Annotated in this window: 77 protein-coding genes, 4 tRNA genes, 1 pseudogene and 1 riboswitch (1 of these 83 running past the window's edge); of the genes and pseudogenes, 24 read left to right on the top strand and 58 right to left on the bottom strand. The window is 60.2% G+C overall.

Annotation, left to right across the window (positions count from 1 at the left end):
* Positions 1-444: 444 nt before the first annotated feature.
* The 5 genes from rplA to AC1EJZ_RS03225 all read right to left on the bottom strand — a co-directional run bounded on the left by rplA (position 445) and on the right by AC1EJZ_RS03225 (position 3,408).
* Positions 445-1,158, bottom strand: coding sequence for a 50S ribosomal protein L1 (gene rplA, locus AC1EJZ_RS03245; protein ID WP_058237181.1), 714 nt, complete (start codon positions 1,156-1,158; stop codon positions 445-447).
* A 74-nt stretch (positions 1,159-1,232) separates the two neighbouring features.
* Positions 1,233-1,664, bottom strand: coding sequence for a 50S ribosomal protein L11 (rplK, locus tag AC1EJZ_RS03240; RefSeq protein WP_058237182.1), 432 nt, complete (start codon positions 1,662-1,664; stop codon positions 1,233-1,235).
* Between the two features lie 200 nt (positions 1,665-1,864).
* Positions 1,865-2,854 carry a transcription termination/antitermination protein NusG gene (nusG, locus tag AC1EJZ_RS03235; RefSeq protein ID WP_480289473.1) on the bottom strand — a complete coding sequence of 330 codons (990 nt, stop codon included), beginning with the start codon at positions 2,852-2,854 and terminating at the stop codon, positions 1,865-1,867.
* Between the two features lie 100 nt (positions 2,855-2,954).
* The gene (secE, locus tag AC1EJZ_RS03230) at positions 2,955-3,251 is read right to left on the bottom strand and encodes a preprotein translocase subunit SecE (protein WP_480293955.1); all 297 of its coding nucleotides are present in this window, start codon (positions 3,249-3,251) and stop codon (positions 2,955-2,957) included.
* 83 nt (positions 3,252-3,334) lie between these two features.
* Positions 3,335-3,408: transfer RNA gene (locus AC1EJZ_RS03225), tRNA-Trp, on the bottom strand.
* 204 nt (positions 3,409-3,612) lie between these two features.
* On the opposite strand from AC1EJZ_RS03225, the gene AC1EJZ_RS03220 reads away from it, so the two are divergent.
* The 4 genes from AC1EJZ_RS03220 (at position 3,613) to AC1EJZ_RS03205 (ending at position 7,972) form a co-directional block, all read left to right on the top strand.
* Positions 3,613-4,827: a pyridoxal phosphate-dependent aminotransferase gene (locus AC1EJZ_RS03220; RefSeq protein ID WP_480293938.1), complete on the top strand. Its 1,215-nt coding sequence runs from the start codon at positions 3,613-3,615 to the stop codon at positions 4,825-4,827.
* Positions 4,828-5,024: 197 nt separating this feature from the next.
* Complete coding sequence (locus AC1EJZ_RS03215; protein WP_058237184.1) at positions 5,025-5,864, top strand: alpha/beta hydrolase; 840 nt, start codon at positions 5,025-5,027, stop codon at positions 5,862-5,864.
* Between the two features lie 25 nt (positions 5,865-5,889).
* Positions 5,890-6,990, top strand: a complete 1,101-nt coding sequence (locus tag AC1EJZ_RS03210) for an adenosine deaminase (RefSeq protein WP_480293954.1) — start codon at positions 5,890-5,892, stop codon at positions 6,988-6,990.
* Between the two features lies 1 nt (position 6,991).
* Positions 6,992-7,972, top strand: coding sequence for an esterase/lipase family protein (locus tag AC1EJZ_RS03205; protein ID WP_058237185.1), 981 nt, complete (start codon positions 6,992-6,994; stop codon positions 7,970-7,972).
* On the opposite strand, the gene AC1EJZ_RS03200 is transcribed toward AC1EJZ_RS03205, so the two are convergent.
* The 6 genes from AC1EJZ_RS03200 to AC1EJZ_RS03175 all read right to left on the bottom strand — a co-directional run bounded on the left by AC1EJZ_RS03200 (position 7,969) and on the right by AC1EJZ_RS03175 (position 11,172).
* The gene (locus AC1EJZ_RS03200) at positions 7,969-9,183 is read right to left on the bottom strand and encodes a UDP-N-acetylmuramate dehydrogenase (protein WP_480293937.1); all 1,215 of its coding nucleotides are present in this window, start codon (positions 9,181-9,183) and stop codon (positions 7,969-7,971) included. The two genes, AC1EJZ_RS03205 and AC1EJZ_RS03200, sit on opposite strands and share 4 nt — an antisense overlap.
* A gap of 1 nt (position 9,184) precedes the next feature.
* The gene (locus tag AC1EJZ_RS03195) at positions 9,185-10,417 is read right to left on the bottom strand and encodes an MFS transporter (protein ID WP_480293936.1); all 1,233 of its coding nucleotides are present in this window, start codon (positions 10,415-10,417) and stop codon (positions 9,185-9,187) included.
* Between the two features lie 151 nt (positions 10,418-10,568).
* Positions 10,569-10,739, bottom strand: a complete 171-nt coding sequence (gene rpmG, locus AC1EJZ_RS03190; protein WP_074026201.1) for a 50S ribosomal protein L33 — start codon at positions 10,737-10,739, stop codon at positions 10,569-10,571.
* A gap of 55 nt (positions 10,740-10,794) precedes the next feature.
* Positions 10,795-10,868 (bottom strand) — tRNA-Met (locus tag AC1EJZ_RS03185).
* A gap of 33 nt (positions 10,869-10,901) precedes the next feature.
* Positions 10,902-10,974, bottom strand: a tRNA-Thr gene (locus tag AC1EJZ_RS03180).
* A gap of 116 nt (positions 10,975-11,090) precedes the next feature.
* A tRNA-Tyr gene (locus AC1EJZ_RS03175) sits at positions 11,091-11,172 on the bottom strand.
* Positions 11,173-11,309: 137 nt separating this feature from the next.
* On the opposite strand from AC1EJZ_RS03175, the gene AC1EJZ_RS03170 reads away from it, so the two are divergent.
* A complete protein-coding gene (locus tag AC1EJZ_RS03170; protein WP_480293935.1) occupies positions 11,310-11,813 on the top strand; it encodes a YajQ family cyclic di-GMP-binding protein in 504 nt (167 codons plus the stop codon).
* Positions 11,814-12,164: 351 nt separating this feature from the next.
* On the opposite strand, the gene AC1EJZ_RS03165 is transcribed toward AC1EJZ_RS03170, so the two are convergent.
* The 19 genes and pseudogenes from AC1EJZ_RS03165 to AC1EJZ_RS03075 all read right to left on the bottom strand — a co-directional run bounded on the left by AC1EJZ_RS03165 (position 12,165) and on the right by AC1EJZ_RS03075 (position 34,113).
* Positions 12,165-13,055 (bottom strand): M48 family metalloprotease, encoded by an 891-nt coding sequence (locus AC1EJZ_RS03165; RefSeq protein ID WP_480293934.1) that lies wholly within the window; start codon positions 13,053-13,055, stop codon positions 12,165-12,167.
* Between the two features lie 12 nt (positions 13,056-13,067).
* Positions 13,068-14,567 carry an FAD-dependent oxidoreductase gene (locus AC1EJZ_RS03160; RefSeq protein ID WP_117394388.1) on the bottom strand — a complete coding sequence of 500 codons (1,500 nt, stop codon included), beginning with the start codon at positions 14,565-14,567 and terminating at the stop codon, positions 13,068-13,070.
* A gap of 123 nt (positions 14,568-14,690) precedes the next feature.
* Positions 14,691-15,716 carry a polyprenyl synthetase family protein gene (locus tag AC1EJZ_RS03155; RefSeq protein WP_480289486.1) on the bottom strand — a complete coding sequence of 342 codons (1,026 nt, stop codon included), beginning with the start codon at positions 15,714-15,716 and terminating at the stop codon, positions 14,691-14,693.
* Complete coding sequence (gene nuoN / locus AC1EJZ_RS03150; protein WP_058237866.1) at positions 15,713-17,281, bottom strand: NADH-quinone oxidoreductase subunit NuoN; 1,569 nt, start codon at positions 17,279-17,281, stop codon at positions 15,713-15,715. The genes AC1EJZ_RS03155 and nuoN overlap by 4 nt, the downstream gene beginning before the upstream one ends.
* A 5-nt stretch (positions 17,282-17,286) precedes the next feature.
* Positions 17,287-18,930, bottom strand: coding sequence for a complex I subunit 4 family protein (locus AC1EJZ_RS03145; protein WP_480293933.1), 1,644 nt, complete (start codon positions 18,928-18,930; stop codon positions 17,287-17,289).
* Between the two features lie 18 nt (positions 18,931-18,948).
* Positions 18,949-20,904, bottom strand: a complete 1,956-nt coding sequence (gene nuoL / locus AC1EJZ_RS03140; RefSeq protein WP_480293932.1) for an NADH-quinone oxidoreductase subunit L — start codon at positions 20,902-20,904, stop codon at positions 18,949-18,951.
* A 15-nt stretch (positions 20,905-20,919) separates the two neighbouring features.
* The gene (gene nuoK / locus AC1EJZ_RS03135; RefSeq protein WP_058237190.1) at positions 20,920-21,219 is read right to left on the bottom strand and encodes an NADH-quinone oxidoreductase subunit NuoK; all 300 of its coding nucleotides are present in this window, start codon (positions 21,217-21,219) and stop codon (positions 20,920-20,922) included.
* Between the two features lie 191 nt (positions 21,220-21,410).
* Positions 21,411-22,304 (bottom strand): annotated as a pseudogene (locus AC1EJZ_RS03130) (NADH-quinone oxidoreductase subunit J); the annotation flags it as partial.
* Between the two features lie 20 nt (positions 22,305-22,324).
* Complete coding sequence (gene nuoI / locus AC1EJZ_RS03125) at positions 22,325-23,017, bottom strand: NADH-quinone oxidoreductase subunit NuoI (protein WP_058237191.1); 693 nt, start codon at positions 23,015-23,017, stop codon at positions 22,325-22,327.
* A complete protein-coding gene (gene nuoH, locus AC1EJZ_RS03120; protein WP_058237868.1) occupies positions 23,010-24,350 on the bottom strand; it encodes an NADH-quinone oxidoreductase subunit NuoH in 1,341 nt (446 codons plus the stop codon). The genes nuoI and nuoH overlap by 8 nt, the downstream gene beginning before the upstream one ends.
* The gene (locus tag AC1EJZ_RS03115; RefSeq protein ID WP_058237192.1) at positions 24,350-26,944 is read right to left on the bottom strand and encodes an NADH-quinone oxidoreductase subunit G; all 2,595 of its coding nucleotides are present in this window, start codon (positions 26,942-26,944) and stop codon (positions 24,350-24,352) included. The genes nuoH and AC1EJZ_RS03115 overlap by 1 nt, the downstream gene beginning before the upstream one ends.
* Positions 26,941-28,242: an NADH-quinone oxidoreductase subunit NuoF gene (gene nuoF, locus AC1EJZ_RS03110; RefSeq protein ID WP_480293931.1), complete on the bottom strand. Its 1,302-nt coding sequence runs from the start codon at positions 28,240-28,242 to the stop codon at positions 26,941-26,943. The genes AC1EJZ_RS03115 and nuoF overlap by 4 nt, the downstream gene beginning before the upstream one ends.
* Entirely contained in the window at positions 28,239-28,928 is a 690-nt protein-coding gene (gene nuoE, locus AC1EJZ_RS03105) for an NADH-quinone oxidoreductase subunit NuoE (RefSeq protein WP_058237194.1), read from the bottom strand. The genes nuoF and nuoE overlap by 4 nt, the downstream gene beginning before the upstream one ends.
* Positions 28,925-30,280 carry an NADH-quinone oxidoreductase subunit D gene (locus AC1EJZ_RS03100; protein ID WP_070725367.1) on the bottom strand — a complete coding sequence of 452 codons (1,356 nt, stop codon included), beginning with the start codon at positions 30,278-30,280 and terminating at the stop codon, positions 28,925-28,927. Before AC1EJZ_RS03100 ends, nuoE begins: the two co-directional genes overlap by 4 nt.
* Positions 30,280-30,966, bottom strand: a complete 687-nt coding sequence (locus AC1EJZ_RS03095) for an NADH-quinone oxidoreductase subunit C (RefSeq protein WP_070725414.1) — start codon at positions 30,964-30,966, stop codon at positions 30,280-30,282. The genes AC1EJZ_RS03100 and AC1EJZ_RS03095 overlap by 1 nt, the downstream gene beginning before the upstream one ends.
* A 53-nt stretch (positions 30,967-31,019) precedes the next feature.
* A complete protein-coding gene (locus AC1EJZ_RS03090) occupies positions 31,020-31,574 on the bottom strand; it encodes an NADH-quinone oxidoreductase subunit B (RefSeq protein WP_058237196.1) in 555 nt (184 codons plus the stop codon).
* A 16-nt stretch (positions 31,575-31,590) separates the two neighbouring features.
* A complete protein-coding gene (locus tag AC1EJZ_RS03085) occupies positions 31,591-31,950 on the bottom strand; it encodes an NADH-quinone oxidoreductase subunit A (RefSeq protein WP_058237197.1) in 360 nt (119 codons plus the stop codon).
* Positions 31,951-32,023: 73 nt separating this feature from the next.
* Complete coding sequence (locus AC1EJZ_RS03080; protein WP_480293930.1) at positions 32,024-33,304, bottom strand: geranylgeranyl reductase family protein; 1,281 nt, start codon at positions 33,302-33,304, stop codon at positions 32,024-32,026.
* A 158-nt stretch (positions 33,305-33,462) separates the two neighbouring features.
* Positions 33,463-34,113, bottom strand: coding sequence for a ubiquinone/menaquinone biosynthesis methyltransferase (locus AC1EJZ_RS03075; protein WP_058237870.1), 651 nt, complete (start codon positions 34,111-34,113; stop codon positions 33,463-33,465).
* A 156-nt stretch (positions 34,114-34,269) separates the two neighbouring features.
* Between AC1EJZ_RS03075 and AC1EJZ_RS03070 the strand changes: the two genes are divergently transcribed.
* Entirely contained in the window at positions 34,270-35,556 is a 1,287-nt protein-coding gene (locus AC1EJZ_RS03070) for an isochorismate synthase (protein WP_480293929.1), read from the top strand.
* 385 nt (positions 35,557-35,941) lie between these two features.
* Here the strand turns inward: AC1EJZ_RS03070 and AC1EJZ_RS03065 are convergent, their stop codons facing one another.
* The 4 genes from AC1EJZ_RS03065 to AC1EJZ_RS03050 form a co-directional block, all read right to left on the bottom strand.
* Positions 35,942-38,533: a glycoside hydrolase family 31 protein gene (locus tag AC1EJZ_RS03065; RefSeq protein ID WP_480293928.1), complete on the bottom strand. Its 2,592-nt coding sequence runs from the start codon at positions 38,531-38,533 to the stop codon at positions 35,942-35,944.
* 77 nt (positions 38,534-38,610) lie between these two features.
* Positions 38,611-40,506 carry a S1C family serine protease gene (locus AC1EJZ_RS03060; protein WP_480293927.1) on the bottom strand — a complete coding sequence of 632 codons (1,896 nt, stop codon included), beginning with the start codon at positions 40,504-40,506 and terminating at the stop codon, positions 38,611-38,613.
* A gap of 66 nt (positions 40,507-40,572) precedes the next feature.
* On the bottom strand, positions 40,573-42,249 hold the full coding sequence (gene menD / locus AC1EJZ_RS03055; RefSeq protein WP_480293926.1) for a 2-succinyl-5-enolpyruvyl-6-hydroxy-3-cyclohexene-1-carboxylic-acid synthase: 1,677 nt from the start codon (positions 42,247-42,249) through the stop codon (positions 40,573-40,575).
* Entirely contained in the window at positions 42,246-43,349 is a 1,104-nt protein-coding gene (locus tag AC1EJZ_RS03050; protein WP_058237202.1) for an o-succinylbenzoate synthase, read from the bottom strand. The genes menD and AC1EJZ_RS03050 overlap by 4 nt, the downstream gene beginning before the upstream one ends.
* A gap of 26 nt (positions 43,350-43,375) precedes the next feature.
* On the opposite strand from AC1EJZ_RS03050, the gene AC1EJZ_RS03045 reads away from it, so the two are divergent.
* Positions 43,376-43,720, top strand: coding sequence for a hypothetical protein (locus tag AC1EJZ_RS03045; protein ID WP_058237203.1), 345 nt, complete (start codon positions 43,376-43,378; stop codon positions 43,718-43,720).
* Here the strand turns inward: AC1EJZ_RS03045 and argF are convergent.
* On the bottom strand, positions 43,677-44,708 hold the full coding sequence (gene argF / locus AC1EJZ_RS03040) for an ornithine carbamoyltransferase (RefSeq protein WP_058237872.1): 1,032 nt from the start codon (positions 44,706-44,708) through the stop codon (positions 43,677-43,679). The two genes, AC1EJZ_RS03045 and argF, sit on opposite strands and share 44 nt — an antisense overlap.
* 31 nt (positions 44,709-44,739) lie before the next feature.
* Here argF and AC1EJZ_RS03035 point away from each other — a divergent pair, with 31 nt between their 5' ends.
* Positions 44,740-45,720: a 1,4-dihydroxy-2-naphthoyl-CoA synthase gene (locus AC1EJZ_RS03035; protein WP_285014781.1), complete on the top strand. Its 981-nt coding sequence runs from the start codon at positions 44,740-44,742 to the stop codon at positions 45,718-45,720.
* Positions 45,721-45,819: 99 nt separating this feature from the next.
* Here AC1EJZ_RS03035 and AC1EJZ_RS03030 read toward each other — a convergent pair whose 3' ends face one another.
* The 5 genes from AC1EJZ_RS03030 to AC1EJZ_RS03010 form a co-directional block, all read right to left on the bottom strand.
* Positions 45,820-46,476 (bottom strand): TenA family protein, encoded by a 657-nt coding sequence (locus tag AC1EJZ_RS03030; protein ID WP_058237205.1) that lies wholly within the window; start codon positions 46,474-46,476, stop codon positions 45,820-45,822.
* Positions 46,473-47,273 carry a bifunctional hydroxymethylpyrimidine kinase/phosphomethylpyrimidine kinase gene (thiD, locus tag AC1EJZ_RS03025; RefSeq protein WP_480293925.1) on the bottom strand — a complete coding sequence of 267 codons (801 nt, stop codon included), beginning with the start codon at positions 47,271-47,273 and terminating at the stop codon, positions 46,473-46,475. Before thiD ends, AC1EJZ_RS03030 begins: the two co-directional genes overlap by 4 nt.
* A gap of 129 nt (positions 47,274-47,402) precedes the next feature.
* Positions 47,403-48,137: a thiamine phosphate synthase gene (thiE, locus tag AC1EJZ_RS03020; RefSeq protein ID WP_257590303.1), complete on the bottom strand. Its 735-nt coding sequence runs from the start codon at positions 48,135-48,137 to the stop codon at positions 47,403-47,405.
* Complete coding sequence (thiM, locus tag AC1EJZ_RS03015; RefSeq protein WP_074026203.1) at positions 48,100-48,900, bottom strand: hydroxyethylthiazole kinase; 801 nt, start codon at positions 48,898-48,900, stop codon at positions 48,100-48,102. The genes thiE and thiM overlap by 38 nt, the downstream gene beginning before the upstream one ends.
* Positions 48,890-48,977, bottom strand: a riboswitch (TPP riboswitch). It overlaps the preceding gene by 11 nt.
* A 55-nt stretch (positions 48,978-49,032) precedes the next feature.
* Positions 49,033-50,505, bottom strand: a complete 1,473-nt coding sequence (locus AC1EJZ_RS03010) for a L,D-transpeptidase family protein (protein WP_058237209.1) — start codon at positions 50,503-50,505, stop codon at positions 49,033-49,035.
* Positions 50,506-50,632: 127 nt separating this feature from the next.
* Between AC1EJZ_RS03010 and AC1EJZ_RS03005 the strand changes: the two genes are divergently transcribed.
* The 3 genes from AC1EJZ_RS03005 to AC1EJZ_RS02995 are packed head-to-tail and all read left to right on the top strand — an operon-like array spanning position 50,633 to position 53,586.
* Positions 50,633-51,949 carry an AMP-binding protein gene (locus AC1EJZ_RS03005; protein ID WP_058237210.1) on the top strand — a complete coding sequence of 439 codons (1,317 nt, stop codon included), beginning with the start codon at positions 50,633-50,635 and terminating at the stop codon, positions 51,947-51,949.
* Positions 51,950-52,831 (top strand): 1,4-dihydroxy-2-naphthoate polyprenyltransferase, encoded by an 882-nt coding sequence (locus AC1EJZ_RS03000; protein ID WP_058237211.1) that lies wholly within the window; start codon positions 51,950-51,952, stop codon positions 52,829-52,831.
* 41 nt (positions 52,832-52,872) lie between these two features.
* Positions 52,873-53,586, top strand: a complete 714-nt coding sequence (locus AC1EJZ_RS02995) for a hypothetical protein (RefSeq protein WP_058237212.1) — start codon at positions 52,873-52,875, stop codon at positions 53,584-53,586.
* Between the two features lie 409 nt (positions 53,587-53,995).
* Here the strand turns inward: AC1EJZ_RS02995 and AC1EJZ_RS02990 are convergent, their stop codons facing one another.
* The 3 genes from AC1EJZ_RS02990 to AC1EJZ_RS02980 form a co-directional block, all read right to left on the bottom strand.
* Positions 53,996-54,664: a histidine phosphatase family protein gene (locus AC1EJZ_RS02990; RefSeq protein ID WP_058237213.1), complete on the bottom strand. Its 669-nt coding sequence runs from the start codon at positions 54,662-54,664 to the stop codon at positions 53,996-53,998.
* Positions 54,665-54,761: 97 nt separating this feature from the next.
* The gene (locus AC1EJZ_RS02985) at positions 54,762-54,860 is read right to left on the bottom strand and encodes a 30S ribosomal protein bS22 (protein ID WP_003792170.1); all 99 of its coding nucleotides are present in this window, start codon (positions 54,858-54,860) and stop codon (positions 54,762-54,764) included.
* Between the two features lie 94 nt (positions 54,861-54,954).
* Positions 54,955-55,173, bottom strand: coding sequence for a helix-turn-helix domain-containing protein (locus AC1EJZ_RS02980; RefSeq protein ID WP_070725342.1), 219 nt, complete (start codon positions 55,171-55,173; stop codon positions 54,955-54,957).
* A gap of 161 nt (positions 55,174-55,334) precedes the next feature.
* Between AC1EJZ_RS02980 and AC1EJZ_RS02975 the strand changes: the two genes are divergently transcribed.
* The 7 genes from AC1EJZ_RS02975 (at position 55,335) to disA (ending at position 63,110) form a co-directional block, all read left to right on the top strand.
* Positions 55,335-56,138 carry a LacI family DNA-binding transcriptional regulator gene (locus AC1EJZ_RS02975; protein WP_480293924.1) on the top strand — a complete coding sequence of 268 codons (804 nt, stop codon included), beginning with the start codon at positions 55,335-55,337 and terminating at the stop codon, positions 56,136-56,138.
* Positions 56,062-56,409, top strand: a complete 348-nt coding sequence (locus AC1EJZ_RS02970; protein ID WP_480293923.1) for a substrate-binding domain-containing protein — start codon at positions 56,062-56,064, stop codon at positions 56,407-56,409. The genes AC1EJZ_RS02975 and AC1EJZ_RS02970 overlap by 77 nt, the downstream gene beginning before the upstream one ends.
* Positions 56,410-56,632: 223 nt before the next feature.
* The gene (locus tag AC1EJZ_RS02965; RefSeq protein WP_480293922.1) at positions 56,633-58,288 is read left to right on the top strand and encodes a glycoside hydrolase family 32 protein; all 1,656 of its coding nucleotides are present in this window, start codon (positions 56,633-56,635) and stop codon (positions 58,286-58,288) included.
* A gap of 47 nt (positions 58,289-58,335) precedes the next feature.
* On the top strand, positions 58,336-59,877 hold the full coding sequence (locus AC1EJZ_RS02960; protein ID WP_480293921.1) for a TrkH family potassium uptake protein: 1,542 nt from the start codon (positions 58,336-58,338) through the stop codon (positions 59,875-59,877).
* 40 nt (positions 59,878-59,917) lie between these two features.
* Positions 59,918-60,586 (top strand): potassium channel family protein, encoded by a 669-nt coding sequence (locus tag AC1EJZ_RS02955; protein ID WP_058237217.1) that lies wholly within the window; start codon positions 59,918-59,920, stop codon positions 60,584-60,586.
* 44 nt (positions 60,587-60,630) lie between these two features.
* Positions 60,631-62,001, top strand: a complete 1,371-nt coding sequence (gene radA / locus AC1EJZ_RS02950; protein ID WP_058237218.1) for a DNA repair protein RadA — start codon at positions 60,631-60,633, stop codon at positions 61,999-62,001.
* Between the two features lie 38 nt (positions 62,002-62,039).
* A complete protein-coding gene (gene disA / locus AC1EJZ_RS02945; protein WP_058237219.1) occupies positions 62,040-63,110 on the top strand; it encodes a DNA integrity scanning diadenylate cyclase DisA in 1,071 nt (356 codons plus the stop codon).
* Between the two features lie 18 nt (positions 63,111-63,128).
* Here the strand turns inward: disA and AC1EJZ_RS02940 are convergent, their stop codons facing one another.
* From AC1EJZ_RS02940 to dacB, 10 genes are all read right to left on the bottom strand, one after another.
* Entirely contained in the window at positions 63,129-63,797 is a 669-nt protein-coding gene (locus AC1EJZ_RS02940; protein WP_480293920.1) for a hypothetical protein, read from the bottom strand.
* Between the two features lie 101 nt (positions 63,798-63,898).
* Complete coding sequence (locus AC1EJZ_RS02935; RefSeq protein ID WP_480293919.1) at positions 63,899-64,387, bottom strand: DUF3180 domain-containing protein; 489 nt, start codon at positions 64,385-64,387, stop codon at positions 63,899-63,901.
* Positions 64,384-66,483, bottom strand: a complete 2,100-nt coding sequence (gene folB, locus AC1EJZ_RS02930) for a dihydroneopterin aldolase (RefSeq protein ID WP_480293918.1) — start codon at positions 66,481-66,483, stop codon at positions 64,384-64,386. Before folB ends, AC1EJZ_RS02935 begins: the two co-directional genes overlap by 4 nt.
* 8 nt (positions 66,484-66,491) lie before the next feature.
* Positions 66,492-67,316, bottom strand: a complete 825-nt coding sequence (folP, locus tag AC1EJZ_RS02925) for a dihydropteroate synthase (RefSeq protein ID WP_480293917.1) — start codon at positions 67,314-67,316, stop codon at positions 66,492-66,494.
* The gene (gene folE / locus AC1EJZ_RS02920) at positions 67,313-67,882 is read right to left on the bottom strand and encodes a GTP cyclohydrolase I FolE (protein ID WP_058237224.1); all 570 of its coding nucleotides are present in this window, start codon (positions 67,880-67,882) and stop codon (positions 67,313-67,315) included. Before folE ends, folP begins: the two co-directional genes overlap by 4 nt.
* A complete protein-coding gene (ftsH, locus tag AC1EJZ_RS02915) occupies positions 67,879-69,984 on the bottom strand; it encodes an ATP-dependent zinc metalloprotease FtsH (protein ID WP_480293916.1) in 2,106 nt (701 codons plus the stop codon). The genes folE and ftsH overlap by 4 nt, the downstream gene beginning before the upstream one ends.
* A gap of 54 nt (positions 69,985-70,038) precedes the next feature.
* Positions 70,039-70,605, bottom strand: a complete 567-nt coding sequence (gene hpt, locus AC1EJZ_RS02910; protein ID WP_058237226.1) for a hypoxanthine phosphoribosyltransferase — start codon at positions 70,603-70,605, stop codon at positions 70,039-70,041.
* 135 nt (positions 70,606-70,740) lie between these two features.
* A complete protein-coding gene (gene tilS / locus AC1EJZ_RS02905) occupies positions 70,741-71,985 on the bottom strand; it encodes a tRNA lysidine(34) synthetase TilS (protein WP_480293915.1) in 1,245 nt (414 codons plus the stop codon).
* Positions 71,975-72,862: a zinc-dependent metalloprotease gene (locus tag AC1EJZ_RS02900; RefSeq protein ID WP_083314334.1), complete on the bottom strand. Its 888-nt coding sequence runs from the start codon at positions 72,860-72,862 to the stop codon at positions 71,975-71,977. The genes tilS and AC1EJZ_RS02900 overlap by 11 nt, the downstream gene beginning before the upstream one ends.
* Before the next feature lie 93 nt (positions 72,863-72,955).
* Complete coding sequence (dacB, locus tag AC1EJZ_RS02895; RefSeq protein ID WP_257590306.1) at positions 72,956-74,389, bottom strand: D-alanyl-D-alanine carboxypeptidase/D-alanyl-D-alanine endopeptidase; 1,434 nt, start codon at positions 74,387-74,389, stop codon at positions 72,956-72,958.
* 173 nt (positions 74,390-74,562) lie between these two features.
* Here dacB and AC1EJZ_RS02890 point away from each other — a divergent pair, with 173 nt between their 5' ends.
* A complete protein-coding gene (locus AC1EJZ_RS02890; RefSeq protein ID WP_480293953.1) occupies positions 74,563-75,069 on the top strand; it encodes an inorganic diphosphatase in 507 nt (168 codons plus the stop codon).
* Between the two features lie 21 nt (positions 75,070-75,090).
* On the opposite strand, the gene AC1EJZ_RS02885 is transcribed toward AC1EJZ_RS02890, so the two are convergent.
* Positions 75,091-76,467: a C40 family peptidase gene (locus tag AC1EJZ_RS02885; protein ID WP_227469098.1), complete on the bottom strand. Its 1,377-nt coding sequence runs from the start codon at positions 76,465-76,467 to the stop codon at positions 75,091-75,093.
* A gap of 514 nt (positions 76,468-76,981) precedes the next feature.
* On the opposite strand from AC1EJZ_RS02885, the gene AC1EJZ_RS02880 reads away from it, so the two are divergent.
* From AC1EJZ_RS02880 to AC1EJZ_RS02870, 3 genes are read left to right on the top strand one after another with little or no spacing between them, the layout of a single operon-like run.
* A complete protein-coding gene (locus AC1EJZ_RS02880; protein ID WP_092648812.1) occupies positions 76,982-78,352 on the top strand; it encodes an O-acetylhomoserine aminocarboxypropyltransferase/cysteine synthase family protein in 1,371 nt (456 codons plus the stop codon).
* Between the two features lie 3 nt (positions 78,353-78,355).
* Positions 78,356-79,504 (top strand): homoserine O-acetyltransferase MetX, encoded by a 1,149-nt coding sequence (gene metX, locus AC1EJZ_RS02875; RefSeq protein ID WP_092648813.1) that lies wholly within the window; start codon positions 78,356-78,358, stop codon positions 79,502-79,504.
* A gap of 4 nt (positions 79,505-79,508) precedes the next feature.
* Positions 79,509-80,672, top strand: coding sequence for an alpha/beta hydrolase (locus AC1EJZ_RS02870; protein ID WP_257590307.1), 1,164 nt, complete (start codon positions 79,509-79,511; stop codon positions 80,670-80,672).
* Between the two features lie 59 nt (positions 80,673-80,731).
* Here the strand turns inward: AC1EJZ_RS02870 and AC1EJZ_RS02865 are convergent, their stop codons facing one another.
* Positions 80,732-81,862 (bottom strand): hypothetical protein, encoded by a 1,131-nt coding sequence (locus AC1EJZ_RS02865; RefSeq protein ID WP_092648815.1) that lies wholly within the window; start codon positions 81,860-81,862, stop codon positions 80,732-80,734.
* Between the two features lie 243 nt (positions 81,863-82,105).
* Here AC1EJZ_RS02865 and AC1EJZ_RS02860 point away from each other — a divergent pair, with 243 nt between their 5' ends.
* A complete protein-coding gene (locus tag AC1EJZ_RS02860) occupies positions 82,106-82,738 on the top strand; it encodes a hypothetical protein (RefSeq protein ID WP_058237233.1) in 633 nt (210 codons plus the stop codon).
* Between the two features lie 34 nt (positions 82,739-82,772).
* The gene (gene mscL, locus AC1EJZ_RS02855) at positions 82,773-83,186 is read left to right on the top strand and encodes a large conductance mechanosensitive channel protein MscL (protein WP_058237234.1); all 414 of its coding nucleotides are present in this window, start codon (positions 82,773-82,775) and stop codon (positions 83,184-83,186) included.
* A 39-nt stretch (positions 83,187-83,225) separates the two neighbouring features.
* Here the strand turns inward: mscL and AC1EJZ_RS02850 are convergent, their stop codons facing one another.
* The 3 genes from AC1EJZ_RS02850 to lacZ form a co-directional block, all read right to left on the bottom strand.
* Complete coding sequence (locus AC1EJZ_RS02850; protein WP_058237235.1) at positions 83,226-83,435, bottom strand: hypothetical protein; 210 nt, start codon at positions 83,433-83,435, stop codon at positions 83,226-83,228.
* Between the two features lie 3 nt (positions 83,436-83,438).
* A complete protein-coding gene (locus AC1EJZ_RS02845; RefSeq protein ID WP_285014814.1) occupies positions 83,439-87,773 on the bottom strand; it encodes a prevent-host-death family protein in 4,335 nt (1,444 codons plus the stop codon).
* Between the two features lie 298 nt (positions 87,774-88,071).
* Positions 88,072-88,938, bottom strand: the 3' end of a protein-coding gene (gene lacZ / locus AC1EJZ_RS02840) for a beta-galactosidase, LacZ type (RefSeq protein WP_480293914.1). The gene runs 2,151 nt beyond the window's last position; the window shows 867 of its 3,018 coding nt (coding positions 2,152-3,018); its start codon lies beyond the right edge, outside the window; it ends in the stop codon at positions 88,072-88,074.

Raw genomic sequence — 88,938 nt, 5'->3', positions numbered from 1 at the left:
TCCACGATCACTTGGTGGTCAGTGGTGAGGATTTCGAGTCCGTGCAACGTCGGTTGCAAAGGTGTCTCTACTCGCTGCCGAGAGTAAGACGAAATGCGGATGAGACCGGACGCGGAAAAGGTGGCACGCAACGAAGACGTTCCACTAGAGAGTCGCCATTTGCTGAAGTCGGCTCAGGTCAAAATGCCATGCGCTGGAGACGGCGTGCTAGAAAGGGGCCGCGCATTCAAGACAGGGCTCATCGATGACGGCACACAATGGGGGTGGGTTCGCACACGCGTGCGAACCCACCCCCATTTATCAAGATTGCGACGTGACGCGGGCGCTGCGGCACCCTCGTCGAGGATCGCTCAGGCATCAATCCGCCTGGTCATCAACCCAACCGGTCATCTCTGCAACCGATCGCCGAAGCACCGAGAATCAATGCCGTCAGGCATCGAACAATCAGTCGTCAGTGCCGAGCAGATCGCGCGTCTTGGTCGGATCCAACGGGATGCCAGGGCCCATCGTCGTTGAAACGGTGGCCTTCGTGATGTAGCGGCCCTTGGAGGAGGACGGCTTCAGACGCAGGACTTCATCGAGGGCAGCGGCGTAGTTTTCCGTCAGCTGCTCAGCAGTGAAGGATGCCTTGCCGATGATGAACGCCAGGTTCGCGTGCTTGTCCACACGGAACTCGATACGGCCACCCTTGATCTCCTTGACAGCCTTGCCAACTTCCATCGTGACCGTTCCGGTCTTCGGGTTCGGCATGAGGCCACGAGGACCGAGGACGCGACCCAGACGGCCAACCTTGCCCATCATGTCAGGGGTTGCGACGGCCACATCAAAATCGGTGTAGCCCTTCTGGACCTTCTCAATCAGTTCGTCGCCGCCGACCTCGTCAGCTCCGGCGTCGATCGCTTCCTGCGCGCGCGGGCCCACAGCGAAGACCAAGACCCGTGAGGTCTTGCCAGTGCCGTGCGGCAGGGAAACGGTTCCGCGGACCATCTGGTCTGCTTTACGGGGATCGACACCCAGTCGGAACATCACCTCAACGGTGGCGTCAAACTTGGTGACAGTGGTTTCTTTTGCCAGTTTCATGGCTTCAAGAGGTTCGTATACCTCACCGGCGTGGATCTTCTCCGCGGCGGCCCGGTAGCTCTTCGAGCGCTTTGTCATTCTGCTATCTCCTTGCAGGTGTGGTGTGTTCGGGCAAGCGCTTGCCCTTCCACAAAGATTGGTTTGGTGACGTATCAGTCGCTGACGGTGATGCCCATGGAACGGGCGGTGCCGGCAATGATCTTGATCGCGGCTTCGATGTCGTTGGCGTTGAGGTCCTGCATCTTGGTCTCAGCGATCTCGCGAACCTGATCTTTGGTCAGGTTTGCCACCTTGGTGGTGTGAGGCGTCGGTGAGCCCTTGTCCACGCCAGCCGCCTTCTTGATCATCTGTGCAGCCGGAGGCGTCTTGAGAACGAACGTGAACGTACGGTCTTCATAGACGGTGATCTCAACAGGGACGATATTGCCGCGCTGAGATTCGGTTGCAGCGTTGTACGCCTTGGTGAACTCCACGATGTTCACGCCGTGCTGGCTCAGTGCCGGGCCAACTGGCGGAGCCGGAGTTGCAGCACCGGCAGGGATCTGCAGCTTGATCAGGCCGGTGACCTTCTTCTTTGGTGCCATATAAGTTACGGGTCTTTCATTGGTGATTCGAAGCGAACCGACGGTTGCCGATCCGCCTGCGCGTCCTACACGCAAATGCAGACGCACAAACAGCGATGATATCGCGTCAGATACCTTGATCCCAAGTTCTCGTGCGCGACATCACTCACTAAGCTGTGCGCAACACCTGGGCGGGCGTGTCCGCCCCTGCGCCGCGGTGACTAGTCGTCGATCTTTTGAACCTGATCGAAGTTGAGTTCCAGAGGCGTTTCGCGCTCGAAAATCGTGACCAGAACTTTCAGCTTCTGGGTCTCGGGCATGATCTCGGAGATTACGGCGTTCATCGTTTCGAACGGTCCGTCCACCACTGTGACAACTTCGCCCACCTCGTAGCTGACCTTGAGTTCCTGAACCGGAGCCGGGCCAGTCTTGTTTTCCTGAGCGGCCTCTTCCATGACGTTCGGGGTGAGCATCATGACAACCTCATCTTCAGACAGAGGCATCGGATTGTGCTGATCACCAACGAAGCCGGTCACGGCTGGCGTTTCCTTGACAACTCGGTATGACGCGTCAGTGAAGTCCATGCACACCAGGACGTATCCGGGGATGCGCACACGACGCACACGCTTCTTCTGAGAGCCGCGGAATTCCATGACATATTCGTCGGGAACCTCAACGCGGTAGATGTAGTCCTCCATGTTCTGGCTGGTGATGCGCTGTTCAAGGTTAGCCTTGACCTTGCGCTCGTGGCCGGAATACGTGTGGATGACGTACCAGTCGCCTGGCAGAAGGCGCAGCTCGCCACGCAGAACTTCGATGGGGTCTTCGATTTCGTCAGCCGCGGATTCAGTGTCCGCATCGCCCGGCTGCTCGCTTGCTTCAGCGTCGCCAATTTCCGAGGGTGGCTGATCCTTAGCAGGCACCTCATCATGAGCGGGCGCCTCAGCTACAGCCGCATCAGCATCGGATCCACCGTGCTCGGTGGCAGCAACTGACTCAATCACAGCTGCAGTTTCTTCCTGCGCGAGGGTGGAGTCAGCTGTCTCGACGCCATCAGCTGTCTCGGCGCCATCAGCTTTCTGCGCGCCGCTGCCCTCCGATACAGATTCGGATGCAGAGACGAACTGAGGGGCAGAATCAGCGTCGACGTGCGTATCGTTTACAGCGGTAGTCTCATCCGCATCTGGTGCGTTTTCAATGTGGTCGCTCACGTGTCCTCCTTCAGAGCCAACGCGCGTGGGCTTGTCAGCAGTGGTTGACGAACCGTAGAAGAAACCCGCCTGCAGGTTCCTGCCGGCGGGTCAATCGGGTTCAGCCGAATATCAATGCGTTTAGCTTACCGAATATCAGGTCTAAAAGTCCTGTGTATGCCATCACAGCGGTGACGAAGACGATCACGACAACGAAGTACGTCCATGTTTCGTTGCGAGTCGGATACGTCACCTTCTTCATCTCAGCGATGACCTGGCTGATGAACAGGCGAATGCGGGAGAACAGTCCACGCTTTTCGCCTTCCTCATGCGTCGACTTCTCACGGCTCGGAGTCGGTGCAATCTTCGTGCGGTCACGACGCACAGGAGCGCTCGGCTTGTCCGGCACGTCGGGCAGACCGTCATTGTCGGGTCCGCCAAGTGCGCGACTGTCGCTCACAGAACCTCTCCTTGTCGTGTAGGCCGATATCTACAATGTAGCAGGGCAGGCGGGAATCGAACCCACAACCGCCGGTTTTGGAGACCGGTGCGCTACCTAATTGCGCCACTGCCCTTCACCGCTTGTCACAGGCTGACGCCCATGACCCGCCCCGCTAGTTTAGGGCGTTAACGCGCCAGTGTACAACTTCACGCCGCATGTAGAAAATCACAGATCTGCGATTTTGGCTTCCACCGTCCGCACCAGCACCCCTGATCATAGCGCGTCCATTCCTAGGAATTTTCTTCCGCACGGCCTCCAATCGTGCAACGATAGAGACATGTCGAACCAAACTGCTCACCGCGCCTCAGCGCGTCTTCGTTCCATCACACCATCAGCGACTTTAGCCGTGGATGCCAAGGCGAAAGCTCTCAAGGCTCAGGGCGTCCCCGTCATTGGTTTCGGCGCCGGCGAACCTGACTTCCCGACCCCCAACCAGATCGTCGAAGCAGCCGCCAAAGCCTGCCACGATCCTCGGATGCATCGTTACAGCCCAGCCTCAGGTCTGCCGGAATTGCGCGAGGCAATCGCAGCCAAGACGCTGCGCGACTCGGGCTACGAGGTCGACCCCAGCCAGATTCTGGTCACCAACGGCGGCAAGCAGGCCGTGTTCGAGGCGTTCGCAGCTGTCCTCGATCCCGGTGATGAAGTTCTCCTGCCAACCCCCTACTGGACGACCTACCCGGAGGCCATCAAACTTGCCGGAGGCACCACGGTTCCCGTTTTTGCCGGTGCTGACCAGGATTACAAAGTCACCGTTGACCAGCTCGAAGAGGCACGCACCGACAAGACTGTGGCATTGCTGCACTGTTCCCCCTCGAACCCGACAGGCACGGTGTACACACCCGAGGAGACTCGCCAAATCGGCCAGTGGGCACTGGAGCACGGTATCTGGGTCATCACCGATGAGATCTACGAGCATCTGCTGTACGACGGCGCCCAGACTGCTCACGTTGTCAAGCTGGTTCCCGAACTGGCTGACCAGACCCTCGTCCTTAACGGCGTCGCAAAGACATACGCGATGACCGGCTGGCGTGTGGGCTGGATGGTTGGCCCGCAGGACATGGTCAAGGCGGCCACATCTTTCCAGTCTCACTTAACCTCCAACGTCAACAACGTTGCCCAGTGGGCTGCCAAAACCGCGCTCGAGGGTGGCCTGGAGGACGTGGAGCGTATGCGCCAGGCGTTTGACCGCCGCCGACGCACGATGATCGACATGCTCAGTGAAATCGAAGGATTGACCGTACCCACACCGAAGGGCGCCTTCTACGCGTACCCATCGGTGGAGGGACTATTGAACACCTCCATTTGCGGCACCACGTGCACCACGTCCGCTGAACTCGCCGACTTCATCTTGAAGGAAGCTGAGGTCGCGGTAGTGCCGGGTGAGGCCTTTGGCCCCAGCGGCTTTATTCGCCTGTCGTACGCGCTTTCCGACGATGATCTGGCAGAAGGCGTTGGCCGTATTCAAAAGCTCCTGGCTGACCGCGACTAAGACTCACTTTCTGCCTGGGCGAGGCTGATCGCTGGTTCAGCATCGGCGAGCGTTGTTTCTGCTTCAGCATCGGCGAATTCCATCTCAGTCTCAGCATGCCCGCACCTGACCATTTGCTGTTGCGGTCGCACCACCAATTCTGCCCTTTTGGCGCTGATAAGCGCTCATCAGCGCCTTTTAACAGGCACAATAGTGGTATGCAGTTGTTCACCCATCACACATCCGATCCCCAGCCTCACGGCACCGTCTTGATCTGCCACGGATACGCCGAGCATCAAGGCCGCTACAGGCGCCTCGTCGATTCTCTCAATCACGATGGCTACGACGCAGTGACATTCGATCTGAGCGGACACGGAAGTGCAGATGGTCCACGTGCTCAAGTCGATGTCGGCCGTCTCATTACAGAGCACCGCGCAGCGCGCGCAGACGCCCTCGCCAATTCGCGCACGTCGCAGCTATTTGTGTTGGGTCATTCCATGGGCGGCATTATCACCGCTGCATCTGTCCTCATCGATCCGGATCATGTTGCCGGCATGGTGCTGACCGGTCCGGCATTTCGTCCCGCCGCGCCGATCACTGCCAAGGTAGCTCGCTCCATGCTGACACTGGCTCGCGTCGCCCCCGGATTGCCCACAGCGAAGCTTGATGCGGGCGGCGTCTCGCGCGACCCTGACGTGGTGGACGACTACGAAAACGATCCGCTCAATTTCCATGGACCCGTCCCGCTGATCACTGCTCTGACGATGTGCGTTCAGGGCGACCACACGATCGCACGAGCCGATTCACTCAGCGTGCCCACCCTGGTCATCCACGGCTCACATGACCATCTTGCTCGCCCGAGTGGGTCAGAGGAATTCGTGCGCAATGCTCGACTGTCACTGGCATGGGGCACGCACACCCCCGACGCGCACCTACGCGTCATCGACGGCGCATACCACGAAGTACTGAACGAGCCTGAAGGTCCCGGCCTGATGCGGGATATCGCCTTGTGGATGGACGCGCGCCGGCCGGCTGCCGATAATGGTGCTGATGCCTGAACATTCTCACAGCATGCCCCCGCCGATGCCGCTGCGTCCGATTGCTTCACCCAGTCCCAGTGACCAGCCCATATTGACGAAGGCGGCGCCCACGCCCCCCGGCCGGCGGCCCCTGGCCACATTGCCCAAGGCACAGCTGCATCTGCACTTCACCGGCGCGATGCGACCGCGCACTCTGGTCGAACTCGCTGTGGAAAAAGGCGTCCGACTGCCGCCTCATTTGCTGGACATGGATCCGCTCACGGTCCCGGCAGATGCGCGCGGATGGTTCCGCTTCCAGCGCGCCTACGATGCAGCCCGCGTGTTAGTTCGCACCGAGGATGTTATGCGCCGCCTCGTGCGTGAGGCTGCCGAGGATGACGCGGCGGAAGGCTCTGTGCATCTGGAAATGCAGGTTGATCCCACGTCGTATGCACCGTGGGTCGGCGGCATCACTCCCGCCCTCGAAATCATTCTGGACGAGGCGCGCGCATCCAGCGAAGCAACTGGTGTGGATGTCAGCATCGTGGTCGCTGCCTCTCGTATCCGCCACCCCTTAGATGCACGCACCCTCGCCCGCCTGGCATCTCAGTACGCTGGCAGGGAGCCGGGCACCGTCGTGGGATTCGGTCTGTCCAACGACGAGCGGGTGGGCTCAACCGCGCAGTTCGGTGCTGCCTTCAACATTGCGCGTGACGCTGGTCTTGCGTCGGTTCCGCATGGAGGCGAGCTGCTGGGAGCCTCATCGGTGCGTGAAGTCCTAGCAGCGCTCTCCCCGACCCGGCTGGGACACGGTGTCAGGAGCGCGGAGGATCCGGACCTGCTCAAGCGCCTGGTCGATGACGGCATTGCGTTGGAAGTATGTCCCACGTCTAACGTGCACCTCGGGGTGTATCCAGACATTGCGCACGTCCCTTTGCCTGACTTGATGACGGCCGGCGCCACAATCGCCTTGAGCGCCGACGACCCGTTGCTGTTCCACTCGCGCCTGTTGGCTCAATACGAGGCTGCTCGAGATGTTTTCGGTCTGAGCGACGAGCAGCTTGCGGAACTGGCCCGTCAGTCGATCCGCGCCTCCCTGGTGTCATTTGACCGCAGGCGCATCTGGAACGCGCAGATTGATCGGTGGTTGGCCAATGAGCCGTGAGATGAACGAACACGAGAATGCTGCTGAATCGGTTCGGCAGTGGCCGCTGTGGCACTGGTTCGCCCCTGCGGAGACGTTGCGCCAAGAGGTACCTTCGTGGGTCACGATACCGCCAATTCCGCAGCGCCTGGCCGTCGCTGCCAACGATTTAGTGGGCGCTGCGCGCCGTCGCCTCCAGCTCATGACATCTGTCGTATGCGACACGCTTTCGGCGGCCGGTGATTCGTCCGGCAGTCAGAACGGTTCGGATGATTCGGCAGCCTCACCATCGGCCGGCCCGCAGTCACCCTCGCCGATAACCGTAACAAGTAGCGCGCTCGCCCAGCCTGCCACAGACGCGGGTACGTCCACTCAGCCTGCCGCGAGCGCACACACACCTGCGACGCTCGCCGCGAGCACAGCAACGCCTGACTGCGCGGCGCGGCCAGTCGCCATCGGGATTCCCGGCATCTGGGAGTCGCGCCACTATCTCGACCCGTGGGCGCGCGCGCTGGCCGACGCCGGGTGGGACGCACGAATCCTGGAAGGCGTGCGCGCTATGCGCCGCCCGATTGACACGATTGCTCAGATGGCCGAGCGCTACCTTGCGCGAGAAAACCTCACTCATGTGCTGCTCTATTCGCATTCCAAAGGCGGACTGGTGGCCAAAGCGATCATGGCCGGTCCCGAGGGATGGCGTATTCGGCACCTCATCACCTTTGCGACGCCCTTCGACGGAGCACCGATCGCACGCCTGTTGCCGATCCCGAGTTTGCGTGAACTCTCCCCCGGCTCCCCCGCCATTCGCCCCCTGGCCTCACGCACTGACCTGAACGCACGGATCACTCAGATTGAGGCGACGTGGGATGAGAACGTCCCTCCCACTACGCTTCCAGGCGCGCATCGCCGAGTCATTTTGCCCATCTACGGTCACGGTCAGATGCTTGAATCGCGCGGAGCAGCACGAACATTGGTCCAGCTGGCTGAGCCGTACCGCTGTTAAATTTGCTCTCCCAGGACAACGGGTTCTGGCACAAGCGTCACGCCAAAACTTCCCTTCACCCCTGCGCGCACCGCCCGCGCCAGATCACGGATATCCTGTGCGCAGGCTCCTCCTCGGTTAGTCAGCGCCAGGACGTGCTTAGTGGACAGTGAAGCGCGCGCCGAACTGTGGCCACCGCACGGTTCACACTCGTCAGACAGCGCAAACCCTTTTCCAAAACCCGCACGGTCGATCAGCCACGCTGCCGATGTCTTGACCAGGCCCCGCCCAGCGTCAAATCGCGGAGCCTCAGGTGGCAACAGCCGCTCCGCCTCATCGGCATCAAGAATCGGGTTCGTGAAGAACGATCCGGCCGACCACGTGTCATGGTCCCCCTCGTCAATCACCATGCCCTTGGAGGCACGCAGGCGCAGGACCTCGCTGCGTACGCGATTCGTCTCGACCTGCTGTCCAATTGGAACGTCCAATGCGCGCGCGAGCTGGGAATACGCGACGGGTGCAGACATGTGCGAGTGTGTGAGCTGCAGCGTGACATCTAGGACGACCCAGCGCCCGGTAGGCCCCCACTGCGAGCCGTCCATGCGAGGTGTCAGACGCGACTGCTTCAGAATGGATGAACGATAGCCGAGCTCAAGGTCATCGTGGGTCAACTCGACGCGGCGCTGCTCAAGGCGATCCCACGCGCCTATGTGGAGCAGTGTGTGGGCAACTTCGCCGCCGTACGCTCCGATGTTCTGCACAGGTGCCGCCCCAACCGTTCCGGGGATTCCTGACAGTGCTTCCAGGCCCGACAGCCCCCGCTTCACACTCTCATTGACGAGGGCGTCCCACGCCACGCCAGATGCAGCCGTCACGATGACAGGTGAGCTCTGCGGCGCAGATGGCTCCGAGGGGGTCCAGGTGACATCTGTTTCAAGGCTTGCGCGAGCGTCACGAATCACCGTTCCATCAAACGGTGCATCGTCAGCCAGGATGTTCGATCCGCCGCCCAAAATCAGGAGGCGGTCAGGGCTGTGTTCATCGTCGGCGCGGCGCACCGCATCAATGAAGGCGTCTTCAGTGCAAGGCTCAACGAGGGTGGCCACCGGACCGCCGACACGAAAGGTCGTCATGTCAGACAGGCGGGGGGCATGCGTACGGGCGCGCGGGCGCCTATGCTCCTCGGCGTTGATCGATGGTCGGTTCTTCCCCTGTTCGCTCACGTAGGACATCCTAGCTGTCTGACTCAGGGCGCAGGTAGCGTGTCAGCCACGCACCAACCGCAACCGGAACAACCAGACACGTCAGAGCACGGTGGTACCCGATATGCGAGGCGAGCAAGCCGAGCACAGGCGGACCGATCAGGAATGCGCCGTAATTGATGGTGGACAGCACCGACAGGCGCGCAGCTGTCATCGACGGGTCGTGGGACAGGGCAGAAGCACCGGTGGGATACACCAGGGCGGCGCCGAATGCCCACAACACCACGCCAATCATCGCAATACCCCACACGGGTGCGAAACCGACCAGGACCAGTCCGGGACATGCGGCGATCAGCATGCCACGCAATAAAACATCAGGTGGCCAGTGCCGACGCAGCCACGCCGCACTGAGTCTGACGACCACCACCGTGGCGAGGAAACCGGACAGTACCGCAGAACCTTGCGCCGCCGTCATGTCGTACCCATCAACCATCGCCAGTGCAAGCCAATTATTTGCTGACCCCTCCAGCAATCCCGAGGACAACACCATCAGGCCGATCAACAGCGTGCGTTTTTCGCCCCACGCCTTTCGCGTACGGGCCGTTGATCCGCCGCTTCCAAATATCCGGCGACGCTTGGGAGCGCCGTCGCTCACAGATTGGGCGAGCACATCGTCCTCGGTGAGCAGGAACGCGGTTGCGACTGCGACGCAGGTCAGGCCAAAGACGATCACTCCCAGCAGGTGATAGGTGACGTGGACGGCCGCCCTCGCCATTGCGGCACCTGAAAGTGCGCCGGTGACTGTGCCGATCGAGAACATCGCGTGGAATCGATCCAGGATTGGGTGGCCGAGGGCGACTTCGATTAGTCCGCCTGCAGTGTTAATTGTTGACCCTGTCAACGACATCCCCATCGACACGAAGATGAGGCTCAGTGACAACAAATCGAGCGACCCCACGTGGATAGATGCCACCACGCAGCCCATACCCACAGCCCACAGCACACCCGCGAGGCGGCCGCTCATACGCGGCCCAATCGCCCCGACTACCGGGCCTGAGGAGGGAAGCGCCACCAGTGACCCGATAGAGCCGATGAGGAGCATTGCGCCGATCTGAGTCGGGCTGAGGTTCAGAGAATCACGCACTGCCGGCAAGCGAGACACCCACGAGGAACTGGCAAAGCCCATGAAAAAGAACATAGCGGCGTCAGCAATGACGGCACGACGTATCCGCGATTGGGGCAGATCTCTGCGTGACAGGCTCATGACAGCCTTCCCTGTGGCCATATTGTGCCGATCGAATAAGTGCCGTGCGTGGCTATCTAGTGCGCCGGGGCGGCGGAAACGCAGCGTGCATAAACCCCCGGGCTGTTGAACAGCTCCGGGGGCATGACAGTTGCGAGGCGTCGCTGGAACGTCACCGAGTTTCGCGGTGCGTCGTCGACTTGCGGCAACGCGGGCAATACTTGGCCAGCTCGAGGCGGTCAGGCGTATTGCGACGATTCTTCCTGGTGATGTAGTTACGTTCCTTGCACTCCGAGCACGCCAGAGTGATCTTGGGGCGAACGTCCTGAGACTTGCTTGCCACGATCTTTCCTTCACTTGAGGTTCTGAGATTATCGCCGGAGACCGGGAGGTCACGGTAGCGGGGGCGGGACTCGAACCCGCGACCTCACGATTATGAGTCGTGCGCTCTAACCAGCTGAGCTACCCCGCCGTGGTAGGTCGCGACTGCGAGGCCGCAAACCAGAGCCCCGAAAGGGAATCGAACCCTTGACCTTCTCCTTACCATGGAGACGCTCTGCCGACTGAGCTATCGGGGCAACGAGAGAAACTCTAGCCTGACACTCATGCTCGAAGCAATCTCCAGGCCTGAGAGCATCCTCACGTCGCAGAACTGAGCACCTCGAGAGCGAAGCACTTGTGGCATTCAGTCCAGTGGCGGGGGAGGGATTCGAACCCCCGAAGCATTCCGCGGCTGATTTACAGTCAGCTCCCTTTGGCCGCTCGGGCACCCCGCCATTGACACCAATCATCGGTGCCGTGAAAGAATAACAAAAATACAAGCGTGAGCGCCAATCGGATCACCGGTTTTGACCCGCTCAAATGCGAGATATCGAGCACACTCATAGCCAGACGCTGATAGGAAGGGATTCCCATGGCTGATTCATCATTCGACATTGTCTCCAAACTCGACCGCCAGGAAGTGGATAACGCTGTCAATCAGGCGGCGAGGGAGGTGTCCCAACGCTACGACTTCCGTAACGTGGACGCATCGATCGAGCTGTCGGGCGATACCGTGGTGATGGAAGCGAACTCCCCCGAACGCGTGATAGCCATTGTGGACGTGCTGCGCTCCAAGCTCACCAAACGCAAGGTTTCACTCAAGGCGCTGGATCTGAAGGATCGTGACCCTCAGCCGTCCGGAAAAATCTATCGACTGGTCGCTCCCCTGCGCGAAGGTATCAGCCAGGACAATGCCAGGAAGATTACAAAGCTGATTCGCGACGAAGGCCCGAAGGGCGTGAAGGCACAGATCCAGGGAGATGAGGTTCGCGTTTCGTCAAAGTCGCGCGATTCCCTGCAGGAAGTCATCGCACTGCTCAGAGGTGAAGCGGGCCAGAAGATCGACTGCGCGTTGCAGTTCGTGAACTATCGGTAGGATCACCGCCGTCAGATAGCGGCCTTCACCCCCTCTGCCTTGTCCCCAACTGTCGATCTGGAGGCAGTGCGGGCGTCCTCGCCCATATCTGAAGCACCCCACTCTCCTGTCCCCAACTGTCAACCTGGAGGCAGCTTCACCTATGCGAGCACTGATTGCTTCCCTCACTGCAAGGTAAAACTGCAGGAAAATAGGGATTTCCCACGTATCAGCCTGACAAGGCTGGCAGGGAAGGTGCAGCCTGGCGTCTTCTGATCGACAGTTGGGAAAATCAGAGAGTGCGTGCGCAGGGAGCTCGCATTCGCGTCCTAATCGACAGATGGGAAAATGAGAGAGGAGCCGATGTTCGGCCTAATAGCCGGCCAGTTCCTCCAAGCGGCGGATCCGCTCTTCCATCGGCGGGTGCGTGGACATGAGCGAGCGCACCGATTCCCCACTGAACGGATTCGCAATCATCATCTGGGCTGCTCCCTGGTGCTCCGGTGTACGCTCAAGTGGCACGCGGCTGGTGCCCACCTCAAGCTTCTTCAACGCCGACGCTAAAGCAAGGGGATCGTGCGACAAAATCGCGCCGTCGTGATCCGCCTCGTACTCACGCGTGCGCGAAATCGCCAGCTGGATGAGCATGCCGATCAGCGGCGCAACAATCGCGGCGACCAGTGACAATATCAGTCCGGCCGCTCCCCCACCGTCACGGTTACGACGGCTGCCGCCTCCCATCCACAGCAGAGAGCGCCCAGCAATTGCCATGATGCCCGCCAGGGACGAGGCGATTGCAGTAATCAGAATGTCACGGTTGTACACATGAGACAGCTCATGCCCGATCACACCGCGCAGCTCACGCTCATTGAGCAGATCGAGGATACCGGCGGTCACGCACACCGCAGCATTTTTCGGGTTACGTCCCGTTGCAAACGCGTTAGGCGCCATCGTCGGCGCAATCCACAGTGTCGGCATTGGCTGATCGGCCTGCCGGCTCAGATCCTCGACAATGCGGTAAACCTCCGGATACATACTTTGATCCATAGGCTCGGCATTCATCTGGCGCAGCGCCAAGGACGCCGAGTTCCAGTAGGTGAAGAACGTACCGATCAGCGATACGCCGCCCATCACCCACAGCCACACCATCGACCCGGTTGTATGCGCCAAAATCGCACCAATACCGAGGAGCACCGCCCACAGGACGGCAAACAGAAGGATTGTGCGCACTGTGTTGGACGCGACACGCGAACGCGATTTCATATCTCTAGTGTCTCATTCGCCGCGCGGACCGGTGTAGTGATCACCAAATCGCTCAATAGCCGTGGGCACGCCCATCTCACCGGGCTGACCAATCAGGTCCTCATCGTCGTGCGAATGCTCTTCACCGCGAGAAATCGCCGTCATCGCATTGCGGGAGACAACCTTGATGCGCTCACGGATGCCGCGACCACCAGAAAGCTCACCATACCGTGAGCCCAGTTCGCGTTCGTACGCATCCAGCAGCTCCCAGCCTTCCCATGTCGTGTACGCGACGCCACGCTCGTCAAGCAGTTTGATCATCGCATCGTGCCCCACTGCTTCACTGGTGGCATGCAGAGCGCCAGCCTCTGCATCTTCAACCAGGTGCGCAATGGTCTGCTGCGCATCCGACTTCGTGGAGCCGATCAGGCCCACGGGGCCACGCTTCACCCATCCGGTCGCGTACACGCCTGAAACAATTTCCGTTGACCCCGGCTCGGTGACAACGCGTCCCTCGTTATTCGGGATCACGCCACGAACCTCGTCAAACGGCACGCCGGGGATGGGCGACGAAAAGTACCCGACGGCCCGGTACACGGCCTGCACTGGCCAGTCAGTCATCACTCCGGTGCCGCGCACACTGCCGTCACCGACCAGTTCAGTGCGTTCGGTGCGCAGTGCGCGCACGTTACCTTTGCTGTCCGCCAGAATCTCCGAAGGTGACTGGAACAGGTGGATATGGATACGGCGAGAAGCGTGACGCTCGTCTGGATCCACCGAGGCGTAGTTCGTCAGTGTCTTGACGACCTGGCGCTGCTGGTTGGATGAGCGCATCGTCTGTTCGGAGCCTTCATCAAAATCAAAGTCTTCCTCATCGACAATCACGTCAACGTCGGGCACTTTGCCCAGTTCACGCAGCTCGAGTGGCGTGAACTTGACCTGCGCGGGACCTCGGCGGCCAAAAACATGTACATCGGTGATGGGATTGTCTTCGAGAATTTTCGCCACGTTGTCCGGCACTTCAGTCACCATCAGGTCATGCACATGCTTAGAGAGGATGCGGGACACATCCAGCGCCACATTGCCCACACCGATGACGGCAACCTCGCGCGCGTCAAGCGGCCAGGTGCGCGGGTAGTCCGGATGCCCGTCGTACCACGAGACAAAGTCGGCTGCACCATATGACTGCGGCAGGTCGACACCTGGGATGTTTAGCGGAGCATCACGGTCAGCTCCGGTTGCCAAGATGACGGCGTCGTAGTGTTCGCGCAGATCGTCGATCGTCACGTCGCGACCGATCTCCACGTTGCCGAGCAGGCGGATGTCGCCTCGCTGCAGGATCTTGTAGAGGGCAACGATGATTTGTTTGATGCGCGGATGATCAGGAGCCACGCCGTAGCGAACGAGTCCGTAGGGAGCAGGCAGGCGTTCGAACAGGTCGATATTCACATCGAGATCTGATTTCGACAAGATGTCCGAAGCATAAATACCAGCCGGGCCGGCCCCGACAACGGCAACGTTCGTTGCTGTCACAGTCATTCGTCCCTTCTCAGGCTCACCACGCACGAATGAGCGTGGCTCGAGCCGCGTTTTCGATACAACACACCATCCTAGCGCGCTTCACAGGAACGGCACTATGGCGCCGCCCACGCACGATCAGGACAAGCGGTTGACCATAAGATGAGCGAAAGCAGTCAGCGCCTGTTTGGGTTCAGAATCGTCGAGGGCGTCCAGCACTGCCACTGCATCGTCGCACCACTTTTCAGCTAGGTCGCGAGTCTCCTGCAGCACTTGGTGATGGCGCAGCATGTCAACAACGTCAGCCAGGACGCCATCGGAACTCAGATCCCCGTCGATTGCGTCCAGGATTTCCTGGCCTGCCGCATCGTCACCGTTGTGTGCCACGTGGCGGCGCAACAGCAAGACGGGCAGTGTATCCACGCCTTCACGCAGGTCAGTTCCCGGGGTCTTCCCTGAGGTCTCACCTGTGGAGGCAAGATCCAGAACATCATCAGCGATCTGGAATGCGACGCCGACCTTCTCACCGTAGGTGGCAACAAGGTCAGCGACCTCTCTGCCGGCTCCGCCGTGGAAGGCTCCAAAGAAAGCTGATGCTGAAAGGAGCGATCCTGTCTTATCTGCCAAAACCTGCAGATAGAACTCGACCGGGTCGGCGTCTTCGGGTGGTCCGAAGGTTTCGTTGAGCTGCCCCATGCACAGACGCTCAAAGGTGTCTGAGTGATGCGCCACCGATTCAGGTCCCAGGGAAGCTATCAGGCGTGATGCCCTGGCAAAGAGCACATCGCCAGCGAGGATGGCGCGGTTGTTACCCCACATGTGCTGTGCGGAGGTAACCCCGCGCCGAGTGGGTGCGCTGTCCATGACGTCGTCGTGATAGAGCGATGCCAGGTGCGTCAGCTCCATTGCGGTTGCTGCGCTGATGACACGCTCGCTCGTTGCGCGCTCGGGGTCACCGAGCTGCGCACACACAAGCGTCAAAGCCGGGCGGATCCGTTTGCCTCCCGCCACGCTCAGATGGCGTGTGAGTTCTTCGACCAGGTCACGCCCGCCTCGAACTGCGTCGTTCAGCAGCTCCTCCACGCTTTCCAGCGCAGGAGTGATACGCGCTTCGAGAGAAGGGACGTCAAGGTCAAGTACGGAATAAGAATTCACAGCTGTCACGGCAAGAAGATAGCGACATTTGAGAGCATTGACAAGACGGGCCCAGGAACGATGCCCAGCAGGATCGTCCCAAGCGCACACACAGCAATAGCGATCGCAGTGAGGCCTTCGCTCTTAATGACCACGGTGTTCTCACTTGGTTCAGTGAAGAACATCAGGCGAACAACACGGAAGTAGTAGAACGCTGTTGCCACGGAGCACAGCAGGCCGATCGCAACCAACCATCCGAGTTGGCCAGCGAAGGCATCTGAAAATACAACGAACTTTCCAATGAAGCCGCTGGTCAATGGAATGCCGGCGAATGACATCAGGAACACCAGGACGCTGCCTGCCAGCAGCGGGCTGCGTTTGCCCAGTCCGGCCCAGCGATCCAAAGCCGTTGCCTCTCCGCCTACCTCCAGCGAATCACCAGAGCGGGTGCCGGAGCGAACCAGCGTAACCGCAGCGAAGGAGCCGATGGTGGCCAGCGCGTATGCCAGGACGTAGAACAGGACGTGGCCTGCCGATCCCTTGACCAGGGACAAGACCGCCAGCAGGATGAAGCCCGCATGCGCGATTGACGAGTACGCCAGCATGCGTTTGATGTCTGTTTGGACCAGACCTGCGACGGTGCCAACCACCATCGTCAGGACAGCGATAATACTCATCGGGATCAGCAGATCCCATGTGAAGTGTCCGGCGAGGACCTGGTAGAAACGCAGGATCGCGGCAAAGGCAGCCATTTTCACTGCAGCTGCCATGAAACCGGTGATCGGGCTGGGTGCGCCGGTGTAAACGTCAGGCGTCCATGCGTGGAACGGGGCAGCACCAACCTTGAAGAGCAGGCCCACCAGCACCATGACGATGCCGGCCAGCAACAGCCAGTCCATCTCGCCCGTGCTCTGGGTCATGACCTTGTACACTCCGGAGAACTTCAGTCCACCTGAGTATCCGTACAGCAGTGCCATGCCCATCAGGAAGAAGGCCGAGGCGAATGCGCCGAGGATGAAGTACTTCAGCGCGGCTTCCTGTGACAGTTGGCGGCGACGGCGCGCTGTTGCACACAGGATGTACAGCGGTAGCGACATCACCTCGAGTGCCACGAACAGCATGATCATTGAGTCCGCTGCAGGGAACACCATCATGCCACCCAGCGAGAACAGGACGAGGGCAAACATTTCCGAACGTTGGTAGCGCTTCTTTTCTGTCAGCTCCTCATCGACGGAACCGGGACGGTCCGAGGGCTGTCCAGCGAAGGCTCCATCACGAATCTGCGTACGATCCGCGATGACGAGCAACGCCAGGAAGGTGATGACGGCAAGAATCAGTTGCGCACCCACTGTCAGCGGGTCCTCAATGTATTCATCGAAACCCTGCGGCGTGTCAGCTACGACAACCCAGCGCCATGAGAGCACGACGATAGCTGCAGCGGTCACGACGAGGGAGACCCCAATTCCCAGCGGGCGACGAAGGCGTGCGGGGGCAAATGATTCAACCAGGACTGCCAGTACTGCTCCACCGAGCACAATCAGCACTGGTGTCAGGCTCGCCCACGGAACACTGGCCGTAGTTGTAGCGACGTTCATGGGAATCACTTGGAGCTCCCTTCAGTTGACGTATCGGCAGGTGCGTCAGAGGTTTGCCCATCTGTCTGCGCTGGCGCACTCGCCGCGCTTCCTGCGTTCAAGACCTGGTCTGATACCGGGGTCAGTGCTCCGACAATCGGAGCAGACCACAAGCCGATGACAGCCATCGCGATGATCAGCGGCGTCACGACGGCCTTTTCGCGACCGTTCATGTCAGTGAGGTGGCGCATTGGTTCGTTTGGCGGGCCGGTGAAGACCTTCTGATACGGCAGCAGCACGTACAGGGCGGCAATGATGACACCCAGCACAGCGAACAGCGCGATCGGAACTGACACGGAGAAGGACCCCATCAGCACCATGTATTCAGGGACGAACCCTGACAAGCCAGGCAGGGCGATTGAAGCCAAACCGGACACCAACCACGTGCCGGCGATCACCGGAGTCACACGCTGCATTCCGCGGTATGCAGGAATCTCGCGTGTCCCGCCTCGGCGGGTCAGGAAGCCGGAGATCAGGAACATGGCGGCGATCGAGACACCGTGAGCGACCATGTAGATCATCGCGCCGGTCAACGCCAGCTGCGAGCCGATGAAGATGCCCAGCACCATGAAGCCGAAGTGTGACACCGAGGTGTAGGACACCAGTCGCATAATGTCGTTTTGTCCGATGGCGGCCAGACCGCCCCACAGGATTGAGACGATGGCGGCAACGCACATGGCGACGGCGCACTTGGCCGCTGCCTGCGGGAAAAGGCTCACGCACAGCGTGATCATTCCGAATGTGCCGATCTTGTCGAGCACGCCGACCAGCAGGACGGATGTACCTGGGCGGGCAACTGCCGCCGTGTCAGGCAGCCATGTGTGGACCGGAACCATCGGCGCCTTGATGATGAAGGCGACCATGAAGGCCCAGAAGATTCCCATTGCCCACGAGGACGGCAGCATCGGGGTGAATTGAGAGAGAGTGTCCAGGCGGAAGAACGTCTCGGACTTTTGCGGGACAACTGCCCACAGTGCCACCAGACCGCCCAACATGGCCAGGCCACCGGCAAGCGAGTACAGCAGGAACTTGATGGCAGCCTTACGGCGTGCCACGGCCTCGCCCACTCCGTAGGTGCCGATCATAAAGAACAGCGGCACCAGCATCGCTTCAAATGCGATGTAGAAGACGATTACGTCGAAGGCTGCGAAGATCACGACCATGAACATTTCAAGGACGAGGATCAGCGCGCTATAGGCGCCCTCACGCGACTCACGTTCGTCAGCGTCAGCGTCGCGCGCGTCGCCCTCGTGCGTGGAACCGGCGAGGCGAGCAGGCGCAGCAAGCAGAACGAGCGGCACCAGTGCGACGGCCAGCAAGATCATCACAAGACCGAGGGCATTTACGCCGAGCGCCCATGACACGCCCATCTGCGGGATCCACGAATATGATTCACCGAGCTGGTGTGTGGCAGGTGTGGTCCAGTCGAATCGCGTGGCAACGATGATACCGAGCACCAATTCGATGAGCGAGGCGCCCAACGCCACGAGGCGTCCGCGCGCACGCAACCCCGGGATGAGGCCGACCAGTGCGCCGGCCACGAGCGGCCAGGCAACCATGATCGTCAGCCACGGGATTGAACTGGACTGGATGAGATCAGTAGTAGTCATTGATTCTCCTCCTCACCCTCACAGCCTGAAGCCGAGGACGATTGCCAAGACGACAAGAACGCCGCCAAGGATGTAAGACGCATAGGTTCGCACCAAACCGTTCTGTGTGATGGCGACGAGGCGACCCGCACCAACGGTGAGCCAGCTCAAGCCGCCCACTGCACCGTCGACCACCTTTCGATCGCCCTCTGTTGCCACGGTGACCAACGCCTGTCCGGGCATCATGAAGAGTTTCTCGTTGATGTGGTCCTGGTACAGATCCTGGCGTGCAGCCTGCGTGAGCGCGTTGCCTGCCGGGACGCCAATCGGGACCGGCTTCTTCACGTACATGAACCACGCAACGGCGACGCCGATCACGACAAGCAGCAGGGTGGCGACCTGGATCAGCCACACCGGCAGGACCGGCTCAACGTGAGGGGTCTCCCCCACTGCGGGAACCAGCCATGAGGTGAATGCTCCGCCGATGCTGAGCAGTCCACCGATGAGTACCGAGCAAACCGCCAGAATGATCATCGGGATGGTCATCAGAGGGGACGACTCGTGCGGGTGGACTTCCTGCTCGGGTGTCGAATCTGTCCAGCGTGCTTCTCCGTGGAAGATCATGAAGAACAGGCGCGACATGTAGAACGCGGTGATTCCGGCACCGAACATGGTGACCAGGCCGAATACCCATGGAGCCCAGGGTGTTGACATTCCGGAGAACGAGGACGCTGCAAATGCCGCCTCGATGAGCTTGTCCTTTGAGAAGAATCCGGAGAATGGCGGCACGCCGAGGATGGCGAGCCAGCCGCATGCGAACGTAATCCAGGTGACTTTCATCGCGGTGCGCAGGGCACCGAAGCGACGCATGTTGACCTGATCGTTCATGCCGTGCATGACGGAGCCTGCTCCCAAGAACATCAATGCCTTGAAGAAACCGTGCGTGAACAGGTGGAAGATGGCGAACGCCCAGCCGATGGGGCCAAGGCCCGCACCCAGAAGCATGTAGCCGATCTGCGACATCGTTGATGCTGCCAGCACCTTCTTCATGTCGTCCTTGGCCGAACCGACGATCGCGCCGAACAGCAACGTGATCGCACCGATGATCGCCACTGTCAGTGATGCGGCAGGGGCTGCCAGGAAGATCGCGCCGGAGCGGACAATCAGGTACACACCTGCGGTCACCATCGTGGCCGCGTGGATCAGCGCGGACACCGGCGTCGGGCCGGCCATTGCGTCACCGAGCCATGCCTGCAGTGGGAACTGCGCGGACTTACCGCAGGCAGCGACCAGCAGGAAGATACCGATGAGTGTCGCCTGTGCAGTGGACAGTCCCGCAGCTGCAGTGCTGACGTCATTCATGGAGACGGAGCCGACATAGGCAACCATCCCCATCATGGCGATCAGCATGCCCATGTCACCGACACGGTTCATGACAAACGCCTTCTTCGCGGCGGTCGCATTGTCGGGCACCTGGTTCCAGAAGCCGATCAGCAGGTATGAGGCAAGGCCTACGCCTTCCCATCCCATGAAGAGCACTGCGTAAGAATTCGCGATGACCAGTGTCAGCATGGAGGCGATGAAGAAGTTCAAGTAGGCAAAGAAGCGGCGGCGATCCCGGTCGTGTTCCATGTAGGCGATGGCGTATACGTGGATGAGCGAGCCCACGAAGGTCACGAGCATCACGAAGGTCATCGACAGCGGGTCGATCAGGGTTCCGAAGTTGATGGACAGGTCGCCGGCCGGAATCCACGAGAACAGATCGATGGACAGTCGTCGCTCACCTGCTGGAAGTCCAAGCATCTGCACCAGGATAACGACGCCGACAACGAATGACGCCCACGAGGCGATCACACCGAGGATGTGGCCCCATTTGTCTGCGCGCCGCCCAAGGACGAGCAACAGGATTGCGGACGCCAGTGGGATCGCGACCATAAGCCACGCAAGTGCTGCCGGCCCTGTTGCGGCCGTCAAAGCGGGGAGGGTAGTGGTCATTGAAATGGTCCTCCCTTAGTTCTTTAGCAGGTTGTTGTCGTCCACGCCGGTTGTCGCGCGTGCACGGAAGATGGATACGATGATGGCCAGTCCGACGACCACTTCAGCTGCGGCGACAACCATGACAAAGAACGCCATGATCTGTCCGGCAACATCTGCGTGGATACGTGCGAAGGTCACGAGGGCGAGGTTCGCGGAGTTCAGCATGAGCTCCACACCCATCAGTGAGATCACAGCGGAACGCCTCACGAGGACTACGACCGCTCCGATGGAGAAGATCACGCCCGCGAGGATCAGGTACCATGCCATACTCATTTGGCAGCTCCTTCACCAGGTGTGTGCGGCTGAGCATTGTTATTGCTTCCGCCCTGCGTAGGGCCGGCGTTCGCGCCCGGTCCCTGTACATGATCAGTATTGGCTTGTCCGGCATCCGGTGCGGTCTGCACCTCGCCCATGCCCTTCGGATCAGCTTCGTTGGCCGAGGTCTCGGCCTGCGCGTTGCGGTCAGCCGCGGACGCTTCAGGCTGGTTGAGGCCGGTGGGCGCGGAAGGCCCCGGCATGCCCCAGGCTCCGGATCGAGGAACCGACACGTTTTTTCCTGCCTTGAATGGTGAATCGTCCAGCAGCCCGGCGCGCGTCAGCTGCAAAGACTCTGCAATGTCAGGGGCAACCTGGTTCAGTGAACGGCCCAATCCTCGCACGCGGAAGACACGCGGCACGGAATCTTCCACCGGGGCGAGTGTGTCGCCGCCGATTGCCGGAACGTCCGTTGCGTTCGAATGAGCGAACACGCCAGGCGCCGGAAGCTGTCCAATGTGACGGCCGCTTTCCTTGAAGGCCTTCATCTTGGCTTCAGCCGTAGTGCGCTGGTTGAACGAGGGTCCCAGGCGGTCCGTGTGAGTCAGCAGCATCGCGCCGATCGCGGCAGTGATGAGCAGAGTGCCCGCTAGTTCCATTGACATCCAGTGGTCTGCGAACAGTGAGGATGCCAGCGAGGTGACCGGCTCATTGGAGTACGGGTCAACGCTCGAGGCTTTGCTCGCGGACAACACTGTTTTCGCGCCGATACCGGCAAAAATGGCGATCATGCCGAGCCCGCCGATGCATGCGGCAGTGATTGCACCGCGTGACTGGAATTGGTATCCGTCGGTGGCTCCCAGGCCGATCATCATGATGACGAACAAGAACAGCATCATGATGGCGCCGGTGTAGACGACGACTTGGACAGCACCCAAGAACGGTGCTCCCAGAGCGATGAACAATACTGCCAGTCCAATCATCACCGCGACCATACAGATCGCGGAGTACGCAGCTTTCTTGAAGAAGAGCACACCGAGGGCGCCCAGCACCATGACGACGGCGACGCAACTGAAAAGGATCGCCTCGCCTGTGCTGCCCATCAGTGGCCATGCTGTTTCTGTCACCGCGCAGCCTCCTGTTCAACTGGTTGTGCAACCGCCTGCTGAGCGGACTGCAGTGAAGAATCTTCGGGTCGACGCTCGCGTACCCAGTCGATCTGGCGTTGCGTCGGTCCAGTCACCTCACCCTTGTAGTAGTCGTCGTCGGACATGCCTTCGACCATCGGGTGTGGTGGTGCCAGCATGCCGTCGGCAAGGGGAACAAGGAGCTGGTGCTTTTCGTAGATTTCCGCTTCGCGGCGGTACTCCGACAGTTCGAAGTTGTGTCCCATGGTGAGCGCACGCGTGGGGCAAGCTTCGATGCAGAATCCGCAGAAGATGCAACGCAGGTAGTTGATCTGGTAGACCGCGCCGTAACGTTCCCCTGGCGAGTACTGTGCGTCAGGCGTGTTTGAGTGGGCTTCGACGAGGATGGCGTCGGCCGGGCAGGCCCACGCGCACAGCTCGCAGCCGATGCACTTTTCCAGGCCGTCGGCGTAACGGTTGAGCTGGTGGCGCCCGTGGAAACGCGGCTGCACGAACGGCCCCTCGAAGGGGTACTGTTCGGTGACAGTGGGGCGGAAGAATGACGTGATCGTCACGCCATACCCTGCCACGGGGGCAAAGAACTCACTGACCGGGCCGCGATGATCGTGCTCGTAGAGCAGCTCCTCATCGGGTCCCAATGGCGGAAGATGCTTGTCTGACTTACTCATCGGTTTCCTCCTGAGCATCAGTCGCGACAGTCGTGTTGGCTGCAACCCCAACTGGCTGGGCTCTGCCGGCTCGCGGTGACGGCGGCAGCTGCTGGCCGGGCTTGGGCGGGACAGGGAATCCGTCGGCTAACGGATCGAACGTTTCGGTCACGTCGTCTCCCTCGCCGGTGGTTTCGCCCTCACCGGAATCCAGGAACCACATGACTGCAAGGGCGATGACGAAGATCGCGAGGATCACGCCAAGGATCACCGGCATTGAGGTGTCAACCCAGGCGGTCACTCCACGCAGCACTGCTACGGCAACGACCCATGCCAGGGCAACCGGGATGAGACGCTTCCAGCCAAACTGCATGAACTGGTCGTATCGGATACGCAGCAGCGTGCCTCGCGTCCAGATCATCAGGAACATGAAGAACCACATCTTCAGGAAGAACCACACGATTCCGAACCATCCGTCGTTGATGACGGGCACGTGCGACAACGGCCACGGTGCGTGCCATCCGCCAAAGAACATGGTGGTTGCCACGGCTGACACGTTCAGCATGTTGACGTATTCGGACAGGTAGTACCAGCCGAATTTCATGGAGGAGTACTCCGTCATGTGTCCGGCGACAAGTTCGCCTTCAGCTTCGGGCAGGTCAAAAGGCAGACGGTTGACCTCGCCGACTGCCGAGATGCAGTAGATAACGAAGGCGGGTGCCAGCGTCACTGCCCACCAGAACGGAGTCTGTGCGGCAACGATCTGGGAGGTGGACATTGATCCCGACATAATGAACACGGAGACCAAGGCCAGGCCCATCGACAGTTCATAGGAGATCACCTGCGCGGATGAACGCACGGCGCCGTACAGCGGCAGCGTCGAACGCGTCGACCAGCCACCGAGGACGATGCCGTACAGGCCCAGCGAGGTGATCGCCAGGATATACAGCGCAGCAACCGGCATGTCGGCCAGCTGCAGTGGCGTTGAGTGGCCGAACATGTTGACGTTCGGGCCAAGCGGGATCACTGCGAACACGCTGAATGCGCAGAACGCTGCGATGGCCGGGGCCATGAAGTAGAGGAACTTATCGGAGCGCCTGGTCCACATGTCCTCTTTGAACAGCAGTTTCAACGCGTCAGCGAAAGCCTGGAACAGGCCGAACGGGCCGGCAACGTTCGGGCCGGGCCTGGTCTGCATGCGTCCCAGTCCGCGTCGTTCCACCCACAGGGCGAGCAACACGTTGAAAATCAGGAACAAGATGATGAAGACCGCTTTGATGAGGGTCAGCCACCACGTTTCCTGGGAGAAGTCCGCCACTGTGTAGTCGGGAATCGCCAGCGGAAGCGTTGTCATCATCGGGTCACCTCCACTGCGTGTGAGAGCGTCACAACGGAACCGGCTGTTCCCAGTGACTCATGTACAAGTGATCCTTGGGAGCACTCAGGCAGCCAGACCACACGATCGGGCAGATCGGTGACCTCCACCGGCAGCGTGAGCGATCCGCGTTCGGAGCTAACAGTCAGGGTGTCGCCTTGCGACATTCCCAAAGCCGACAGCGTTGCCTGCGAGATGAAGGCAACGGGGCGGCGCGCTGTTCCAGCCAGCTGCGGTGCGCCGTCCTGAAGGCGTCCGGCGTCGAGCATCGGTTTGTGAGTGGCCAGAACAGCCTGTCCCTCGCTCACCGATTCGACGGGCGGGGCGGTTGTGGTAGCCACATCCATGACGCAGCGTTCACCGGACCAGTCCATCACGGGGTTGACCTCGTCATACAGATCCTTCAGCGTGGCTCCACCCAGATCGACATCAAATTCGCGCGCCAGTCGCACGAGCACATCGCGATCAGTCAGCGAGCGTGACGAGATCGCCTGGCCGAAGGGGCGCAGTCGGCCTTCCCAGTTGATGAAGGTACCGTTCTTTTCCAGTGGCGGGGCAACGGGCAGCACCACGTCAGCAAGCTCAGTGACATCGGACGCGCGCACTTCCATCGACACGAGGAAGTCCACTGCGTCGAGCGCATTGCGTGCCGCTTTCGGATCGGGCAGGTCACGCAGGTCAACACCTCCCACGATCAGGGCGCTGACAGAGCCGGTGCGCACACCGTCCAGAATGTCCTGAATGTCCATGCCGGTTGTGGTCGGCATGCCTGCCGTATCCCAGCCCATGCTTTCGCGGGCACCGGCATCGGCAAGTGAGCGACCAAATGGCAGCAGGCCGGGAAGAAGTCCGGCTTCAACCGCTGCGCGGTCACCGCTTCGGCGTGGAACCCACTGGAGTCGGGCTCCAGTTGCCTGAGCGAGCTTGGCGGTTGCAGTCAGCAGCCCGGGGGTGCGCGCTGCGCGTTCTCCGACCAGGATGATCCCGCCGTCGGACAGAGACTCGACGAGGGCGGTGCCTTCGGCCGCTGCTCCGCTGGTGAGCGACGCGAGAACTTCGGTTTCAGTTCCGGGTGCGGCGTGCACCACCTGTGCGTTGAGCTTGAGTGATCCACTTGTCGTCATCGGCGCAATGGTCGTGACGTGAGTGGTTCCCTTCAGGACGCCTTTACGCAAGCGCAGGAAAATGGATCCGCATTCGTCTTCGGGCTCGAGTGCGACCAGCAGGACGCTCCCGGCCTTTTCCAGATCCGCATACGTCACACCCAGGCCTGTTCCTGCTACGTGTGCTGCGAGGAATTGGCGTTCTTCCTCGCTGGTTTCGCGAACGCGTGCATCGATGGAATCGGTCCCCACAACAGTGCGAGCAAACTTGGACCATGCCCAGGCATCCTCGAAGGTCAGACGGCCGCCAGGAAGCATGCCAACTGTTCCCTTGTCACGCGCCACCTTCAGTCCTTCAGCCACGCGGTGCAGCGCGTCGGCCCAGGAGGTCGGCACCATCTGACCGTTTTCGCGAACCAGCGGTGTGGTCAGGCGGGATTCACGATCCCATTCAAAGGCGAAGCGATCCTTGTCGGTGATCCACTCTTCGTTCACGTCCGGATCGTTGCCGGCCATGCGGCGCACGACCTGGCCGCGACGCACGTCGATACGGATCGCTGATCCGGATGCGTCGTGTTCTGACACCGACGGTGTGGAAACCAGGTCGAAGGGGCGTGCACGGAAGCGGTAGGACGACGCGGTGAGCGCGCCGACCGGGCAGATCTGAATAACGTTGCCGGAGAAGTACGAGGCGAATGCGCGTCCCGACTGGTCGTATCCTGATGGTGGAAGCTCTCCCCCGTTGATGGATCCAATGACGCCAGCCTCGCCGTATGGACCAGACAGCGGCACAGTTCTCGCGTCGTGGGCACCTTCGTCGTGGAACCCGATGACCTGGGTGTCGAAGGAGCCGATCTGTTCGCCCATGAAGTAATGGTCGTCTGTCGGTGAGGTACCGCCGCCGCGACCTTGCAGGTCGATGAACGCGTCGCCTGCAATCTCCTTACCGAAACGCACGCAGCGCTGGCACAGGATGCAGCGGTCACGGTCCAGCATGATGTGGCTGGTCAGCTTCAGAGGCTTGGGGAAAGTGCGCTTGGCGTCAGCGAATCGTGACTTTGCGCGTCCTTCTGTCATGGCCTGGTTCTGCAGGGGACATTCGCCGCCCTTGTCGCAGATAGGGCAGTCCAGCGGGTGGTTGATCAGCAGGAACTCCATAACGCCGCGCTGTGCTTTGTCGGCAATCTCGGAGGTGAACTGGGTCTTGACGACCATTCCCGGGCTGACTGTCTGTGCGCATGAGGGCTGCGGCTTGGGCATGAAGCGCAGCTCGCCGGTCTTGCGGTCAGGCATTCCGACTTCGACAAGGCACTGGCGGCATGCAGCTGCAGGTGCGAGCAGTGGGTGATCGCAGAATCGTGGAATACGAATTCCAGCCTGTTCCGCAGCGCGAATGACCAGCGTTCCCTTGGGAACGGACATCTGGATGTCATCGATCGTAATATCGACCATTTCTGGCGCGTCGCTCATCGGGCACCTCCTCTAGTGAAGTTAGCTGACGCTTCGTACGGGAACAGCTCCTGTGCGGGCGTCGTCAAACCGGCTTCGAATTCTTCTCGGAACTTGCTGATGCCGGACCTGATTGGTGTGGCTGCAGCGTCACCGAGTGCGCAGAAGCTGCGACCGGCGATGTTCCCGGCGATCTCTTCGAGCAGATCGACGTCTCCGGGAAGTCCTTTGCCCTGTTCCAGGCGCAGCATGATCTGCTTGAGCCAGTGCGTTCCTTCACGGCACGGCGTGCATTTGCCGCACGATTCGTGCTGGTAGAACTCGGTCCAGCGGGTAATGACGCGCACGACCGATGTGGTCTCGTCGAACACCTGCAGTGCACGCGTTGCCAGCATCGATCCGGCCTGTCCCACGGATTCGTAATCGAGGGACACATCAAGTTCAGCTTCGGTAAACAGCGGGGTGGATGATCCGCCTGGTGTCCAGAACTTGAGGGTGTGGCCTTCGCGGATGCCTCCGGCCATGTCGATCAGTTCGCGCATCGTGATGCCGAATGGTGCTTCAAACTGGCCTGGGTTCTTGACGTGGCCTGAGACGGAGAAAATACCGTGGCCCTTGGATTTTTCCGTGCCCATCGAGGCGTACCAGTCGTCTCCGTTGCGGAAAATCCCTGGCACCTGCGAAATGGATTCGGCATTGTTAATAACAGTCGGGCGCGCGTACAGGCCTTCAGCTGCCGGGAACGGGGGCTTCAGGCGCGGATGTCCGCGACGACCTTCCAGGGAGTCCAGCAGTGCGGTTTCTTCACCGCAGATGTAGGCACCGGCACCTGCGTGAGCAATGATGCGCAGGTCTTCCAGCAGGCCAGCCTCTTCAGCTTCGCGAATCGCATTCAGGAGGCGGCGGTAGACGTGGACGACCTCGCCACGCAGGTAGACGAAAGCGTGGTGGCAGTTAATGGCGCGGCATGTGATCGCCATGCCTTCAACCAGAATGTGCGGGTTCGCCATGATCAGCGGGATGTCCTTGCAGGTTCCCGGTTCTGATTCGTCGGCGTTGACCACGAGGTACCGCGGCTTGCCGTCATCGGGAGGCAGGAAGGACCACTTGAGTCCGGTCGGGAAGCCTGCGCCGCCTCGGCCTCGCAGACCGGCAGCCTTGACCTTCTCGACGATGTCAGACGGTTCAAGGGCGCGGGCGGCTTTCAATCCTTCGTATCCGCCACGGCTCAGGTAAGACTGCAGCGTCCATGACCGCTCTGCATCCCACCCGCGCGTCAGGATCGGCGTGAGGGTTGATGGTGCGCTTAAGGAGCTCACTTGTCCTCCTCCTGTTCAGAACCGGTCCGCACCGGAGCATTCCAGTTGTTCTGCTCTGCGATGCGCAGGCCCAGCAGTGAGTTCTCGCCCGCCGAAGGGCCCTCATGCTCGTGACCATCAAGAAAACCGGCAAGTACGTGCTCGACCTCTTTGAACGTGTGGACCGTGTCGGCACCACGCGTCGGGTGGATCGGCTTATCGGCCTCGATGTCGTCGATCAGCTGAATCGCTGACTGCGGTGTCTGGTTATCGAAGAACTCCCAGTTGACCATCATGACGGGCGCGTAGTCACACGCGGCGTTGCATTCGAGGCGTTCCAGCGTAATCTTGCCGGATTCACTGGTCTCATCGGTGCCAACTCCCACATGCTGTGAGACGGCCTCCCAGATTGCGTCACCGCCCAGCACGGCGCACAGCGCGTTCGTGCACACGCCCACCAGGTAGTCTCCCGTGGGATGGCGCTTGTACTGGGTATAGAACGTCGCCACAGCGGATACTTCCGCACGTGTCAGGTCGAGGATGTCAGCGCACAGCGCGATGCCGTCAGCAGTGATGTATCCGTCAACGGATTGCACGAGGTGCAGCAGCGGAATCAGTGCTGAGCGTGAATGTCCGGTGGGATACCGGTCCACAACCAGCGCCGCTTCTTCACGCAGACGCTGTTCAACTTCTGGCGCGTAGCTCATCGGTCAACACCTCCCAAAACAGGGTCAATTGTTGCCAGGCAGACAACCACGTCAGCCAGCTGGCCCCCCTCGGTCATGATGGACAATGACTGCAGGTTGGCGAATGAAGGGTCACGGAAGTGCGCGCGGTAGGGGCGCGTGCCACCGCCGGAGACTACGTGGACCCCGAGCAGGCCCTTCGGATGTTCGATGGTCTGGTATACCTGACCGGCGGGAACAGAGAATCCCTCGGTCACCAGCTTGAAGTGGTGAATCAGCGACTCCATCGACTCGCCCATGATTTCGCGGATATGTTCGAGCGAGTTGCCCTGTCCGTCGGTTGCAACCGACAGCCGTGCCGGCCACGCGATCGAGGGGTCATCAACCATGGTCGGACCGCCCTCGCACTTCTCGAGGCGTCGGAGCACCTGCACGACGATGCGCAGTGACTGGTAGATCTCGTCGAAGCGAACGAGTGTGCGGTTGTAGGCGTCGGATGAATCGTAGGTGGGAACGTCGAATTCGAAATCTTCGTACCCGCAGTACGGTTGCATCTTTCGCAGATCAAACGGAATGCCGGCCGCTTTCAGGCCCGGTCCGGTCATACCGAGCGCCATAACTGCTGACAGCGGCATGTAGCCGGTACCAACGAAACGCTTTTTGAAGATCGGGTTCTGCAAGGTGAGGTCCTGCAGTTCGCCCACGTCTCTGCGGATGCGCGGCAGCTTTTCACGGATGAAGTCCACCGTTCCTGCCGGCAGGTCCTGTGCGACGCCGCCAGGTCGGATGTACGCGTGGTTCATGCGCAGGCCGGTGATGCGTTCGAAAATTCGCAGGATTTCTTCACGTGCGCGGAAGCCGATGGTCATCATCGTGGTGGCACCCAGCTCGTTGCCGCCGGTTCCGATTGCCACGATGTGCGAGGCTGCACGGTTGAGCTCCATCATGAGTACGCGGATCAGCGTGGCGCGCTCTGGAATCTGGTCGGTGATGCCCAGCAGTTTTTCCACCGCCAGGCAGTAGCCGACTTCCTGGAAGAACGGTGCGACGTAGTCCATGCGGGTGCAGAATGTGACGCCCTGTGTCCACGTGCGGTATTCCATGTTCTTTTCGATGCCGGTGTGCAGGTAGCCGGTGTCAACGCGTGTTTCGCGCACGAGTTCGCCGTCCAGTTCAAGGACCAGGCGGAGCACGCCGTGCGTCGAGGGGTGCACTGGACCCATGTTGAGCACGATGCGTTCGTTCGTGATCTTTTCGATTTCGGCGAGGACGTCTTCCCAGTCACCGCCCTGCGCCATGACTTCGGGAATGTCGTCGACATCGATGTTGGCTGTTCCGGGGGTTGCCCGGAAATTGACACGTTGTGCGTTCATCAGTTGTACGACCTCCGTGTGTCGGCCGGTGGAACGGTGGCTCCCTTGTATTCCACGGGAATGCCGCCCAGTGGGTAATCTTTGCGCTGCGGGTGTCCTACCCAGTCATCCGGCATCGCAGTACGCGTCAAAGAGGGGTGGCCATCAAAGATAATGCCCATCAGGTCCCACGTCTCGCGTTCCTGCCAGTCGTTCGCGGGGTAGATGTCGACGATGCTGGGGATGTGCGGATCTGCGTCCGGGCACGTGACTTCCAGTCGCAGCATCCTGTTATGGGTGATCGACATGAACGGGTAAATGGCGTGGAGTTCACGGCCCCTGTCGGCCGGGTAGTGCACGCCGTTGGTGCCGATGCACAGTTCAAAGCGCAGGTCCTGGTCGTCACGCAGGTGACGTGCCACGCGCTGAATGTGCTCGCGCGCAATGAAGATCGTCAGTTGATCGTGTTCGACAACGACCTTTTCGATGACGTCGTTGACATCAAGGCCATCCTCGGTAATCAGTTCTTCGAGGATGTCCACGACCGAGTCAAACCACGATCCGTACGGCCGCTGGCTGGGGGCAGCGAACGTCGCGGCCTGCTGCAGCCCGCCGAAACCGGTGGTGTCTCCGGCGTCGTGAACGCCGAACATGCCGGTGCGTTGGGCCACCACGTCGGGGGCCTGGAAGGATCCCAGCGCCTGCATCTGCCCCTGCGGCTGCACCTCATCAGGGGTAGGCGTCACTGATTCAGTTTCGCTCACGACAGGAGTCCCTTCATCTGGTGGGTCGGTGTAGCAGCAAGTGCTGCCTGCTCGGCCTTGCGTGCGATTTCCTGACGGTGGACGCCAAGCGGCTCTTTGCCGATCTGCTCACGCAGGGTGAGGACGGCGTGGATCAGCGCTTCGGGGCGAGGTGGGCATCCGGGCAGGTAGACATCCACAGGCAGGAAGTGATCGCAGCCCTGGATGACGGCGTAGTTGTTGAACATGCCGCCGGACGAGGCGCAGGCGCCCATCGAAATGACCCACTTGGGGTCGGCCATCGAGTCGTAGACGCGACGGATGATCGGTGCCATCTTGTGGGAGACACGACCCGAGACGATCATGAGGTCGGAGTGACGCGGCGAGGCGCGGAACACTTCCAGTCCGAATCGTGACATGTCAAAGCGAGGGGTGCCGGCTGCCATCATTTCAATCGCGCAGCACGCCAAGCCCATGGTGACAGGCCACTGGCTGTGTTTACGACCCAGCCCCAGCAGTTTTTCCATGCTGGTCAGAGCAATGCCTGCAGGTAACGCTTCTTCAATACCCATGAGTCCTCCTTCGCTCCTAGTAGTCCAGCCCGCCGCGGCGCCACTCGTAAATGTAGGGCACCGTGATCAGGGCGATAAAGGTCAACATGACAACAAGCCCGAACAAGCCCAGCTGGTTAAAGCTGACGGCCCACGGGTACATAAAGACGACCTCGATGTCGAAGATGATGAAGGTCATCGCGACGAGGTAGTAGCGCACCGGGAAACGGCCTTCCTCAATGTGCTGCGGGCCTGGATCAATGCCACATTCGTAGTTGTCAGCTTTGGTGCTGTTCTTGCGTGTGGGTCCCAGGATCGCTGATGCACCCAGGCCGCCCAGCGCCAGCACGATGGCTGCTGCGGCCATAATCAGCAATGGCACGTAGGGATTGGTCATTGTTCCTCCCGGTTATTGACGAGGGCGGTCAGCCCGATGGCACAACTGCAACACGGAGATTGCTGAGTCGATCTCATACCTTAGGCACCACCTTCGTGAGGGTAGTAATCAGACGGTCGTCCCATTGACCGCCGCTACGTTCAAAACCATCTGATAACAGTTTATGGACAAGTGTCATCAAGCGTGGGATTCCAAGCCCCGTATGTGTACACAAGTGCATCACTTTCGGGTTCTCGATCAGCCGCACGAAGATTCGTCCCATGGAATAGTACCCGCCATATTCCTGTTTCATCGCATGAGGGTACTCTTCCATCGCCTTATCCATGCCGGCAAGCGTCGTGCGGGCAAGACCCTGAGCCATCGCCATTGCAGCAAGACGACCCGCTTTCAGGGCCGGCGCGATTCCCTCGCCATTGAAGGGTGAGACCATTCCGCCGGCATCACCCACCAGCACCAGTGAGTTCGCGTAGTGGGGCGTGCGGTTAAAGCTCATCGGCAACGCTGCGCTGCGCAGGGGGCCTACCTGATTGTCAGGCGTGAAACCCCACTCGTCGGGAAGGGAATCGACCCATTGCTTCACCACTTTGTGGTACGGCAGTTTGGTTGCCTTCGCATCTGAAGAGACTGATCCCAGGCCGACGTTGACGGTGCCGTCACCCATCGGGAAGATCCAGCCGTAGCCGGGCAGCGGCTCGGATTTGCCGGGCTGTCCTGCATACAGTTCGAGGTGGGATTCCATCCACTCTTCATTTGAGCGAGGTGAGCGGAAGTACGTGCGTGCCGCCACTCCGAGGGGACGGCGCGGATTCTTTTCACGTCCCATTGCGGTGGCCAGTCGCGCCGACACGCCGCCTGCATCCACCACAAGTTTGGCGTGGAACTCGACATCTTCAGCGTCTTTACCCTGCCCGATGCGCGCGCGCACGCCAGTGATGCGCCCAGTTGAGTCAGTCAACGGTCCTGTCACCGTACAGTTTTCGACCAGGCGCGCACCACGATTGCATGCGTGCTGAATGAGGTCTTGGTCGAGTTCCGTGCGGCGACGTGTCATGCCGTATCCGGGCAGTGATTTTTGGTCAGGCCATTCCAGTTGCAGGCGATGCCCGCCACCAATGACCGTCAATCCGCGGTTACGCGTCCACGTGCTTGTATCGACGCCCATCACAATGAGTTCGTACACGGCTGCAGGGGTCAGCCCGTCGCCGCATATCTTGTCCCGCGGGAATGATGCTTTTTCAAGTACGAGGGCATCAATGCCGGCACTTGCCAGGTGGTAGGCAGTTGATGCACCTGCCGGCCCGCCACCGACGATTACGACGTCAGCATCATCATGCTTCGCCACACCGTCAGACACAGTGTCTCCTCTACTTGTTGTCAAGCCTCATTCGACTAGCACCCTACTCCGATTGCCCCAAAGGGCGCATTTCGTCATTTTGGCGCGAAAAAAGACTGGTTCTTTGATGTATTTGAGAAAGGGGGCCTTTACCTATTTCAGGTATCGTGAAGCGCGTCTCATTGGGCACGTCGGGCACGATGCAGCGCAACGATGCCGCCTGTCAGATTCCTGTACTCCACGCTCTCCCATCCGCTCCGCGCGATCATCTGCCCCACAGTGATCTGGTCGGGCCAGCTCTGGATCGTCTCAACCAGGTAGTCGTACGCCACGTCGTCAGATGAAACCAGGCGTGCCAGCGTCGGCATGACCACCATCTGGTGGATGCGGTACAGGCGCGAGAAAATCGGGTCAGTCGGGTGGGAGAATTCACAGATCACCAGTCGCCCGCCCGGTTTCGTCACGCGTGCCATTTCACGCAAGGCGCGTTCCGGGTCGCTGATATTGCGCAGCCCGTACGACATGGTCACGGCGTCGAATGTCGCGTCTTCGAATTGGAGGTTGGTGGCATCGCCCTGAACAAATGAGATCTCCGGGTGGCGCGCACGGCCTACCGCAATCATTCCTTCTGACAGGTCGCACGCCGTCACGCGTGCGCCACCGGCAGCGATCGCCGCAGCTGATGCACCGGTTCCGGCAGCAAGGTCGAGGATTTCCTCCCCAGACTTGCCATCGACTGCAGTGCGCAATGCGCGCAGCCACACATGATCCATCCCACCGCTGGCAAGTGCATTCATCATGTCGTATCGACGTGCCACGGAATTAAACATTGCCGCAACTTCGCCGGGATCCTTATCCAGTTGCGCGCGCACGCCCGCCGGTGAGCTGTCGTCATTGAGGTCAGCGTCCTGGTCATAGACGTCGTAGTTCAGACCTGCCGTTTCATTCATGTCTCTATCTTTTCATGGTCTGGATACGATGGCCTCATGTCTGGCACTTTCGGTTCCGTATCTCTCAATGGCAAACTCCACGTCTCTATTGCATCACTACCGCCTTCACACCTCTGTGCGACGCGTCCGCTGGCCTCACTGCTGCCCAGCCCTGCAGACGCGTTGACGTGGTTGGGAGATCGCTGTTCGATCGTTGCCGATGGGCGCACTGCCACGATCACTGTGACAGGTACACAGGCCATCAGGCAGGCGTCGTCAGAGTGGACGAACGTGTGCCAGGACGCCCTCGTCGATACTGATTCGACAATTGACGAGGGGAGCTCACGCCTTTGTGGACCGGTTGCATTGGCCTCGTTCGGTTTTGCATGGAATACGCGCGGTGTCCTGATCATTCCGCACACCGCAATCGTCGAGCGCGATGGCGCGCGCTTCGTGATCACGACGGCGCTCGACCAGGATCCTGCTGATCCGATTCAGGCAGCCTCCGCTCTTGCCGAGGCAGCGCTCAGTACGCAGCTGACTACGCCGAAAGGACTGATGACACAGGCCGGGCGTATGACGCAGAACCAGTGGCTCAGCGCGGTGCGCCGCGTGATCCGGCGCCTGAACTCGGGAGCAGCATCGAAAGTGGTGATGAGTCGCGACATGGTCGTGGACAGTCCGACCGCTATGGATGAGCGATACCTGGTCACCCAGTTGCACGAGCAGTTTCCTTCGACCTGGACATATGCCGTTGCCGGTTTAGTGGGCGCCACACCGGAGATATTGGCGTCTAAAGAAGCTGATCATGTGTACTCGCGCGTCCTGGCTGGCACTGCAGCTCCCGGAAATGCTGACGAGTTGATGTCGTCAGATAAGAATCGTCGTGAACACGCTCTGGCCGTTGAATCTGTCACCCGCCGCTTCGAACCGATGGCCACGTCCGTCGAGTGCCCGCCCCAGCCTAGCGTGATCGAACTTCCAAACGTCATTCACCTGGCAACCGAAGTCAACGCTGTTGTGCCGGATCACTCCCTCCTCGACGTGGTGGCTGCTTTACATCCCACGGCAGCGGTGTGCGGCACACCGACAACACTGGCGTACGATCTGCTGGAATCCTTCGAGCAGACGCGTCGCGGCCGCTATTCAGGCCCGGTGGGCTGGGTCGATGCGAATGGCGACGGTGAGTTCGGCATTGCGTTGCGATGCGGACAGTTCACGCGTGAGCGCACACAGATCCGTGTCTTCGCTGGTGGGGGCATCATGCCTGACTCCGTGCCGGAGATGGAACTGGCCGAAACGCGCGCGAAGATGTCCCCTGTTCTGGACGCGCTGGGCGTGTAGATTGCGCGATTGGGTACTGGTGGTATCCGCCTAACGGAAGTATCGGCGGCCGTGCGGCGCGGCGTGGTCACGTCGGTGCGGGCGTGCACCGACCCCTCAAACTGGCGGGCGCACGTGCACATACCCCTAAAAAGTCTCGCCAGAATGCACATACCCCTAGAAAAGGCGGTTCGCCATTTCATCGCTTTCCCATATGCGCAGGTCACGGGGTGTTGCGCGGAGAGCGCCAGCGGACGGTCGCGGTTCTTCTAGGGGTATGTGCACAAAATGCCGAAGATTTAGGGGTATGTGCACAAACAGATCGAAAATCTAGGGGAATGTGCACGATTCAGCCTTAAATCTAGAGGTCGTGCGCCAGCAGTCGGGCGATGCGTGAAAAGAGCCTCTACCTAGATGACGATGCTGGCGGACATGCGGGAACTACATGCGGCTGGGAGGTTCGGGTCAGGATCTCATCGAGAGCGCTGCGCACGCTGTCAGGAACCACAAGGTATTCGGGTTTGTGCGGCCACTGTATCGTCGGGGTTGGCTCACCCAAAGAGGCGAGGCCACCCAAAGCGCGTTCACCTTCCTCACGAATCATCTCGATCGCGCGTTCCTTGGCCGGATAGCCGATCTGCGCCTTGAACAGCAGGTCGAATGCGTCATCAAACCACGGATCGTCCGCCACTGTCAGTGCTTCCGCAGACATCTCAACCGTAACCTGCTGATCTGCCGGAACGTCAGCAATCGTGACTTCATAGGACAAGGTCTTGTTGCAGTAGGTCAGCGCCACGCGTTCAGAGGCAACCTTGGCGTTGTTGACGGTGATCGTCACGTCACCCTCGTCAATGGGCGCAACGCCGCGGAAGACGAGGGTCCACGTGCGCGTGGCCGGAAGAACGTCGACATGGTCGGCAGGCGGGTAAATGGTGAAGGTGCGCGTGTCGGAATCATCAGCAGGTGACCAGTTCAGTGAAAGAGTGGTTGCGGCCCATGCGACATTTTCCTGTGCGGCTCCGTCATCTTCCCACAGGACGAATTCACCATTATCACCGGGCATGACGATGACGCGCAGATGCTCGGGGTTGTCAACATTGTTGAGCTGGTCGAGCGCATTATCCTGCAGCGGGATGATTGCGCCTGCGGGAGCGAAAACCGGGTAAGAATCCAGATCGCGCCATACGCGCAGGCGACGGCCGGCTTCACCGCGAGATTCGACGCGTCGACCTGTAAAGAAATCGAACCACGTGCCGCGCGGGAACCAGACGTCGGCCTGGGCTTTCATCGTGTCGTGCTCGCGTGGATCAGTGATGGCAGCGACCAGCAGCTGCGAACCGAAGCGGAATTCGTGCGGGTGATCGCAGGCATCGGCAGTCTCGGGTGCCTGCCAGTACATCGGCTCAACGAGCGGCCGCCCCTCGTAAGCGGTGTGCCTGTTCATCGTGTACAGGTAGGGAATCAGTTGGTGGCGCAGACGAAGTGCCTGGTTCATCACGCTGCGCGTCTCGTCGTGGAAGTTCCACGGCTCCTTTGAGTTGAAAGCTGATTCAGTGGAGTGCAGGCGGTTGATCGGGCTGAAGGTACCCAACTGGTACCAGCGTGCCTCCAGTTCTTCGTCGCGCACACCGAACATATGTCCGCCGATGTCGTGGCTCCACCAGGAGTATCCGATGTTGGAGGCCGTGGATGTGAAGAAGGGTTGGAACTTGAGCGACTCCCACGACATGACCGTGTCGCCGGAGAATCCAACCGGGTAGCGGTGCGAGCCTGGCCCTGCGTAGCGCGAGAAGGTCAGCGGGCGCTCCCCTGCCTGCGCGGAATCGAGGAAATGCAGGTGGTTGATCATCCATAGCGGGTCCAGGCCGGGCTGACGGGTTGTTCCGCCTTGCTGCCAGTCAAGCCACCAGAAGTCGACCCCTTCCTTTTCCATGGGGTGAATGACTTCTTCGAAGTAGATCTGCATGAAGCGCGGATCTGTCAGGTCAAATTCGGCCGGGTCCTCACTGGCCGGATCGATTCCCATGCGTGTGGCGACCCGCTGGTATGCCTCTTCAAAGGCACGGATCCCGTCGGCCGGATGCAGATTCAGCGTCGTGCGCAGCCCTCGTTGATGGAGCCAATCGAGGAACTGTTCAGGTTGCGGGAACAGGTCACGATTCCATGTGAATCCAGTCCATCCGGTGCCGTACTTCGGGTCAATGTCGTGGACAAGGTGCCAGTCCATGTCGATTACGGCAACGGACAGCGGCACGCGCTCGTCCTCAAAGCGTGTGATGAGCTCGCGGTATTCCTCGTCCGAATAGGCGTGGTAGCGGCTCCACCAGTTGCCCAGTGTGAAGCGCGGCAGCAGCGGGGTCGGGCCTGTCAGCTGATAGAAGTCGCGCACCGCGTCCGCAAAATCATGCCCGTAGGCAAACAGATAGAAGTCGTGGGACGAGGGTGTCGCTCCGGACGGCTCATCCGGATTACGGGGCTGGACCCACGTACCGAATGCGTTGTCATGCCCGTCAACTTCGCTGACTTCGCGGATCAGGTTGGACTGGGAATCATCGATCACAGCCCACCCGTCGAATGCTGCGAGGCCTTCGTCCAGTTCAACAGGACCGTCGATCTGGTCGAGTGTACGGGCGGTGCCGCCCAGGTTGGCCCGAGCCGGTTCCGAGAAACGCCAGGTGGATCCCACGCCCTTGATAAACGCAGACAACCCGAAACGGGAAAACGGTTTTTCGTCGTAGGTGATACGCACAGCGTCCGTATCGATCAGGACGCGCCCGTCGCGCCGGGTGACGCGGAATTTTGGAGTATCCCCAAAACTGCGGTTCAGAACGATCTGAGTGGCGTCGTCAACGAATTCGTCGGTGTCGGACCATTCGAATCGGATCAGCCGGTCGGTGATGATGCCGATGCGCCAGTGGGGCCCGCTCACTGTTCGCTGCGGATCCATCGAGGGGCGTGCCCCTATTTTGTCCATACTGAACAGTGAGTCGGCCACCATGGCGCTGTATCCTTCCAAGTTCAGGAGATATTGACCCGTTTAACAAGATGTTGACACGAGCATAGATCCTGGCATTTCTATTTCTGGATCTGCGATTGGAGTGTCACATCTGCACTGGCCAGTTTGCCGTCACGCACATATTCGATGCTGACGTGGTCGCCTCCAGTGTAACGGCGAATGTAGCCGGTCAGAGACTTTCCGGATTCAACCGCATTACCGTCGACGGCGGTAATGACGTCACCAGCTTTCAGCCCTGCCTCGGCCGCGGCTGAGCCATTGTTGACCTCGCTGATGGCGGCACCCATGCGCGTGGTGCCATCGACTGTGGCTGTGCCGGTTGTAATGAGCACGCCCAACACAGCGTGGTCGACTTGTCCGTTCGCGATGATCTGTTCAGCGACAGACTTCACGAGGTCCGATGGAATTGCGAAACCAAGTCCGATCGAGCCTGCAGATGAGGAATCTGAGCCCATAGATGCGATCGATGAGTTAATACCGATGACTTTGCCCTGGGCGTCAAAGAGCGGTCCGCCGGAGTTTCCCGGGTTGATCGAGGCGTCCACCTGAATCGCATTGGTGATGACCGATGGGCTGGTTTCCTTGTTCTGATTTTGAGGAAGCTGTCCGAAGGGGTCACGTGGGTCGATCTGCTGCTGGTTGTCCTGTTGTTCGGTTGCCACCTCGACTGGGCGGTTGAGTGCTGAAACGACGCCGGTGGTGACGGTTGACGACAGACCCAGTGGCGATCCGATCGCCATCACGTCCTGTCCCACCTGGACATCCGCAGATGACCCGAATGCGGCGACAGACAGGTCTGCGGGAGGATCCACAATCTGCAGCACGGCCAGGTCGGTACTCGAATCGACGCCGACAATTTCGGCGGCATAGATTCGCCCGTCAGACAAGGTGACGCTGATTCGACCATTTGAGGCATTTTCAGCCGCTGATACAACGTGGTAGTTCGTCACGATGTGACCGGCTGAGTCGTACACGACGCCCGATCCGATGTCGGCGGTTTGCCCGCCTTGGACGTTGATGGACACCGTTGCGGGAGAGACCGCTGCGGCAACTTCTGCCCACGTCGCATCGCTGCTGATGACAGGTGCAGGCTGTTGCGAGGCGTGCGAGCTCTGCGAACTGGTAGCAGTTGCCGTCGAATTATCTGAACCGACAAATTCATTAATCCCCCACGCGCCGCCAAGCGAGAGGGCAACGGCCACAAGCATCGCAGCAGCAACTGCGCCCCAGCCCGGCCCATTTTTCCGCGTCTTTCGTACACGTTTCGTGGAGGATGCCGGCGCGGCAGTGGCGACTCGACCATAGGAAGCGGATCCAGACTCTGGGTTCGGTGATGCATAGGGATTGCGGGAATCGTGCGAGTACTGGTCACCTCGTGACGCACCTGCATACTGGCCGGATTGCGTGTACTGGCCGTTCGCCCCCTGAGCATACTGGCCGCCCTGCAGGTATTGCGTGCGCTCAGATGACTCACCTTGGTCATACGACTGCCTGTGCCCGTACGACTGGCTCTGGCCACTCGCCGCACTTTCTTCATACGACTGGGAGCTCGGGGCTACGAAGCCATCGCTGCCGCCTGCGTAGGCCGAAGAACCGCGCCCTGCATAGCTGGGCCCGTCCGGGCGGATATATTCCGTCGAGTTCGAGGGCGACCCGTAGGCATATCGGGATCCCTGCTGAACCTGCCGGCTCTGCCCGGTTTGCTCACTTGACTGGCCCTGATATCCCTGATCGCCCTGATTTCTCTGATCGCTCTGATAACCTCGCTCCTTGAGATCGCTCTGTTCACCCAGATCGCCCCGTTCGGCGCTATCGCTTTTCGAACGCGGCAGGTCACTCGGCGGCATATATGCCGACGAGTGGTCAGAGGTTTCCTGTGGCGCGTAAGCGTCGCGCCCATCTGGTGTCTCGTTCTGATCATTGAATTCAGATCGAGGAAATTGCTCGTTTGTCATACGTCCTTCTTTTTCTGGTCTGTGTGATGCCCAGTATGACAAGGGATCTTCCAGATGACCTGAAGGTTATCTGGAAGTTTTCTGAGAACGTGAAGGTGTGAGAATTCTCCGCATACCGTCAGCATCCCTCGTCAATTTGACATGAATCACAGACGGTTCATCGATGGGGAGTGCCAGGGCCTCTGCCACGTCATCCAGGCTCGCGGCCGTGCGGTATGACCACCCGTAGGCTCGGCATAGTGATTCGATATCAACGCTCTGCGCGCAGCCAAACCATCGCTCGTACATCGATTGAGGTGCCTGTCCATGTTCAAGCGAGGCGAAAATGGATCCGCCCTGATCGTCCAGAACAATGATCGACAGCGCTCCACCACCGCGAAGCGCCAGTGCCGACGCATCATGGAAAAAAGTCAGATCCCCCATTACCGCGCGCACGCGCGCACCGTTGGCACTGCACCCCCACGCCGTGGCAATCGTGCCGTCAATCCCGGCCAGACCGCGGTTCGACACGACGCTCGCCTGGGCAGGCGTACGGATCGCCAGGTCGAAAGCACGCACAGTGTTCGATGCTCCCAGAACCAGTACGTCGGTTCCAGTGTCGCGCCAGATCAGGTCCGCCACAGTGAGCATAGAGAACTGCTCGGGATCGAGCGCATCATCGGCATACCCTGAACGCTCACGCAGAGAGTCACGCCACTCGCCCCCCTCGCCCAGAGGCACATCACACAGCGAGGGCACAACACTGCTCGCCCTGCCTGCAACATCTGGCCATTCCGTATGCTCGCTGACCACTACGATGCGAATATCATCGCGCGCAAGAAGCCTGGAAACAGGGCGCGACAACGTCGGTCGCCCCGTCACGATGACCTGCTCGATCTGGCTGAGCACGTCACTGTCACTGAGAATGCTTTGCTGATGCGGAATCCACGCGGAGCTTCCCGTCAGCCCGCTGGTTGGCTCAGCGAGCAGCGGGATCCCGGCGCGCTCAGCCCATGCGGCGCTGTCGCGATGCGCACCGTCGCCGGCAATCATCACAGTGCGCAGATTCGGATCCACCACCTGCCGCCACGCGACCGGCTCACGCTCACATAAGAAGAAGCGGGTCGCAGAAACGGCGGGGTCACCCTCGTTCATCAGGATTTTCTCAAGGTCACCGGCACTGGCAGGTGCAAGAGGATCACGAAGTGCGACATTGAGGTGGACCGGGCCGCGATCGGTGGCTGACCATCCGCGAGCGGCAGCGACGAGGCGTCCAACGCGGGCCATCAAAGCCCGGTCAGCAGTGGTATCAGCGGGAATGTCACACGTCATCGACACGTGCGAGGCAAAGATCCCCGCCTGCGTCGTCGTTTGCGAAGCTCCCACGGATCGCATTTCGAAGGGACGGTCAGCGCTGACCACGATCAACGGCAGATGGGAATGGTGAGCTTCGGCGATGCCGGCGTGCATCTCGGCAACGGCTCCACCTGACGTCATGATCAGCGCAACGGGCCGAGGCTCATGTGCCGCAGGAGTGAAGTCAGGTGTGGCCAACTCGTCGGCGCGAGACAGGCCGCCTGCAAAGAAGGCGGCATCACGCTCATCGAGCACAATCCACGTTCGGATATCGAGGTGGCGCTCACACGCGTCAAGCGCATAGGCGAACGGGGCTGATCGCGACCCGGGACTGTAGACGAAGTCACGCACACCGTGAGCTGCGAGCGCACGAACGATTCCAAGAGCAAGGCGAAGTGACTGAGTCATTGGCGTTCCTCATTCAGCACGGCGCACATGGCGTCTAATCGGTCGATCCACCTGTCCCGGCATCCGGCCGGCAGGGGGCATGCGTCAATCAATTCCTCATCCACTCTCATGTCATGCACCTGAATTCGGCCTGACTCCACTTTGAGCGGTTCGCGCACGGTGTCAGCAGCGAACAGTTGCGCAGTTGCCAGTCCGCACGCCGTTTCGACAGGCAGGCAAGCCGCCAGTTGGAGGCCGCGCGCCAGCCCAATGGATGATTCGAGGGCGGAGGAGACCACTACTTTGATGCCAGCTCGTTCAGCAATCTCACGTGCTGCGCGCGCCCCTCCCAGCGGGGCAAGCTTGATGATCGCCACGTCGGCAGCGTGAGCACGAATAACGGCATAGGGATCTTCGGCACGTCGGATCGACTCGTCAGCGGCTATTGGCACGTCAACGCGGGCCCGCACGCGCGCCAGCTCTTCGACTGTGCGGCACGGTTGTTCCGCGTATTCCAGGCCACCGGCGCTGGCCGCTGCTTCGTGCAGCGCAGTAATCGCCGCGATAGCAGTGGGCACGTCCCACGCCATGTTGGCATCGATGCGCACATGCGGATCATCGCTGATGCGGGCAAGCTCGCGGGCAACAGCGGCAACGCGTTCACAGTCCTGGTCCACAGTCATCCCCGGGTCTGCCACCTTCACTTTGGCGGTCGTACATCCTCCGCTGGCTTGCACACGCTCGGCTGCCTGAGCTGGCGTTCGGACAGGGATCGTGACATTGACGGGGACGCTGGTGCGCCGGGCCGTGGGCGGCGTCTGCGTTGCAGCTTCGAGGGCGGCCATCAGCCACCGTGAGGATTCAGGCGGGCCATAATCCCAAAACGGCGCCGCTTCTGACCAGCCTTCAGGGCCGTGCAGCAGGAGGCCTTCTCGCTCCGTGACTCCACGAAAGCGCGTGATGAGCGGCGTGTGGTAGATCAGGACGGTGTCGATAGCGTCCAGCGTGCGGCGCGTGGCCGGTGCCAGCTCAGCGATGCGGACCTGTTCGATCGCGCATGAAGCGCCCGATCTTTCGCGAAGCGGATCGCCTGAGATTTGAGAGTGGTCATTATGTAACATCGCAGCCCTCCACGTAGGGTGGGATCATGATTCTGATTGCCTTGCTCTTCGGATTGATGGTGCTGGCAGCGGCACTGTGGCTGCGTACCGATTCTCCGCGTTCACGATGGTGGCAGAACGCGAACGGACTGGTGGATGAGAAAATGGCGTTCGCCACGATCCCGGGCCTGGCTGGCGTGCTGCTCGGCATCAGTATCCTCGCATTGGGGTCGATGATTCCCAACCCCGCTGGCCGCTGGATTACAGGCGCGGCAGGTGCTCTGCTCCTCATAGCCAGTATTGTCGTCTCCATGATGGCCTTTGGACGAAAGCCGTTGCCGTCGTGGCTCACGCCTTCGTGGTATCACTCCGACCCAAAGCGGCGACCATAACAGCTTTAATCGTGTGCATGCGGTTCTCGGCCTGATCGAAGACGATGGAGCGCGGCCCCTCAAACACCTCGTCGGAAACTTCGATTCCATCCAGGCCAAACTCGTCAAAGATCTGCTGTCCGACGGTGGTCTTCAGATCGTGGAATGACGGCAGGCAGTGCATGAATTTCGCATCGGGACCGGCTTGTGCCATGAGCGCTTCGTCAACGCGGTAGCTGCGCAGCAGGTCGATGCGGTGCGCCCACACATCCTTAGGCTCCCCCATCGACACCCAGATGTCCGTGTGGACAAAGTCGACGCCAGCGACTGCGTCGACATCCTCGGTAATGGTCAGACGCGCACCCGACTCGTCGGACCGTGCCTGAGCCGCCTCGATGACGTCCTGCGGTGGCCATAGTTCCTTCGGTGCAATGATGCGGGTGTCCATGCCGAGGATCGCGCCGTTCACCAACAGGGACCGCCCCATGTTGAAACGCGCGTCCCCGACGTAGGCGTAGGCAATGTCATGGTCGTCCACGCCCTCGCTGTGTTCTCTCATCGTGAGTGTGTCTGCCAGCATCTGCGTCGGGTGCCATTGGTCGGTCAGGCCGTTGAATACCGGAACGCCTGAGTACTGTGCCAGCGTGTCCACAACTGATTGGTCGTCACCGCGGTACTCGATCGCGTCGAACATACGTCCCAGCACACGAGCGGTGTCCTCGATGGATTCTTTGTGTCCCATCTGTGAGCCTTGCGGATCGAGGTAAACGGTGTGGGCTCCCTGGTCTGCCGCCCCGACCTCGAATGCGCAGCGCGTGCGTGTCGATGTTTTCGCAAAGACGAGGGCGACGTTGCGTCCACTCATGAGTTGTTGTTCAGTGCCATTCTTCTTGGCTGCTTTCAGCGCTGCTGACAGGCATAGCAGGTTGTCCCATTCTTCGCGCGTGAAGTCAAGTTCACGAAGCAGGGATTGTCCGGGGCGCAGCATGGATGACAGATCTGTACTCATGGCTTCCAGATTAGCCGCTAGTGTGGAGGTCATGAGTGCTCTTCCATTTGTGTCCGACACCTTCGATCCTGATCGCTGGCGTGTTGTCGAGGGGTTCGAGGACCTGACCGACATGACGTATCATCGCGGAATTTCGCGCGGATCTTGCGACGGAGCGGCAGCCGGACAAGATCTGCCCTGGGTTCGTATTGCCTTTGATCGCCCAGACATTCGCAATGCTTTTCGACCGCTGACTGTCGATGAGTTGTACCGCTGTCTGGATCATGCGCGGATGAGCAGTGATGTTGCCGCGATCATCCTGACTGGCAACGGGCCGTCTGCCCGTGACGGTGGCTACGCGTTTTGTTCGGGTGGTGATCAGCGTGTTCGAGGCAACGACGGGTACCGCTACGAGGTGGATGGTGCTGACGCGGACGCCGATGTGTCGAGCCGGCGTGAGCAGATCGATCCGGCTCGGGCGGGACGTCTGCATATTTTGGAGGTTCAGCGCCTGATCCGCACCTGTCCGAAAGTCGTGATCGCTGCAATTACCGGGTGGGCTGCCGGTGGCGGTCACTCATTGGGAGTCGTGTGTGATCTGGCGGTCGCTTCCCGCGAACATGCTCAGTTCATGCAAACGGATGCCAACGTGGGGTCCTTTGATGCGGGGTACGGTTCGGCGCTGCTGGCCCGTCAGGTCGGTGATCGGCGCGCACGCGAGATTTTCTTCCTGGCTCGCCGCTATGACGCGGCAGAGGCGGAAGCGTGGGGAGCCATCAATCGTGCGGTGCCGCATGAGGATGTGGAAAATGTGGCGCTGGAGTGGGCGCACACGGTTGCCGGCAAGTCTCCGCAGGCGATCCGCATGTTGAAGTTTGCGTTCAATCTGGCTGACGATGGTCTTGCCGGGCAGCAGGTGTTCGCCGGGGAGGCAACCCGGATGGCGTATATGACGGCGGAGGCTCAGGAGGGGCGTGACGCGTTCCTCGAGCACCGCTCCCCCGACTGGTCGACCTTCCCGTACTACTACTAAAGCCGGCCGGCTGACAGCTGGCCATTCATACTGCTGACGCGTGGCCCGTCGTCGGGTGACCTCACTGCGCCGGCCGACAACTGTCGGTGGCCTCGCGCATTACAGTGGCCACTGCTGACCTGTCCACGCAGCGTCGAAGAACATCCACTCATAGCGCGACGCAACTTCACATGCTTCGGCCATTCGCTCACGACCTGCTTCGTCACTGGCCTGCGAATATAAGTTGGCGTAGTGTTTCGCGCGCCGCGTCGCTTCCTCGAATTCTGGCCCCGTGTAGGTTCTGATCCAGTCACCGTAGGGGTGTGCGTCCAGCTCATCCTCGGAGTGGACACCCTCGCGGAGCCGATGCCCGACGAAATCGTAGAGCCAAAAGCATGGCAGCACTGCTGCAATGCCAACCCCCTGCGTCTCGGCATGCGTGCTGGCCAGCAGGAATGACATGTAGGCGCGACATGTGGGGTTCATGATTGCCCCCTCAAGGACGTCCACATGTGAGGCGTGCAGCGAACGCTCATCCACCATTGTCTGATGCGCACACCCCGACCAGAACGTCACTTCGTCAGCGTCACTGGCGCCGGCTGCCAGTGCGGACAAGGCGCGCGAATAGTCAATCAGGTACAACGCATCTTGGCGTAGGTACTCGTGGAATGTCTCCAGCTCAAGCGACCCGTCGGCAAGTGCGCAGACAAAGGGATGCTCACTGATCGCGTTGCGCACCGGTTCGATGCGCTGCCATACCTGGTCGGTAAAACTCATGATTCCTCATTCCACAGGTCGACAAAGTGATGAACGGGACCGTGCCCCCTGCCCACATCGAGCGAGTCGGCAGCCAGGATCGCGCGCGTCAAGTAATCTTTCGCCTGAGCAATCGCATCAACCCAGGTGTCTGTGCGTGGGCGTCTGGCCGCTATGGCACTGGACAACGTGCATCCGGTGCCGTGAGTGTTCTGCGTGTCGACACGCGTCCCCTTCAGGAATGTGACCCCGTCACCATCAATCAGCACGTCTGTGGACGTGTCGGTCAGGTGTCCGCCTTTGATGAGGACGCGGGTCATGCCGCGCGCGAGAAGTTCCTTGCCCTGGTCGGTTGCTTCGTCCAGCGTTGTCGCCACATCGCAATCCAGCAGCACGGCTGCTTCCTGCAGATTCGGGGTAATAAGGTCAGCTTTCATGCACAGGTCGCGCACAGCGTCGATGGCGTCCTCGTCAACCAGTCGGTCACCGGAGGTCGCCACCATGACGGGGTCAAAAATCGTGTTCGAAAGGCGCGGCAGATACTCACCGATTGCGGCCGCAAGTTCCGTGCTTGCCACCATTCCCACTTTCGTGGCGTCCGGAGTGATGTCGTCCAGCAGCGTGTCCATCTGCTGGCGCACGAAGTCCACCGGGACGGGGAACACGCCTCGCACTCCTTGCGTCGATTGGGCGGTCAGCGCCGTAATGACACTCATTCCGTAAGCTCCTGAGGCGCTGAACGATTTGAGATCTGCCTGAATGCCTGCCCCACCGCTGGGGTCCGATCCGGCGATTGTTAGGGCTTTGACTGTTTTCATAAGATGTTCTCCTTCATCGCATGGATGATGCATGCGCTGTCATTCGGGGCTTGGATCATGAGCTGGCGGACGCACTGGATACATAGCCGGCACGTGCTGAGTCCCTTCCTCGGGGTCTGAATTGGGTGGTTAGTGACCCGCGCTGCGCAGGCCTTCTGCCCATTGATCTGCCAGTTCGCGTGCAGCTTCGCGCGCGTCGGGTGCTAGGCAAATTGCGGACACGACGGCCGCTCCGTCCAATCCTTCACGTGCCAGCGGTGCCATATCCGGTGCTTTGATGCCGCCGATTGCCACCGACGGCAGGTGTGTGCTGCGTGCGATCTGTCCTGTTCCATCGATGCCATGTTCCTCAGGAGCATCGGTTTTCGTGGATGTATCACGCACGACACCAATGCCGATGTAGTCGACGCGCCCCGGGTTCTCTTCGGCTTCCTTCAGTTCCTCAGGGGTGGAGGCCGACAGGCCGATGATGGCCTCGGGACCGATCAGCTTGCGGACAAGGGCAACCGGCAAGTCGGTTTGTCCAACGTGGACGCCTGCAACGGTCGCGCCCGCCTGGCGTGCCGCCAGGAACACATCCACACGATCATTGATCAGGAGTGTGACCGAGTCAGCGACAGCGTCGGCCACTTCCATCACTTCGTTGAAGAAATCCAGTGACTCAGCGTCTTTACACCGAAGCTGCACGCATGTCACTCCTCCGGCGACAGCTTCTGCCACCGTTTGCGCAACGGTGCGTCCCGCAGCGTGGCACATGTCTGCGTCCGTGACAAGATAGATGCTCAGGTCGAGGGATGAGACAGCCTTGTTCATCACTGGCCTGGCCTCACTGCGCGATGATGGTGACGCGTTCAAAGTCCTCATCGCGGAAGTTGTCCAGCGCGTCGAGGAACTCCATTTGGAACGTGCCGGTTCCGCGTGCACGCTCCGCCGCGATTTCCGAGGCCGCCGCATACAGTGCGTGAACAGCAACCAAACCGTCAAGCTGGGTCCGAGCCACAGAGGCGAACGCGCCGGCCAGCGCGCCAAGTGAGCATCCCGCCCCAGTGATGCGGGTCAGCATATCTGAGCCACCCTCGACACGCACGATTGCGTCCGCTGAGACGATCGCATCGGACTTGCCGGACACAGCCACCAACGATCCATATTCGCTGTTGATGCGGCGGGCGGCATCGATGGCGGCGTCCACCGCATCAGCGGAGTCAACACCGCGGCCACCTTCTCCCAGACCTGCCAGAGCAATGATTTCCGACGGGTTGCCTCGCACAATTGACGGGCCGAGGGCGACCAACTGATGCGCGAGCTGCGTGCGCACCGGCAGTGGCCCGATGGCAACCGGGTCAAGAACCCAGCACGTGCCCGCTTCGTTGGCGCTGGTGGCGGACTCCAGAGCGGCTTCGCACTGAGTCGGCGTCGGGGTTCCCAGGTTGATCAGCACAGCATTGGCAATTGCGGCAAAGGGACCGGATTCGCCGGGGATATCGACCATTGCCGGCGCTGCCCCAATGGCAAGCAGGGCGTTGGCCGTAAAGTTCGTGACTACCGAGTTGGTGATGGCTCCAACGAGCGGGTGGTGTGTTCTGACAGCGTGTAAAGCGTCGACGCATTGGGTATGGAAATTCTCCATCGGACATTCCTTCGTCAGCATTATCTGGACAGGTTCAACGGGTTTGATCTCAGCGTGAAGCACCCCGTGTCACTGATCACAATGCTATCAGGTTTATACGAAAAGGTCGAACTGCAATGATGAGCCTGCTGCTCAGTAGTGTGACACCACCACTGTGCCGACAGGGGCCCAGTTATAGATCCACTGCGCACCATCAACCGGCATATTGACACAACCGTGCGAGCCACCTTCACCTGACCACCCAAAAGAGCTGCGTGAGGGCGCGCCGTGCAACGCGTAGTCACCGTGGAAGTATGACACCCACGGTGTGTATGTGCAGTAGTCGTAGCCGGGGCTGCAGCCCATCATCTGGTCCTGATGCTTGAGGTAGATGCGGAACGTTCCGGTAACGGTTTCCCACCCGGGCTTGCCGGGAACCATCGGGATCGGGCCCTGGACAACAGTTGCACCTTCGTAGGCGGTCACTGATGCGTTCGACAGGTCCACGTCGATCCACTTTTCACCAGGAGCTGCCTGATACACCTTGTCGCCAGCACCATCCGCAATCTCGCGGGTGGTGAATTCGGGTTCGGTCTGGTCGTAGTCAAAATCGCCTTCGTAGGCGGTGCCGTCTTTCAGGGCTGCGAGCAGCTCATCGGCCACCTTGCCAGCGTTGTTGACGGTCCATCCGCTCTTACCTGGATCCGCGACCGCGACAACGTCCCCACGCGAATTGACGTTCTTGACACCCTTCGTGGGCTCTTCGTTGGTGGACAGCGCGGTCGATTCAACCCACGCGCGAACTGGTTTCTCATTCCACGTGACATCAAGTGCGCCTGTGTTGGCGGCAGCACCCTTGCCACCAGCTCCGCCCGCGGCGTTCAGATCCGGCAGCGCGATCCACGTCGAGCGTTCACGCGCATCGGGTGAGTAGGTGTGAATACCGTCAGTAATCGATACAGGAATTTCCAGCATCGTGTTCGCCTTGTCTGCAAGTTGCTGAGCAATTTGCGTGGTCACCGTCGGGCTGACGGCGATCATCGGCAAGTCAATATCCTGGGTAGTCAGCGTGCGCGCAGCTTCATCGCATGCACTGGCAAGCTGCTCGAGGTCGACACTGTGCCCCTCCTGTGCTTCAATCACGCTGAATGCGCCACCGTCTTCGTTGAACTGGATGGAACCTTCGCGTACGGGCTGGTCAACAGAGGCGGAAACTTTCTGAGTCAATGCCTGCGCAGCCGCATCATCTCGCGAGGTCACCACCTGGACATCCCGCGAGGTAAACAGTGAGGAGATGCGTGACAGGATCGAACCGTTGGGAGCGAACACATCATCCAGCGTGGCGTCGGTGTCGATGGTGATTCCCACTTCTTCCAGCGTCGCGCTGGTCAGCGTACCGTCAACCGTCACATTGATGCTGGCGTGTGAGGCTCGCTCCTGCAGACCTTGGGCAATTTCGTCGCGGTTTTGTCCGGACACGGACTGTCCGGCGACAGTGGTTCGCGGCAAGGCGCGGTCAGCGAAGTAGGCCGCGTACGCACCCACACCGATCACTGCAACGAGCAGTGCTCCTAGTAATGCGATCAGCGCCCATGAGGCTTTCGCTGAGAGCTTCCCAATAGTCATACCTCGATAGTAACGAGGCTATCGGTGCAATTCCATGTCGACTTGCCCACGATCTCATCTCCGCACACGTTAATTGACCGATTGGGCACTACGATGGTTCAGAAAAGCCGTTTGTAAAGGAGGACAAGTGCAGACCCCTCGTGTCTTAGTCGTTCCGGGAGGCACTTCCGTTGGAGCAGCGGCTTTGGCTTACGCCTCGCTCAGCAAACTGGCTGAACAGGCACGCACAGCATCAGACGGCGCCATGGACGAGGCACCCTCGTCGCACAAGCGAACAGTCGTGGTCATGCGTCCTCCCAGCGAGATCCCCCATACGTCCTTGCGCCATCTTCAAACCGATGTGTCGCACGCTTTTCCTGAACTACCCGAAGACGTCCGCAATGACCCGGCTCTTCTGGACGGCATCGACGTGGTGATTCCGACGTCGGGGTCATCAACGGGAACGCCTCACCTCGTTGGCCTGTCCACCGAGGCATTAATCGCATCCGTGCACTCCACTCACGCGGCGCTGGAGGGGCCGGGGCGTTGGATTCTTGCGCTTCCTGCCCATCACATCGCCGGTGCTCAGGTCCTCATGCGCAGTGCAGTCGCCGGTTTCAGCCCGATGGTGGTGGACACGGATTCAGGTTTCCGCCCCGCTGACCTGCTCTCTTCCATCGCGGGTGCCACTCAGGATTCACATGTGCCAGGGTATCTCTCGCTGGTACCCGTGCAGCTGCGAGCGTGTTTGGATGCCGGTGAGGAAGTTATTCGCGCACTGGCCTCGCTTGCCGGTGTCCTCGTCGGCGGTTCTTCCATAACCAAGGAACTCCTGCAGGCTGCGCGCAACCACGGCATCCAGGTGGTCACGACCTATGGCATGACTGAAACGGGTGGCGGCTGCGTGTACAACTCACGTCCCTTGCCGGGGGTAACGGTCCGCGCTGTCGACGTTGACGGGCAATCACGCTTGGCAATTGCCGGGCCCATGCTCATGACAAAGTACCTGGACGGCCCCTCCCCCTTCATTGACGAGGGTGGCGCACGGTGGCTGCTGACAGGTGATATCGGTCGAATTGCCTCTAATGGCGACGTTCAGGTGCTGGGGCGCAGCGATGATGTCATCGTGACGGGCGGCCTGTCAGTGGCACCTGGTCCGGTTCGTGATGCCGTGTTGTCAGCTCCGGGTGTGCGTGACAGTTGGATCCTCGATCTTGAAGACGAACGCTGGGGGCACGTGGTCACCGCCGCGGTGGTGCGCGATAGCTCGCACAGTGCGGATCTGGATTCATGGGCGCGCTCCATTCGCGATCACGTGGGAGCGCGCCTGGGCCGAGCGCAGGCTCCACGCGTTGTTGTACCGCTTCACACACTGCCCATGCTGGAATCCGGGAAAGTTGACCGGAGCCGTGTGCGGGCACTGGTGATGGAACAGATCGAACACGGGGAGCACTGGCGACGCTAAATGGCAACTGTTCAAGACTGGATTGAGGGCGCCCGCCTTCGCACACTTCCGGCCGCTCTTGCGCCCGTGATTGTGGGAACTGCGGCTGCAGCTGAGCTGGATCAGTTGCACTGGGGGCGCGCATTGCTCGCACTGTGTGTGGCGCTGGCTTTGCAAATCGGTGTGAACTTTTCGAATGACTATTCTGACGGCGTGCGTGGAACGGATGACTTTCGCACCGGCCCGCCACGTTTGACGAGCGGCGGCTCGGTCTCTCCGCGCGTCGTCCTGGCAGTGGCGCTGGCTTGTTTCGCTGTGGCAGGCGTGGCCGGTCTGGTTCTGATCGCATTGTCTGGCCAGTGGTGGTTGCTGGTGGTGGGCGTCGCGGCAGTTGCCGCCGCATGGTTCTACACTGGTGGACGCAATCCGTACGGGTACATGGGTGTGGGACTGTCCGAGCTGATGGTGTTCATTTTCTTCGGGTTGGTCGCAACTGTGGGCACCACATGGACGCAGACTCTGAGTGCTCCCTGGTGGGTGTGGTGTGCCGGAGCAGGCATGGGGTTGGAATCGATCGCCTTGCTCATGGTGAATAACTTGCGTGACATTCCCACGGACAGGAACTCTGGGAAGATGACTCTGGCTGTCCGTTTGGGCGATCCCGCTTCGCGAGCGGCGTATTGCGCGCTCCTCATAGCCGCAGTTGTGGTGCTGGCGATCAGTGTGCATTCCCCGTGGTGGGCGGTGTGTGTGGCCGCTGTTCTGATGGCCGGCACCGTCATTCCCGGTATTCGAATCGTTCTCAACGGTGCGGTTGGCCGCGATCTGATACGCGCCTTGAAGTACACGGGGATCGCGACGCTGGCGTGCGCCGTCATCGTTTCAGTGGCCATCGTCATCTAAGTCGTGTCGAGGCATGGTCGTTCCTGACCTAAAATGGTGGGATGGTTCGTATTCTTGCCGTTGTCCTGTGGATTGCCGTCACTATTTACGCAATCGCTGACTGGGCACGCACTCCTGATGATGAAGTGCCTGGTCGTATCGGCCGTATGTGGTGGCTGACGATCATCGTCATCACGATGCCGTTTATTTCCATCGGGTCAATCGTGTGGATCCTGCTGCGAACCATCACGCGCGCCGAATCCGGGGAAACCACGGGGTTGTCGGACTTGACATCAGAATCGAATCCGCTGCGTTCTGGATGGTCCCGGCGACCTGACCGTTCGCAGTCCTCGCAGCGTCGCGAACCACTGGCACCCGACGATGATCCGGATTTCCTGTTCCGCCTGGAACGTGACATTCAGCGCCGCCGACGCGAGCAGGCTCGCAATGAGGAAGCGCACGGAGATCACGCGAAGCCCGTTGACAGCGACTCGAGTTCTCCTGACGAGCCTGGATATCGCGTGCCGCCAGCCGGTTCCACATCAGTTTCTGATTCCGACCAGTCAGATCCGGCTGATTCATTTTCCGAAGAAGCAGACGCGACAGGGCCCGATTCCGACACCGATGCGGATCCAACAAGCCCTGATTCCTCAACCAATGCAGACGCGCCAGAGCCTGATTCCACTAGCAATGCGGGCCCAGCAGGTCGCGATTCCTTCACCGACGAAGATACGTCCGAGACTGGCGACCCGTTGGATGAGGACCCCGAGCTCTAACACTCACTGTCACTCATCACAGACATCTCCGAGCGCTCTCGTCTGCTCCGTCTCGCACCATCTGCCCCTCTCGCCCCTCTGTCCGTTCTCTCCCCATCTGTCGATCTCGAGCTCGCTCGCGAGTTCCACACCGATGTGTCGTCACCGTTTGCGCAGTTCAGGCGGGTGCTAGTGAAAATCCCGCCTCGCAGACTGCCTTCAGATCGACAGTTGGGTGCAGAAAGAGACAGGCAGGTTCGGGAGGGGACAGTTGGAGGCAGAGGTACGCGCTAGACCGTTTATTGCGGTGCTGCCGCCCGCGCCTGACCGACTAGACATAGCCACGCACCGCCCGCACTCGAACAGGCCGACATCAAAGGGCCGGTACCGATAGGCTGCCCCAACCAGCCGGATACGCAGATGTCAGTTACTACCGTTTGAGCTGAGCTTCCGACGCACCTGGAGTCATGTCGGCCGCATGAGCCAACATGTCCTTGCATGGTTCGGAATAGTCGAGACCCACCAGCGTCGAGCCGCTGAAATGGAAGCTCGTCACCGATGCCAGGGAACAGACACGAGACAGTGGCGAGTGTGCCAACATGCGACCCTGCACGAAACGAGTCAGCGCTGTGATCGGCATTTGGTGAGAAACCACCAACGCTTCATGCCCACGGGCCTTGTCCAGGGCTGAGGAAACTGCCGCACTCATTCGCGACGCAGCATCAGCATAGGATTCTCCCCACGAGGGACGTAACGGATTGAGATAGAGGTGCCAGTAACGCGGATGCAGTAAGAGTGCACGGTTGGCGTTAATGGGCAGACCCTCGAAAGCTGAATCTGCTTCGATCAGGCGCACGTCCGCCTGGACAGGTACGTCAAAGGCCCGCGCGGTCGGAGCAGCGCTCTGCTGAGCACGTTTGAGTGGCGATGCAATAATGGCCGTGACATCGGCGCCCTCGTCAATGAGGTACTGAGCGACCCGTTCCGCCATCGCGTGCCCGAGCTCAGTCAGGCCGAATCCAGGGAGCCTTCCGTACAGAACACCGTCGGGATTATCGACTTCCCCGTGGCGCATCACGTGGATCGTTGTCAGTTCCATGGTTGTCACCCTTCGATGGGTTTGTGCCGCTGGTCGGCTACTCAGGTTGATCAGATATAAAACGAGACCCGACCACGATGGCCGGGCCCCGGTCGCGTCACTTCTTGTTACGACGCTGGTGCCGTGTCTTGCGCAGCAACTTGCGGTGCTTCTTCTTTGCCATGCGCTTACGGCGCTTCTTGATAACGGAACCCATAGGGCCCTCCCTCGTCATTCACAAATTGAATGCAGTCATGATGGTGCATGACAGCTACGGTCTGGGGTACCTCGAAAGATACAACCCTACTATCCTACCCGCTTATTCCACTTTGACGTTCATCGGACCATTGCGCAAGGCCGGCATCGATGATGTGACTCACTGCAGCCTCGGGCACTCTGAAGCTGCGGCCGACGCGAAGAGCAGGCAATTCACCCTTGTTAATCAAGCGGTAGACAGTCATTTTGGACACACGCATGAGATCTGCCACTTCCGCAACCGTCATAAAACGGGGCGCAGGTGAAGAGTCCATTGCGTCTCCCAAAAACAAAGAGGCGGGCAGGTCTGATCACTGCTCCGAGAAGCCTCGAGCCCTATCTTAATGCCATTCAGGACTTTTTCAGCAACTATCGACGAAAAACCTCCTCATCCACTTTCACTCTTTTGTATACACAGAGGTTTATTCTGATCCACATGGAAAGCCGCATTACGATCGCTGATATCGCGCAGCATGTCGGGCTGTCCACCGCGACGGTCAGCATGGCGCTCAATAGCGTTCACAAGTCACGCATCCCTGAGGCCACCATTGAACGCGTCCAGCAGGCTGCTCGCCACCTTGGCTATGTACCCAATCTCACAGCGCGTAATTTACGTACCGGCACGACATCGACGGTTGGATTCGTTTCCAGTGGAGTGACCGTTACTCGATTCGCATCGCAGATGATCCGTGGAATCCTCGACACCGCAGACGAGCATTCCTTCTCAGTCCTCATGATGGAAGTCGACCGAAGCCCCGACGGCATGGCGCGCGCACTGAGCGGCCTCAGGTCCCGCGCAGTCGAAGGATTTGCAGTCGGCCTGATGTCCCCACGCCTGGTCTCCTTGCCGCATTTGACGTCAGGATTGCCCGGAGTAATCATTAACGGCCAGGCCGACGGGTGGCATTCGATCATGCCTGACGAGGAAGACGCGGGTCGCCGTGCCATTGCCTACCTGCGAGCGCATGGGCACCGTCGCGTGGCTCTGATCGGGCGCTATCCGACTGACCCCGCACCCGAAGTATCCATCTGCATAGGAGCCCGCTTGCGCGGTATTGACGCAGGATGCGCTGCGTCAGGCGTACAGATCGTTGATGAGGTTCCTGGGGGAAGCATGGGAGTCTCCGCTGGGCTTCGAAGGTGCGAATGCGATCCTCGATCGATTGGATCGCAGCGGCGGAACGGCCATCGTTGCAGCCAACGACCGAATCGCAATGGGCGTGTACCAGGCGCTCTGTGATCGGAACCTGCGGGTGCCTGACGACATGTCGGTGCTCTCGTTTGATGATGAGCCACTTGCCAACATGATGCGCCCGCCGATGACGACGCTGCATCTGCCGTACCTGGAGATGGGCGCCCTTGGGATGGAGTTCCTGGTTGACTGTGCCCGCTCACATGGGCGGGCACAGAAGAATGCAGATAATCACTCATCGCAGTCGGAGCCCCACTCGGAACCAACCCTTGTTCATGTGCCGATCGTGGAGCGGGACTCCGTTCGCACAATTGGGTAGCGCCCTCTGCTGGGCACGGCTTGGCGCCCTCTGCTTGACAATGACTCGCGCCACCAGCGAGGCGGCGCTACCTAGCGCCTTATGTGAGAGCTGCCTCGCAGCGTCAGGTGAACGCTGGCAGGCATCGCCTTGAAGCGCGCCACCGATGCTGTTTACAGTGATGGGGACAGCTTGGATACCTTTTCGCGCCCATTACTGGCGCATCACAGGAGGCTGACACCTGATGAGTACGCCGACGGATTCGCACGATATCGAGCCGACCAATGAAGGCGCACAGATCCCCGAACAGGAAGATCACCTGAACGCTGGGAATACGCATGCCTTGGCACACGAGCAGCATCCCCTGTCCCACGCACCGCTCACCCTCGCACACGAGCAGGCGCTGGAACGCGCTGAAAGAGCCTCTGACCAGCTTGAGCGCGCACGCAACGACCGCTGGTACCCCACCTTCCACATTGCTGCTCGAGCAGGGTGGATCAACGACCCGAACGGACTGTGCTACTTCAACGGTCGCTACCACGCGTTCTATCAGCATCACCCCTACGGCTCCGCGTGGGGTCCGATGCACTGGGGCCATGTCTCATCTGCTGATCTGGTGACCTGGCAGCGCGAGCGAATCGCCCTCGCCCCCAGCATTCCGGCAGATCAGGATGGCGTTTTTTCCGGCTCCGCCGTCGAGGGGCCAGACGGCCTGCTGTATGTGTTCTACACCGGAAATCGCTGGCTTGACGGCCACGCGGACGGTCGCAGCGAACAGACGCAGTGCCTGGCGGTATCTGAGGACGGCCTGACTTTTCACAAGGAAGGCGTCATTATTGACGCCCCTGGCCTCCCGAACTTCCGTGACCCGAAAGTGTGGCGTCAAGGCGTTACGTGGTGCATGGTGCTGGGCGCGACCTCTGAAGCTGATCGCGGCCAGGTTCACCTGTATACCTCACCGGACCTGCGCACCTGGAGCTTCGACCGCGTCCTGTTCGAGGATCCTGATCCGCGCGTCTACATGCTTGAATGCCCTGACCTGTTCCCCTTGGGTGGCCACTGGGTACTGTGCTACGGGCCGATGAACAACGCACGCGCATCCGGCTACGCCATGCGTAACGGGCATAACGCCGGTTACGTCGTAGGCGATTGGACGCTGGGCAGCGATTTCCATCCATTGACCGATTACGCCCAGTCTGATTGGGGCTCAAACTACTACGCTCAACAGACCTTCGAGGCTCCTGATGGCCGACGCATCGCACTGGCATGGATGGGAGGATTCACGCTGCCTCTCGCACCCCAGTACAGCGACAACTGGTCCGGCCAGTTCACCGTGCCGCGCGAGTTGACACTCACCGAGGACCTCAAGCTGGCCGCCACTGCCCTGCCTGAACTCAACAGGCTGGAATGTGGTCGGAACACCCTCGGCACTTTTGTTCTTGACGCGAACCGCGACAGGCTCCTGGTTGACGACGGGGACGCATTCGCCATTGACATGGTTGTTGACCTGTCTGCCACCACCTCTGAGCAGGTTGGATTGCGTGTCAACGAAACATCGGACGGATCCTACACGTGGGTGGCGTACGACGATCTGGCGCGCCGCATCGTTGTCGACAGGCGTACGAAGGCAGGAACTGATCGCGGCTACCGCAGCGCCCCCATCGACATGGACGAGGGTGACTCCCACCTGCGGATGACTGTCCTGGTTGATCGCGGATCGGTGGAAGTGTTCGCGGGGCGCAACACGGCGACTCTTTCTGCTTGCGCTTTCCCTTCTGAGGGTAAACGCCGTACCTCGTTGTCCAGCATCTCCGGGATCATCAGCGTTGAGGAGCTGACCGTGCGCCACTTCGACTCCATCTATTCTGATAACGGGTCCAACCCGCGTACGATGGGCTAGCATCACAGTGCTGACCCGCCTCGGGTGATCTGCTTAAAGGAGTTGTTATGGTCCGTTCCTCGCGCCCGCACCGGCGCTCGCTGAAACGGATCAACCGGCCGATCACCACTACATTACTCAGACGGCGACGCTCCCCTATTCGACCGGGTGAACCGCCGAGCCTTGAGTCATCATCAACGGCACCCCTGGTTCGGCGTGTGGACGGCCCACAGCTCACGCTCCTGCGCAAATCAGGCTGGGACCACCTGCGCGAATGGGTTGAGCAGCGAGCGCGCACGTCACCGGCGCGCCTGGCGATCGCCGTGTTCACCACGATCGCGATAATCATCACATTGCTGTTACTCTTGCCGTTTTCTTCTGCGACGGGACGGCCCGCGTCATTTGTGGACGTGCTGTTTACCGCAGTGTCGGCAGTGTGTGTCACAGGTCTGACAACGGTCGATACTGCAACGCAGTGGTCCTCTTTCGGGCAGGCTGTCATCGCCACCGGTATTGCGATCGGTGGCCTCGGCGTCATGACCCTGGCTTCCATCCTCGGCTTCGCCGTGTCGCGTCACCTGGGGCTCACGCAGCGCATGCTCGCCGCCATGGAAACAAAGTCGTCCGGTATGGGGCAGGTCGGTTCCCTGCTGCGCGCAGTTGTGGGCACGTCGCTGATTGCCGAGGCAATCCTATTCGTCATATTTCTGCCACGTTTCCTGCAGCTGACGGACTCCGTGACAGGTGCAATCGGACACGCATTGTTTCTGTCGATCTCCGTATTCAATAACGCCGGATTCGTCAACATTCCAGGTGGTCTAGCACCCTTCGTGTCCGACTGGTGGATGCTGTTCCCCATCGCACTGGGCACGGCTGTAGGAGCGGTAGGTTTCCCCGTTGTCACCGATGTGGTCGCGCGGTGGCGCACGCCTCGCCGCTGGACGCTCCACACCAAATTGACCATCACGATGTACCTGCTGCTGCTGGTAGTCGGCTCAGTGCTGATGGCTCTGACGGAGTGGGGCAACCCGCAAACCCTGGGGCCGCTTGATACGAGTTCAAAGGTTCTCAATGTGTTCCTGGCGGGAGTCAATAGTCGCTCTTCAGGTCTGTCCGCCCTGAATGTGGGCGGTATGCAGCCTCAGACACACTTCGTCCAGGACATCCTCATGATGATCGGCGGCGGTTCGGCTTCAACTGCAGGCGGTATCAAGGTCTCCACATTTGCCGTCCTCATGCTGGCTGTCGTGGCAGAAGCTCGAGGCGATCACGATATTGAAGCGTACGGCCGCCGCATCCCGCACTCAGTGGTACGTCTCGCCGTTGCCGTGGCGCTCATCGGCTCAGCAATGGTGGCGACCGCAGTAATCATTTTGCTGTCCGTGACGAACTACTCCCTGGACGTCGTCCTCTTTGAGACGGTGTCCGCATTCGCCACGGTGGGTCTGTCCACTGGTATCACTCCAACCCTGCCGACTTTCGCCAAGTATGTGCTCACTATCCTCATGCTCGCCGGACGTATGGGCACGATGACGGTTGCTGCAGCTCTGGCACTGCGTGAACGACGCCGCGTGATCAGAATGCCGGCTGAGCGGCCCATCGTCGGATAGGTCTGCCCCGTTCCTCCCGACGCTGTGGGACAATACCCCTATGGCAGAAGAAAAACCGCTCGCGTCCGGCACGTTGGTGATCGGGCTGGGACGCTTCGGATCAGCCGTTGCCGCCACGTTGGATCGGCTCGGGCACGAAATTCTCGGTGTGGAAAAGGATCCACGACGCGTCCAGCAATTTGCGGGTCGTATCCCGCTGGTTGAAGCTGATGCGTCCAATGCGGAGGCGCTCGAACAGCTCGGCGCACGCGAGTTTGCGTCGGCAGTTGTCGGGATCGGCTCTTCGCTGGAAGCATCCGTGCTCATCACTGCCAACCTGGTTGATATTGAGATCCCCTCGATTTGGGCGAAAGCCATCTCACGTGAACACGGACGCATCCTCAAACGCATCGGCGCACACCACGTGGTCTACCCCGAATTTGATGCCGGTCAGCGCACTGCGCACCTGGTGGGTGGCCGCATGCTTGACTACATCGAAATGGATAAGCAGGGCTTCGCCATCATGAAGCTGCGGCCGCCTCAGGAAATTCAGGGATTCACCCTGGCAGAGCTGGATCTTCGCGCACAGTACGGCGTCAACATGCTCGGTGTGATGCGCCCCGGTAAGCCCTTCGAATACGCCGACTCGTCCACACGCATCAACCCGGAGGACATCATTATCGTGTCCGGCGATGCGATGCTGCTTGAGCACTTCGCCCACAGGCCCTGAGCGGTAGGTCTCCAGATGCACATGACGACCTTTATCGTGTGACCATGGCGAAAGACAAAACCACCTTCGAATGCACTGAGTGCGGATGGACGTCCCCGAAGTGGGTCGGTCAGTGTCGTCAGTGCCATGAGTGGGGCACACTGGAAGAAGCTGGCCGTCCCTCCGCGCTGCTGCCGGCTACCGCCACGCCTTCGCGTCAAGCTCAGCCCATTGTGCAGGTGGACGCTCACGCCGCTGACTGCCGATCGACAGGCGTCAGTGAGCTTGACCGTGTCCTTGGCGGTGGAATTGTCCCCGGTGCTGTGGTGTTGCTGGCCGGTGAACCTGGGGTGGGTAAATCGACGCTTTTGCTCGATGTTGCCTCACGCGCCGCCGAGCTGGCGCGGAGCAATGGTGACGGGCCGGTTCTGTACATCACGGGTGAAGAGTCCGCTTCCCAGGTGCGCAACCGCGCAGCCCGTATCGGCGCACTGGATGATGCCCTGCTGCTTGCTGACGAGGCTGACGTGGCCGTGATCGCCGGTCACGTTCAAGCGCAATCTCCTTCACTGCTGATTGTGGACTCCGTTCAGACGGCTTACTCACGCGATGAGCAGGGTGCGGCAGGCGGTGTCACGCAGGTTCGTGCGGTCACTGCGGCGCTGATCAGGCTGGCCAAGGAACGCAACATGCCTGTGCTGTTGGTCGGGCACGTCACCAAGGATGGCGGCATTGCCGGCCCACGCATTCTGGAGCACCTCGTTGATGTGGTCTGTCAGTTCGAGGGTGACCGGCACAATCGCCTGCGTCTGCTGCGCGCTGTGAAGAACCGCTACGGGCCGACCGATGAGGTCGGATGTTTTGAGCTGACCGATACGGGCATCCGCGGGCTTGCTGACCCGTCCGGCCTGTTCTTGTCATCGAACGGGCTGCATGTGCCCGGCTCGTGCTCCACGATCACGCTGGAGGGGCGCCGACCGATGCCATTGGAAGTGCAGGCGCTGGTCGCTGCGAGCGCGGGCGGATCGCCACGCAGGACAACCGCCGGAGTGGATCATTCCCGTGTCGCCATGATTCTGGCGGTTTTGCAGGCGCGCCTGGGGTTGGACACGTCGTCGGAAGATGTCTACGTGTCGACGGTAGGTGGCGCGAAAGCCAGCGAGCCTGCGGTCGATTTGGCGTGTGCACTGTCAATCGTGTCGGCCTACCGTGGCGAGCCGCTGAGGGATAACCTCGTCGTTTTCGGTGAGGTGGGTCTGACCGGTGAGGTACGCGCGTGCGTGGGAGTACAACGCAGATTGCAAGAGGCAGCGCGTCTGGGTTTGACGCACGCTGTTATCCCTGCGCGCGGAGCTGACGACGTTCGGCCCGTCGACGGTATCGAAATCTTTCCGGTCAGTGATCTAGCCACTGGCGTTCGTGTCGGACTGCCGTAAACTGCAGGTAGGGTGACTTGAAAGAAGGAAGGTGCGCGATGACATCCGATGAGGCGACGTTGCGTGGCGCGCTTCAGGCGATCGCTCCTGGCACCGCTTTGCGTGAGGGGCTGGATCGTATCCAGCGTTCACACACCGGTGCTCTCATTGTCATGGGGATGACTCCTGAGATTGAAGCGATGTGTTCGGGTGGTTTCGAACTCGATGTCGAGTTTTCCGCCTCGGCACTGCGCGAACTGTGCAAGATGGATGGCGCAGTGATTCTCGAGGCCGATTCATGGCGCATCAAGCGAGCCAACGTTCAGTTGCTTCCTGATCCGTCCATCCTCACCAATGAATCAGGTATGCGTCATCGCACTGCGCAACGCACCGCACGCCAGACTGGCGTGCCCGTGCTGTCACTGTCGGCATCCATGCGTCTGATCTCCATTTATGTCGGCGCACTGCACCACTCGGTCGACGAGCCGGAAACACTGTTGTCGCGAACAAATCTGGCTGTGGATACTCTGGACCGCTATTCGCAGCGCCTCGACGAGGTCCTGCAGACCCTGACGATTTTGGAGATGCGCGATTCTGCAACGGTGCGTGATGTTGCCACGGTGATGCAACGCATGGAGATGATCAGGCGCATCACCTCTGAAATCAACGGGTACCTTGAAGAGCTGGGCTCCAATGGGCGTCTCGTCGCCCTGCAGGTGGATGACCTGGTGCGCGGCTCTGCCTCTGAACGTGCATTGGTTTTGCGCGACTACATCCGGCACACGTCAGAAATTGCGCGCGCCGAATCACACCTGTCCACCCTGGAGGGTGACAAGCTGGTCGATCTGACTGCCATTGCAAACGTTCTGGGACTGCACGTTGCCGACATGTCTGACCTGGATAACGCCATTCAGCCGCGCGGCATACGCGCACTGTCGATGGTTCCCCATCTGCCGTGGAGCATCATTAAGGTGATCGCTTCTGAGTTCACATCGTTGTCAGAACTGCGCGAAGCAAGTATGGAAGATCTTCAACGCATTGAAGGCATTGGCCCGTATCGCGCTGGTCTGATCGTGGAGAATCTGGAACGTCAGCAGGCTATGGCACTGTCAGGAATCGTCGGCTGGTAGCACCAGGAACATCGGCACTTACTCATAGCGCACCTCGAACGTCAAGGGTGTCTTTGTCAGGACGCGACCTGCGAATGAGAGTCGCGCCGTGTACCCGCCGGCATCCGCGATATCTGCTTTCCCATCGGAGTCAGTGTCCACGGCCTGGCAGGATGCGTCGTAGATTCGACCATCCCAGGCTATGTGCCCCGTCCATGACTGATGAGGTCCGAACAGCAAAGGGACCTGCCCTGACTGGGATTCGCATGAGGTCGTGTCGTATACCGTGTACCCACCTGTGTCGACCAGCAGACCTGCCTGATCGAATGTCGTGAAGCACTGACGGTTGCTCTTGTTGGTGAACGTGACGTCGAACGAGGTGCCCTGCCCGATCAGGACTGGCGATGCGCCAAGCGCGATGGTGGCCTGAAATGACTGCGGGTCGCACACAGGCACACCGCCGACGGTGGCACCTGACTGTGAATCCTGGCCCGACTGTGCATATGTGTCGCCCGATTGCGCGCGTGCGGTCTGACCGGACTGCACCGCTGTTTGCACCTGCCCTGCCCGTCGGCTTTCCGGTCCGATCGCTCGAGAGATGAGCGTCACGAGGCCCGCGACAAGCGCCACAACGATCAGGAGCAACACCGTGGTCGAAATGATGCGGCGCGGCCACGGATTACGACGGCGACGCACAGATGACTTCATAAATACGACGCTACCGTTCCAGGCTCGATGGGAAGCCGGTGCCACGCCGGTTCGTCACTCATGAGCGTGCCTGCGCGGCGCTTGCAGTGCTCGGTGTGCGTCTACGCGGGGCTTGCCGACCGTGAGGCCTGCGACGGATTTGAATCGTCGTCATCTGACATGTCCACAACACACCAGCGTTCAACAATCAATGCGATCACAGTCAATACCAAGGCCGCCACTGCGGCGACCAGTGATCGCGTCACACACATCTGCATTGCGGGTGCGTCGATGCGCGCCAGGCACGGCAGAAGGATGCCAACAAAAATACCCACAGAACCTGACCCCACATATGCGCAGGAGCGGGCTGTGACGGCCACGCGAGCAGCGGTCAGTGCGTCGATCCTGTCACTCTCGCGTGCGCGCCACCGACGCACCAACACACCGTAGTAGCCCAGTAGTGCGGAGATCAGCAGATACAGGATCGCCAGGAAGTAGGACACCAGAAGGGGTGAGAGCCCACGTTGGATGAGCAGGGAGTTGACCACCGCACCACATACAGCCGAAACCACAGCGATAACGATGAGGTGACCGACTGACACAGGTTTCATTGAGCCTGTCCCTCATCGCGCCTGATGACAGGGATATGCCCCGTCACCGTCGGTCGCACTGTTCGTCCACGCACCACCGAAGTGGTCGTTGTCTCATCGTCTGGCAGTGGCCCATGTGGGAACTGGTCAGCGATATGTGGATCGAGGATTGAACGGCGCCGCACGGGTGCCTCGTCCGCATCGTCGATAATGCGCGCCGGGGAGGAAGACTGGAAATTCCAGTCCGGCAGCGCAGGAACATGCGCCTTCCCGCGTCGGCTCGTACTCCGAGAGGCTGCGCCTCGTCTACCACGAGTATCACCCTCAGGCACAGGATCATCGGCGCCGGCATCAGGGTCAGATTCAGCGTCGGTGTGGGCGCGCTCCCCCTCGCCTGAGTTGTGCTCCGAACGCACAGGCACCCACCGTACAGAGCGGTGCCGAAGCAGGGATGAAGGGATCATGATCTCCGATGTGTCCGACATATCCTCACGCGTGGAGGCAACGGGTGGCTCCGGCAATTCGTATCCGCCCTGCTGCGACCCGGCCACTGGTTCGTCGGCGGCAAGCGGCTCATCGGCTGACTCGTTGACTGGCTGGTCGGCCGGCAGGTCGGCTGGCTCGTCGACTGGCGCTTCAGCGGGCACGTCGTCCTGCTCGCGCCTTGCTGCGTCACTGGGCGCAGGCGGCGTTGGTAAAGCGTCGGCTGACACGTCGGTGGGCACGTCGCTTGACGCTTGGGCAGGCGCTTCGGCCTGTTCATGGCGTTCAGAATTGTCGAGGGGCGAGCTTTGCCACTGTTTCCACAGATTGCGCCACAGGACATCCGTACCGGATTCGCTGGGACGCAGCCCGATCTTGGATTCCGGTGGCAACAGATCAAGTTTCGACAGCGGTTCATCCACCTGTGAGGCAAGGACACGATCCGATTCGTCCATGACGCTGGCTGGATCGTCCAACCAGTCTGTCACCGCATCGCGTATTCCGTTGCGATCCGGTGCAGCTAATGCGAGTTGAGCAACGGATGTGGCATTGCCGTGCGCATCCACCAGTTCTGCAAGCGGATCGGCCATATTCCAGGGAACAAGGACAAACGCGCGCTGATGTACGTATGGATGAGGCAGGGTCAGCGTGGGTGTATGGCACGTCGTGCCTTCCACGGTGACGATGTCGATGTCCACTGTGCGCGGCCCCCAGTGTTCGTGGCGCACTCTGCCCAACTCGGCTTCGAAGCCCTGGCACCGTAAGAGCAGCTCTTCAGCGTCGAGCGTCGTGCGTCCAAGCACAACGGCATTCCAGTAATCGCGCTGCGGGGCTGTCCCCTCGTCAATGACTGCCTGAGTACGCAGCAGCGGCGACACGTTATCAACTTCAAAACCGTCCAAGTCAATGAGCTTGCCGACGGCGGCGGCCAGCGTGACGGGCGCATTGCCTTCGTTGCCGCCCAAAGCAAGGACAACGTGACGAGTTTGCGCGGCATCATCCAGTCCGTGAGGCTGGTGAGTGGAGGTGCGACGCGGTGGCAGCACTATCGCGTAGTCCACTCTCCTGTCAGAGCTGCCGGCTGTCTTAGCCTCGCCCGGATGCTCACGTACCGCGGAGGCGTTGTCAGCTACCGGACGCTGCACCAACGATGCGGTCACCGGTGGCAGGGGCGGCAAGGTCGGACTGGATTTTTCGAGGGGGCCGCGAGCATCCCCAGCTTCATCAGCTCGCTGCAACGTTTCGACATGCAGCGGTGCCTCATCGCACGTGCCGCGGCGAATCGTGACAAGGACATCCGAGAATTGCTGGGCCAGCGGTGCCATCGGCTTATGGACGGTCACTTCCACGCCTTCGACGCGCGGATGCGCCAAAGCGGCATCGGCTACGCGCTGCGCCAGTGTTTCGAGCAGGGACACGGAAGGCCCGGACAAAACGGCGACTGCTTCTTCAGCTATGTCCGCGTAGGACACTGTCTGGTCGATGTCGTCGGAGTGGGCTGCTTCAGTGGTGTCTACCCACAGGGAGATGTCAACGTGGAAAGGCTGTTCTGATTCGCGTTCGGAGTCGAATACTCCGTGCCGTCCGGCTGCGCTCAAGCCTCGTAAGGTGATGATGTCCAGCTTCCGTGCCATCTCTCCTCCTAGCGGCAAGTGCTTCGAACCATCGTGGCATGATCGTCCACGTGATGCACGCGCACCGCCCACATATTCGCCTCAATCGCCTGACGCGTCACCTCAAGGGTAGCTGCGTCCGGCCCGTCTGGATGTGAGTGGGCAAGGAAACGCTTGCGCGACGCTCCGATGAGCACAGGATAGCCGGATTCGTTCAAGCGCTCCATATGGTCGACGATGAGCCATGATTGCTCGTTCGTCAATGAGAATCCTAAACCTGGATCGAAGATGATTCGCTCGGGTGCCACCCCTGCAGCCACAGCCTTGTCGATCTGTGCGCACGTTTCAGCGATAACGTCCTCGACCACATTGGTGTAGTCGAATGATTCACCAGTGGTACCCGGCAGGCCTCTCCAGTGCTGGACGATATACGCGCAGCCGGTGCTGGCCACAACGTCATTCATATCCGGGTCGAAACAGCCTCCCGACACGTCGTTGATAATGGCTGCCCCCGCCTCGCCGGCACGCCTGGCAGTTGCGGCGTGGAGTGTATCCACGGAGACAACGACCCCCTCGGCGGCCAAAGCAGTAATGACCGAGCCGATGCGGTCCCATTCTTCGTCAGCTGAGATGCGCTGAGAGTGCGGCCGTGTTGATTCTCCCCCCACGTCGATGAGGTCTGCGCCAGCGTTGAGCATAGCGTGTGCATGATCGAGAGCACGGTCGGTGTCGTTCCACTGGCCGCCATCTGAAAAAGAGTCGGGCGTGACGTTGAGGATCCCCATGACGAGGGTGCGGTCGCTCGGAAGTGTCATCCCATCTGGAAGTAAAGGAGTGTGCCCGGTTTCAGTCATGGCCGCCCCCTCATGACCAGCGCCATCATCTCTGAGCGGGTGGCGGCATTGTTCATGACGCCGCGCATCGCTGATGTCACGGTGGAGCAGCCCGGCTTGGAAACTCCGCGCATTGTCATACACATGTGTTCGGCCTCGAGGATGACGGTGACGCCCTGCGGGTGCAGGATCTCCACCATTGCGTCGGCAATTTGACTTGTCAGGCGTTCCTGCACCTGGGGTCGGCGTGCGTACCCCTCGACAAGGCGTGCCAGCTTCGACAATCCGGTGACTGTGCCGTCAGAGGGGATGTAGCCGACGTGGGCCTTGCCGTGGAAGGGCAGCAGGTGGTGCTCGCACAGTGAGAAGAACTCAATGTCCCGGACGAGCACCATTTCATTCGTCCCGGTTGTGAAGGTCGTGCGCAAGTGCTCACGCGGATCTTCAGCCAGGCCGCCGACCAGTTCCCTAAAGGAGCGGCCCATGCGTGCAGGTGTGTCTTTCAACCCGTCACGCTCTGGGTCCTCCCCAATCGCCACCAGAAGGTCACGAATTGCCTGTTCGACACCAGCTTGGTCATACATCAGTGCTGCGTCCCCGCCTCTGGGCCGGCTGCAGGGCCCGTCGAGGGTGGTGCCACGGGTTCACCCGCAGTGGTCGACCCCGGCGTCGGGGTTGACGAGGCAGGCTCACCGTGAGTATCAGGGGCGAGGGTGGGAGCCTGCTGGGTGGGCGCCTCCTCGGTGTTCACGCCGATCGGATCACCAAAACGGGCACCTTCGATCGCAGCGTCCGCCTGGTAGTTCCAGACTTCTCGCTCCGGCTGCTTGATGACAGGTTCGAAGATCTGAGCCAGCTCCTTTTCGTTGAGAGTTTCCTCGTCGAGCAGGCGCTGCGCCAGGTCGTCAAGGACGTGACGGTTCTTCGTCAGGATCTGCCACGCTTCACGCGTCGCGTCATCCAGGAGCCGGCGCACTTCCTCGTCAATGATGCCCGCCAGTGTTTCGGACACGTCGCGTCCTTCACCTCGTCCCATCTCGCGACCCACGAACGGGTCCGTGTTGGACTGGCCGAGTTTGACCAGGCCGACACGATCCGACATGCCGTAATCCGTCACCATCGAACGCGCGGACTGCGTCGCCTTCTCAATGTCGTTGGCGGCACCTGTCGAGGGGTCACGGAATACCAGCTCTTCAGCAACGCGGCCACCCATCGAGTACACGAGGTCGTCAAGCAGCTGGTTGCGTGTCTTGTTGAAACGGTCCTCAGTCGGCATCACCATCGTGTAGCCCAGTGCGCGTCCACGCGGCAGGATCGTCACCTTTGTCACCGGATCCGTATAGCGCAGTGCCGCCGCGCACAGCGCGTGGCCACCCTCATGGTAGGCAGTGACTGCCTTATCGTGATCATTCATCACTCGGGTGCGCTTTTGCGGGCCGGCGATGACGCGGTCAATGGCCTCGTCGATCGCGCGATTGTCAATGAGGTCCGCATTCGAGCGGGCCGTCAGCAATGCGGCCTCGTTGAGCACGTTCGCCAGGTCAGCGCCGGTGAAACCGGGGGTGCGTTTGGCGATCTGCTGCAGATCCACATCGTCCGTCATCGGCTTGCCGTGAGAGTGAACCTTCAGAATTGCAGCGCGGCCCTTCAGATCCGGTGCCTCCACTGCGATCTGGCGATCAAAACGCCCCGGACGCAGCAAGGCAGGGTCGAGGACGTCAGGTCGGTTCGTCGCGGCAATCAAGATGACGTTGGTGCGTTCATCGAAGCCGTCGAGCTCAACCAGCAGCTGGTTCAGCGTCTGCTCACGTTCATCGTTTCCACCGCCAATGCCAGAGCCGCGATGACGCCCAACTGCATCAATCTCGTCGACGAAAACGATGGCAGGAGCCGATTCTTTGGCTTTATCAAACAGGTCGCGCACGCGCTTGGCGCCCATGCCAACATACAGTTCCATGAACTCCGAGCCTGCAATGGAGAAGAACGGCACGTTGGCCTCGCCGGCAACTGCCTTGGCAAGCAGTGTCTTACCTGTTCCGGGAGGCCCGTACAGCATGACGCCACGCGGAATTTTTGCACCGACCTTATGGAACTTTTCTGGTGCGACCAGGAACTCACGGATCTCTTCAAGTTCCTCAACGGCTTCATCTTCACCGGCCACATCATCAAATGTGATATCAGGGCGTTCCTGGTTGATTTCGCGCACGCGGGACTGGCCGAAACTGCCCATCATGCGTGTGCCCATCATGCGTGATGCGAAGAACCAGATCAGAGCGAAAATCAGCAGGACCGGCAAGAAGAGCTGCAGCATCGTCATCCAGGCGCTGGGCTGCGGGTAGTACGCGTTCCACCCCTTCGTCGGCTCCAGATCCTTCACCGTTGACAAGATGTCATCAGCCTGGGCGCGCACGTAGGTAAAGGAGATTTGGGTCCCGAGGTTGCGCTCGCGGTCCATCTCGTCCACTGCCTTGTGCGTGTACGGCTCGGACAACGTGAGGTTGACCTGCTGGGTCGAGTCATTGACCACGACGCGTTCAACAGTGTTGCCTTCAAGGATCTTCAGCCCTTCAGAGGTGTCAACAGTTGACGGTCCGAAAAGTCTTCCGAGCATGGAGGCAAGGATGATGACCGCGAGCACGGGGATGATCACGTACAGCCAGTTGATTTTCTTCTTTTTCTTTTCAGCCACTGCAGTTGCCTTTACCGAATATTCTTGTCAGTTCCGTGATGGTCGCGCGCGGCCTCAGTGCCGTTCGGTCCCGCCGTACACGTGAGGTGCGAGGGTGCCGACGAAGGGCAGGTGGCGGTAGCTTTCAGCAAAGTCGAGTCCGTATCCCACGACGAACTCGTTGGGAATATCGAATCCCACATATGTCACATCGACATCGACTTTCACCGCGTCCGGCTTGCGCAAAAGGGTTGCGATTTTCACCGAGGCCGCTCCTCGCGTCTCCAGGTTGTCCTTGAGCCACGACAGTGTCAGTCCAGAGTCGATGATGTCTTCAACGATGAGGACGTGACGGCCGTGAACATCAGTGTCGAGGTCTTTGAGGATCCGCACCACACCCGATGATCGAGTACCGGAACCGTATGACGACACTGCCATCCAGTCCATTTCGAGGGGGCAGTGAATCTTGCGTGACAGGTCCGCCATCACCATGATGGCGCCGCGCAGCACACCAACCATCAAGATCTCTTCGCCCTCATAGTCGGCGTCAATCTGCGCCGCCATTTCCTCGAGCCTGTCGCTGATCTGCTGCTCGGTTAAGAGAACCTTCTCGAGGTCTTCACCCATGTCTTGAGCGTCCACGCGCCTAGTCTTCCTCTCGGTTACACGACTAATAGTCCAAGAGTGCCACATTTCGCGCTCAAGGTGACACTCAACGTGGGCAGTCTCGCTATCGGCTAACTTGCTGCACCACCCAGCGGCGCTGGCGATTCGCCTTCACTCGACACGTTCCACGATCAGGCGTCGCATCGCTCGACGAGGTCCGGACCGCTCCACCCTCGCGTGCCCACCCGGCACGTCGATACGGGTCCCGTGAGCGCCACTAAGCGCCATCTCGTCAAGCTGCCTGACGTGGACAGAAGAGACGGAACCTGGTGAGTTCGACACCTGGGCCAGGAGTCGGTGCAGAACGCGCCTGCGGATAGGAGCTGCCAGGTCTGCCAGCTTGGTGCAGTCAACGATCCAGTGTCGCCCGCGGCCACGCGAAGCTTTGCCGCGAGCACTGTCATTGTCCTCTGACTGCTCACAGGCATCTACCTGCCCGCGTTCTGCACCCCGGACGCCCTCAGCTTCCGACGAGCGTCCGTCTCGAGCTCCCTCGCTTTCGCGCACACACGCATCGAACAGGTCGCCGGCCTGTGCGCTGAGATAGGCGTCATCTTCTCCGAGCATGTCGGCGCTTCGCGCAAGCGCCGGAATCGGATCAACTCCCAGCGCACGTTCCAGAGCAGGCAGTGCCCACTGGCGCACTGCAGCACGACGCAGCGCACTGCCATCAGATGCACGCCACGGCCCATCGACCGCATTGGTCGGATCATCGACCCACGCGAGCTTCAGATCCCGACACACCTGGTGAGTATCGGCACGACGCTGATCAAGCAGGGGCCGCAGCCACGTGATCGCTACCCCACCACATTCCATCAGGTCACGCCTGCGCATGGCAGATAAAGAATGCGCACCCGATCCGCGGGCCAGGCGCAGCATTACTGTCTCGGCCTGGTCATCCATTGTGTGACCGAGAAGAATCGTCGCTGCTGTCGTGCCGCTTTCTCGTGCCCATTGCGTCGCATAGCGGACGAGGGCGTCCCGCCGCGCCGAACGTGCACGAGCCTCTGGTCCGCCTTCGCGATACGCCTCCATGTCAGCATCCATAATTGCCGGATGTGCGCCCACAGACTGCACCACGTCATACACATGGCGAGCCTCGTTGGAGGATTCAGGCCGAATGCGGTGATCAACGTAGACACCCGCTACCGGGATATTCCACCGTCTGCACAAATCGGTGGCGACTACCAACAAGGCCAGGGAGTCTGGTCCGCCGGATACTCCAACCACAACGGCGGTCGGGACGCCCTCGTTTATGATCTGCTGCAGGCAGCGGCGTGTTGCCAGCGACAATCGCCGGACGGCACCTGTCGGGGTCGAGCCAACCAGTTGTGAGGCGCGGGACTCACACGACACGGTCGCGCCACGATTCGTAGGAGACAAGCTCTTCGCGCGTGGGCATATGGGTACGGTCAGACAACAGTGTGGCGACCTGACCATCGAGGACGACGTGGCGGGCAAAGGAGAACGCTCCCTGGCGTTCTGCCTCAATAGAACGCACGGATGCGCCCAGGCGCCGCAGCTCCATCAACCCAGTCATGCCGGCAGACTCAGGCGCATTGTTGCGGATCCAGCGTGCCGAGGAGATCTGGCGCGGAGAAATTTGTTCCATCTGCGCGCGCACGATCCCGTCCATCATCATGACCAATCGGGCCAGCTGCGCTGTGGACGAGGGGAACTTCGCGGCAGTGATTGACAGCTCGTCACGCAGCCAGGGTGCGGCTGAGAAGAGGATGCCCCACAGTCCGGCACGGATCGCTACCCATGAGCTGAAATCCTTGTGGTCGAGTGTGCCGCGCTGGGCGGCTTCAAGAACGGAGGGTGCGATGAAGATGCGTCGCTGTCCGAATGGGTCCCAAATTCCTTTCACGTGCGGCGCAACGGTGCGGAGCACGCCGATTTCGCTCAGGGTAGTCAGAGGCGATGCAAGGAAGGATCGCGATGAGGGGGCCTGGTCAGTCAGGTCCAGTCCGGCGGTAATGAACTGGTCAGTGATCTGGGAAATGATTTGGACGGCGGCGCGGCGATCCACGATCAGCACGGGCGCTGAAGCCACGTGCTCGGCAGCTTCGGGAAGGCTGGATAAGCCAGCAAGCAGGGGGTTGGTGCGTGAAATTGCTCTGCGTAGTCTGCCTACTGTTGCCGCTGCAGCTGAATGGCTGACGGTCGGGCCGGCCAGGGTCGCGCTGGACATGAGGCGCCCCAAGCGGTGCCATTGTGCTGTCCGATTCATGGTGTCATCCTACCGACCTGGCGGCGCGCTGGCTAAAAGGTGCGGCATGTGTGCCGGCTGCATGCAATTTTCCGACGAGGCGAGGCGTCAGAATCACTGAGCTCGAAGAGCGGCCAGGCCGGCTACGAAGTCGTCCAGAATCGGTCGAGTGGAGTACGCACCATCGTTTGGAACATTGTCGTGCCCGATGGCGAACAGAAGCTGACGACCATCAGCAGTGCTGACCGCTCCTGCCAGCGTGGACACAGTAGACAGGGATCCCGTTTTGGCCTGCAGGTTCCCGCCTGCCGGGGTGTCGGGGAAGCGTGCCCGAACAGTTCCTTCCAGTCCTCCCCACGGTAGGAATCGAATGACGTCACGCACCTGAGAGTTTTCGGAGGTCATACTCGCGTGGAGCGTGTCGACCAAAATGTGCCCCGTCAAGCGGTCGTTGCTCGACAGGCCGGAGCAGTCCTCAAGGGACAGGCCGGTTGTGTCAATTCCCATCGTGGCGATCGTATCGGACACCATCTGCGTTGACCCTGTATAGCTCGCGTCATATCCAGCCCGGCGCGCTGCGATTCTGCACAGTTGGTCGGCCAGCGTGTTGTCAGAGTCGTGCAGCATCGTGCGAATCTGCTGCCCGAGCGTCGCCGAATACACGACTGCCAGTTCATCGGACTTGCTTGCCTGAGCGGGTGCATCTGCTGTAGTGGTTCCCGACGACGCGGTGTCGGATGAGCTGACGGTTGGTGGCGGTGTGGAATCACCGTCAGATCCAAGTTCGACGGTAATTCCTTCGTCGCGTAGGTGCTCGGCGAACGTGGTGGCAACGTCCCGTCCAGGATCGAAGGTGGGATCAAATCGCGCATAGCCGTAGGCGCCGCGGTCGATCGCGAATGCGCCGACCTGACCTTCGTAGGAAGCCACTTCCTGCGTCGTCCACGCACTCAGGCGTGCCGGGCCGTCGAAAATGTCGTTGTTCCAGTTCAAGGTCACCGAGGTGACGCCGCGTTCCTTCAGGCCGTCTGCTGTCTGGCGAGCCAGGTCAGCCAGCCCTGCGTGGCCATCGATGGCGGTCGGGTCGCCCTCGTCAGAAGACAGCAGCAGGTCGCCCTCGCCCCACAAGTGCAGTGTTGTGTCGGTCAGGAAGGTTTCGGTGCGCAGGCGGGTGTTCGCATCGATGTGCGTCAGGATTGTCGTTGCGGTGAGGATTTTTGCTGTCGAAGCTGGCACGTGCACGCCCGTGCCGTCAGCGTCGAGCAGCACCTCCCCTGTCAGCGCATCCATCACCACTGCCCACGCTTTCCATTTGCCCTCCTGCGCGGCCTGCGCAACTGGTGACCACAAGGTCTGGATCTGCGCGGCGGTGGGAGCGGGAGCTGAGGCAGAATCGGTGATGTTCAGAGTCGATGACTGGCCATCAGACTGGCCGGTGGCATCGGGAATGTTCAGCCCCGACTGGGATGCCAGATCTGGTGGCGCGACGGCCTGAACTGGCGCGGAGATCGTCAGGAGGCCCGGCACGACATCGTAGACATCGCCCACTGCGTACGCCCCACACGCTAAAGTGCATAGTGAAGCGCATACAATCGCACCTATAGTTTGACGTTGCACGCGCGTCTCCTCCGCCTTGGGTGAGTCGGTCTCAACCCACGGCTCCACAGTAGTGGACAATGGCGGATGAGACAGATACGGCCACTCAGGAGGAACACAAATTGATGGAATTCGACGTGACGATTGAGATCCCGAAGGGCAATCGTAATAAATATGAGATTGATCACGAGACCGGTCGTATTCGTCTGGATCGCATGCTGTTCACGTCGACCCGCTATCCCGATGATTACGGTTTCATTGATGACACGCTCGGCGAGGACGGCGACCCTCTGGACGCATTGGTGTTGCTCGAAGAGCCCACATTCCCGGGATGCGTGATCCGCTGCCGCGCTTTGGGCATGTTCCGCATGCGCGACGAGAAAGGCGGCGACGATAAGGTTCTGTGTGTTCCAGCTTCCGATCAACGCGCGTCGTGGCGCACAGAAATTGAAGACGTGTCGGAATACCATCGTCTTGAAATTCAGCACTTCTTCGAGGTGTACAAGGACCTCGAACCCGGCAAGTCGGTCGAAGGCGCACACTGGGTGGGCCGTGAAGACGCCGAGGAGGAAATCCGTCGCTCCTACGCGCGAGCCAGACAAGCCGAAGCTGGCGAGTACGCGCACGAGTAGCGACTAGCTCACCAGGCAGTTTCAGAGGCGAACGACGTACGGCATCAGGGAACCGCTCCAGCCATAGATGCTGGTGACGCGCACCGTGGTGCCAGGATACGGCGCTTCGATCATCTGGTCGCCGCCAAGGGCGATCGCCACGTGGTAAATACCGCTTTGTGAACCGTCGCTGGACCAGAAGAGCAAATCGCCCGGTTGACGCTGGCTCAGCGGAATACGGGTGCCATATCCATACTGTGAGGCAGAGTAGTGTGGCAGGTACACGCCAGCCTGCCTCCACGCCAGCATGACCAGGCCGGAGCAGTCCACACCGGCGTATGATTCGCCAGCCCATACGTAGGGGACGCCCAGGAAGCTATACGCAGCGTTGACCGCTGTCTGCGCTCCGCCGCTGCCGCCGTAGGACGGTGCGGGTGCCGGATCAGGAGTCGGCGCTGGGGTCGGCGTAGGAGTTGGCGTTGGGCGCGTCTCACGCGAAGGCGGAGTATACGTCTCTTCCTGTCGACCCTGAGTAGCCGCTTCTTCTTCCTGGCGCGCAGCCAAAGCCGCCAGGCGAGCTGATTCTTCTTCGGCCGCCTTGCGCGCTGCTTCCACGCGACGACGTTCCAGTTCGGCTTCACGCTGATTAATCAGCTCAACAGTGGTGTTTTCCTTGCGTGCCAGCTCAGCCACAAGTTCACTGCGGCGCGCTTCAGTGGCCTGCTGAGAAGCCAACGCCGAGTTGGCAGCATTTTGCGCAGCATCGGTGCGTTCCTGCACCTCGTTTGTCGCCTTTTGCTGACGCTGTTCGGCAGATTCAGCCGATTCCTTCATCACCGATGCTACTTTTTCGAGGGCGGCCACCCGTTGCATCTTCGTATCGGCATTATTGGCGAATGAATCGAGTGTCGTCTGTTTGAACTCAACGGAGCGCAATCCGTCGGCCTGCAAATATGCTGCAGCGGCATCAAGAGACGAACCTTCAGAGCGGTAGGCAGTCTGCGCTATAGCAGCCAGCTCCTGACGACCTTTATCAAACTCAGCCTGAGCCTTATCCGCATCATCGCGAGCTTTATTTGCCGCAGCAGTTGCAGCATCAAGATCCAAGCGTGCTTTGTTGAGCTCTTCGCCGGCAATCTGCGCATTGCGCATGGCATCTGAAGCGCGCTGAGAGACCGCGGCCAATTCGACTTCGATCTGCCCCACTGACATCTTGGCGGCATCGGCTTCGGCACGCGCCTGATTGATGTCATCTTGAGAGGGCGTGTCATCTGCATATGACGCCGGCATCGCAACGCCGGCACTGACAGCAAGCAAACCTGACATGAATAGAGCGGTCAGTGCGTATCGGCCAGATGCGCGACGCGGAGCCTTCTGGCCAAAGTGGCTCAACACCTTACCGTAAACCTGTCTTTTCACCTGATCCACCTAATGACACTCTGACTTTTCCCGCACGCTCCCCACGCCATGTGGACATCGCGCACGACATATAGCACTTACGCTAGCCCATCGTCGAACACTTTGGCAACAATTTCACCATTTTTCACGTTATTCACATCAGTCACAGTTTTCACATTCGTCACACCAGACACATCCCCCTCGTTCATCTTCCGCACACCCCACCATCCACATCGTGGACACGCCTCTGACCTCATCTTGCATGATCACGATGAATCTCTTACTGTGATGGACATGTTCCAACGAATGCGAATGTCCAACTGACTGCACGCTCGTCACACGACCAGCTGTGCAGCACCGCCCTCATCTAGCGCGGGACGTTGGACGCTGCCATTCGTTTTCAAGTTTCAGACATCTGTTGATTGCGTCAAAGACTGACTTGTCGACAACTGGCTCACCAATTCACCACACCACAAGTGTGAGTCCAGCTCATCGCGCCCCCAAAGATTCTTGACACTATTAAAGGAGCACACTCATGTCTGACCGCACCGAAATCGAACGCACCTGGGCTTTTGAAACCCGCCAGATTCACGCCGGATGGGATCGCGATCCTCAAACGGGCGCAACCAGCCTCCCCATTGTTCACAGCTCATCTTTCGCCTTCGAGACACCCGAACAGGCAGCGAACCGCTTTGCGCTGCGCGAACTCGGCCCCATTTATTCCCGTCTGACGAACCCTACCAACGACGCCGTCGAAGCCCGTATCGCCTCGCTCGAAGGCGGCGTGGGAGCACTGTTGGTGTCCTCGGGCCAATCAGCTGCAGCTCTGGCTATTCTCAACATCGCTCAGGCAGGCAATAACGTCGTGGCGTCACCCTCGCTGTACGGCGGATCGATCATCCTGCTGAAGAACTCACTGGGACGTTTGGGAATTGAAACACGCTGGGTGGATGATCCCGCAGATCCTGCTCAGTGGGAAGCACTTGCCGATGACAGGACGGTCGCGTTTTACGGCGAGACGATCCCGAACCCCAAGGGCGACATCCTCGATATCGAGCCAGTCGCGCAGGCAGCGCACCGAGTCGGAGTTCCGCTGATTGTGGACAACACGGTGGCCACGCCTTACCTCGTGCGACCACTGGAATGGGGCGCCGACATCGTGATCCATTCGGCCACGAAGTACTTCAGTGGGCACGGCACCTCAGTGGCAGGCGTCATCGTCGATGGCGGCACCTTCGACTTCGGATCAGACCCTGCCCGCTACCCCGACTTCAATGAACCCGACGCCAGCTACAACGGCATAGTCTTTGCGCGCGATCTCGGAAAAGACGGGCAGTTCGGCGTGAACCTGTCCTTCATTCTTCGAGCCCGCACCGTCGGACTGCGTGACTTCGGTTTCACGCTCTCCCCGCTCAACACGTTCCTGATTGAGCAGGGCATCCAGACACTGTCACTGCGAGTTGAACGCCACGTCGACAACGCGCTGACGATTGCCCGATACTTGGAGGCACACGCAGACGTGGAATCGGTCAACTACGCAGGCCTCGACGCTTCGCCCTACCACCAGTTGCAGCTCAAGTATGCGCCGAGGGGTGCCGGTGGCTTGCTCTCCTTCGTCATCAAAGGTGGCGCCGATGCGGGGCGCACCTTCGCTGAGTCACTCGAATTGATTCCCACCGTCGCCAACATCGGCGACACAAAGACTCTGGTGATTCACCCAGCCTCGACCACGCACTCGCAACTCACGGAAGAGGAGCTGCGCAAGTCAGGAATCGAGGGCGGCACGATTCGCCTATCCGTCGGCATTGAAAACGTCGACGACATCATCGCTGATCTGGAGCGAGGTTTCGCAGCTGCTGACGCGGTGAGCGGCGAGGGGTCGAGTGCACGAAAGACACAGGAGTGACACATGAGATCCAAACCGACATGCCCTGGCGGGCGGCACCTGTGCGATATTGGGCCGCTGCGTCTTGAAAACGGAGACGCACTGCCACAGGCACATCTGGCATACGAAACGTGGGGCACCCTGAATGCGGAGCGCTCCAACGCCGTGCTGGTCCTGCATGCACTAACCGGTGATTCTCACGTGACGTCCTCATCCCACGATCCGACACCAGGATGGTGGGAGGGCATCGTCGGGGAAGGATCTCCTATTGACACGCGCGAGCACTTCGTGGTCGCTGCAAATATCCTCGGAGGCTGCCATGGGTCCACCGGCCCCTCCTCCCCTGCTCCCGACGGCACACCGTGGGGGTCGCGTTTCCCTCTCATCTCCACTCGCGACCAGGTCCATGCCGAAGCGCGGCTGGCTGACGCACTGGGAATTGATCGCTGGTCACTCGTGATCGGCGCGTCGATGGGAGGTCACCGAGCGCTGGAGTGGGCCATCACCTACCCGCAACGCGTCGAACGCCTTATCGTCGTTGCCTCGGGTGCGCAGACAACTGCTGATCAGGCGGCATGGATTCACAGTCAGCTGGGCGCAATCCGCCTCGATCCCCTGTGGAAGGGAGGCGACTATTACGGTGGGCCGCCTCCCGCGCAGGGACTGGGGCTGGCCCGGCAGATTGCGCATACAACGTATCGCAGTGCGCCGGAGCTGCAGGAACGCTTCGGCAGGTTCCCGCAGCATGAAGAAGATGTGCTCGAGGGGGGCCGGCTGGCTATCCAGTCATACCTGGATCATCACGGTGTCAAGCTGGCCAACCGTTTCGATGCAGGCTCCTACGTCGCGCTATGCCACGCCATGTTGACGCATGACGTGGGGCGGGATCGTGGCGGCATTGCGCACGCGCTGCGTTCAGTGACGGCCCGCACGCTGGTGATTGCCGTTGATTCGGATCGTCTGTTCCATCCCAATGAGTTGTGGAACATTGCGGACAACGTGCGCGGCGCGTTCTATCGAGAGGTGCACTCCGACCACGGTCATGACGGTTTCCTGATTGAACGTGATCAGGTGGCACGACTGATCCGAGAATTCATTGATCGGTATCGCGGCGGGCATGAGGAATACGAGCCTGGCTCTGCATCAAACCGATGGGTCCAGTCGATACAGTAGGAGTGTGAGTGAGCATTTGAACGATCGCGATGAACTGACTGAACAGGACGAACCCGTAGTTCGGGATCCCCTGGCACCGTGGGGCACAGACGGGCCACCGCCATCGGGCCAGTGGCGCACTGACGTGCTGGGCGAAGGATTTGTGTCACGAACCATCGATCTTCTGCCCGACGATGAAGGCCCGGTTGTGGCAACGTTGGTGCGTCACGATCCAGAAAACGACCCGAACGCAGATGACCTGCGTTCAGTCGACCGGCCGATTATCCGCCTCGAGAACCCCGTGACAGTCCTGTACCTGCATGGCCGAAATGACTATTTCTTCCAGCGGCACCTCGCACGCCATATTTCGGCGCTGGGCGGGCGCTTCTACGCACTGGACCTACGCAAGTACGGCAGATCACTGCGCCCGTGGCAAACAATTGGCTTCATCAGCGATATTGACGACTATGACGAGGACATGGGTGAGGCGCTCGACATCATCCGCGGCGAATGCTCTGACGGCCCGCTGATCGTGATGGGACATTCGACGGGCGGCCTGATCGCAACCTTATGGGCGTGGCGTCACCCCGGTGCGCTCGATGGACTGGTTCTGAATTCGCCGTGGCTGGAGATGCAGACGCTTGCAGCGGTGCGTTCGGCTGTCCAGCCCGTCCTTGGCCGCATCGCTGCCCGCACTCCCCTGTGGGAAATTCCTGCATCAACAGGGCCGGATCATTATGGCCGTTCCCTCATGGAGGGCTGGTCGACTTCGGGTTTCGACCTGCCAGAAGAGCTGCGTGATTTTCCTGACGACGACCCTGCTTTCACAGGGTGGGACTACCTGCATGAATGGAAGCGCCCAGAAGGCTACCCGGTGTACGCTCAGTGGCTCGATGCCATCCTGGTGGGGCACGAGAAGATCGAGCATTCTGTCTCGATTGACTGCCCGATTCTGTCGATGATGTCCACGCACAGTTATTTTGACGAGAAGTGGAGCCCGGAAGTTTTCCGTTCTGACACGGTGCTCGATGCCGATGTGTTGGCTACGCGGTCAGCCCACCTGGGATCTTTGGTGACAATCGCGCGCTTTGACGGGCGCCATGACCTGGTGTTGTCGGATCCTGATGTTCGTCAACGCGTCTGGTACACGATGGATTCCTGGCTGGAGTTCATGGCTCACGCACTGTAGCAGTGAACTGCGGCAGCACTGTCGGGCACACGTCAGGCGTTCCCTCGTTCGAGCGGCATTCAGCGAACGGCGCGAATTTCTGCGAGCGCTTCTGCCAGCGTCGGACCTTCAGCATTGTCGATATGCCAGGCGTGCCACCCGTCAATTCCGCTCAGACCCAAACTTGCCAACGCATCTGTCGGGTCGGAGAACTCCGCTTCAGCCATGACGATCACGCCCTGTTCGGTCAGGTGGGCACGGTCCTCGCTAAACTGCGTATCTGTAGCCAGCTCAGTATCCAGTACCAGTGCGATCTGTTCGCCCACCATGTGCGCAACGAGTTCGAGCGCTTCATCGTCTGCGCTCACGGATACCGCTTCTGAAGTGTCGTCGCGGCGTTGCTGCGCGTGCCTGGCATGACGTCGCTCGGATCGAGACGGCAGATGCGGGGCGATAATGCTGATCGCGCCGGTTTCGGGATCCTCCTGAGCAGTGGCGTCATCAAAATCAGCACGCAGGTAATCCTCGTCCCCTTCTGATGGGTCCCACGAAGTCTCGCCGCGCGCGTACAGCCCATTGTCTGCCGAGGGGGCCGGGCCGATCGTGGCCTGCGACTGAGCATCCGACACGAGGACATGCGGGACATGCCCGTACAAGCGTGGCCCCACTGTCTGAACGTCCAGGAAAATGCGGCCAGATGACAGGGCACGCATCGACAGTTCATGCACTTCCACACCTGAGGAGGCGAGCACATCCAGGGCAGGCCGCACCTGGTCGTCGATGGATCCGACCACCAGGATGAGGCGTGGGCCAGCTGAAATGGTGGGTGGCATGGAATCGCGGAACCGTAGCCATCCGGTCCGGAATGCTTCCACCCCGCCTGCATATTCGCGTGCCAGGTCAGTCCACGACAATGCTGCCGAGTCTGACAGTCGCGAAAGGGAGGCGATCAGCAGATCTGAATCCAGATGTGAGGTAACTTCCACGCACACCACTTGGCCGGTTGCGTCCAGCGCAGTCAGGCGAGGGGTGCCGGCCGCGTCAGGATGGTGGGAGGTGTCTCGCCATGTAATCGGAAACAGTGGGCGCGAGACAATCTCCAATACCTGGTTGCGCACCGAGTCCAGCACATCCTCGCCTATTGGCCCCTGAACAGGATGGCCGAACTGTGCTGCCACCAGGCGCCCGTTTTCGACCTCAAACAGTGCCATTCAATGCCACCCCCGGTCCTCTGCTGCGTTCCGCTCGCCGCAGTGTTTCTTATGTCAGTCTACGGCAATCGTACAGTGATCTGCCTCGATCAACAGAACGGCCGCAGTGGCCCTGACAATGCGGCGGCATCCACAGGAGTGGGTCGAAACTGTGTTATCCACACTGTCGACGTGAATCTCGCGCGATCCACAAGTGGAGCCACTGCGCTTTGGGCGAGTGCACACCCATGATGAGGTGATCGTATGGATGATCTGACACGAATCCGACGATGGAACTGGGCCGTCCGTATCACAGTGGCTGTGAGTATGTGTCTGGCCTTGTGCGGAACACTGATGTATCTGCGTCCGCCTCCCCCAGGGGTTGACGTCCTCGTCACGTCAGCCCGTCTGACATCTGGAATGGCGAGCAGTTCCGCAGTTCACACAGTCGCAGTGCCACCGGCTGCGGTGCCAGCAGATGCGCTGAGCGCTGACGCGGATATCCCGCCTCGATGGGTGGGTGCCGACATCGAGGCGGGGACGGTGCTGACTGAATCGAATGTGGCAGGATCTGCGGATTCTCGCGCTCTGGCAGATGACGAGGCTCAAGTCACGATCGAGCTGCCTGTCGATCAGCTGACTCGAGTGTCGGCTGGAGACACGGTGCAGCTGTGGGCATCTGACTCATTCTGCGCCGATGAACAGCGAAAATGCCCGGCGACCCTGCTTGCTGATGGTATCCGTATCGCCTCGATTTCCGACCATGATTCGGGGCCACTGGCCGATTCGCCCACCCAATCGGTATCGATCATCATGAAAGCAGACGAAACTGAGCGGATCGTCGGGCACGTTACCTCAGACATCATCACGCTCGTATTACGATCTCCTTCGGGGTAAGAATCCCCTTTGTCTATTTTTCAAGGAGACGATCATGATCCAGGGATTCAAGGAATTCATTTCCAGAGGCAACGTCGTCGACCTGGCAGTTGGTGTCATTATCGGCGCCGCGTTTTCACAGATTGTGACCGCCCTCGTTGATGGCGTGATCAATCCGCTGATTGGCGCCATCTTTGGCCAGCCGAACTTTGACGACGTCCTCAAGTTCACCATCGGCACGTCCGAGATCAAGCCAGGACTCGTTCTGACTGCCCTTGTCAACTTCCTGCTCATCGCATTCGCCATCTACTTCTGCATCGTGATGCCCATGAATAAGCTGGCAGAGCGTCGTCAGAAGAAGACCGAACAGAATGAAGCCGAAGAGCCCGCTTTGACCGATGAAGCAAAACTGCTTGTCGAAATTCGCGACCTGCTCTCCACAAATGGCTCAACGCCATCCGTACGCTAACCTCGCTTCTGACCCTGGTGGCGGCCTGATGGCCATCACCTAGGAATCGGATCGCACCTGCCAATGCGGCGGGACATTGTCAAGGAGCCTGGCGTCATTTTCATGATCATTATGACGCTGGGCTCCTTCGCGTTCACGGTCACGTGAGGTTACTTTCTCGTCCCACGAGGGTGCCACGCCGTCATCGATCAGCCGCTGATCAGTCGGGCTGATGCGTATGACGCGCCGACGTCTGGAGTGCTCTGCCATCGCCTATTCCTGAGTTGGCTGGGTACGCCTGACAACGTTACGCAACACTGCATCGGTTTGCGCTCCACGACGGGTTAGCCCCACAGCGAAACGCAGTTCATCAATCAGCTCGTCTTCCGTGCGTTCCTCACCATCAGCGCGCACCCAGTGTGCCAGCTCATCGAGCTGATCATCACCGTAGGCGGCCAGCGGAAGGCCTTTGGCGATAGCTGGTCGCGGTCCACGCTTGTCAGCATCCGCCGATTCCTTCGCCGCTTCAAGATCGATTCGGGAAATCTCTGCGGTCAGTCCCAGCTCGATTTCGTCAGCTCGGGCACGAGCCCGATCCTCACTGCTCATTGCCGGTGATGGCGAGTCCAGTGCTCGCGCACCTTCGGAGCCTTCCGTCCCGCTCTCGACGCGCGTACCACCAGCATCCTCATCATCAGTGATGCTGCCGGTTTGACCATCTGCGCCGGGCGCGCCGGAGTGGGCACCGCGATCAGACTCTGAAGAACCGTTAACTGGCTCGGACGAGGCGTCAGCGTTCAGTGAGCGATCCAGACCCGGCGCGTCATCGGAGTCTGCCTCGTCGATATCAATGATGTCGGGCACCGTGATATGCGCTGCCGACCCGTTGGCCTCATCAACTGCATCAAGGACGAGCTGCACAATCGCGTCAGTTTCGCGTTCGGGATCAATGAAGACTGCCATGGACAGTTCGGTTCGGACTTTCCATCCCTGGGCCTCCAGGAGTTTAGGCCAGATCCGATCGCGCACCCGCAGTGAAGGCTCGTTGACATATGCATCATCATCAGTGAGCACTGCGACGAGCAGGCGACCAGGTACTTCGGGATGACCGATTGCCAGCGGAATACGCATTCCTCCGGGCACACCCACGTTCGGTACCACTTCCAGACCAAGTGAATACAGCCGCTCAGCCAAGTCGATCAGCAGCGGATCGGGGGCATCCTGCAGGGTCGGCCATGTTGCATCTCTTTCGTCCTCTTCTGCCCCTTCAGCTACTTCCAACAGATCGAGCAGCAAGTGGGCTCCCTCGGACGTGACACGTGAGCGATCAAATTCCTCGGGACGAATTGACGAGAATACGGTCAGTTCCGAACGCACCGTGCGCAGCACATCAATAAGGACGGGCAGGCCCGACGCAGCGCTGATCTGGCCAAAATCGTGCAGGACGCGACCGTGTGGTGTCTTCGCGTAGCCCACCGTGAGCATAATGTGATCCCGGCTCAGGCCACGCGCGTCTTCGGGACTCACCACGACGAAAGGTTCAAGAGCATCAGGATCAAAGAAGGATGTCAGCCCCGGAGACGATGCCACTTCCCGTTCGAGGGCGGCGCGGATGCGTGTGGCATGCCGTTCATTGAGCGCGATCACAGCAAGGGAGCGGTCGGGGTGCTCGAGTGCATGGCAAATGACCTGCTCGACAACTGCGTGGACTTCGGCGGCCGACGACTCGACTGCAGCTACACCCGGTGCAGGCATACCTGAGCCATCGGGCCAGATCGCCTTGATCGGTGAACTGGTCGTGCTCCAGGGAACCGGGATACCCATTTGAGCTGAATCGTATTGGCTCACCAATTTGGCAACACGGTCATTGAGATGACCCGGCAGCACGCTCAAACGCGTGTGAGGCAAAATCTGAGCGAGCGCGCTCACGGCTCCCTGCGGTTTGCTGGAATCCGACTGCTCGGAAGCGGTGCCGCTGGTCGACAGGTCGGCGATCACCACGATCTGTCGCGCACGCGCGATGATGGGAATAAGTTCTGCCAACGGCAGGCTATCGACATCATCGAGCACAACGAGGTCAATGCGGTGTCCATGCGGCACAAGGAGCGGTACCAGAGTCGGGACGGTCAACACCAGCGGAATGAGGTGCGAGGACAGGAGGTGTCGCGCGAAGAGGTCAGTCCCGCTGGCACCAGCTTTCAATGAGGCAACCAAGTCGGCGTGCTGTTCAGGTCGCGTGGCAAGAGCCTGCTGGCGCAATCGGCGTGCACGCTGGAGCGCAATCGGAGCCAGCGATTCGATTTGTTCTTCGTCCAGCCGGCGACCTTCAACAATGAGGTCTTCAAGTTTTGTCGGGTCGAACCCGCCGAGTTTGGGTTCTTGTGCCAGCATCAGTCCAAGAACGGATGCCCACCACGCCAGATCGAGTTCACTATCCAGCATCTCATCGACGACACTACGTTTACGGAGGTCAGCGACGAGGTCATCCAGTCCGATCTGAGCCAGTTCCTTCAGAACAGCGACACGTTGCGGAAGTTCGCGAGCACCATCCGGATCTGCTGCCAGACGATCGAGCAGTCTGCCCAGATCGGTCATATTCATACGGGCAAGGTCAGGGTGAGAGGTGCCAAGAATCGGCGCCAGACGGTTCAGGTCAGCACGCACTGATGCGGCCAGCTCAATGATCTCATCCATGCGTTGCGGCAGTGTGGGCCAACCGTCGGAATCACAATGCTGTCGCCACACATCACGGCGCTCCTGCACGAGCAGAAGTTCACGGTGAAGGTCTTCAACGTGACGTCCGGGCCGCACATAATCGCGTGCCTGTCGGATCAGGCGCTGACGCTGCGAATGTTTCATGGAGATGCCGTGCGAGCGACGCCATTGCTTCGACGCGGTTGCAATCACCATATCGGCTGCGCTGCGTTCAAAAATGGCCGGCTCGAACACGTCGAGGACATCGCGCACGCCTTCGAGCATTTGAAGCTGAGCTTCCCACTGAGTCAGGCTGGTGGCAGGGACAAGCCCCGTTTCGCCGGCAACCGTGCCCATCTGCACTCGCATCTCAGGCAGGGATTCGGTGGCGAGCCTCTTGACTCGTTTCAAGACATCGGGAACCTGCTCCGCTGCGTTGATGACCGCTCCGCGCCACGCGCCGCGCTGCGTGAATGATGAGAACAGATTCAGGCCGCTGGCTCGGTGCAGCAGCGTGCGGGCGCGCTGTCCCTGATCCTGCGCAATGTCTAGCAGGACATCCTCGCGCAGCCTGACGCGGGTGCGTGGAGCAGGGTGCATGCTGGTCAGATCTGTCAACACCTGTAGGGCATCGTAGGCGGATACGCCGAAACGGTCGAACGGCTTATGAAGGTAGGTCGTATGTGATGACAGGGCCTCCCGGACGCGACGCAGTCGCGTCCGCACCGCTTCGATCTGCGTGGGATCGGTGATCACATCGGACGTGTCGGCCATGGCAAATTCGAGGCGCTCACGCACAATCTGCGCCGACTGGGCACTGCCATCGACGCGCACGGAGATTTCACTGACTCCGTGCTGGTCAAGATACGTTTCCACTCGCGTGGTGCGCGACGGGGATCCTGCAATATGCATGGTGGAACGCCCTCGTGACGCAGCATCTGTCATGATGGCAGCAATCACGGCGGTATCGTCCGCACCGTGCGGAATATCGATCATGAGGGATGCGCCGTCAGCAACTGCCTCGACGATGTCCTGCTGGGCAGGAGCCAGGTCACCGATGCCTTTTTCATCCCACGGGTCACGATCCGCGGGGTTCGCGCGAGGCAGTTCCTGGCCGATTTCTCTGACCGCTTCTTCATCGCCTGCCAGCGCTCGAATAATCGGGTGGTTCACCAGGTCCTGCTGGTGGTCAAACTCGCGCAGCAGCACACTTGCCGGATGCTCAAAGATGCCGAGAACCAGGCCTTCCCTCAGGTCAAAGCGCTCCAGACTGGCACCGATGTCGCGTAGCTGCGCCAGTGCACGGGTGGGTGAAAACCCGTGCAGCGACGTTGCGTCATCCAGGATCACGTGCGGGTCCACGTTGAGATGAGCTGATTCAAATGCCTGCGACAGGCTAGGTCCAATCGATGCTCCCTCACGCAGGGAAATGACGATATCGCCGTCATCAGTTTCTTCAACAGTGACTGGTCGCAGCAATGCCGGGGAGCCTCGCCGTACCCCCGCATCTGTCCACGATGCCTGTCCGATCGCCAGGTGGATGGGGCCGATTCCGTGCGTCGCAGCCAGCTGGCGCGCGCGTCGTATCACCGTTAACGTTTTTTCGCGTGCCCGCTCGTACGCGCTTTTTTCCCGTACGAGGTTCGACAAGCGCGTGGGGTGCTCTGCGTACAGTTGCGCCAGACCTCCGGGGTGGGCCTGTCCGAGCGCAAGGCGTGGGGCTGCTTCGTTGGTTCCTGCAACGGTGGGTTCATTCACCGTGAGTGTGGATAGATCCTGACGCCATTGCGCCAATACGTCTGTCAGCTCGTCGGCGATCGGCGTGTGTTGGGCGCGCACATCGTCCGCGGCTTCGGAGCGCCGGCGAGGGCGGGACGAAGCCGAATTTGAACGGGAGAAGATACTCGGAACCACTCTCCTAAGCTAATTGCTAATGGCCACGCTTTTGTGGAAGCGCCGCGGTATGCCCCCAATTGCCACGAGGATGACGCCGACGCATTCCGGAGCTGGCCAGCTGGCAGGAATCGCACGGACGGTAAGTCTCATGTGAGGGTCTACTCCGCGTGTCCGAGATTGATGTCCTTAGTCGCGGCAATGAGTGTGTCTTGAATCTCAAACCTGTTCGATATGACTGATGACCTGTGGTGCGTACCGAGGGCAGACACCACAGGTCATCAGGTCACGGTTTATTCAAGCCGGTTGATGCAGCCGTTCAGTACGAGGCGTGCACAACGCCACAGAAACTGAAGGTGAACTGGAGTTTCTCACCTCGCGGCAGCTCATATTCAGGGTGGGTGCGAGCACCCCACGTATCATCGCCGGCCACGCCGCGACGCATCAGCGCCGGTCGGGCAACAGTCTTGACCGGGGCGGGCAACTCGTTGGGATGGGCAGCGTTTTCGATCTCAAACGGGGTCCACGGCAAAGCGGAGAACTCCATCGGCTCGTCAGCCTCGAAACGGATGCCCCAGCCATCCTCGTCGGTCAATTCCGCCCAGCGCACGCCCGTGCGTGAGCCTGCTTCCTGAGGACGCAGGTACGGGGTCAACGCGTCGGCCACTTCCAGGTCGTAGACACCCAGGCGCGCCCCCTGACGGCGGTCCACATAACACTCCTCGGGCCCTTCGCCGTACCAGCGCATGTGGGTCAGGCGGTCCGACAGTTCAAACAGTGCACCATATTCAGGCATCGACGGCAGCTTCGCGTCAGGCGTTGTCGTCATCGTGACTGTGATACGACCGTTTCCGTCAACCCTGTACGCCACGGTGAGCATGGCATCCGGGGCGGTCAACAGGTCATAGCGGAACGTGATTGTTACCGAGGTGGCGTCTGTTTCCACCTTCGCTTCCTCGTCGACCGGTCTTGCATACCGTGAGGCAATAAGCCACGGAGCGCATTCGCGCTGCATGTTCCACCCGTTTTCATTCGAGGTGGGTGCGTGCCAGAAGTTCGGGCGCACTGTGCTGTGAAGCAGTTCGCGCCCGCCCTCGCTTGTCATGCCGTACCGGTAGGACGTCAGTCCACGCGCCGAGGTGAACAGAGCGGAGAAGTGTTCGCCGTGCACACCGATATTGCGCAC

Source organism: Pauljensenia sp. C0170B5 (genome assembly GCF_056590195.1).
This window is presented reverse-complemented; position numbering and strand designations above follow the sequence as displayed.

What these genes read in the sequence shown, in the direction of transcription:
- rplA (WP_058237181.1), bottom strand. Translation starts at nt 1,158, where the DNA reads ATGACAAAGCGCTCGAAGAGCTACCGGGCCGCCGCGGAGAAGATCCAC.
- rplK (WP_058237182.1), bottom strand. Translation starts at nt 1,664, where the DNA reads ATGGCACCAAAGAAGAAGGTCACCGGCCTGATCAAGCTGCAGATCCCT.
- AC1EJZ_RS03220 (WP_480293938.1), top strand. Translation starts at nt 3,613, where the DNA reads ATGTCGAACCAAACTGCTCACCGCGCCTCAGCGCGTCTTCGTTCCATC.
- AC1EJZ_RS03215 (WP_058237184.1), top strand. Translation starts at nt 5,025, where the DNA reads ATGCAGTTGTTCACCCATCACACATCCGATCCCCAGCCTCACGGCACC.
- AC1EJZ_RS03210 (WP_480293954.1), top strand. Translation starts at nt 5,890, where the DNA reads ATGCCGCTGCGTCCGATTGCTTCACCCAGTCCCAGTGACCAGCCCATA.
- AC1EJZ_RS03205 (WP_058237185.1), top strand. Translation starts at nt 6,992, where the DNA reads ATGAACGAACACGAGAATGCTGCTGAATCGGTTCGGCAGTGGCCGCTG.
- AC1EJZ_RS03200 (WP_480293937.1), bottom strand. Translation starts at nt 9,183, where the DNA reads ATGTCCTACGTGAGCGAACAGGGGAAGAACCGACCATCGATCAACGCC.
- AC1EJZ_RS03195 (WP_480293936.1), bottom strand. Translation starts at nt 10,417, where the DNA reads ATGAGCCTGTCACGCAGAGATCTGCCCCAATCGCGGATACGTCGTGCC.
- AC1EJZ_RS03170 (WP_480293935.1), top strand. Translation starts at nt 11,310, where the DNA reads ATGGCTGATTCATCATTCGACATTGTCTCCAAACTCGACCGCCAGGAA.
- AC1EJZ_RS03165 (WP_480293934.1), bottom strand. Translation starts at nt 13,055, where the DNA reads ATGAAATCGCGTTCGCGTGTCGCGTCCAACACAGTGCGCACAATCCTT.
- nuoN (WP_058237866.1), bottom strand. Translation starts at nt 17,281, where the DNA reads ATGAACGTCGCTACAACTACGGCCAGTGTTCCGTGGGCGAGCCTGACA.
- AC1EJZ_RS03145 (WP_480293933.1), bottom strand. Translation starts at nt 18,930, where the DNA reads ATGACTACTACTGATCTCATCCAGTCCAGTTCAATCCCGTGGCTGACG.
- nuoL (WP_480293932.1), bottom strand. Translation starts at nt 20,904, where the DNA reads ATGACCACTACCCTCCCCGCTTTGACGGCCGCAACAGGGCCGGCAGCA.
- nuoK (WP_058237190.1), bottom strand. Translation starts at nt 21,219, where the DNA reads ATGAGTATGGCATGGTACCTGATCCTCGCGGGCGTGATCTTCTCCATC.
- nuoI (WP_058237191.1), bottom strand. Translation starts at nt 23,017, where the DNA reads ATGAGTAAGTCAGACAAGCATCTTCCGCCATTGGGACCCGATGAGGAG.
- nuoH (WP_058237868.1), bottom strand. Translation starts at nt 24,350, where the DNA reads ATGACAACGCTTCCGCTGGCGATTCCCGACTACACAGTGGCGGACTTC.
- AC1EJZ_RS03115 (WP_058237192.1), bottom strand. Translation starts at nt 26,944, where the DNA reads ATGAGCGACGCGCCAGAAATGGTCGATATTACGATCGATGACATCCAG.
- nuoE (WP_058237194.1), bottom strand. Translation starts at nt 28,928, where the DNA reads ATGAGCTACGCGCCAGAAGTTGAACAGCGTCTGCGTGAAGAAGCGGCG.
- AC1EJZ_RS03100 (WP_070725367.1), bottom strand. Translation starts at nt 30,280, where the DNA reads ATGAACGCACAACGTGTCAATTTCCGGGCAACCCCCGGAACAGCCAAC.
- AC1EJZ_RS03095 (WP_070725414.1), bottom strand. Translation starts at nt 30,966, where the DNA reads ATGCAGGCGCTGGGATCCTTCCAGGCCCCCGACGTGGTGGCCCAACGC.
- AC1EJZ_RS03090 (WP_058237196.1), bottom strand. Translation starts at nt 31,574, where the DNA reads ATGGGTATTGAAGAAGCGTTACCTGCAGGCATTGCTCTGACCAGCATG.
- AC1EJZ_RS03085 (WP_058237197.1), bottom strand. Translation starts at nt 31,950, where the DNA reads ATGACCAATCCCTACGTGCCATTGCTGATTATGGCCGCAGCAGCCATC.
- AC1EJZ_RS03075 (WP_058237870.1), bottom strand. Translation starts at nt 34,113, where the DNA reads ATGTTTAATTCCGTGGCACGTCGATACGACATGATGAATGCACTTGCC.
- AC1EJZ_RS03070 (WP_480293929.1), top strand. Translation starts at nt 34,270, where the DNA reads ATGTCTGGCACTTTCGGTTCCGTATCTCTCAATGGCAAACTCCACGTC.
- AC1EJZ_RS03065 (WP_480293928.1), bottom strand. Translation starts at nt 38,533, where the DNA reads ATGGTGGCCGACTCACTGTTCAGTATGGACAAAATAGGGGCACGCCCC.
- AC1EJZ_RS03060 (WP_480293927.1), bottom strand. Translation starts at nt 40,506, where the DNA reads ATGACAAACGAGCAATTTCCTCGATCTGAATTCAATGATCAGAACGAG.
- menD (WP_480293926.1), bottom strand. Translation starts at nt 42,249, where the DNA reads ATGACTCAGTCACTTCGCCTTGCTCTTGGAATCGTTCGTGCGCTCGCA.
- AC1EJZ_RS03050 (WP_058237202.1), bottom strand. Translation starts at nt 43,349, where the DNA reads ATGTTACATAATGACCACTCTCAAATCTCAGGCGATCCGCTTCGCGAA.
- AC1EJZ_RS03045 (WP_058237203.1), top strand. Translation starts at nt 43,376, where the DNA reads ATGATTCTGATTGCCTTGCTCTTCGGATTGATGGTGCTGGCAGCGGCA.
- argF (WP_058237872.1), bottom strand. Translation starts at nt 44,708, where the DNA reads ATGAGTACAGATCTGTCATCCATGCTGCGCCCCGGACAATCCCTGCTT.
- AC1EJZ_RS03035 (WP_285014781.1), top strand. Translation starts at nt 44,740, where the DNA reads ATGAGTGCTCTTCCATTTGTGTCCGACACCTTCGATCCTGATCGCTGG.
- AC1EJZ_RS03030 (WP_058237205.1), bottom strand. Translation starts at nt 46,476, where the DNA reads ATGAGTTTTACCGACCAGGTATGGCAGCGCATCGAACCGGTGCGCAAC.
- thiD (WP_480293925.1), bottom strand. Translation starts at nt 47,273, where the DNA reads ATGAAAACAGTCAAAGCCCTAACAATCGCCGGATCGGACCCCAGCGGT.
- thiE (WP_257590303.1), bottom strand. Translation starts at nt 48,137, where the DNA reads ATGAGGACTTTGAACGCGTCACCATCATCGCGCAGTGAGGCCAGGCCA.
- thiM (WP_074026203.1), bottom strand. Translation starts at nt 48,900, where the DNA reads ATGGAGAATTTCCATACCCAATGCGTCGACGCTTTACACGCTGTCAGA.
- AC1EJZ_RS03010 (WP_058237209.1), bottom strand. Translation starts at nt 50,505, where the DNA reads ATGACTATTGGGAAGCTCTCAGCGAAAGCCTCATGGGCGCTGATCGCA.
- AC1EJZ_RS03000 (WP_058237211.1), top strand. Translation starts at nt 51,950, where the DNA reads ATGGCAACTGTTCAAGACTGGATTGAGGGCGCCCGCCTTCGCACACTT.
- AC1EJZ_RS02995 (WP_058237212.1), top strand. Translation starts at nt 52,873, where the DNA reads ATGGTTCGTATTCTTGCCGTTGTCCTGTGGATTGCCGTCACTATTTAC.
- AC1EJZ_RS02990 (WP_058237213.1), bottom strand. Translation starts at nt 54,664, where the DNA reads ATGGAACTGACAACGATCCACGTGATGCGCCACGGGGAAGTCGATAAT.
- AC1EJZ_RS02985 (WP_003792170.1), bottom strand. Translation starts at nt 54,860, where the DNA reads ATGGGTTCCGTTATCAAGAAGCGCCGTAAGCGCATGGCAAAGAAGAAG.
- AC1EJZ_RS02980 (WP_070725342.1), bottom strand. Translation starts at nt 55,173, where the DNA reads ATGGACTCTTCACCTGCGCCCCGTTTTATGACGGTTGCGGAAGTGGCA.
- AC1EJZ_RS02975 (WP_480293924.1), top strand. Translation starts at nt 55,335, where the DNA reads ATGGAAAGCCGCATTACGATCGCTGATATCGCGCAGCATGTCGGGCTG.
- AC1EJZ_RS02965 (WP_480293922.1), top strand. Translation starts at nt 56,633, where the DNA reads ATGAGTACGCCGACGGATTCGCACGATATCGAGCCGACCAATGAAGGC.
- AC1EJZ_RS02960 (WP_480293921.1), top strand. Translation starts at nt 58,336, where the DNA reads ATGGTCCGTTCCTCGCGCCCGCACCGGCGCTCGCTGAAACGGATCAAC.
- AC1EJZ_RS02955 (WP_058237217.1), top strand. Translation starts at nt 59,918, where the DNA reads ATGGCAGAAGAAAAACCGCTCGCGTCCGGCACGTTGGTGATCGGGCTG.
- radA (WP_058237218.1), top strand. Translation starts at nt 60,631, where the DNA reads ATGGCGAAAGACAAAACCACCTTCGAATGCACTGAGTGCGGATGGACG.
- disA (WP_058237219.1), top strand. Translation starts at nt 62,040, where the DNA reads ATGACATCCGATGAGGCGACGTTGCGTGGCGCGCTTCAGGCGATCGCT.
- AC1EJZ_RS02940 (WP_480293920.1), bottom strand. Translation starts at nt 63,797, where the DNA reads ATGAAGTCATCTGTGCGTCGCCGTCGTAATCCGTGGCCGCGCCGCATC.
- AC1EJZ_RS02935 (WP_480293919.1), bottom strand. Translation starts at nt 64,387, where the DNA reads ATGAAACCTGTGTCAGTCGGTCACCTCATCGTTATCGCTGTGGTTTCG.
- folB (WP_480293918.1), bottom strand. Translation starts at nt 66,483, where the DNA reads ATGGCACGGAAGCTGGACATCATCACCTTACGAGGCTTGAGCGCAGCC.
- folP (WP_480293917.1), bottom strand. Translation starts at nt 67,316, where the DNA reads ATGACTGAAACCGGGCACACTCCTTTACTTCCAGATGGGATGACACTT.
- AC1EJZ_RS02900 (WP_083314334.1), bottom strand. Translation starts at nt 72,862, where the DNA reads ATGAATCGGACAGCACAATGGCACCGCTTGGGGCGCCTCATGTCCAGC.
- AC1EJZ_RS02890 (WP_480293953.1), top strand. Translation starts at nt 74,563, where the DNA reads ATGGAATTCGACGTGACGATTGAGATCCCGAAGGGCAATCGTAATAAA.
- AC1EJZ_RS02880 (WP_092648812.1), top strand. Translation starts at nt 76,982, where the DNA reads ATGTCTGACCGCACCGAAATCGAACGCACCTGGGCTTTTGAAACCCGC.
- metX (WP_092648813.1), top strand. Translation starts at nt 78,356, where the DNA reads ATGAGATCCAAACCGACATGCCCTGGCGGGCGGCACCTGTGCGATATT.
- AC1EJZ_RS02865 (WP_092648815.1), bottom strand. Translation starts at nt 81,862, where the DNA reads ATGGCACTGTTTGAGGTCGAAAACGGGCGCCTGGTGGCAGCACAGTTC.
- AC1EJZ_RS02860 (WP_058237233.1), top strand. Translation starts at nt 82,106, where the DNA reads ATGGATGATCTGACACGAATCCGACGATGGAACTGGGCCGTCCGTATC.
- mscL (WP_058237234.1), top strand. Translation starts at nt 82,773, where the DNA reads ATGATCCAGGGATTCAAGGAATTCATTTCCAGAGGCAACGTCGTCGAC.
- AC1EJZ_RS02850 (WP_058237235.1), bottom strand. Translation starts at nt 83,435, where the DNA reads ATGGCAGAGCACTCCAGACGTCGGCGCGTCATACGCATCAGCCCGACT.